At 69.8% G+C, this 115,343-nt stretch carries 96 protein-coding genes and 8 pseudogenes (1 of these 104 running past the window's edge); 44 read left to right on the top strand and 60 right to left on the bottom strand.

What is annotated here, in order from left to right; translation table 11 throughout:
• From AB0M80_RS35120 to AB0M80_RS35110, 3 genes are all read right to left on the bottom strand, one after another.
• Nucleotides 1–1,221 carry the 5' portion of a galactosylceramidase gene (locus AB0M80_RS35120; protein ID WP_364573545.1) on the bottom strand. It extends 606 nt beyond the left edge of the window, so the window shows 1,221 of its 1,827 coding nt (coding positions 1–1,221); its start codon is at nucleotides 1,219–1,221; its stop codon lies off the left edge, out of view.
• A 198-nt stretch (nucleotides 1,222–1,419) separates the two neighbouring features.
• A complete protein-coding gene (locus AB0M80_RS35115) occupies nucleotides 1,420–3,498 on the bottom strand; it encodes a PQQ-dependent sugar dehydrogenase (protein ID WP_364573543.1) in 2,079 nt (692 codons plus the stop codon).
• Between the two features lie 43 nt (nucleotides 3,499–3,541).
• Nucleotides 3,542–6,355, bottom strand: coding sequence for a glycoside hydrolase family 2 TIM barrel-domain containing protein (locus AB0M80_RS35110; protein WP_364573541.1), 2,814 nt, complete (start codon nucleotides 6,353–6,355; stop codon nucleotides 3,542–3,544).
• 602 nt (nucleotides 6,356–6,957) lie between these two features.
• On the opposite strand from AB0M80_RS35110, the gene AB0M80_RS35105 reads away from it, so the two are divergent.
• Nucleotides 6,958–7,554, top strand: a complete 597-nt coding sequence (locus AB0M80_RS35105; protein WP_364573539.1) for an SMI1/KNR4 family protein — start codon at nucleotides 6,958–6,960, stop codon at nucleotides 7,552–7,554.
• A gap of 17 nt (nucleotides 7,555–7,571) precedes the next feature.
• Here AB0M80_RS35105 and AB0M80_RS35100 read toward each other — a convergent pair.
• The 5 genes and pseudogenes from AB0M80_RS35100 to AB0M80_RS35080 form a co-directional block, all read right to left on the bottom strand.
• Nucleotides 7,572–7,739 (bottom strand): annotated as a pseudogene (locus AB0M80_RS35100) (NlpC/P60 family protein); the annotation flags it as partial.
• 42 nt (nucleotides 7,740–7,781) lie between these two features.
• Nucleotides 7,782–8,690 (bottom strand): zinc-binding dehydrogenase, encoded by a 909-nt coding sequence (locus AB0M80_RS35095; RefSeq protein WP_364573584.1) that lies wholly within the window; start codon nucleotides 8,688–8,690, stop codon nucleotides 7,782–7,784.
• Nucleotides 8,691–8,822: 132 nt separating this feature from the next.
• Nucleotides 8,823–9,245 carry a MarR family transcriptional regulator gene (locus AB0M80_RS35090; protein WP_364573537.1) on the bottom strand — a complete coding sequence of 141 codons (423 nt, stop codon included), beginning with the start codon at nucleotides 9,243–9,245 and terminating at the stop codon, nucleotides 8,823–8,825.
• Nucleotides 9,246–9,313: 68 nt separating this feature from the next.
• A pseudogene (locus tag AB0M80_RS35085) lies at nucleotides 9,314–9,415 on the bottom strand (IS982 family transposase); the annotation flags it as partial.
• Nucleotides 9,416–9,744: 329 nt separating this feature from the next.
• Complete coding sequence (locus tag AB0M80_RS35080; protein WP_364573535.1) at nucleotides 9,745–11,100, bottom strand: MFS transporter; 1,356 nt, start codon at nucleotides 11,098–11,100, stop codon at nucleotides 9,745–9,747.
• Between the two features lie 332 nt (nucleotides 11,101–11,432).
• Here AB0M80_RS35080 and AB0M80_RS35075 point away from each other — a divergent pair, with 332 nt between their 5' ends.
• The 4 genes and pseudogenes from AB0M80_RS35075 to AB0M80_RS35060 all read left to right on the top strand — a co-directional run.
• Nucleotides 11,433–12,080: a hypothetical protein gene (locus AB0M80_RS35075; protein WP_364573533.1), complete on the top strand. Its 648-nt coding sequence runs from the start codon at nucleotides 11,433–11,435 to the stop codon at nucleotides 12,078–12,080.
• Entirely contained in the window at nucleotides 12,077–12,619 is a 543-nt protein-coding gene (locus AB0M80_RS35070; RefSeq protein ID WP_364573531.1) for an ATP-binding protein, read from the top strand. The genes AB0M80_RS35075 and AB0M80_RS35070 overlap by 4 nt, the downstream gene beginning before the upstream one ends.
• A complete protein-coding gene (locus AB0M80_RS35065) occupies nucleotides 12,616–13,446 on the top strand; it encodes a shikimate dehydrogenase (protein ID WP_364573529.1) in 831 nt (276 codons plus the stop codon). The genes AB0M80_RS35070 and AB0M80_RS35065 overlap by 4 nt, the downstream gene beginning before the upstream one ends.
• Before the next feature lie 57 nt (nucleotides 13,447–13,503).
• Nucleotides 13,504–13,701: pseudogene (locus AB0M80_RS35060) on the top strand (SDR family oxidoreductase); the annotation flags it as partial.
• Nucleotides 13,702–14,079: 378 nt separating this feature from the next.
• Here AB0M80_RS35060 and AB0M80_RS35055 read toward each other — a convergent pair.
• The 8 genes from AB0M80_RS35055 to AB0M80_RS35020 form a co-directional block, all read right to left on the bottom strand.
• The gene (locus AB0M80_RS35055; protein WP_364573527.1) at nucleotides 14,080–14,502 is read right to left on the bottom strand and encodes a TIM barrel protein; all 423 of its coding nucleotides are present in this window, start codon (nucleotides 14,500–14,502) and stop codon (nucleotides 14,080–14,082) included.
• Between the two features lie 3 nt (nucleotides 14,503–14,505).
• A complete protein-coding gene (locus AB0M80_RS35050; RefSeq protein WP_364573525.1) occupies nucleotides 14,506–15,495 on the bottom strand; it encodes a Gfo/Idh/MocA family oxidoreductase in 990 nt (329 codons plus the stop codon).
• Nucleotides 15,492–16,382, bottom strand: coding sequence for a sugar phosphate isomerase/epimerase family protein (locus tag AB0M80_RS35045; protein ID WP_364573523.1), 891 nt, complete (start codon nucleotides 16,380–16,382; stop codon nucleotides 15,492–15,494). Before AB0M80_RS35045 ends, AB0M80_RS35050 begins: the two co-directional genes overlap by 4 nt.
• Nucleotides 16,379–16,897 (bottom strand): VOC family protein, encoded by a 519-nt coding sequence (locus AB0M80_RS35040; protein WP_364573521.1) that lies wholly within the window; start codon nucleotides 16,895–16,897, stop codon nucleotides 16,379–16,381. Before AB0M80_RS35040 ends, AB0M80_RS35045 begins: the two co-directional genes overlap by 4 nt.
• Before the next feature lie 29 nt (nucleotides 16,898–16,926).
• Nucleotides 16,927–17,922 carry a LacI family DNA-binding transcriptional regulator gene (locus tag AB0M80_RS35035; RefSeq protein WP_364573519.1) on the bottom strand — a complete coding sequence of 332 codons (996 nt, stop codon included), beginning with the start codon at nucleotides 17,920–17,922 and terminating at the stop codon, nucleotides 16,927–16,929.
• A complete protein-coding gene (locus AB0M80_RS35030) occupies nucleotides 17,903–18,898 on the bottom strand; it encodes a Gfo/Idh/MocA family oxidoreductase (RefSeq protein ID WP_364573517.1) in 996 nt (331 codons plus the stop codon). Before AB0M80_RS35030 ends, AB0M80_RS35035 begins: the two co-directional genes overlap by 20 nt.
• Nucleotides 18,899–19,575: 677 nt before the next feature.
• The gene (locus AB0M80_RS35025) at nucleotides 19,576–20,445 is read right to left on the bottom strand and encodes an alpha/beta hydrolase (protein WP_364573515.1); all 870 of its coding nucleotides are present in this window, start codon (nucleotides 20,443–20,445) and stop codon (nucleotides 19,576–19,578) included.
• A gap of 101 nt (nucleotides 20,446–20,546) precedes the next feature.
• Entirely contained in the window at nucleotides 20,547–21,116 is a 570-nt protein-coding gene (locus AB0M80_RS35020) for a TetR/AcrR family transcriptional regulator (RefSeq protein ID WP_364573513.1), read from the bottom strand.
• 84 nt (nucleotides 21,117–21,200) lie between these two features.
• Between AB0M80_RS35020 and AB0M80_RS35015 the strand changes: the two genes are divergently transcribed.
• Nucleotides 21,201–21,500 carry an EthD family reductase gene (locus tag AB0M80_RS35015; protein WP_364573511.1) on the top strand — a complete coding sequence of 100 codons (300 nt, stop codon included), beginning with the start codon at nucleotides 21,201–21,203 and terminating at the stop codon, nucleotides 21,498–21,500.
• Nucleotides 21,501–21,558: 58 nt separating this feature from the next.
• Here the strand turns inward: AB0M80_RS35015 and AB0M80_RS35010 are convergent, their stop codons facing one another.
• Both AB0M80_RS35010 and AB0M80_RS35005 read right to left on the bottom strand, forming a co-directional pair.
• Entirely contained in the window at nucleotides 21,559–22,512 is a 954-nt protein-coding gene (locus tag AB0M80_RS35010; protein ID WP_364573509.1) for an enolase C-terminal domain-like protein, read from the bottom strand.
• A 148-nt stretch (nucleotides 22,513–22,660) separates the two neighbouring features.
• Nucleotides 22,661–23,815, bottom strand: a complete 1,155-nt coding sequence (locus tag AB0M80_RS35005; protein WP_364573507.1) for a gluconate:H+ symporter — start codon at nucleotides 23,813–23,815, stop codon at nucleotides 22,661–22,663.
• 1 nt (nucleotide 23,816) lies between these two features.
• On the opposite strand from AB0M80_RS35005, the gene AB0M80_RS35000 reads away from it, so the two are divergent.
• Nucleotides 23,817–24,146: an IclR family transcriptional regulator C-terminal domain-containing protein gene (locus tag AB0M80_RS35000; RefSeq protein ID WP_364573505.1), complete on the top strand. Its 330-nt coding sequence runs from the start codon at nucleotides 23,817–23,819 to the stop codon at nucleotides 24,144–24,146.
• 259 nt (nucleotides 24,147–24,405) lie between these two features.
• On the opposite strand, the gene AB0M80_RS34995 is transcribed toward AB0M80_RS35000, so the two are convergent.
• On the bottom strand, nucleotides 24,406–26,232 hold the full coding sequence (locus AB0M80_RS34995) for a TIM barrel protein (RefSeq protein ID WP_364573503.1): 1,827 nt from the start codon (nucleotides 26,230–26,232) through the stop codon (nucleotides 24,406–24,408).
• Complete coding sequence (locus AB0M80_RS34990) at nucleotides 26,219–27,157, bottom strand: shikimate dehydrogenase (RefSeq protein WP_364573582.1); 939 nt, start codon at nucleotides 27,155–27,157, stop codon at nucleotides 26,219–26,221. The genes AB0M80_RS34995 and AB0M80_RS34990 overlap by 14 nt, the downstream gene beginning before the upstream one ends.
• Nucleotides 27,158–27,282: 125 nt before the next feature.
• Between AB0M80_RS34990 and AB0M80_RS34985 the strand changes: the two genes are divergently transcribed.
• Nucleotides 27,283–27,945 (top strand): TetR/AcrR family transcriptional regulator, encoded by a 663-nt coding sequence (locus AB0M80_RS34985; RefSeq protein WP_364573501.1) that lies wholly within the window; start codon nucleotides 27,283–27,285, stop codon nucleotides 27,943–27,945.
• A gap of 3 nt (nucleotides 27,946–27,948) precedes the next feature.
• Here AB0M80_RS34985 and AB0M80_RS34980 read toward each other — a convergent pair whose 3' ends face one another.
• The 4 genes from AB0M80_RS34980 to AB0M80_RS34965 form a co-directional block, all read right to left on the bottom strand.
• Nucleotides 27,949–28,707: an N-acyl homoserine lactonase family protein gene (locus AB0M80_RS34980; RefSeq protein ID WP_364573499.1), complete on the bottom strand. Its 759-nt coding sequence runs from the start codon at nucleotides 28,705–28,707 to the stop codon at nucleotides 27,949–27,951.
• Nucleotides 28,704–30,059 (bottom strand): MFS transporter, encoded by a 1,356-nt coding sequence (locus tag AB0M80_RS34975; RefSeq protein ID WP_364573497.1) that lies wholly within the window; start codon nucleotides 30,057–30,059, stop codon nucleotides 28,704–28,706. The genes AB0M80_RS34980 and AB0M80_RS34975 overlap by 4 nt, the downstream gene beginning before the upstream one ends.
• A 225-nt stretch (nucleotides 30,060–30,284) precedes the next feature.
• Entirely contained in the window at nucleotides 30,285–31,754 is a 1,470-nt protein-coding gene (locus AB0M80_RS34970; protein ID WP_364573495.1) for an alpha/beta hydrolase domain-containing protein, read from the bottom strand.
• Complete coding sequence (locus AB0M80_RS34965) at nucleotides 31,751–33,190, bottom strand: alpha/beta hydrolase domain-containing protein (RefSeq protein WP_364573493.1); 1,440 nt, start codon at nucleotides 33,188–33,190, stop codon at nucleotides 31,751–31,753. The genes AB0M80_RS34970 and AB0M80_RS34965 overlap by 4 nt, the downstream gene beginning before the upstream one ends.
• Nucleotides 33,191–33,965: 775 nt before the next feature.
• On the opposite strand from AB0M80_RS34965, the pseudogene AB0M80_RS34960 reads away from it, so the two are divergent.
• Together AB0M80_RS34960 and AB0M80_RS34955 are read left to right on the top strand one after the other, a co-directional pair.
• Nucleotides 33,966–35,738, top strand: a pseudogene (locus AB0M80_RS34960) (TIM barrel protein); the annotation flags it as partial.
• The gene (locus AB0M80_RS34955; RefSeq protein WP_364573580.1) at nucleotides 35,712–36,656 is read left to right on the top strand and encodes a TIM barrel protein; all 945 of its coding nucleotides are present in this window, start codon (nucleotides 35,712–35,714) and stop codon (nucleotides 36,654–36,656) included. The pseudogene AB0M80_RS34960 and the gene AB0M80_RS34955, both read left to right, overlap by 27 nt.
• Here the strand turns inward: AB0M80_RS34955 and AB0M80_RS34950 are convergent.
• Genes AB0M80_RS34950 through AB0M80_RS34935 form a run of 4 tightly spaced genes read right to left on the bottom strand, consistent with a single transcriptional unit; the run spans nucleotide 36,653 to nucleotide 41,177 of the window.
• The gene (locus AB0M80_RS34950) at nucleotides 36,653–38,326 is read right to left on the bottom strand and encodes an FAD-dependent oxidoreductase (protein WP_364573491.1); all 1,674 of its coding nucleotides are present in this window, start codon (nucleotides 38,324–38,326) and stop codon (nucleotides 36,653–36,655) included. The two genes, AB0M80_RS34955 and AB0M80_RS34950, sit on opposite strands and share 4 nt — an antisense overlap.
• Complete coding sequence (locus tag AB0M80_RS34945; RefSeq protein WP_364573489.1) at nucleotides 38,323–39,123, bottom strand: citryl-CoA lyase; 801 nt, start codon at nucleotides 39,121–39,123, stop codon at nucleotides 38,323–38,325. The genes AB0M80_RS34950 and AB0M80_RS34945 overlap by 4 nt, the downstream gene beginning before the upstream one ends.
• A 1-nt stretch (nucleotide 39,124) precedes the next feature.
• The gene (locus AB0M80_RS34940; RefSeq protein WP_364573487.1) at nucleotides 39,125–40,354 is read right to left on the bottom strand and encodes a CoA transferase; all 1,230 of its coding nucleotides are present in this window, start codon (nucleotides 40,352–40,354) and stop codon (nucleotides 39,125–39,127) included.
• 37 nt (nucleotides 40,355–40,391) lie between these two features.
• A complete protein-coding gene (locus tag AB0M80_RS34935) occupies nucleotides 40,392–41,177 on the bottom strand; it encodes an IclR family transcriptional regulator (protein ID WP_364573485.1) in 786 nt (261 codons plus the stop codon).
• 163 nt (nucleotides 41,178–41,340) lie between these two features.
• Between AB0M80_RS34935 and AB0M80_RS34930 the strand changes: the two genes are divergently transcribed.
• From AB0M80_RS34930 to AB0M80_RS34905, 6 genes are read left to right on the top strand one after another with little or no spacing between them, the layout of a single operon-like run.
• The gene (locus AB0M80_RS34930; protein WP_364573483.1) at nucleotides 41,341–42,819 is read left to right on the top strand and encodes an aldehyde dehydrogenase family protein; all 1,479 of its coding nucleotides are present in this window, start codon (nucleotides 41,341–41,343) and stop codon (nucleotides 42,817–42,819) included.
• Between the two features lie 35 nt (nucleotides 42,820–42,854).
• Nucleotides 42,855–44,600 (top strand): thiamine pyrophosphate-binding protein, encoded by a 1,746-nt coding sequence (locus AB0M80_RS34925; RefSeq protein WP_364573481.1) that lies wholly within the window; start codon nucleotides 42,855–42,857, stop codon nucleotides 44,598–44,600.
• 31 nt (nucleotides 44,601–44,631) lie between these two features.
• Nucleotides 44,632–45,789 (top strand): ABC transporter substrate-binding protein, encoded by a 1,158-nt coding sequence (locus AB0M80_RS34920; protein WP_364573479.1) that lies wholly within the window; start codon nucleotides 44,632–44,634, stop codon nucleotides 45,787–45,789.
• Nucleotides 45,790–45,846: 57 nt separating this feature from the next.
• Entirely contained in the window at nucleotides 45,847–46,716 is an 870-nt protein-coding gene (locus tag AB0M80_RS34915; protein ID WP_364573477.1) for a branched-chain amino acid ABC transporter permease, read from the top strand.
• Nucleotides 46,713–48,542, top strand: coding sequence for a branched-chain amino acid ABC transporter ATP-binding protein/permease (locus AB0M80_RS34910; RefSeq protein ID WP_364573475.1), 1,830 nt, complete (start codon nucleotides 46,713–46,715; stop codon nucleotides 48,540–48,542). The genes AB0M80_RS34915 and AB0M80_RS34910 overlap by 4 nt, the downstream gene beginning before the upstream one ends.
• A complete protein-coding gene (locus AB0M80_RS34905) occupies nucleotides 48,539–49,264 on the top strand; it encodes an ABC transporter ATP-binding protein (RefSeq protein ID WP_364573473.1) in 726 nt (241 codons plus the stop codon). The genes AB0M80_RS34910 and AB0M80_RS34905 overlap by 4 nt, the downstream gene beginning before the upstream one ends.
• 59 nt (nucleotides 49,265–49,323) lie before the next feature.
• Here the strand turns inward: AB0M80_RS34905 and AB0M80_RS34900 are convergent, their stop codons facing one another.
• The 4 genes from AB0M80_RS34900 to pqqC are packed head-to-tail and all read right to left on the bottom strand — an operon-like array spanning nucleotide 49,324 to nucleotide 53,277.
• A complete protein-coding gene (locus AB0M80_RS34900; RefSeq protein ID WP_364573471.1) occupies nucleotides 49,324–50,289 on the bottom strand; it encodes a ThuA domain-containing protein in 966 nt (321 codons plus the stop codon).
• Between the two features lie 59 nt (nucleotides 50,290–50,348).
• Nucleotides 50,349–51,209 (bottom strand): MBL fold metallo-hydrolase, encoded by an 861-nt coding sequence (locus AB0M80_RS34895; protein ID WP_364573469.1) that lies wholly within the window; start codon nucleotides 51,207–51,209, stop codon nucleotides 50,349–50,351.
• On the bottom strand, nucleotides 51,206–52,591 hold the full coding sequence (gene pqqE / locus AB0M80_RS34890; protein ID WP_364573467.1) for a pyrroloquinoline quinone biosynthesis protein PqqE: 1,386 nt from the start codon (nucleotides 52,589–52,591) through the stop codon (nucleotides 51,206–51,208). The genes AB0M80_RS34895 and pqqE overlap by 4 nt, the downstream gene beginning before the upstream one ends.
• A complete protein-coding gene (gene pqqC, locus AB0M80_RS34885) occupies nucleotides 52,588–53,277 on the bottom strand; it encodes a pyrroloquinoline-quinone synthase PqqC (protein ID WP_364573465.1) in 690 nt (229 codons plus the stop codon). Before pqqC ends, pqqE begins: the two co-directional genes overlap by 4 nt.
• Before the next feature lie 373 nt (nucleotides 53,278–53,650).
• Between pqqC and AB0M80_RS34880 the strand changes: the two genes are divergently transcribed.
• On the top strand, nucleotides 53,651–55,801 hold the full coding sequence (locus tag AB0M80_RS34880) for a PQQ-binding-like beta-propeller repeat protein (RefSeq protein WP_364573463.1): 2,151 nt from the start codon (nucleotides 53,651–53,653) through the stop codon (nucleotides 55,799–55,801).
• 640 nt (nucleotides 55,802–56,441) lie between these two features.
• On the opposite strand, the gene AB0M80_RS34875 is transcribed toward AB0M80_RS34880, so the two are convergent.
• Nucleotides 56,442–57,068 (bottom strand): helix-turn-helix domain-containing protein, encoded by a 627-nt coding sequence (locus AB0M80_RS34875; RefSeq protein ID WP_364573461.1) that lies wholly within the window; start codon nucleotides 57,066–57,068, stop codon nucleotides 56,442–56,444.
• 116 nt (nucleotides 57,069–57,184) lie between these two features.
• Here AB0M80_RS34875 and AB0M80_RS34870 point away from each other — a divergent pair, with 116 nt between their 5' ends.
• Nucleotides 57,185–59,959 (top strand): AAA family ATPase, encoded by a 2,775-nt coding sequence (locus AB0M80_RS34870; protein WP_364573459.1) that lies wholly within the window; start codon nucleotides 57,185–57,187, stop codon nucleotides 59,957–59,959.
• Nucleotides 59,960–60,058: 99 nt separating this feature from the next.
• On the opposite strand, the gene AB0M80_RS34865 is transcribed toward AB0M80_RS34870, so the two are convergent.
• On the bottom strand, nucleotides 60,059–61,018 hold the full coding sequence (locus tag AB0M80_RS34865) for an alpha/beta hydrolase (RefSeq protein WP_364573457.1): 960 nt from the start codon (nucleotides 61,016–61,018) through the stop codon (nucleotides 60,059–60,061).
• Nucleotides 61,019–61,185: 167 nt separating this feature from the next.
• Between AB0M80_RS34865 and AB0M80_RS34860 the strand changes: the two genes are divergently transcribed.
• Complete coding sequence (locus tag AB0M80_RS34860) at nucleotides 61,186–63,909, top strand: AAA family ATPase (protein ID WP_364573455.1); 2,724 nt, start codon at nucleotides 61,186–61,188, stop codon at nucleotides 63,907–63,909.
• On the opposite strand, the gene AB0M80_RS34855 is transcribed toward AB0M80_RS34860, so the two are convergent.
• From AB0M80_RS34855 to AB0M80_RS34845, 3 genes and pseudogenes are all read right to left on the bottom strand, one after another.
• Complete coding sequence (locus tag AB0M80_RS34855; RefSeq protein WP_364573453.1) at nucleotides 63,910–64,890, bottom strand: aldo/keto reductase; 981 nt, start codon at nucleotides 64,888–64,890, stop codon at nucleotides 63,910–63,912.
• Nucleotides 64,891–65,006: 116 nt separating this feature from the next.
• Entirely contained in the window at nucleotides 65,007–65,357 is a 351-nt protein-coding gene (locus tag AB0M80_RS34850) for a UBP-type zinc finger domain-containing protein (protein WP_364573451.1), read from the bottom strand.
• Nucleotides 65,358–65,469: 112 nt separating this feature from the next.
• Nucleotides 65,470–66,105: pseudogene (locus AB0M80_RS34845) on the bottom strand (NAD(P)-binding domain-containing protein); the annotation flags it as partial.
• Between the two features lie 368 nt (nucleotides 66,106–66,473).
• On the opposite strand from AB0M80_RS34845, the gene AB0M80_RS34840 reads away from it, so the two are divergent.
• Genes AB0M80_RS34840 through AB0M80_RS34820 form a run of 5 tightly spaced genes read left to right on the top strand, consistent with a single transcriptional unit; the run spans nucleotide 66,474 to nucleotide 72,166 of the window.
• On the top strand, nucleotides 66,474–67,589 hold the full coding sequence (locus tag AB0M80_RS34840; RefSeq protein ID WP_364573449.1) for an MFS transporter: 1,116 nt from the start codon (nucleotides 66,474–66,476) through the stop codon (nucleotides 67,587–67,589).
• Nucleotides 67,590–67,618: 29 nt separating this feature from the next.
• Entirely contained in the window at nucleotides 67,619–68,167 is a 549-nt protein-coding gene (locus tag AB0M80_RS34835; RefSeq protein ID WP_364573447.1) for a 2Fe-2S iron-sulfur cluster-binding protein, read from the top strand.
• The gene (locus AB0M80_RS34830; RefSeq protein ID WP_364573445.1) at nucleotides 68,164–69,174 is read left to right on the top strand and encodes a xanthine dehydrogenase family protein subunit M; all 1,011 of its coding nucleotides are present in this window, start codon (nucleotides 68,164–68,166) and stop codon (nucleotides 69,172–69,174) included. The genes AB0M80_RS34835 and AB0M80_RS34830 overlap by 4 nt, the downstream gene beginning before the upstream one ends.
• Nucleotides 69,171–71,282, top strand: a complete 2,112-nt coding sequence (locus AB0M80_RS34825) for a xanthine dehydrogenase family protein molybdopterin-binding subunit (RefSeq protein ID WP_364573443.1) — start codon at nucleotides 69,171–69,173, stop codon at nucleotides 71,280–71,282. The genes AB0M80_RS34830 and AB0M80_RS34825 overlap by 4 nt, the downstream gene beginning before the upstream one ends.
• 11 nt (nucleotides 71,283–71,293) lie before the next feature.
• Nucleotides 71,294–72,166, top strand: a complete 873-nt coding sequence (locus tag AB0M80_RS34820; RefSeq protein ID WP_364573442.1) for an NAD(P)H-binding protein — start codon at nucleotides 71,294–71,296, stop codon at nucleotides 72,164–72,166.
• Here the strand turns inward: AB0M80_RS34820 and AB0M80_RS34815 are convergent.
• The 3 genes from AB0M80_RS34815 to AB0M80_RS34805 all read right to left on the bottom strand — a co-directional run bounded on the left by AB0M80_RS34815 (nucleotide 72,156) and on the right by AB0M80_RS34805 (nucleotide 74,997).
• Nucleotides 72,156–72,833: a hemerythrin domain-containing protein gene (locus AB0M80_RS34815; protein ID WP_364573440.1), complete on the bottom strand. Its 678-nt coding sequence runs from the start codon at nucleotides 72,831–72,833 to the stop codon at nucleotides 72,156–72,158. The genes AB0M80_RS34820 and AB0M80_RS34815 overlap by 11 nt on opposite strands.
• A gap of 93 nt (nucleotides 72,834–72,926) precedes the next feature.
• On the bottom strand, nucleotides 72,927–74,255 hold the full coding sequence (locus AB0M80_RS34810) for an FtsX-like permease family protein (protein ID WP_364573438.1): 1,329 nt from the start codon (nucleotides 74,253–74,255) through the stop codon (nucleotides 72,927–72,929).
• Nucleotide 74,256: 1 nt separating this feature from the next.
• Complete coding sequence (locus AB0M80_RS34805) at nucleotides 74,257–74,997, bottom strand: ABC transporter ATP-binding protein (RefSeq protein WP_364573436.1); 741 nt, start codon at nucleotides 74,995–74,997, stop codon at nucleotides 74,257–74,259.
• A gap of 152 nt (nucleotides 74,998–75,149) precedes the next feature.
• Between AB0M80_RS34805 and AB0M80_RS34800 the strand changes: the two genes are divergently transcribed.
• Both AB0M80_RS34800 and AB0M80_RS34795 read left to right on the top strand, forming a co-directional pair.
• Nucleotides 75,150–76,388: a histidine kinase gene (locus AB0M80_RS34800; RefSeq protein WP_364573434.1), complete on the top strand. Its 1,239-nt coding sequence runs from the start codon at nucleotides 75,150–75,152 to the stop codon at nucleotides 76,386–76,388.
• Complete coding sequence (locus AB0M80_RS34795; RefSeq protein WP_364573432.1) at nucleotides 76,385–77,047, top strand: response regulator transcription factor; 663 nt, start codon at nucleotides 76,385–76,387, stop codon at nucleotides 77,045–77,047. Before AB0M80_RS34800 ends, AB0M80_RS34795 begins: the two co-directional genes overlap by 4 nt.
• Here the strand turns inward: AB0M80_RS34795 and AB0M80_RS34790 are convergent.
• Nucleotides 77,040–77,324 carry a hypothetical protein gene (locus AB0M80_RS34790; RefSeq protein WP_364573586.1) on the bottom strand — a complete coding sequence of 95 codons (285 nt, stop codon included), beginning with the start codon at nucleotides 77,322–77,324 and terminating at the stop codon, nucleotides 77,040–77,042. The two genes, AB0M80_RS34795 and AB0M80_RS34790, sit on opposite strands and share 8 nt — an antisense overlap.
• On the opposite strand from AB0M80_RS34790, the gene AB0M80_RS34785 reads away from it, so the two are divergent.
• From AB0M80_RS34785 to AB0M80_RS34775, 3 genes are all read left to right on the top strand, one after another.
• Complete coding sequence (locus AB0M80_RS34785; RefSeq protein ID WP_364573578.1) at nucleotides 77,262–77,435, top strand: LuxR C-terminal-related transcriptional regulator; 174 nt, start codon at nucleotides 77,262–77,264, stop codon at nucleotides 77,433–77,435. The two genes, AB0M80_RS34790 and AB0M80_RS34785, sit on opposite strands and share 63 nt — an antisense overlap.
• Nucleotides 77,436–77,534: 99 nt before the next feature.
• Nucleotides 77,535–77,696, top strand: a complete 162-nt coding sequence (locus AB0M80_RS34780; protein WP_364573430.1) for a hypothetical protein — start codon at nucleotides 77,535–77,537, stop codon at nucleotides 77,694–77,696.
• Nucleotides 77,686–78,168 carry a hypothetical protein gene (locus tag AB0M80_RS34775; protein WP_364573428.1) on the top strand — a complete coding sequence of 161 codons (483 nt, stop codon included), beginning with the start codon at nucleotides 77,686–77,688 and terminating at the stop codon, nucleotides 78,166–78,168. The genes AB0M80_RS34780 and AB0M80_RS34775 overlap by 11 nt, the downstream gene beginning before the upstream one ends.
• A gap of 158 nt (nucleotides 78,169–78,326) precedes the next feature.
• Here AB0M80_RS34775 and AB0M80_RS34770 read toward each other — a convergent pair whose 3' ends face one another.
• From AB0M80_RS34770 to AB0M80_RS34760, 3 genes and pseudogenes are all read right to left on the bottom strand, one after another.
• Nucleotides 78,327–79,502, bottom strand: coding sequence for a hypothetical protein (locus AB0M80_RS34770; RefSeq protein ID WP_364573426.1), 1,176 nt, complete (start codon nucleotides 79,500–79,502; stop codon nucleotides 78,327–78,329).
• Between the two features lie 379 nt (nucleotides 79,503–79,881).
• Nucleotides 79,882–80,119, bottom strand: a pseudogene (locus tag AB0M80_RS34765) (IS3 family transposase); the annotation flags it as partial.
• A gap of 1,074 nt (nucleotides 80,120–81,193) precedes the next feature.
• Nucleotides 81,194–81,515, bottom strand: a pseudogene (locus AB0M80_RS34760) (Imm7 family immunity protein).
• Between the two features lie 161 nt (nucleotides 81,516–81,676).
• Between AB0M80_RS34760 and AB0M80_RS34755 the strand changes: the two are divergent.
• On the top strand, nucleotides 81,677–84,763 hold the full coding sequence (locus AB0M80_RS34755) for a BTAD domain-containing putative transcriptional regulator (protein WP_364573424.1): 3,087 nt from the start codon (nucleotides 81,677–81,679) through the stop codon (nucleotides 84,761–84,763).
• 115 nt (nucleotides 84,764–84,878) lie between these two features.
• A complete protein-coding gene (locus tag AB0M80_RS34750) occupies nucleotides 84,879–85,868 on the top strand; it encodes a winged helix-turn-helix domain-containing protein (RefSeq protein WP_364573422.1) in 990 nt (329 codons plus the stop codon).
• A 2-nt stretch (nucleotides 85,869–85,870) separates the two neighbouring features.
• On the opposite strand, the gene AB0M80_RS34745 is transcribed toward AB0M80_RS34750, so the two are convergent.
• Nucleotides 85,871–87,145 carry a hypothetical protein gene (locus AB0M80_RS34745; RefSeq protein ID WP_364573420.1) on the bottom strand — a complete coding sequence of 425 codons (1,275 nt, stop codon included), beginning with the start codon at nucleotides 87,143–87,145 and terminating at the stop codon, nucleotides 85,871–85,873.
• Nucleotides 87,142–88,176 (bottom strand): hypothetical protein, encoded by a 1,035-nt coding sequence (locus tag AB0M80_RS34740; protein ID WP_364573418.1) that lies wholly within the window; start codon nucleotides 88,174–88,176, stop codon nucleotides 87,142–87,144. Before AB0M80_RS34740 ends, AB0M80_RS34745 begins: the two co-directional genes overlap by 4 nt.
• Nucleotides 88,177–88,416: 240 nt before the next feature.
• On the opposite strand from AB0M80_RS34740, the gene AB0M80_RS34735 reads away from it, so the two are divergent.
• The 3 genes from AB0M80_RS34735 to AB0M80_RS34725 all read left to right on the top strand — a co-directional run bounded on the left by AB0M80_RS34735 (nucleotide 88,417) and on the right by AB0M80_RS34725 (nucleotide 89,687).
• Entirely contained in the window at nucleotides 88,417–88,767 is a 351-nt protein-coding gene (locus AB0M80_RS34735; RefSeq protein WP_364573416.1) for a hypothetical protein, read from the top strand.
• 28 nt (nucleotides 88,768–88,795) lie between these two features.
• Nucleotides 88,796–89,305: a DUF2690 domain-containing protein gene (locus tag AB0M80_RS34730; protein ID WP_364573414.1), complete on the top strand. Its 510-nt coding sequence runs from the start codon at nucleotides 88,796–88,798 to the stop codon at nucleotides 89,303–89,305.
• A 121-nt stretch (nucleotides 89,306–89,426) separates the two neighbouring features.
• On the top strand, nucleotides 89,427–89,687 hold the full coding sequence (locus tag AB0M80_RS34725) for an HIT family protein (RefSeq protein WP_364573412.1): 261 nt from the start codon (nucleotides 89,427–89,429) through the stop codon (nucleotides 89,685–89,687).
• Between the two features lie 164 nt (nucleotides 89,688–89,851).
• On the opposite strand, the gene AB0M80_RS34720 is transcribed toward AB0M80_RS34725, so the two are convergent.
• Nucleotides 89,852–90,451, bottom strand: a complete 600-nt coding sequence (locus tag AB0M80_RS34720; protein ID WP_364573410.1) for a TIGR03086 family metal-binding protein — start codon at nucleotides 90,449–90,451, stop codon at nucleotides 89,852–89,854.
• A gap of 197 nt (nucleotides 90,452–90,648) precedes the next feature.
• On the opposite strand from AB0M80_RS34720, the gene AB0M80_RS34715 reads away from it, so the two are divergent.
• Complete coding sequence (locus AB0M80_RS34715) at nucleotides 90,649–91,134, top strand: NUDIX hydrolase (RefSeq protein WP_364573408.1); 486 nt, start codon at nucleotides 90,649–90,651, stop codon at nucleotides 91,132–91,134.
• A 223-nt stretch (nucleotides 91,135–91,357) separates the two neighbouring features.
• Here the strand turns inward: AB0M80_RS34715 and AB0M80_RS34710 are convergent.
• Nucleotides 91,358–91,684 (bottom strand): annotated as a pseudogene (locus AB0M80_RS34710) (transposase); the annotation flags it as partial.
• Nucleotides 91,685–91,826: 142 nt separating this feature from the next.
• Between AB0M80_RS34710 and AB0M80_RS34705 the strand changes: the two are divergent.
• Nucleotides 91,827–93,455: a phosphodiester glycosidase family protein gene (locus AB0M80_RS34705; RefSeq protein WP_364573406.1), complete on the top strand. Its 1,629-nt coding sequence runs from the start codon at nucleotides 91,827–91,829 to the stop codon at nucleotides 93,453–93,455.
• Here the strand turns inward: AB0M80_RS34705 and AB0M80_RS34700 are convergent.
• Nucleotides 93,397–94,368, bottom strand: a complete 972-nt coding sequence (locus AB0M80_RS34700; RefSeq protein WP_364573404.1) for an LLM class F420-dependent oxidoreductase — start codon at nucleotides 94,366–94,368, stop codon at nucleotides 93,397–93,399. The two genes, AB0M80_RS34705 and AB0M80_RS34700, sit on opposite strands and share 59 nt — an antisense overlap.
• A gap of 11 nt (nucleotides 94,369–94,379) precedes the next feature.
• Entirely contained in the window at nucleotides 94,380–94,937 is a 558-nt protein-coding gene (locus AB0M80_RS34695; protein WP_364573577.1) for an RpiB/LacA/LacB family sugar-phosphate isomerase, read from the bottom strand.
• Here AB0M80_RS34695 and apgM point away from each other — a divergent pair.
• The gene (gene apgM, locus AB0M80_RS34690; protein WP_364573402.1) at nucleotides 94,936–96,174 is read left to right on the top strand and encodes a 2,3-bisphosphoglycerate-independent phosphoglycerate mutase; all 1,239 of its coding nucleotides are present in this window, start codon (nucleotides 94,936–94,938) and stop codon (nucleotides 96,172–96,174) included. The genes AB0M80_RS34695 and apgM overlap by 2 nt on opposite strands.
• A 6-nt stretch (nucleotides 96,175–96,180) precedes the next feature.
• On the top strand, nucleotides 96,181–97,443 hold the full coding sequence (gene eno, locus AB0M80_RS34685; RefSeq protein ID WP_364573400.1) for a phosphopyruvate hydratase: 1,263 nt from the start codon (nucleotides 96,181–96,183) through the stop codon (nucleotides 97,441–97,443).
• Here the strand turns inward: eno and AB0M80_RS34680 are convergent.
• On the bottom strand, nucleotides 97,438–100,260 hold the full coding sequence (locus AB0M80_RS34680) for a BTAD domain-containing putative transcriptional regulator (RefSeq protein WP_364573398.1): 2,823 nt from the start codon (nucleotides 100,258–100,260) through the stop codon (nucleotides 97,438–97,440). The two genes, eno and AB0M80_RS34680, sit on opposite strands and share 6 nt — an antisense overlap.
• 206 nt (nucleotides 100,261–100,466) lie before the next feature.
• On the opposite strand from AB0M80_RS34680, the gene AB0M80_RS34675 reads away from it, so the two are divergent.
• On the top strand, nucleotides 100,467–100,688 hold the full coding sequence (locus AB0M80_RS34675; protein WP_364573396.1) for a helix-turn-helix transcriptional regulator: 222 nt from the start codon (nucleotides 100,467–100,469) through the stop codon (nucleotides 100,686–100,688).
• Nucleotides 100,689–100,753: 65 nt separating this feature from the next.
• Here the strand turns inward: AB0M80_RS34675 and AB0M80_RS34670 are convergent, their stop codons facing one another.
• The 5 genes from AB0M80_RS34670 to AB0M80_RS34650 are packed head-to-tail and all read right to left on the bottom strand — an operon-like array spanning nucleotide 100,754 to nucleotide 106,806.
• On the bottom strand, nucleotides 100,754–101,434 hold the full coding sequence (locus AB0M80_RS34670) for a methyltransferase (RefSeq protein ID WP_364573394.1): 681 nt from the start codon (nucleotides 101,432–101,434) through the stop codon (nucleotides 100,754–100,756).
• A complete protein-coding gene (locus AB0M80_RS34665; protein WP_364573392.1) occupies nucleotides 101,435–102,406 on the bottom strand; it encodes a glucosyl-3-phosphoglycerate synthase in 972 nt (323 codons plus the stop codon).
• A 1-nt stretch (nucleotide 102,407) separates the two neighbouring features.
• Nucleotides 102,408–103,595, bottom strand: coding sequence for an MFS transporter (locus AB0M80_RS34660; protein ID WP_364573390.1), 1,188 nt, complete (start codon nucleotides 103,593–103,595; stop codon nucleotides 102,408–102,410).
• Entirely contained in the window at nucleotides 103,592–104,923 is a 1,332-nt protein-coding gene (locus tag AB0M80_RS34655; RefSeq protein ID WP_364573389.1) for a peptide ligase PGM1-related protein, read from the bottom strand. Before AB0M80_RS34655 ends, AB0M80_RS34660 begins: the two co-directional genes overlap by 4 nt.
• Complete coding sequence (locus tag AB0M80_RS34650) at nucleotides 104,920–106,806, bottom strand: anthranilate synthase family protein (protein WP_364573387.1); 1,887 nt, start codon at nucleotides 106,804–106,806, stop codon at nucleotides 104,920–104,922. Before AB0M80_RS34650 ends, AB0M80_RS34655 begins: the two co-directional genes overlap by 4 nt.
• Before the next feature lie 116 nt (nucleotides 106,807–106,922).
• Here AB0M80_RS34650 and AB0M80_RS34645 point away from each other — a divergent pair, with 116 nt between their 5' ends.
• Together AB0M80_RS34645 and AB0M80_RS34640 are read left to right on the top strand one after the other, a co-directional pair.
• Nucleotides 106,923–108,173: a 3-deoxy-7-phosphoheptulonate synthase gene (locus AB0M80_RS34645; protein ID WP_364573385.1), complete on the top strand. Its 1,251-nt coding sequence runs from the start codon at nucleotides 106,923–106,925 to the stop codon at nucleotides 108,171–108,173.
• On the top strand, nucleotides 108,170–108,826 hold the full coding sequence (locus AB0M80_RS34640; RefSeq protein WP_364573383.1) for an isochorismatase family protein: 657 nt from the start codon (nucleotides 108,170–108,172) through the stop codon (nucleotides 108,824–108,826). Before AB0M80_RS34645 ends, AB0M80_RS34640 begins: the two co-directional genes overlap by 4 nt.
• A 363-nt stretch (nucleotides 108,827–109,189) precedes the next feature.
• On the opposite strand, the gene AB0M80_RS34635 is transcribed toward AB0M80_RS34640, so the two are convergent.
• Complete coding sequence (locus AB0M80_RS34635; RefSeq protein WP_364573382.1) at nucleotides 109,190–109,639, bottom strand: hypothetical protein; 450 nt, start codon at nucleotides 109,637–109,639, stop codon at nucleotides 109,190–109,192.
• A 20-nt stretch (nucleotides 109,640–109,659) separates the two neighbouring features.
• Here AB0M80_RS34635 and AB0M80_RS34630 point away from each other — a divergent pair, with 20 nt between their 5' ends.
• Together AB0M80_RS34630 and AB0M80_RS34625 are read left to right on the top strand one after the other, a co-directional pair.
• Nucleotides 109,660–109,845, top strand: coding sequence for a hypothetical protein (locus tag AB0M80_RS34630; RefSeq protein WP_364573381.1), 186 nt, complete (start codon nucleotides 109,660–109,662; stop codon nucleotides 109,843–109,845).
• Between the two features lie 306 nt (nucleotides 109,846–110,151).
• Entirely contained in the window at nucleotides 110,152–111,351 is a 1,200-nt protein-coding gene (locus tag AB0M80_RS34625; RefSeq protein ID WP_364573379.1) for an LppP/LprE family lipoprotein, read from the top strand.
• 217 nt (nucleotides 111,352–111,568) lie between these two features.
• On the opposite strand, the gene AB0M80_RS34620 is transcribed toward AB0M80_RS34625, so the two are convergent.
• Nucleotides 111,569–111,976, bottom strand: a complete 408-nt coding sequence (locus tag AB0M80_RS34620; RefSeq protein WP_364573377.1) for a hypothetical protein — start codon at nucleotides 111,974–111,976, stop codon at nucleotides 111,569–111,571.
• Nucleotides 111,977–112,215: 239 nt separating this feature from the next.
• Here AB0M80_RS34620 and AB0M80_RS34615 point away from each other — a divergent pair, with 239 nt between their 5' ends.
• Nucleotides 112,216–112,998, top strand: coding sequence for a neprosin family prolyl endopeptidase (locus AB0M80_RS34615; RefSeq protein ID WP_364573375.1), 783 nt, complete (start codon nucleotides 112,216–112,218; stop codon nucleotides 112,996–112,998).
• Between the two features lie 13 nt (nucleotides 112,999–113,011).
• Here AB0M80_RS34615 and AB0M80_RS34610 read toward each other — a convergent pair whose 3' ends face one another.
• Nucleotides 113,012–113,314, bottom strand: coding sequence for a hypothetical protein (locus tag AB0M80_RS34610; RefSeq protein WP_364573373.1), 303 nt, complete (start codon nucleotides 113,312–113,314; stop codon nucleotides 113,012–113,014).
• Between the two features lie 1,057 nt (nucleotides 113,315–114,371).
• The coding region (locus tag AB0M80_RS34605) for an IS630 family transposase (RefSeq protein ID WP_364573371.1) at nucleotides 114,372–115,343 on the bottom strand (972 nt) is incomplete at its 5' end.

Below are 115,343 nucleotides of genomic sequence, written 5' to 3'. Positions count from 1 at the left end.
CAGCCCGCCCGAAGTGGTCACGTCGACCGTCTGAGCAGCCGTCGCACCGGTGGTTTCGTAAATGGTCGAGTAGTCGGCGCCGATGGTGGATTTCAGCGAGATGTAGCTGCCGTTCGCGCGGTTGCCGCCCAGGTAGCCGCTCGCCGAGCCAGTGAGGAACTTCCAGCCGGGCTGGGTGAACTGGGCCACCTGCGCATTGGCCCACAGATTCTTACCCAGCTGGTAGGCACCGGACCACGGCGTGTTCGCGGTGGCGAGGCCCACCGTGCTGTAGGGCAGGTTCGAGTACAACGCGGCCACCAGCGGCCAGTTCATGAAGCCGGTCATCTGGCCGTCGAGGTAGCCCCGGGTGATGGTCCGGATGTAGGCGGCCGCGCCGGTGTTGAAGTCCTGCGACCCGAATTCGCCGGCCCACAGCGGTTTCCCGGTGGCGACGGCGTTCGCGGACGAGGCGCACGTGGTCGCCTCCGACAGGTAGCCGCACGGGTAGTGGGCACCGACGACGCCGACGGCCGCGTTGAACCTGCTGTCGGACAGCATGTCGTCGGCGGTGTTCCAGCCGGTGTCGTCGCCGACGATCTGCACGGCGCCGTAGCCGCGGGCGTTCAGTGCCGAGCGCAGGTTCACGTACCAGGTCTTGTCGTGGCCGCGTTCGTTCCAGCCGCCGAGGTAACTGACGGTCAGGCCGTGCTGCTTCGCGCAGTCCAGCCAGGAGATGTCGTAATCGATCATGTCCTGGGACCAGAAGTTCCCGCCACCGACCCAACCCGGCGCCGCCCAGGGCAGCGCCACCAGCTTGATCCCCGGATTGCGTGCGACGGCCTGCTCGCCGAGCCAGAACTCGTAGCCGGCGTTGCAGTTGGTCTCGCCGCGCACGTGCCGGTGGCTCGGTTCCGAGCCGTCGGTGGAGTTCGCGTCCCCGCCGATCTCCAGTTTCAGCAGTTGCACGGCGGCCCCGTAGCCCGGTTTGAACAGGTAGTCGAGGATCTGGGCGCGTTGCGCGGGTGGGTAGTCGATCAGCAGCCGGGAGTTCCCGCCACCGCCGCTGATCGCGCCGACACCGTCGAAAGTCCGGCCGGTACTGCCGCCGTTGACGGCGATCGTGGTGGTGGCCGCGCCGGCGGGCACTGCGGTCACCGCCAGTGCCGCGGTGGCGAGCAAAGCGGACAAGAGCAGGAGGAAAAGCCGATGGACCGTCGAGTCGCGGCGTTGCGGACGCATGGGAGGTCTCCTTCGGAACTCATCGGGCGAGGCACCTGAGGTCGCGTAGGACGCGCTCCTGCGCGGCTTGTCCGGCACAAACCGGATCGGCAGGCCACCGAACCGCCTCAGGTCCGGTGGCGCAGCGGGAACCGCGAGGACGCGCTGCAGGAAGGAGGTGAGTCTCCTGCGGCGCTCCCGCTGCTGGGGTCGCGCGGGCTACCCGCCCAGTGCGACGTGGAAGATCTTCTCGTTGCTGTTGTCGGGGATGCTGTCCTTGTCACCGTTGTTGGTGGTCGTCAGCCACAGCCCGCCACCGGGCGCGGGTTCCACCGTGCGCAGCCGCCCGTAGGTGCCGTTGAAGTACGCCTGGACATCGGTCAGGTCGCTGCCGCTGATCACCTCGCGGTACATCCGGGTCCCGCGTTCGCAGGCGACGTAGAGCACGTCGCGGACGATGGCGATGCCGGAGCAGGAACCGTCCGCCGTGGGGTAGGTCCGCTTGGGTGCGATGAAGCCAGCGGTGCCGCACGTCCCGGAGGTGCCTTCACACGCCGGCCAGCCGTAGTTGCCGCCCTTGGTGATCAGGTTGGTCTCGTCCATGGTTCCGTCGCCGAACTCCTGTTCCCACAACCGGCCCTGGGAGTCGAACGCGAGTCCCTGGGGGTTGCGGTGGCCGTAGCTCCACACGTAGGTGCCGAAGGGGTTGTCCGAGGGCACGCTGCCGTCCGGGTTCAGGCGCAGGACCTTGCCGTTGAGGCTGGCCTTGTTCTGCGCGTTGTCGCCGTTCTGGGCGTCACCGGTGCTGGCGTAAAGCTTGCCGTCCGGCCCGAAGCGCAGCCGCCCGCCGTTGTGGTACTTGTTGCGCAGCAACCCGCTGACCAAGACCTGTTCCGTGGCCGTGCTGAGCTGGTCGTTCTCCAGCTTGATCCGCACGATCCGGTTGTCGGACGGCGAGGTGTGCATGATGTAGAGCCAGTGGTCACCGGCGAACCCGGGCGAAATGGCGAGGCCGAGCAGGCCGCCTTCCCCGTCGGTGTTGTCGACGCCGGGAACCGTGCCGACGCTGGTCTTGGCGCCGGTGGCCGGGTTCAGGTGGACGATGTCGTGGGCGTCGCGCCGGGTGTAGAGGATCGTGCCATCCGGCAACGTCACCAGGCCCCACGGGATGTCCGTGTCGGTGGCGATCTGCGTCACCGCGCACACCGAGTCGCCGCAGGCCGCGCCGGTCGTCACCGTCGTGGCCGCGCTGGGCGCCGAGACGTTCGCCTGGGCGTCCCGCGCGACGACGTAGTAGGAGTAGCTCGTGTTCGCCGCCAGCCCGCTGTCGACGAAGGTGGTCGCGGGCGGCGCGGTGGCGGTCCCGGTGACGGCGCCGACCTTGGCGCCGCCGCGGTAGATGTCGTAGGCCCGGACGCCGATGTTGTCCGTGGCCGCGGCCCAGTCCAGGGTCACCGTCGTGCCGGAGGCGGCGGCGGTCAGCTTCGTGGGCGCGCTCGGCGCCTGATCGTCCGGCTGGCACGGCGGGGGCTTGATCGAGACCGTGGCGCTGGCCTGGGAGACATTGCCCGCGGCGTCGCGCGCGTTGACGTACAGGCCCCAGGTCGCGCCGGCGACCACGGTGAGGCTCGTCGACAGGGTGCTCCCGCTCACCGACTTCATCGACTGGCCGTCGTGGTAGACGTCGTAGAACGCCACGCCCACGTTGTCGGTGGCGGCGTTCCACGCGAAGGTGACGGCGTCGCAGACCAGGTCGCTCACCCGGGGATTGCCCGGCACGCTCGGGGGCTGGGTGTCACCGAGGGAGGTCCGCCACTTCTGGTTGCCTCCCCCGGTGCAGGTGTACAGCCCGACGAGGGTGCTGTTCGCGGTGCCCGCCCCGGTGACGTCGAGGCAGAGACCCGACTGCACACCGGTGATGGTGCCGTCGGCGCCGATCCGCCACTTCTGGTTGGCGCCGCCGTTGCAGGGGTAGATCTGGGCGTCGGCCGGGGACGTGGTGCTCGCGCCGGCGACGTCGAGGCACATCGCGCCGTCGTAGACCCGCAGTTCGCCCGCCGCCGTGAACGTCCACGCCTGGTTGGCTTGCCCGTTGCAGTCGTAGATGTTGACGCGCGTCTTCGCTGCGGTGCTGTTGCCGACGACGTCGAGGCACCGTCCGGACGCCACGCCGGTCACCGTGGCACCGGAAGCCGCCGCGGTGGCTGCGGGCACGACCGCCGGCACCGCGGCGACGGCGGCGATCACCGCGGTCAGGACTCGTAGGCGCGACCGCCTACGGGAGCTCGGGGAGAACATTCTCTTGACCTCTCACTGTGGGTGAGCTTCCAGTGGGTGTGTCTCACGCGCCGAAACGGAAGTACACGGTGCGGTGGTAGTCGCCGGTGGCGGCGTTCGGGCGGCTCTCCGGGCCCAGCGCCGCGACGCCGTGGAACTTGTTGCCGATCGGCGCGATGCCGTCGAGGAACGAGACGCCGCCGGCCGGGTAGGTCACCACTGCGTTCTGCGGGTCGGGGCCCACCGCCGGGGTGAACAACCGCAGGTACAGACCCTCCTCCGCGGCGACCACCGTGACCGCGCCTTCGGTGGTGTCCAGCACCGCCCAGCAGGTCCGCGCGTGGTAGCCCTTGAACTCCGGGTACGCGAACCCGCTCGCCCCCGTCGCGGTGTCGTCGAACGGCTTGTGCCAGACGTCGGGCTGCACACCGCGCAGCCGGTTCTTGTAGACGCGGTACGGCCCGTCCCCGAGCCACGTCAGGCCCCGGACGTTCGCCTCGGGGTAGTCGAAGTTCACGCCGAGGTGGTCGTGGTCGCCGGTGGCGCGGTAGCGGTACTCCAGCCGCAGCCAGCCGTTGGCGTCCAGGCGCCAGCGCACCGACGTCAGATCACCGGCGTAATCCGCCTGCACAACCCAGCCGGTGCCGTCGCGGAAGTGGCCGAACCCGGTGAGCGTGGCCGCTCCCCCGGCCGGGACGGGGCCGTTGGCCAGCGACACCGGCGTACTGCCGCGGCGTACGCCGGTCAGCCGTCCGTCGGCCTTGCCGATGGTGACCCGGGTGGCTCCGGCGACGAGCGTGACGCCGGCGGCGGTCTCGACGGCGGTGACGCTTCCCATGGTCGCCGGCTTGACCAGGTTTGCCGCGAAGTCCGGCGCCTTGCGGATGCGCCACGTCCAACAGCTGACGTCCCGGCCGGTCGCGTCGGTCACGCTCAGCCGCAGGGCGTCGGCTCCGGTCCAGTCGGCGGGCAGGCCGAGCGTCACCGCGCCGGTGTCCCCCGGCGCGACGGCCGGCGCCTCCGCCTGTCCTTGGGCCAGGATCCGGTGCCCGGATCCCCCGCCGGGTGCGGGGAACGCCAGCAGCTGCCAGCTGAATCGGCACATCCGGAGGTTCGTGAAGTCGTACCGGTTGACCAGCTTCACCGTCTTGTCGAACGACGCCGGGAAAACCGAGTCGTAGTAGGCCGGGCTGGCCAGCTGGACCGGCGACCAGATGTCCTTGATCGTGAAGAAGCTGCCTTCCTTTTCCCGGTACGGGCCGAGGATGCCGTCGGGAGCGCGGCTGCCGTGGGTGTCGAGGGCCCCGCCGCGGTCGTCCCGCACGACGCTTTCGTCGACGAGCGCCCAGATGAACCCGCCCGCCGAGCGCTGGGCCCCGCCCATGAGCTTCCAGTAATCGTTCAAGCCGGCCCCGGCGCCGCCGTCGTAGAGCCCGTGCAGGAACTCGGTCGGCATGAAGACCGTGGTGCCCGCGGCCTTGCTCGCGGTGCTGCTGTAGGTCTGGTAGTGGCTGGTGTCGACACCGCTGAACGTAGTCCACGGGTGCAGCACCGGCCGCCGCTGCGGGTCGTACCGGCCGAAGTCGTCGTCCAGCGCGGTGTTCCAGCCACCCTCGTTGCCGTTGTCCCAGAACAAGATCGACGGGTGGTTGACGTCCCGCTCCACCATCGCCTCGACCAGCGGAGCCCCGGCACCCTCGTCGTAGTGGCGCTGCCAGCCGGTCAGCTCGTCCAGGACGTAGAGCCCCAGCTCGTCGCAAAGATCGAGGAAGAACGCGTCCGGCGGGTAGTGCGACATCCGGACGGCGTTCATGTTCATGTCCTTCATCAGCCCGATGTCCAGCCGAGCGAGCCGGGGACTGGACGCCCGGCCGGAGGTCGGCCAGAAGGTGTGCCGGTTCGCTCCCTTGAGGACGATCCGCTTGCCGTTCACGTAGATGCCGTCACCCGCCCGGACCTCGATCGTGCGGAAGCCGAAGCGCTCGACGGTGGTGTGCAGCGGAACTCCGGTGGAGCTCACGAGGGTCAATTCGACTTGGTGGAGGTTCGGTGTCTCGGCTGTCCACAGTGGAGGATGGGCCGCGTTGGTGGTCAGGGTCGCGCCGGTGGCTCCACTCGCGACGGCGACCGAGAACGCTCCGCCGACGGCCGTGCCGTCGAGCCCGCGCAGCTGCGCGGTCAGCCGGGCCGCCACCGTCACTCCGGCGAGCGTGACGTGGGCGGCGAAGGTCCCGTCCGCGCGGGCGTCGATCGCGACGCGGTCGATCCGGGCCGCGGGGTACGCCTGCAGCGACACCGGCCGGAAGAGCCCACCGAAGTTCCAGAAGTCGCCGCGGCGCTCGGCGTCGTTCACCGAAGCGTCCGCTGATTCCTTGCTGACGGTCGCCTCGAGCAGGTTCTCCTGGCCGAGCCGCAGCAGGGCCGTCACGTCGTAGCGGAAGCGGTAGAAGCCGCCTTGGTGCGCGGGCCCGGCCGAAACGCCGTTGACTCGCACGTCGGCGTCGGTCATGGCGGCTTCGAACACCAGGAAGATCCGGCGCCCTGCCCAGGACGCGGGCGGCGTGAACCGGTGGCGGTAGTTGCCCTTCTCCTCCGGGACGAGATCCCCGCCGTAGTGGTAGCTGCCGAAGCCGTGGCACTCCCAGTTCGACGGCGTCGGGATCGTGCCCCACTCCCCCGCGCGCCGTCCGGCCGTCACCTGGAACTCCCAGTCGACGGTGTGGTCGGCGTCGGCACCGGTCAGGAGCATGGTTTTGGTTGCCGGATCGGCGAGCGCCGCGCCGGCTTCGCCCGTTGACGAGACGCTGAGCGCGGACAGTCCCGCGGTGGCCCCACCCACCGTGCTGATGATCAACGCCGTGCGACGATTGAATTCCACTGTGCCTCCGAAAGACTGGGAGGTGAAGTCCGCCGACGCGCCCAGAGACAGATCGAGAGAGGGTGGGCGATCTGATATATGACACATCGTACAACGGTGCGAGGGGCGCAGGTGGACAAACTACCGGACAAGAACGTTGCTTGCTTCCTTCGCAGAATCATCTACGGCACGTGGATCCTCCGTGCGATCGGGAGAACGTCGCAGACGGGGTTCTCGCGACCGTTCACCCGGCATCGGCGCACAGCGCCGCTTTTTGCGGCGCGCACCATGCAGGCGTTACTCTCCACAGCATTCTTGGTTCGCTCCGTCGTTGCGGTCCCCCAGCACCCGTGGCTTGCCCCCGGCACCGTTGAATTCGGTACGCCGACGCACTGTTCCGATGTTCGATGCGGCGGGTGCCTCGGCAGGCTGTCGAACTCACCTCGCTCCGCGGTCAGGGCGGATCACGGCAATGGTGGTGGCGGGATCGCGGCGAAACCGGCATCGGCGAGAACGAACCGGCAGGCCGGGTTCGTTGCGATGATGGATAGGCTGTGGGTGTGCCCGACGGGCCGTCGGGCACACCCACAGCACGCACTCGGAACCGGGAAGGGTGATCCGGGATGACGGCGCCGGTGACACCGACGTGGCAGCAGATCGTCACTCTGCTCCAGGACTTCGCACCCGCTACGGCACGGGTGATCAGGCCCCCAGCGCCGGCCACGGAAGTGCAGCGGGTGCTGAGCGTGCTCCCCGCCGAACCGCCCGCCGACCTTCTCGCGTGGTGGGCGGCCATGGACGGCATCGATGACGAGCAGGACTACCGGGCGGGGGCCCTGATCCCTCACCACTTCGTGCCTCTTGCCGTGCAACGGGTCCGGGAAGAATATCTTCGGCAGCGGGAATATCGCGATCCCACCTGCTGCACCGACGACAACCGCCACGACAAGCCCGCAGGTGAATCCGTCTTCCCGTACTGCACAGCGCTGATCCCCGTCTGTCGCTCCATCGACGGCGGAATGCTGTGTGTCGACACCCGGCCTGGTGCGCAGTACGGCTGCCTCATGGACTGGTACGCCAGCGAAGGCGCCTACGCAGCAGAGTGGCACAGCGTGACCCACATGCTCAACGACGTCGCCGGACGCCTCGGTGGTACCGGACCCGGTGCGGCCGCCGTCGACGACGAAGGAATGCTCGATTGGAACAGCGACCTCGGCTGAGGTCAACCATCACCTGACTACGGTACCGGACGCGAAGCACCGACAATCCTTGTGCCTATCTGGTCGATGCCGACGGGTTCCCCGAAGTCCGGAGCATTGATCATCTTCGTCGCGGACAGAGTGAGACCGACGTGAGTGACATGGGTTGCGCTCGAGCCGAAGACCACGAGATCACCTGGTTCGAGCCGACCGACTGGTTCCGTCCCTGAGGCATGCGCAGGTGGTGGTCACGGAACCAGGACCAGTTTGCCTTCGACCTCGCGGTTCTCCAGGCGGCGGTGGGCTTCGGCGGCCTGCTCCAGCGGCAGGGTGACGACCTCGGGCTTGATGGCGCCGGCTGCCAGTTGCTCGACCAGTGCCGCGATGTCGGCCCGGAACCCGGCGGGATCCTTGTCGACCGCGCGCGCCACGGTGTGCACGACCACACGGGGACCCGGCGTGAGCTTCGCCCGCAGGAGGGCGCCGACGGTGCGCGCCATGGCGCCGGCTCTGGAGTAGCCGGCTCCGGTGGCGAAGCTGAACCCGTACGACACGACCACACCCGACGGTTTCGTGGCACGCCGGGAGCGCGCCAGCGAAGGGCCGCCCACCGGGTCGAACGCGGCCACGACGGGCACGGGCACTGCGGCCTGGTCCGCGACCCAGGTGGCGCCGCCTGCCTGGACCCGGCTTCGTCTGCCCGGGCTGGAGGTGCCGTAGACCTCGACCCCCGCCGCCCTGGCGATCTGGGACAACGCCGATCCCACTCCGCCGGCCGCCCCGAGCACCAGCACGGCCTCGCCGGGCGCCGGCCTGGCCACCCGGTGGAACATCTGCCAGGCCGTGAGGTAGTTGAGCATCAGTGCGTCGAGGTGTTCGGCGGGAGGTTCCTCGGGTAGCGGGGTGGTCCGCAACGCCGGTGCCAGCACGTGCGTCGCGTACCCGCCGGCGCCGATCAGAGCGCCGACGCGCCGGCCGACGGTGAATTCCTCGACGCCGGCGCCCACCCGCGCGACGTGCCCGACGACGTCGAACCCCTGGACCTCCGGGAGGGCGCCGGGGGTGAGCCCCCGGCGAGTCGAGATGTCGTGGAACGCCACGCCCGCGGCCTCCGTCGTGATCAGGATCTGTCCCGGGCCCGGTTCCGGCACCGGCATGGCCTCCACCCGGAGCACCTCAGGACCTCCCGTGGAGGTCAGTCGTACCCGTCTCGCGCCTGCCTCAGTGGTCATGCCCGAAGGTTACATGAGAATCTCAAGGAAATAATCAATGAGTTGTGGTCGTCTCCGCTACAGGTCGGTGAGCGCCTTGGCGAGCAGGGACTGCAGAAGCAGCTGTTCGTCGTCGCCGAGGTGAGCGAAGGGGGAGTGCCTGGCGACGACGGTGAGAAGTCGCTCGCGCACATTCCGGCCTTCGGCGGTCAGCACCAGCGTCCGGACGCGCCCGTCCCGGGGATGTGGGCGCCGCTCGGCGAGCCCCCGTTCCTCCAACTGCGCGCTGAGCAGACTGATGTTGGAGGGGTCGCAACGCATGAGGGCGGCCAGCTTGCGCAGCGGTTGCGGCTCGGCGTCCGGGTCGAGGATCCACAGCAGGTTCGCCGTCGGTCCGGTGAGCTCCAGCCGCTCCAAGCCGTCGTGCATCCGGCCGGCAACCTCTCCGGCCAGGGCCATCACCTGGTACAGCAACGAAGCCGCGAGCTCATCGACCACCATGCACCGAGCTTAACTTGAGATACTCCTGGAGTTGCTTCACGAAATGTGCCGTTGTGTAGCTCGAGGTCGATTTTCGGGCTGACCAGAGCCCAGGTGATCGGGAGTCCGGCCGGGGTGCAGACCAGGCGCAGGCCCCAGAACAACCGCGAATGCGATGAGTAGTAGCCGTAGCGCATTTGCCCGGCCCTCGTGAACCCAGCGCGTTGGCCCGGGAGGAGCCGACCACATGCCCGTTTCGAACACCGCTCCCGGTCTCGTCGCCATGGACAACCGCACGGCGACACGCTGATCCGTCCGAAGCCGAGGGAAGGTGCGGCACGCACCGGTCACCGAAGTGCGTGCCGCGCAAGGCCGCAGGCGGGCAGCGTCGGACCGGCCGACGGTTGCCGCCTTCGCCCGGCTGGACCGAGGCTCCCCCGCACCCGGCGGCTTTCCGTAGCGGTACTCGGCCCGAGCCTCTTGATCGACCAGCGAAGACGATCATGAGCCGCGCCGTGGGTCAATGGGAACGCCTCGTCCGGGTGCGCGCAGTGGCCTCCTCCAGCCCGCCTTCCACGACCTCCGGGTCCTTCAGCGCGACGGTCGCTCGCAGCGTCTTGCTGCCCGTCTCCGGGAGCGTGAAGTAGACGGCGAGGCAGACAGCGATGATCACGATCATGTAGAGAGCGACGTACTTGGGGTGCCCGGCGCCGACGAACGCGGCGGCGATCAGGGGGGCGGTGCCGCCGAAGATGGCGATCACCAGCTGGTGGGAGAAGCCGATGCCGGCCACCCGGACCGACGCCGGGAACAGCTCCGCCTGAATGGTCGGGTACACCGCCTGCCAGATGCCCAGGACGATCCATCCTGATGCGGCCACCACGACGTAGACCCAGAAGCCCGGCCGGTCGAGGAGCAGCAGCAGCGGGTAGAAGAGCACGATCATGCCGACCGCACCCACGATGGGGAAGATCTTGCGCCGACCGAGCCGGTCCGACAGCGCGCCGCAGATCGGCACGACGATGACCAGCAGGGTGAGCCCGATGACGCTGCCGACCAGGGTGGAGCCCTTGTCCCGTCCGCTGGTGAGCTGGGCGTAGGTGGGCAGGAAGGTCGCCCAGGTGTAGTAGGCCACGGCCGGCGCGGACAGCGCCGCCGTCTGCAGCAGGGCCTTCGGATGCTCACGGAGCAGAGCCAGCAGCCGTGCGGGTGCCGACTTCTTGTCGACGAGGGAGCTGGCCTCGAACTCGGAGGTCTCGTCGGCACGGGCCCGCAGGACGAGGCCGACCACACCCAGGAGGCCGCCCACGAGGAAGGGGACGCGCCAGCCCCAGACCGCGAGCTCGTGCGGAGCGAAGGCTGAGGTGACGATCGCGGCGCTCCCGGTCGCGGCGAGGGTCGCCAAGCCGCTCGCCATGTTCGAGAAGGACCCGAACAGGCCTCTCCTGGTCGGCGGGGCGTGCTCGACCATGAACGAGATGGCGCTCTGCTGCTCGCTGCCGGCCGAGATGCCCTGCAGGATCCGGGCCACCACGAAGAGGATGGGCGCCGCGTAGCCGATCACGTCGTACCCGGGGGTGAGCGCGATGATCAGGGCGCCGAGCGCCATCCCGGACACGGACAAGGTGAGGACGGCCCGCCGGCCGTAGCGATCGGCCAGCGGCGAAACGATGATCCCGCTGAAGGGGCGGACCACGAACCCGATCGCGTACGTGAGCAGCGCCGCGATGAGCGAGGCGAACGCGGAGTGGCTCGGAAAGATCTGCGGGGCGAACACCGCGGCCAGCAACCCGTAGATGTACCAGTCGTACCACTCGACGAAATGGCCGATCGTGCCCGCCACCATGTTGACCGGGCGGCGAGGGCGATCCAGCACTTCGGAGAGCTCCGGAGGGCTTGAAGTCCCGGCGGCATCTGGTGAGTTCGTCGTCATTGAGAGCTCCTTGGTGGGTGTGGTGCCGTGCTGGGCATCGTCACGACCTGCTCGTCGAGGACGTCGCCGTTCCCGTCAGCACGTGCCGCCTGGTGCCGATCCGATGCGGGACCCGTTCCGGGGGCGCGCCACCCGGCGAGGGGGATCGCAGGGGCCGAAGCTCCGCGAACTCCATGATCGTCTCCACAATGAGATCGGTTGCTGAGATCGGTTGCAGAGACAGTAAGAAGCATGCGACCATTTGTCAATCACGCCCTAGATCAGAGGGGACATCGGTGTTCACCAAGCTTGCGACACTCCGCACGATCGACGAGTCGGGCGCTGTGCTCATCGTTCGGCTGCCCGACGCGGACAGCGCGGAGCGCGTCGCGCACGCCGCGATCGAAGGCGGGTTCCGCGCCCTGGAGATCACGCTCTCCATCCCCGGCGCCGTCGAGCTCATCCGACGGTTGGCCACCCGGTACGCACCGGACGGTGTCGCCGTGGGGGCGGGAACCGTCCTCGACGGCTACGCCGCGTACGAGTGCATCCGAGCCGGTGCGGCCTTCCTGGTCAGCCCACAGCTCAACGCCGAGATGATCCGCGTCGCCAACCGCTACCAGGTGCCGACGATCAGCGGGGCCTTCACCCCGACCGAGATCCTCGAGACGGCCGAGGCGGGTGCGGACATCGTCAAGATGTTCCCGACCGAGAACGCGGGTATCCCCTACGCCAAGGCCGTGCTCGCGCCGCTGGCGCACCTGCCGATCATGCCCGCCGGCGGGGTGACTGCCGAGAACGTCAAGGAGTGGTTCGCGGCAGGAGTGGCGGGCGTCGGCGTGGGCAGCGCCGTCACCAAGGCGTGGCAGCCTGACGGCGACTTCACCCGGGTGACCGCCGCCGCCCGCGACTTCCTGATGGCGGTGCGGGACGCGCGCCGATGAACGCGCCGACCCTGCACATCGTCATCGGCACGGCGGGCTCCGGCAAGTCGACGATCGCCCGGCGCCTCGCCCGGCAGTACGGCGCCGCGTACCTCGACAAGGACGCGATGAGCGCGCGGTTCGTCGAGGCCGCCCTGGTGTCGGCCGGGTACGACCCCGGCGACCGCGAGGCCAACCCGTTCTACCGCGACCACATCCTGCCCCTCGAGTACGACTCGCTGCTCGACGTCGCCGGGGCCAACCTCCGCCTCGGTCGCCCCGTGGTGGTCGACGCACCCTTCAGCCCCTACCTGTCCGACCCCACCTTCATCACCGCGGCCGCGGAGCGCTTCGACTGGCCGCCGATCGACGTGGAGGTGGTACGGGTCCGCGTCTCCCCGAGGACGCTGCAGGACCGGCTGCGCAAGCGTGGCCTCGAACGCGACCAGGCCAAGCTCGCCCATTGGGACGAGTACTGGGCCGCGCACGGCGGGCTCCGGTGCGCGTGGACCGGCGTACGGCTGTCGGAGCTCTCCAACGACGCTCAGGAGGTCCGATGATCAGTGGAACGACCACCCTCGTCGCGCACCTGGGCTACCCCACGCACACGTTCAAGTCGTCGCTGATCTGCAACCCCTGGTTCGAGAAGAACGGCATCGACGCCGTCGTCGTCCCGATGGGGATCAAGGCCGAGGACTACCCGGGCTTCTTCCGATCGATCTTCACCCTCACCAACATCCGCGGTGCGCTGGTCACCATGCCGCACAAGGTCACCACCATGGAGCTGGTGGACGAGATCAGCCCGACCGCCGCGATCGCCGGCGCGACGAACGCCGTCCTGCGGCGGGAGGACGGGTCGCTCCTCGCCGACCAGTTCGACGGCGCCGGCTTCGTCCGCGGCATGCTGCGCAAGGGGTTCAACCCGTCCGGGAAACGCGCGCTGGTCGTCGGCAACGGCGGGGTCGGTTCTTCGATCGCCGCGTCGCTGGCCGGCCTCGGCCTGGCCGAGATCGGCTTGTTCGATCCCGACGCGGCCGCCTCTGAAGCGCTCTCCCAGCGCATCGGCCTGCACTACGCGGACGTGAAGGTCGTGATCGGGTCGAGGGATCCCGAGGGCTACGACCTGATCGTGAACGCCACCCCCATCGGAATGAACGACGGCGATCCACTGCCTGTCGACGTCGACCGCGTCGCCCCCGGTTCGTATGTCGGAGATGTCGTGCTCAAGACCGACATCACCCCGTTCCTGCAGGCAGCCGAGGACAAGGGCTGCACGATCCAGGTCGGCAGCGACATGTTGTTCGAGCTGATTCCCGCCTACCTGGAGTTCTTCGGTTTCGACGACGCCACACCCGAGGCGCTGCGCGCGGCTGCGCAGCGAGCGTGACGACCACGGCACGCGGACGGTGTCCGTTGTCGAGTTCGTCCCTGTCAATCCCTCAAGAAGAAAAGGGAAGACATCATTCCGCTGTCGCGAATCGGGGAACCCGCGGACATCGCGAATGTGATCGAGTTTCTGGTAGTTGCATTGTCGGGCTATGTCACGGGGCAAGACATCTGCGTCGACGGCGGCTTCTCCAAATCTATTCTCAGCCATATTCCCGGTCGGCCAAGCTCCAGCGCGGTCTCGCGGGATCGGTGAGTGCGCCACTACGGCAACGTCATCGGCGGTCAACGCCTCGCGCACACCGCCGCACTGTAGGCGGGCCAGGTCAGTTTCCGATCCCGCGACCCCGGCCGCGAGCGCGCAAGCCATCGACCCTGCCCCCGGCGGGCCCAGCCCGCCCTCCGCAAGCACCACGGTCGCGCAGCCCGCGCCCTGGGCAAGCTCAGAACCCCCGGACGGCAATGGTGGCCGAGGCGAAGGCGCAGGGGCTGGCACTGACCAGCCCGGAGGAGAACCGGGCCGACCCGGATCGTGAGTCAACGAACGTGCGGAACGGCACCCGGCCGAAAACGGTGGCCTCGAATGCCGCCGGTGTAGTTCATATCTCTCACACTTGAGTTAGTTTCCCAATTTTCATCCTTTATTTCCAAGGTTGCGCATTGCTTGATTGAACTCATGTAGCGTGTTTTCTTCGCGAATTACCTCGAGAACAACATTGCTTACTCCACATGTTGCAATAGATTCCTGATACGAGAGCAAACCCACTACGGGATCCTCTTCTATGTAAGCAGCATTGGCGACGTCGTACACGGTCTTAAGCGCATCATCGTTGACGGTACTGACGATACCCGCCAGATCCTGGACGGTAGGCGTGAAACAATAGGGAGTGTTTTCCAGCAGGAGCCGCGTGCCGGCCTGCTTGGCCAGTGGAATCAGATCGCCCAGACTCTCATGACTTCGAACGTCGAGTACCCGTTCTCGACCAGTTCCGCAATGGCATCGATCGCCGTAGCCGACCATAGATACGAAAACGTGTTGATGATCACGTCGAAACACCCCTCACTTCTTGGCGTGGCTGCTCCAGGCCCGTCCGGGTTGCTCTTCGGTGGGGAGCCCGGCGGCGGCGAGGATGCGATCGAGGAGGAGCTGGGTCTTCACCGCGTCAGCTCCCGACGTCAAGGGCTCACCGCGGTCCCGGACGCGGTCCAGGAAGTGGTGAACCGCTCCGGCGAAGCCGAACGTCTGCGTCGCCGTCGCCCAGCCGAAGGCCTCGGGCGACATCTCGCGCACGGTCGTCCCTTCGGGCCGGCTGATCGAGATCCGGTCGGGCGCGGTGACGTTCGCGCTCGCCCCGTCTCCGTAGGCGTCGAGTTTCTCGCTCCAGCCGCCGGCGTCGCGGGCCCCCACGAGCACGCCGGTGTGACCGTTGTCGAACCGGACGAGCGCGGCCACGCCGTCCTCTTGCCAGCGGTCCTCGCCGGCCGCGTGCGCGCTGGCGTCGACGGGCTCGCCCCCGCAGTACCAGCGCAGCAGGTCGACCATGTGGATCGCGTTCTCGAAGGTGGCGCGGTACTCGGAGCCTGCCCGGTTCTTCTGGGCGACGCAGAAGCTCGCGCCGCTCTCCCCGAAAGCCGCGCGACCGGCTTCGTACACCGGAGCGAAGCGGCGGTTGAACCCGACCATGAGCACCCGTTCTCGTACGGCGGCCAGCTCGGCGAGGGACTGCGCGTCGGACGCGCTCGTCGCCAGCGGCTTTTCGCAGAAGACGTCGACGCCGGCCTCCAGCGCGAGTCGCGTCGCGTGAACGTGCTCCGACCGGGGCGTGAGGACGAACAACGCGTCCAGTTCCTCCGCCTCGAGCAACGCCTCGACCGTCGGATAGGCACGGCGGAAGCCCCAGCGCCGCATCAGGGGCTGCGGGTCATCCTTGCGGGTGACCAGGCCCCGCAGCTCCACGTCGTCGCGCGCGACGAGGGTCGGGAGCTGGGCGATGCTCGCGATGTTGCCGGCGCCCGCCACACCGATGCGCAGCACATCCGGACTCGTCACGCGGGCACCACCGTGGCGAGCATCTTGCGGAGCGCGAGCGCGGATTCCTTGAAGCCGATCGCGGGGTCGGGCAGGTCCTGAGGGTGCCACCGGTACTCGTACTCGAGGGAGAGCACGTCGTCGTAGCCGCGGCGCACGAGCTCCTGGAGGATGTCGGGCCACGGCACGACGCCCGTACCGACGACCCGGGACCGGACGGCGCGTTCCTCGGCCTTGACCCGGGCGGTGTCCGAGGCCCGGAAGGGCGCCTCCGGGTCCTTGAAGACCAGGTCCTTCACGTGCACGTGGCCGACGAGCTCGCCCTGGACGGCAAAAGCCTCCTGCCAGGTCTCGTCATGGGTGAAGGTCAGGTTGGCCTGGTCGTACAGGACGCGGACGGAGGGGAGGCCGACCTCGCTGACGAGACGGGCGGTATCGGCCGCGGTCTGCGTCATGGTGCCGAAGTGGTTCTCGACGCAGAGCACGACGCCCGCGTCCGCGGCCTCGGGCGCGAGGACGGTCAGCGCGCTCCGCAGCTGCTCCCAGTGCCGGGCGTGATCGGTGTCCCCCGGGTGCCAGGCGCCGGCGTACACCCGGACGCGGGTTGCACCGACAGTGTGCGCGGCCTCGAGGCATGCGCGGAGTTCGTCGATCCCCTGCTGCCGGCTCGCCGCGTCGACGCTGTTGATGGAGGTCGTGTACGGGGTGAGCGCGATGATCGGGACACCTTCGGCGTCGGCGATCGCGGCGGCCTGCCGCGCGGACCGCGGGTCCGAGGGGCTGATGGCCGCCGGGTAGTCGTCCTGGTAGATGACCTCGGCGGCGTCGAGACCTGCCGTGCCGAAGAGACGCAACGCTTCGGCGAGGTCACGGCCCGGGGTTCCCAGCGTGTGTCCGGCGATGATCATGAGAGGGGCGTGCTCCTTCTTGGCGGGCGGTTCCAGTCCGCCGGGCCGACGAGGTTCGGGGGGTTCTGCACTCGGGACCGGTCCACGAGCTCCATCAGCAAGCCCCACGGGGTGACGAAGTACGTCCACCGGTTGCCGGCCACGAGGGGGCTGTCGGGACCGACTTCCTTACGTCCGCCGAGGACCCGGACGTCCGGGATCGTGCCGAGGTGGGCGATCGCCGCGTCGACGTCGTCGACGACGAAGCACAGGTGATGACCGCCCCGGTCGCTGTGCCGGGGGTGCTGGGTCCGCTGGTCCGCCGACTGCCACTCGAACAGCTCGACGTTCAGGTTCGGCGGGAGCCGCAGCATGGCGAGTTCGAGGGCAGCGTCCGGCGGGACGTCGAAGTTCGCCGGCATGAAAGACGGATCGGGACCGCGCTGGGAGCGGTAGAGTTCCTCCGCCCCGAGGACCTCGACGAAGAAGCGCACCGCCTCGTCCAGGTCCGGGACCGTGTACGCGGCATGGTCCACGTGACGGAGCCCGGGCAGCAGCCGGCCGGTCACCGGACCGGCCTGGTCGAGGAGCGGACGAGGAGCTGCGGCTGGAGCACCACGTGCTCGACCGGGCCGCCGTTCGCCGCCTGCTCGGCGAGCCGGATCGCGATGCGGCCCATCTCGGCGATGGGTTGCTGCACCGAGGTCAGCGGCGGGTTGCTGCGGGCACCGAGCGCCAGACCGTCGAAGCCCACCACCGAGACGTCGCCGGGAACCGACATCCCGCGCGAGCCGAGCGAGCTGATGAGCCCGAAAGCGACCAGGTCGTTGCCCGCGATGACGGCTGTCGGCCGTTCACGCAGGCTCACGAGCTCTTCTGCGGCACGTTCGCCGGCGTCGACGCCGATCCCGCTGCTGTCCAGCTCGATCGGCGTCATCCCGTGCTTCTCCGCCAGCGTCCGGTAAGCCTGGCGCCGGTCCGCGGCGGTGTGCGTCCCCGCGATCCCCGAGACGTAGGCGATGGAGGTGTGCCCGAGCTCGAACAAGTGGTCCAACGCGAGCGCGATCCCGGTCGCGCTGTCGACGGTCACCGTGGACGTCTGATCGCCGGACTCGACCCGGTCGATGACGACCAGCCGCTTTCCGAAGCCCGAGGACTCGAACTCGGCGGGAAAGACCCGGGTGTAGGGCGCGATCACCGCGAAAGGCGCGTACATCGCCTGCATGGCGTCGAGGTACCGGGCCGTGGCGTCCGCCTCGTTCTCCGTCACGCACAGCACCAGCTGGTAGCCACGCTCCCCCGCGGCGGCCGTCATGGCCTTCGCGAGCTCGGCGAAGTACGGGTTGGTGATGTCGGGGACGACCAGCGGCACGAGGGTGCTGACCTTGGTTCGGAGCGCCTGGGCGAGCGGGCTCATCCGGTAGCCCATGGAGGCCGCCACCTGGCGGACGTGGTCGAGGGTCTCCCGCTTGACGGCCTCGGGGCGGGAGAACGCCCGCGAGACCGTCGACTTGTGGACCCCGGCGGCCGCCGCTACCTCGTCAATGCTGGGTGTGGACACCGGTTCTCTCCTGTCGGCCGTGCGCGTACGCGTCCCAGATGACAGCCATCGTGCTCTCGAGATCGCTGATCCGCGGGAGCTCCACGAAATCACGTCTCAGCTGCTCGGCCACCTGGTCGACGAACAATCCGTACAACGGGTCGCTGTCCACGTCGATGAGTGCGGTCTCCGTGACGCCGTCGACGGAAGTGAACGACGCGTTCCCGTCGGACCAGATGGTCGCGGTGCCCGCGGCGCCGATCCGCATGAAGGAGCAGTGCCGCTTGAGCGGCGACCCGGGGAACGCATACCCCACCTCGATGGTGGCGATCCGCCCGTCGGCCGTGGTCAGCGTCATCGAGGCGTAGTCCTCGACGCCGCGGCGGTGCAGCGTCGACGACAGGGCCGCCGTCACCGCTACTTCCTCCGCACCGGCCGAGCGGAGGAAGAGATCCACGAAGTGCGGAGCGAGGTTGACCATGCACCCGCCGCCGGCGCGCTCGACGTCGACCATCCACGGACTGCCGCCGACGAGGTAGCGGTCGGGCGGGCCCGCGATGAACTGCACGCTCTCGTACACCGAGCGGCCGGCTCTCGCCAGCCAGCGGTCGGCCGGGCCTCCCCGCTGCACGAGAGGCACGGCGATCGGTACCCCGGCAGCCTCCGCGGCCGCGCGGACGTCGACCAGCTCCTGCAACGACACCCCGGCCGGCTTCTCCACGACGAGCGGGATGCGCCGGGCGACGAGAGCGAGGCAGACCTCGCGCATCACGTCGTGCGGGACGAAGACGTACGCCAGCTCGGCATCCCCATGAGCCGCGAGCACTTCCTCCCAGGACTGGTAGAGAGGCGCGCCCCAGAGACGCGCAAGGTGCTCCGCGCGCGACGGGTCGGGATCGCTGACCCCCACGACGTCGTGCTGCTCGGCCATCCGGTCCGCGCACAGGGGCACATGCCAGTGCGACGCACCGAGGATGATCGTCTTGGCCTTCTTCATGTCTGCGCACCACTGCGGCCGAATATCCCATCGGGGAACTGGCCGGCCCGCAGGGCTTGGCGGCGCCTGGCCAACGCACGATCACCGGGGTCATCGACGACACCAAGAGCCCGGTCATCTGCGTCTACGTGCGATGGCCCGGGCAGCGCGTCGCGACGTACGCAGCCGGCATGCAGATCGCCAGGGCCAGTGGTCACGAACCCCCCATGAGATCGGTTGCTGAGATCGGTTGCAGAAAAAGTTAACGGAGGACCACCTACGTGTCAACCACGGATCGATCCAACGCGGGCCGCAAACCCGCCGGAGAACGCCGGAGGCGCTGGCACGCCGGGCCAGTGACTCGCTAGCCGAGCCCGGGCTCCAGGAGGATCTTCGCCGCGTCGCCGCTGAGCAGGCCGATCGCGTCCGCGGTTTCGGACAGGCGCATCCGTGGGTGACCAGCCAGTCGAGTTCGAGGCGGCCGGAGTCGACCAGCAACAACGTCTGCTCCCACGTGTCCCAGAGGCGGCGGCCGAAGATACCCCGGAGTGTGCTGCCTTTCTTGTTGATGCGGGCCGCGATGTCGACCGGAATGGGTGACGCGACGGCCGGCGCCGGTGACGAGAACGAGGTCGTGCTCAGCCACCACTGGCCCCTTCGAGTTGGGGCACCTCGACCACCGGGTGGCTCAGCGGTGGTCAGTCCCCCGCGTTCAGCACCGCGGCCAGTACCTCGGGCCGTTCCAGGGCGATGAAGTGACCCGCTCCCGGCACCTGGGTGAATTCGGCGTCGGGCAGCAGGTCCTTGTTGGCGGTCCGGTCCGAGGGCCGGGACCAGTCCTTCTCGCCGTAGACGAGGTGGATGGGGGCCTTGACTTCGGGGTAGCGCGAGCGGGCCGCGATCAGGCTGGGCAGGTTCTGGTACACGCCACGGGCCACGGCGGGGTAGCCGGGGCGGCTGCCCACTTGGAGGAGCTCGTCGACGTAGTCCGGGCGCAGGGCGCTCTTGTCGCCCAGGCCACCCTGCAGGATCCTCCGGAGAGCAGCCTTGGGCTCGACCGCTGCGACCACGGGGCCGACGCCCGGCGCGAGGACGCCGGCGAGCACCACCCGGGCCAGCAGGCTGGACCGGGCGATGCCGCCGCGGAAGTCGTAGGTGTTCACCGCGATGACGCGCCGGACCCGGTCCGGCAGGTCGGCCGCGGTGGTCAGGGCGAGCACGGCGCCCATGGACTCGCCCAGCAGTGTCACGTCGTCGAGGTCGAGGTCGGCGAGGAGCCGTTCGACCCCCGCGCGCATCGCCGGTTCTTCGTAGGACGCGCCGGGCACGATCTCGGAGTAGCCCATCCCCGGAAGGTCGAGGGCGTAGACGGTGTACCGGTCCGAGACCAGGGGAATGAGCTTGCGGAAGTGCTCGGCCTGCGTGCGCACGGTGTGCAGCAGGACCAGAGGCGCGCCGGTACCCGCCTTGAGGTAGCGCAACGTCCCCTCGTGCCGCCCCCGGGCGGCGAGGGTGTGGCTGGTGGTCCCGGGAACGTCGATGGTGGGACGTAACGTCTGGTCGGGCATTTCGCCTGCTCCTGGTGGGTGACACTGCGGGAAACTGATCGGTTTCCACGAGTGTAAACCGATCAGTTTCCAGTCGCAAGTGGACCTTCGCCCGGCCGGATTCAGCGCAGGCCGGCGACGTCCAGCAGGGTGGCCACGGTGGGCGCGACGAGCCCGTTCAGGTTGTCGGCTCCGATCCCGGCCCGGGCGCTGGCACCGTCGAAGACCAGGATGAGCTGCCGGGCCAGCAGGTCCGGGTCCTTCGCCCCGCCTCGTTCGGCTTCGGCGCGGAAGAAGGTCGTCAGGTTCCGCTTGATCCTGCGGGCCACCTGGCTCGCGGGGTGGCGCTGGTCCTTGAGTTCGATCTGCACGGACAGGTAGCGGCAGCCCTGGAACCCTGGTGCGCCGGCTTGGAGTTCCAGCCGCTCGAAGACGTGCAGGATCCGCTCGCGGGGCGAACGGCCGTCGTCCGCCGGGGGCAGCAGGCCGGCCACGTAGGCGCCGGCGCCCTCCTTCAGGCTCGCGGCCAGCAGTGCGTCCTTGCTTGCGAACAGCTGGTACAGGGACTTCTTCGACACGCCCGCCGCTTTGCAGAGCGCGTCGACTCCGATGCCGACGCCGTCCCGGTAGGTGAGCGTGGCCGCCGCCTCCAACAGGCGTTCCCGGGAGTTCGGTTTCACTTCGGTGGTCATACTGCGACGTTAACCCGGTTCCGACGAAATGAAAACCGATCGGTTTACAGTAGTGCCGAGAAGACCGGCAAAGAGAGGACCCCGATGCACCGGCTCACCGTGCTCTACCCGCCACCCGCCGACGAAGCCCACTTCCGCGACTACTACGTGGCCACTCACCTGCCGCTCGCGGCGAAGCTCCCCGGCCTCGTGCAGTCGCAGTACTCCTTCGAAGTGGCCTCGCTCGGCGGGGAGAGCAGGTACTTCGCCGTTTTCCACGCCGACTTCGAGTCCGCCGAGGCAATGGCCGCCGCGCTCGACTCGGAGGCGGGCAAGGCGGTCGCGGCGGATGTGCCGAACTACGCCACCGGCGGCGTGGAGATGATCCACTACCCGCTCAGCTGACGCCGTGGCCTCCCCCGGCGTGCATCCCCTCGCCCGGGCGCGGTCGTCGGCGACGCGATCACCGCACGAGGCAGGGACGTTTGCCGTCGAACTCCCAGCCGGGAACCAGGTAGCGCATCCCGACCGCGTCGTCCCGGGCCCCCAGCGCCTTCTGCTGGTACAGCTCGTGGGCGGCGAGGAGCCGGTCCCGGTCGAGGTCGATACCGAGGCCGGGAGCACGGGGAACCGCGATCTCGCCGTCGACGATGCGGGGCGGAGCCACGGTGAGCCGTTCCAGGCCTTCCTGCCAGATCCAGTGCGTGTCCAGGGCGTTGTACTCGCCGGGGGCGGCGGCGCCGCAGTGGGTGACCATGGCCAGGGAGATGTCGAAGTGGTTGTTGGAGTGACACCCCCAGGTCAGGCCCATCGCGTGGCACAGCTGAGCCACGCGGACCGAGCCTTGCATGGTCCAGAAGTGCGGGTCGGCCAGGGGGATGGAGATCGAGTTCAGGGCCAGGGCGTGGGTCAGCTGCCGCCAGTCGGTGGCGATCATGTTGGTCGCGGTGGGCAGACCGGTCGCGCGCCGGAACTCGGCGAGGATCTCGCGTCCGGAGTAACCGTCCTCGGCGCCGCACGGGTCTTCGGCGTAGGCGAGGGTGCCGACCAGGGGCCGGCAGAGCTCGATCGCTTCGCGCAGGGACCAGGCGCCGTTCGGGTCGAGCGTGATCCGGGCCTCGGGAAAGCGTTCTTTGAGGGCGAGGATCGCGTCGACCTCTTCTGCGCCGGCCAAGACGCCGCCTTTGAGCTTGAAGTCACGGAAGCCGTACAGCTCGTGGGTGGCCTCGGCCTGGCGGACGATCGCCTCAGGCGTCAGGGCTTCTTCGTGCCGGATCCGGTACCAGTCGGCAGCCGCGCCGGGTTCGCGGACGTATTCGAGGTCGGTGCGGTCGGGGTCACCGACGTAGAACAGGTAGCCGAGGACCCGGACGGAGTCGCGTTGCTGCCCGTCACCGAGCAGGGCCGCGACCGGCACGTCGAGGTGCTGCCCCAGCAGGTCGAGTAGGGGCCGTGGGCGCCGGAAAGGTTCAGCTCCATGCAGTCCCGGCCGGCGACCGGGAAGACGGAAAAGGCGGTGACGATCGGCTGCTTGACGCTCATGGATGTCTTCCTGTGCCGGGTGATCAGAGGTTGAGGGCGTTGAGAATGCCCTCGGCGGCGAGGACGCCGCCGAGACCGAGGACCGCGAGGACCGCGGTGTAGCTGGTCCGGACCTTGACCGCTTCGACGACCGAGAGGTTGAAATATTCCTTGAACAGCCAGAATCCCGGGTCGTTGACGTGGGAGAAGGCGATCGAGCCGCAGGAGACGGCCAGCACCATCATCTCCGGGTGGATCCCGCTGCCGGCCACCAGCGGCAGCACGATGCCGGACGCGGTGACGACGGCGACCGTGGCCGAGCCGAGTGCCACGCGCAGGATGACCGCGATGAGCCACGCGAGGACGAGCGGCGAGATGGGCCAGCTGTGCGTGACGTCCTTGATGTAGTCGGAGATCCCGCCTTCGACGAGGACGTTCTTGAAGGCGCCGCCGGCTCCGATGACCAGCAGGATCATGGCCATCGCCTTGGCCGCCGACGCGCACGAGCCGCCGACCTCTTCCAGGCTCCGGCCGATGCGCGGGCCGAACACCCAGATCGCCAGGAGCAGGGTGAGCAGCAGTGCGATCGGGGCCGAGCCGATGAAGGCGATCAGGTGCAGGAAGTGGCTGTCGCCGGGCACGGCCAGTTCGGTCACCGCGGCGCCGGCGATCAGCACCACGGGGAACAGCGCCACGCCCAGAGACCAGCCGAGGCCAGGCATTTCCTCGTCGGTGAACTCGCGTTCGCCGATCAGGCCCGTGGGCACCGCGGGGTCCATCCGCTTGACGAACGGCAGCCGCGGCCACCCCAGGGCGATGAGCGCGCCGGCCGGAACGGCGATGAACAGGCCGTAGAACAGCGTCAACCCGACCGAGGCGTGGAAGGTCGCGGCGACGGCGGTCGGCCCGGGGTGGGGCGGCAGGAAGCTGTGCATGGTGGACAGGGCGATGGACATCGGCAGCCCGACCCAGAGCAGCTTCGCGCCGGTGACCCGGACGAGGGTGAAGGCGATGGGCACGATGATGACGAAGGCGACCTCGTAGAACATGGTCACGCCGATGAGCATGGACGTGACGACCATGGCCACCTGGACCCATCGCGGGCCGAACGCGTCGAGCAGCTTCCCGGCGATCCGTTGCGCAGCTCCGGAATCGCCCATCACCCGGCCGACCATGGCGCCGAGGCCGATGGTGAGCATCGTGTCGCCGATCTGGCCCGAAGTCGCGCACCTCGCCGAGCCGCTCACCGCGCTGACCGGGAACACGCACACCGACCGCGCGTCGCTGCTGGCCGACCTGGCCCAGGTGCGCGAGCGCGGGTACTCGATCGAACACGAGGAAACCGTGCCGGGGATAGCCGGCTTCGGATTCGCCCTGCGCTACGACACCCCCGCCATCGACGCGATCAGCTGCTCGGTCCCGACGGCCAGGCTCACCGCGGACCACGAAGCCCGCATCGTGACCGTCATGCGCGAGATCCGACTGAAGATCGAGACGCTGCTGGCACCAGGTGCCCCCGACTGGCGGTGACGGTCACACCTGGTTGGCCGGCCATGTCGGAACGCGCTCGCGATACGCCGGACATGCCCGCCACCTGAGCGAGGCTCCTGTCCACGGGATCAGGATGCTTCGGGCAGCGTCCCCCGGGCGGCCACCTCGGCGAGGCAGGCACGCACAGTGCGGGCGACCCGGTGACGCGTGCGCGGCGAACCAGGAGGCCACCGAGCACCGGCCGGGCGGCGGCATCCCGGCTCCACACCGGCGTCACCAATGTCACGGCCTCATGCATCTAGATGCTCTTGGCCGCACGCTGCCGCCGATGGGCGGCCATCCGGACCGGTGAGTTCGCCGCGCCGTCGCCGGCGTAGCCGCCGATTCGTTGCACCACCTCGAAGAACACGCGGCCACCGAGGACCACTGTGAAGAAGTGCAGCAGCTCGCCGTGCTCGTCCCGGTCGTAGAGCACCGACTGCTGCCGCAACGCCGTCAGCAGCTCGGGGTCCGGGGCCAGCCGCGCGTCGAGGTCGTCGTAGTAGTTGCCGGGGATCTCGAGCAGCGGCGCCCCGCGCTCGCGCATCCTGCGCGCGGACGCGAGTGCGTCGCCGGTGGTCAACGCGATGCGCTGCGGCTCACGCACCCCCGGCGCCCACTCACCCCGCCGGAGCAGGGCCGATTCGAGCGCGATGCGGACCCGGCCGGACGGGTCGGCCACCGTCCGGCTGCGCACCAGGCCGAACGGTGCGGCGAACTCCGTCACGGGCTCGGGCTCGAGGCCGAGCACCGCTCGGTAGAACAGCGCCGCCTCGTCGAAGTGGTCGAACGGCTGGGTCAGGGCCAGGTGGTCGATCCCGGTCACCCCGGCGCCCGCGCCGGCAGGCGAGGTCTCCGTGAAGTCGCCGAGCCAGCTGTCGCCGGTCTCGGCGCCGGTGCGGCAGAAGAACACCGAAGTCCCGTCCGGCGCGGCGATCGCCGACAGGTCCGCCTCGTCCGCGCGGTGGCTGCGCGGCAGGATCGGCGCGAGCAGCCGCTGGGCGCGGCGCGCCGAGCCGACCGGGTCCGCGCTCTCCACCGCGACCGCACCGACCGCCGCGCCCGCCGAAGAGCCGGAGCCGTTGAGCAGGATCCGCGCGTTTCCCTGCTGCCACAACCGAACCGGCTTGGACCGGTGGCGCCCGGTTTCGGTGAACCCGAGGCCGCCCAACGCCTCCGCCAGCCGGAGCTCCGCCACGTCGTCGACCGCCAGCTCGACGAACGCGTGCCCGGCCAGCGCCGGCGCCGGCGGCAGCTCCGCGACCCCGAGGGTCTCCTGCAGGCCGAGCAGGGACCGCATCGCGTCGACGGCCGCCGGCGCCGGGTCGGCCTGGCGGAAGACGTCGTTGAACACCTCCAGCGACAACGGCCCGCGGTAACCGGCCGCCAGCACGTGCCCGGTGAACGTCGTCAGGTCGAACGCGCCCTGGCCGGGGAAGAGCCGGTGGTGCCTGCTCCACTGCAGCACGTCCATCTGCAGCCGCGGCGCGTCGGCCAGCTGCAGGAAGAACAGCTTCTCGCCGGGAATCGTGCGGATCGCGAACGGGTCGCTGCCCCGCGACAGGATGTGGAAGCTGTCCAGGCACAGCCCCAGCGCGGGGTGGGCGGCCCGGCGCACGATGCGCCACGAATGCTCGTAGGTGTTGACGAACCGGCCCCACGCCAAGGCTTCGTAGGCGATCCGGATCCCCCGCGCGGCGGCGCGGTCGGCCAGCAGGTGCAGCTGCTCGGCGGCGAGGTCGTCGTCGTCGACCGCGTCCGGGGAGACCGACGAGCACACCAGCATCGTGTCGGCGCCGAGCTGTTCCATGACGTCGAACTTGAGCTCCGCGCGCCGGAGGTTGCGGGCGAGCACGTCCGGCGGCACCGCCTCGAAGTCCCGGAACGGCTGGTACAGGTCGATCGACAGCCCCAGTCCCGCGCAGTGCTCGCTGATTTCCTTCGCCGACCACGACGAGGCGACGAGGTCGTTCTCGAAGATCTCCACCCCGTCGAACCCGGCGCGCGCGGCCGCGGTCAGCTTGTCCTCCAGGGTCCCGGACAGGCAGACGGTCGCGATCGAGCGGCGGGCTTCAGTCGAGGACATCGGCGGGCTGCCTTTCCAGAGGTGGGGTACCGGTGAGATCGGAGAAGTGGCGCAGCATCCGCCCGGCGTCGGGTCGGGCGTCCGTGAACAGGGCGAACGCCTCCGCAGCCTGGAACACGGCCATGCGGCCACCGTCGAGCACCCGGGCGCCCGCGGCGCGGGCGGTACGGACGAGCTCGGTTTCGAGCGGGCGGTAGACGACCTCGGCGACCCACAGGTCCAGGCGCAACAAGCCGGCGGGCAGGGGGAGCCCCGGGTGGGCGGCCATCCCGGTCGGGGTGGCGTGCACGAGCCCGTCCGCGGCGCCGACTGCCGTCGCGAGGTCTGTCCCGGCTGACGCCCGATCGGCACCGAACCGGCCGGCGAGGGCAGTGGCGAGGGCGTCGGCCCGTCCGGCGTCGAGATCGAAGACCTGGATGCGCCCCGCGCCGGCGATGAGCAGGCCGTGGGCCACCGCGGCGCCGGCCCCGCCCGCGCCGAGCACCACGACCGAGCCGAGCTCCGCGTCGGGCAGCCCGGTCCGGAAGGCACGGGCGAAGCCGGACCAGTCGGTGTTGTGCCCGATCGCCCGGCCGTCGCGGAACACGACGGTGTTGACCGCGGCCAGCGCGGCGGCGTCGGGCGACAGCTCATCCAGGTGCTCGAGCACCACCTGCTTGCACGGATGCGTGATGTTCAGCCCGCGATACCCGGCTTCGCGAGCCTCAGCCAGCATCGGACCGACAGCTGCGGCCGGGATATCGTGCTCGTCGAGGTCGAACCGGGCGTAGGCCAGTTCCAGTCCGAGCCGGTCGGCCTCGACCTCGTGCAGCGGCGGGCTCAGCGACGGTCCGATGCCCGCGCCGATCAGCCCGGTGAGAACCGTGCCCGGCGTGGCCCGCGCTGCGTGGGCGCGGATCGCGTCGGCGGCTGATGACAAGGTCACGAGCACCCCCGTAATGTACGAACCAGTACGTTATTTGTACCTCACGGTGTCGCCGCCGTGAAGAGCCTCGGATCCGCGGCGACGTCCTAGAGTGGGAACTCCAGCTGAAGCGAGGAAGGAACTCCGTGGCAGCACCATCGTCGGACGAAGTGGCGACCAGCGGATCCGAGCGCATCCGCGACGCTGACCGGACCCGCGCCGAGATCCTCGACACGGCCGCCCGCGAGTTCGCCGAAAAGGGGTTCGACGGCGCGCGGGTGGACGAGATCGCCGCGAAGACCCGCACCACCAAGCGGATGATCTACTACTACTTCACCAACAAGGACCAGCTGTTCGTCGAGGTGCTCGAACGCGCCTACACGGTCATCCGCTCCCTCGAGCAGAACCTCGACGTCGACCACCTCGACCCGGCCGAGGCGATCCGGCAGCTCGCCGGGCTCACGTTCGACCACCACGAGTCCCATCCGGACTTCGTGCGGCTGGTCAGCATCGAGAACATCCACCGAGCCGAGCACATCGCCCGCTCGAACGCGCTGTCCAACCTGGCCAACCCGGCCCTCGACGTGCTGACCCGCATCCTTGCGCGCGGCCGCGAAGCCGGGCAGTTCCGCGAAGACGTCGACGCGCTCGACGTGCACATGGCCATCAGCGCGTTCTGCGTGTTCCGCACCGCGAACCGCTACACGTTCAACGCCATCTTCGGCCGCGACATGCTCGACCCCGCCCTCCGCGACCACCACCGGCGCATGGTCGCCGACATGCTCGTCAGCTACCTGACGACCCGCTGATCCTCACGCGATCCGCACGATCCGGTCGGCGACCGGCGGGTACTGCGCGAGCACTTCCGGGTCGTGACCCGGCACGACGAGACCGGACCCGGCGGCCAGCTCCTTGACCCGGTCGAAGGCGCCGTACACGCCGGTCATCGAGTGCAGCAGCGGCGCCGGGCGGTCGTGCTCGAGGTTCTCGTGGAAGTGACTGGCGTCCGAGGCCAGCACGACCGGACCGGCGGCGGTCCCGACCCGGACGACCTGCATCCCGGCGGTGTGCCCGCCGACGAGGTGGACGCTGAGTCCCGGCACGACCTCGGCGTCCCCGTCGACCAGGTCGACCGGCCCGGCCCGCACGTGCTCGAGGGCCACTTCGTCGAGCAGCCACCGCTCCCGCTCGATCCGCTTCGCCCACGGACCGGTCCAGTAGTCCACTTCGGACCGTTGCACCACGAACCGCGCGCCGGGGAACTCCGCCACCGTGCCGCAGTGGTCGTAGTGCAGGTGCGTGAGGACGACGCGGCCGACTGCGCCGGGGTCGACGCCGAGCGCGGCGAGCAGCTGGACGGGTTCGACGTAATCGAGCCCGTCCAGCTGTCGCGCCCTCTCCGGCCGGATGCCCGCGTCGACGACCACCGTGTGCTCCGGCGACACCGCCAGCCAGACGTAGTAGGCGGTCGGGTGGGGTTCCGCGGAATCCTCGCCATAGCCCAGGAAGTGCTCGCCGCGGTACCCGGTCCGCCGGCCGTAGCACAGCGCGTAAACCTCGAACACGCTCACCGCGAGACGCCGGCCTCGCTCCGGTCCGGCGCCGGTTCCTTGAGCCCGAGCTGCGCGGTCGGCACCCGGTAGGTCTCCTTCCCGGTGGCCACGGCGATGACGTTCACCAGGCACAGCGCGGCGGTGAAGACGGCCACGCCGAGCCAAGCGCCCCGGCTCGTCCCGGTGACCCCGACCGCGATGGTGGGCAGGAAACCGCTGACCGCGAACCCGATCTGCGTCCCGATCGCGGTGCCCGACAAGCGCACCCGCGCGGGGAACATCTCGCCGTAGAACGACGGCCACACGGCACTCGTGGCGGTGTAGACGATCCCGAACATCCCGATGCCGACGACGAAGATCCACAGGTAGCTGCCGGCCGCGATGGCACCGAGGTACGCGAAGATCAGGATCGCGCAGCCCAGCGAGCCGGCGATGAAGATCTTCTTGCGGCCGAAGCGGTCGGACGACTTGGCCCACAACGGGATCGAAACGACGGCAGCGACGTTGGCCAGCACACCGACCCACAACATGGGCGTCTTGCTGAGCCCGACCGTGTTCACGGCGTAGCTGAGCGCGTAGACGGTGAAGATCGTGCTGACGGAAGCGATCAGCGCGGCCACGACCACGCGCAGGACGTCGGCCCAGTGGTCGCGCAGCAGCACGGCCAGCGGCAGCTTCACCACTTCACCACTGGCGACCTCCTCCTGGAAGACCGGCGTCTCGTCCAGCGAGCGGCGGATGTAGTAGCCCACCAGCACCACGACGGCGCTGAGCCAGAACGGGATCCGCCAGCCCCAGGACAGCAGCTCTTCCTGCGGCAGCGCGGCGACCGGCAGGAACACGGCGGTCGCCAGGATCTGCCCGGCTTGCGTGCCGCTGAGGGTGAAACTCGTGTAGTAGGCGCGCCGGTGCTCGGGAGCGTGCTCGAGGCTCATGGAGTTCGCGCTGGCCTGCTCGCCACCGGCGGACAGGCCCTGGAGCAACCGCAGTACCACCAGCAGGATCGGCGCGGCCACACCCAGCGTCCCGTAGCCCGGCAGGCAGCCGACGAGCACGGTGGACAGTCCCATCAGCAGCAAGGTGATCAGCAGGACCCGTTTGCGGCCGAACTTGTCACCGAGGTGCCCGAGCAGCAGCGCCCCGAGCGGCCGCGACACGTAACCGACCCCGAAGGTCGACAGCGCCAGGAGCGTGCCGGTCGCCGGCGACGAGGCCGGGAAGAAGATCTTGTTGAAGACCAGCGCGGCCGCGGTGCCGTAGATGAAGAAGTCGTAGTACTCGAGAGCACTTCCGATCCACGCGGCCAAGGCCGCCTTCGCGGGCCGGCCCGCGGGCGGGGCGCCGGCAGCGCCCTCCGGACGATCGGTCACGTCGCTCTCCTCTGCGGATGCACCCTTGCACTCACATGAACTAACCGGTTAGGTATGTACCGTACGGTTAATTAGAGAGACTGAAGGGCGCTCGCGAGCTTGTCAAGTACCACTTGCCCCCCTCGGCGACCGGCTCGCCTCAGCGAGCCCGAGGTGACCGGCCGACTCCCGTCCCGCAGCCTGCGGGCGCACCAGCGAGGCGCGGCCGCCGACGTGGTTCCGGGGTCAGTTGGGGACACTGGAGCCGGCCGCCACGTTGATGACCGCGTCGGCGTCCGGACGCGTCAGCCGGCCCTGGCCGACGAGGCGTTCGACCTCGGCGATGAACGGGCGGACGTACGCGCCGTGGTCGGGATAGACGCGCTTCAGCTGCGCCGGGTCGAAGGGAAGCCGATGACCCTGCAGGCCGCAGGTCGTCGCGGGACTGCTCGTCGGGTAGTAGGTCGCGACCGGGACGTCGAGCCACGGGGTGCGGACGCCGCCGAGCGCGTTGCCGAACCGGTCGGTGACGGTCCGGCCGGTGGCGTCGACCTGGATCCGGTCCGCCCGCGGTGGCGCGGTTCCGTGCCGGACCCAGCGATCCAGCTGTGCCTGTGCGGCGTTGAACAGGTAGTGCACCGGGAAGTCCGTGCTCAGGCCGGGGTCGGTGCAGTTGTAGTGGTTGTAGGTGAACCCGGCCTTGGCCAGATCCTCCGGTGACGGGGCGAAGCCGGCGGTGTAGTTGTACGCGTGGGCGGACCCGGGAACCTCGTAGAGCCGGTACCGGTCCTCGCGCGAGTCGGCGTCCGGGCGGCGGGAATAGCCGCCGTCGGAATGGAAGTCGGTCTCGGTCTGGACCCGGATCACCGGCTGCGCGGTCGGGCGGACGACGTTGCGGGGGTCGGCCACCGGAACGGGTGCCGAGCACTTGCCGAGCGGGCGGGGTCCGCCCGCGGCGGCTCCGATCAGGAACCCGTCGTAGACCTGTGCTCGCGGGTGAATGGCGTTGACGTACCGGATCAGGTAGGCGCCGGACTGGGAGTAGCCGGTGGCGTACACCTTCCGCACGTCGAAGCCGCCCATCGGGTTGACCCGGTCGCCTGCTTTCAGCGCGGCGCCGACCTGGGTGAAGATGTCCCAGATCAGGCCGCCCTCAGTGGTGGCCGTGGAGTTCAGCGCCGTACCGGTGCACCGCTGACCCGGTGGCGTGGGATCGGCCCAGGACAGCGCCACGTAGCGTTGCGGGTCGAATGCCCGCAACGCGTCCACCGTGGTCGGTGCGCTGGTGACACCGACATAGGCGGTACCGTCGCGCAGGTACTGGTCGTGGGAGGTCAGCCACATGCGGTCGAGATCCCAGCGGTTGGTCATGTTCATCAGCTCGACCACGACCGTGCCGTCGAAGTCGCGCCGGTCCGCCGGGCGGCGCACGATGATCCGGTTCTCGTACGGGGCACCGCTCCTGGCGACTACGACCCGGCCGGCCGCGTCGTAGTCGTAGACGTTGGCCTTGCCCCGCAGGAAGAACTCCTGCTCGACGTACCCGTGTCCGGCGAGGTCCACAGTAGACGTGTTGAACGGGTGGGAGGCGGCGGTGGCCGGGATGGGCCCGACCAGGTCGACCGACCGGGCCGGTCCCGCCGCGGCCGCCGTCGTCGTGACGCCGGCAACCCCGAGGAGGATGACCAGCACGATGCCGTACTTGCGGCGGCTCATGGCACATCAGCCCTTTCGGCGGCGCGGATCGTGGCGTCGGCGTCCGCCTGGACGAGGAAGCCGTCGCGGACGTTCTGGTTCGTGACCTGGCGAACCGCGCGGACGTACTGCGCATGGGTCGGGTAGAGCTCACGCAAGGTGGTGCCGTCGAACGGGATCCAGGTGCCGCCCTGCGCGCAGGCGCTGTCGCGGTCGGGCGTGAGGCCGGTGTTCCAGCCCGTGTTGCGTTCGGTCGGCGCGTCGACCGCGGCGAGCCGGATGCCGCCCTTGATGATCTGGTAGGCATCCCGGTTGGCCGCGGCCGGCCTGGTCGAGGGGTCGGTCACCTCGATCCGCGGGGCCGCGGGTGGCCGGGTACCGCGGGCGACCCAGCGGACGATGTGGTCGAACATCGCGTCGAGCACGTACTCGTAAGGCACGTTGCTGCGGGCCGGCGCCACGCAGGGCGCGGTCGGCCCGGCCGGCAGGCCCGACACTCCCGCGTCGCGGAGCCGGATCGGGTTGTTCACCAGGTAGGCGTGCCGGTCGGAGTGGGACGCGCCCGCGATCTCCCAGTAGACGAACCGGCCGGTGTCCGGCCGGCGGCGAGCGGCCTGGCCGGCGAGCACGTCGTACTCGCTGGCCGTCTTGAACACCTTGGTGGTCAGGTCGGTCCGCACTCCGGCGCCGCCGTCGACGATCGCGATGGCGTCGTACACCGGTGCGATCGGGTGGACGGAGTTCGCGTAAGTGGTCAGCCGCGACGCCGACTGCGACTGACCGGTCGCGATCAACGTCCGGATGTCGAGTCCCGGCACCGGGTTCGCGCCGCGTGGGTGCCGCAAGGCCTGTGCGGCCTGGCTGAACACGTCGTAGGACAGCGCGTCGTCGGTGACCGTGCCGCCGTCGGTCAGGTCGAGTGAACCGTAGCGGCTTGGGCTCCACGCCTTGAGCCCGCGTGGGGAGTGGACGCCCGTACCCTGGGCACTGACGCCGACCCAGACGTAGCCGGCTTCCAGCAGGTGCCGGAACGAGCGGCTCCACACGACCTCGTAGTCGAACGTGTTGGTCACGTTGTACCACTCGACGACGGCGGTGCCGTTGAACTTCTTCGGTGAGATCGGGCGCCGGACCACGATTCTCGTCCGGTACCCGTGCCCGCCGTCGACGACCGTGCCGGTGGCGCCGTCCGGGGTCGTGTAGCGGTTGGCGGTGCCTTCGATGAAGTACTCCTCTTCGACGTACCCGTACGCCCGGAGGTTCTGGTCGGTGGCGAAGAACGGGTAGTCGTGGGCGGGGTCGCCGGGTGGCGCCTTCGCCGGGATCGGGCCGGTGACCACCGGCGAAGGCACGGCCGCCGGGCCGGCCGGCAGGCTCGACGGTGCCGATTCGGTGGCCGCGGCCGGGCCGGTCACCAAGCCGGCCAGAAGAGCCGCGGCGGCGAGGAAAACGCGCATCTCAGTACACCTCGATCTTGCCGGTGGACCGGGGGCCGGCTGGGGCGTTGAAGAAGTACTCGCCCCCGGTGGTGGACGTGTGGATGAAGGACTCGCCGGGTGCCGGCCGGACGTCGAACAGGCCTTCGAAGAACTGGGTGGCGCCACGCTCGTGCGTGTTGCCGGCATGGTTGGTGAACGTGACCGCCGTCCCGGCCGGGACCCGCGCACGGCGGCGGAGACCGGCAGATCCTTTGTGGACACGTCACGTCGGTACCCCGTCCGCACGGCGGAAGGTCGCTGCAACTCCGGCGATGATCGACTTCCGGCCGGCGGTCGTGGCGCCCACCTCTCCCGACTCCGCAGAGGTCCACCAGGTGGACCACGTGAACCGCCGCACGGGACGAACAATAGGACGAAGTCGAACACCGGCGCAATACGCCTGATGGCCCCAGCGTGCCGGGAGGCAGCCCGGATGAAGCGCTTACTGCTGCCACGCCCTTCCCTATTCCGACACTGGAGCGTATATGTAACTACCTAGTACGTTCACGGGCAAGGAGGCCGCGCCTCTCCCCCGACGCGGCGGCGCCGGCCGCGGTCAACACGGTCGCGCGGGCGGCGCGGTCACGCACGCCCTGCTGTCCCTGGGCGGGCGCGAACTCCGGGTGTTCGACGTCGACCACGACCGCGCCCTCACCACGCAAAGGAAGGGTGGAAGCCCATGCTCACCGTCGAGCACCGCGGCGCGACCTCGTCGTCCGACTCCGGCAGCGCCGGCACGCGACGACGCTTCGGCATCGCGACGGCCTGCCTGTCCGGCACCCTCGACGACAAGCTGTCCGCCGCCGCCGCGGCCGGCTTCCACGGCATCGAAGTCTTCGAACACGACCTCGTGGCCTCCTCGTGGTCACCGAGACGAGTACGCCAGGAATGCACCCGGCTCGGCCTGTCGATCGACCTGTACCAGCCGTTCCACGACTTCGAGGCCGTCCCGCCGGACGTGCTCGCCACCCATCTCCGCCGCGCCGGGCGGAAGTTCGACGTGCTGGAGCAACTGGGCACGGAAACCTTGCTGGTCTGCTCGTCCACGTCACCGGACGCGGTGGACGACGACGACCTCGCCGCCGAACAGCTGCACCTGCTCGCCGACCGGGCCGCGGCGCGCGGACTGCGGATCGCCTACGAGGCCCTGGCCTGGGGCCGGTTCGTCAACACCTACCAGCACGCCTGGCGGATCGTGCGCCGTGCCGACCACCCCGCGCTGGGTCTGTGCCTGGACAGCTTCCACGTGCTCTCCCGCGGCGGCGATCCCGCGGGAATCCGCGTCGTGCCCCCGGAGAAGATCTTCCACCTGCAACTCGCGGACGCCCCGCGCCTCGTCATGGACGTGCGGGAGTGGAGCCGGCATCACCGGTCGTTCCCCGGGCAGGGTTCGTTCGACCTCGCCGGTTTCGCGGACCACGTGCTCGCGACCGGATACGCGGGCCCGCTGTCGCTCGAGGTGTTCAACGACGTCTACCGCCAGACCGACCCGTGGCACGCGGCCGTGGACGCGATGCGCTCGCTGCTCGCCATGCAGGAGTCCGTCGTGATGAGCGGTCTTCCGCCGGCGTCCCTGCTCGGTGGGCACGTGTTCACCGAACTCACCGTGGACGAGGTGTCGGGCCCGGCGATGGCGCACACCCTGACGAGGCTCGGGTTCACCCACACCGGGCAGCACCGCTCCAAGCCCGTCCAGCTGTGGCAGCAGGGCGAGGCCAGGATCCTGCTGAATCACGGGTCACAACGGACGGTCGCCCCGGGGACGGCGATGATTTCCGCACTGGCATTGGAAAGCAGTGACCCGGCCGGTTCGGCCCGGCGTGCCGAACGCCTCCTGGCGCCCGTGCTGCCCCGGGCCCGCCGACCCGAGGAAGCGGACCTGTCGTCGGTGGCCGCGCCCGACGGCATGGAGATCTTCTTCTGCCGCAACGACGGCTGGCCGGACGACTTCGTTCCCACCGGCGACGCGACCTCCTCGGCCCTGCTGACCGGTACCGACCACGTGTCACTCACCGAGTCGGTCGACGACTTCGACCAGAGCTCACTGTTCTACCGATCGGTGCTCGGCCTCGAACCGGACCGCACCGTCGAGCTGACCGCGCCGTTCGGACTGATCCGCAGCCGGGCGGCGAGCGATCCGGCCCACCACGTCCGGATCACCCTCAACACCGCACCACTGCGCCGGGGCGACTGGGCACCCGCGGTGCCCAACCCCCAGCACGTCGCGTTCACCACCGGCGACATCTTCGCCGCCGCGAAGGCCGCCCGCGGAAGCGTGCTGCGCATCCCGGACAACTACTACGACGACCTCGACGCCCGGCTCGCCTTGCCGGCCGAGCTGCTCGCCACCCTGCGCGCGCACTCCGTGCTCTACGACCGCGACGAGCACGGCGAGTACCTCCACTTCTACACCGAGATCGTGGGCTCACGAGTGTTCTTCGAAGTGGTGCAACGCGTCGACGACTACGCCGCGTACGGCGCGGCCAACACCCCCGTGCGCATGGCCGCGCACCGACGCAGCCGGCTGAACGCTCTCCGGGAGACGGCGGACGCGCACGACCACGGGCACGACTACTCCCTGGCCCACCTGACCGCGCTGAGCCTGTCCCCGCCCGAACTCGTGGCCGCGGCGGCGAACGCCGGCTATCGCTACGTCGGCCTGCGCCTGACCCGGGTGACCCGGGAGGAACCGCACTACCCGCTGGCCACCGATCCCGCGCTCATGCGCGCGACGAAGGCACGTCTGGCGGCCACGGGTATCGAGGTCCTCGACATCGAGCTCGCCCGGATCGGCCCCACCGACAAGCCACGCGACTTCCTGCGCGTCCTCGAAGCCGGCGCCGAGCTGGGCGCACGGCGCGTCATCACGCAACTGCCCGACCCCGATCCGGTCCGCAAGGTCGACCACTTCACCGAGCTGTGCGACCTGGCCCGCCCGCTCGGCCTGACCCTCGACCTGGAGTTCCCGTCCTGGACCGAAACCGGCGACCTCACCGAGGCCGTCCGCGTCCTGCACGCCGCCGGCCGGCCCAACTCGGGTCTCCTGATCGACGTACTGCACTTCGCCCGCTCGGGCTCCAGCATCGACGAACTCGGCGAGCTACCGCGTGAGTGGTTCCACTTCGCCCACGTCTGCGACGCGCCCGGCGAAATCCCCGCCACGACCGCCGGACTGATCTACACGGCTCGCTTCGAGCGCCTGTTCCCCGGCGAGGGCGGGCTCGACGTGCCCGGCATCCTCGCCGCGCTCCCACCCGGGATCCCGTACACATTGGAGATCCCCCGCGCCATGCTCGCCGCCCAAGTCGGCGCGAGTGAACACGCCCGCCTCGCCCTCGCAGCCACCCGGCGCCACCTCAACGCGGTCAGCTTCGCGACGCGGCAGGTCCCGGACGACCGTCTGCCCGCTCACCGCGACATCGAGACAGGGCGCCGAAGTCTCTAAGAGGATCGACAGATGTGGTGCGCGGCCAGGTAACCGAAGACCAGCCCGGCTCCGATCTGGCACCCCGCCCCGGGGTACTCCGAGGCAGTCATCGACGTCGCGTCGTTACCGCAGGCGTACAGCCCCCGCACCGGATCGCCGTGCCCGGCGAGGACCTGGGCGTTCGTGTCGATGCGGAGACCCAACGTGGTCGCCAACGGTGTGGGCACCACCGCGATCGCGTAGAACGGCGGCTTCTCGATGGCCCCGAGGTTCACGTTGGGACGGTGCGCCTGATCACCGTACTGACGGCCGTAGGGGCTCTCTCCTTTGCCGAGTTCCTCGTCGACACCCGTGTGGGCGGAGTGGTTCGCCGCACCTACCGTGCTCGTCAGACCGTCCGGGTCGACGCGGATCGCCTCAGCGAGTTCTTCGATCGTCTGTCCGATGTGGAGATAGCCGTCCTCGAGGTACCGGCGGAGAACACCCTCGCGGGCATGGGGACGGATCATGCCCAGCCCGTACCGCTTCAGCGTGCGCGCATCGAGGATCAACCACGCCGGGATCGCCTGGTCGGCGGCGTACATCGCCCGGACGAACCGGTGGTAGGACACCGACTCGTCCACGAACCGCCGGCCTGCCGCGTTCACCGCCACGATCCCCGGCTTGGCTCGATCCCAGATGTGCGGGAAAACCGCCGTGGACCCGTACGCTCGCCGCCCGAGCGAACTCGGGAACCACAACGCGTTGTCGTCGCGCGGCTCGGCCGAAGCGCCACCCACCGACCGGGCCAACGCGATGGTGTCGCCCGTGGCTCCTTCGGCGGCCGGACTGAACTGCGGCGTCGGCGACAGCAGGTGCTCGGCGCACAGGTCCGGGTTCGCCGGGAACCCGCCGCCGGCGAGGACGACGCCGCGGCGGGCCGTCACGCGCACCGGCTGCCCTCGGTGGGACACGACCGCACCCGTCACCCGACCCGAGGCATCGGTCGTCAGCTCGGTCGTGCGCGCGGTGAACCAGACGCTCCCGGAGCGGCGCGTGAGCTGGTCGTAGAGGGCGGCGACGAGCGCGTTGCCCATCGTCAGGCGCGTCCCGCGAGGGTGGCGGAGACGATCGAAGACCCACCTCGCGCCCAGGCGGAGGGCCAGTGCCGTCGCGCGTACCGAGCCGTCGAACACCTTCAGCAGCTGGTCGGCCTCGGCCCGGCGGACCATGAGCGTTCCGCCGAACAACGCGAACTCCGGGATCGGCCATCGGACCCGGCCGAAACCGGGGAGCCGCCGGGCGTCGAACGTGTGCGGTTCCAGCGCCCGGCCGATTCCCGAGCCCGGCAGTTCCGGGTGGTAGTCGACCACGCTCGCCGAATGCCGGAACCGGACCCCGAGCCGTTCGAAGTACTCGATCGCCTCGGGCCCGTGGCGCAGGTAGGTCTCCCGCAGTTCGCGTGGCGCCCGGTCGCCGACGAGCGCGTCGAGGTACTGGCGTGCCTCCGCGAGGTCGGCGGCCGGGTCGGGCTGGTGCCGGTGTCCAGGGATCCAAGACGTTCCGGCCGAGTAGGCGCTCGTGCCGCCGAGCCACTCAGTCTTCTCCAGCACCAGCACCGAAAGTCCCTCGGCAGCCCCGGTGACGGCCGCCGCGAGACCGGCCGCGCCGGAGCCGAGGACGAGCAGATCGACGGCGTGGCCGGTCACGCCTGGGCCGGCAGCGCGGTCGGCAGGATCGACGTCGGCATCGGGCCCTTGTTCCGCCGGCCCTGCGTCGTCTCTTCCCAGGCGTGGGCCAGGATCCCGACGCTGCGGCTGAGCACGAACAACCCCCGCGCAAGTGGCGGCGGAAACCCCAGCTCGGCGTAGATCACGGCGGTTGCGCCGTCGATGTTCATCGGGATCGGCTTGGTCCGGCCCTTGTTCAGCAGCGCCTCCAGCGCACGCGCCGCGCGCAAGTGGTTCCCCGCCACGACACCGTCCGCGACAGCCACGTCCACCAGCCCCAGTAAGGGATCACGGCGGGGGTCACGCGGGTGGAAGCGGTGCCCGAAACCGGGCAGGTAGCGGCTGTGCTTCCGGAACTCCGTCACGACGGCTTCAGCCGCGGCTTCGAGCCGATCGCCGGCGGCTTCGCGCTCGACGATCGCCGACAACACCTCGACGCACTGTTGCCCGGCACCGCCGTGGGAGTCGCCCAGCGCGTTGACCCCGGACGCCATCGCGTTGTTCAGGCCGACTCCGCAGGTCGCCGTCATCCGCGCGATCGCGATGGACGGCGCTTGCGGACCGTGGTCCACCGACGCCACCATCGCGGCTTCGAGCAGTGCCGCTTCCCGGGGCGACGGGCTCGTTCCCCGCACCATCAACCAGATCGTGGCGACGAAACCGTGGGAAGCGATCAGCTCCTGCACCGGGATCCCGCGCAGCTCGACCACTCCCGGTTCCATGCGGCAGATCCCGGTGGCCCACCAGTCGGCCACCGACGTCGTTCCAGTGTCCATTTCAGTCCTTGTCCACGGGCGCGAACGACCGTTCCGGAGCGGGGGACGGGAGGGGCGGGGCGTCGTTCCACCGGCGGGCCAGCAGCACGGCTTCGTCGTTGTGTTCGCCGAGCAGCGGCGGCCGTCCACTCGCCCGCAAGGGTTCGCCGTCCACGAGGACGCCGTTGCCGCTGGCCCGCAGGACGCGCTCGGGCTCGCCGGGAAACGGCAGTTCCGTGAAGAAGCCGCGATGGGCGAGCTGTTCGGACTCCAGTGCCTGGGGAACGGTGAGGATCCGAGCGGCCGGCACTCCCGCGCCGGACAGCAGTTGCTCCCATTCGAGCGCGGGGCGCGCGCCCAAGGCCTTGTTCAGCTCGGCGTCGAGGTCAGCGCGGTGGGTCTTGCGGTCCTCGCGGTCGGCGAAGCGGGGGTCGGTGGTCAATTCGGGCCGCCCGACCAGCGAGCACAGGGTGACGAACTGCTCCTGGCGGTTCGCCGCGATGTTGAGCGGGCCGTCCGCGGCGAAGAATGTGCCGGAAGGAGCCGCCGTCGCGTTGTCCCGGCCCATCGGAACCGGCGGGATGCCGCTGATGACGTAGTTCGAGACCGCCCAGCCCATGGCCGAAATGGAGGCCTCGAGCATCGAGAGGTCCAGAAAGGACCCTTCACCGGTGCGGTCGCGGCCGACCAGGGCGGCCGAGATGGCGAGGGCGGCCATCAGGCCGCCGACGGTGTCCGAGACCGGGAATCCCACGCGCAGCGGTGCTGTCTCCGGCGTGCCGGTCACGCTCATCATGCCCGAGAGGCCTTGGATGATCTGGTCGTAGGCCGGCGCCTGGCTCATCGGCCCGCTCTGCCCGAACCCCGAGATGGCGCAGTACACCAGCCCGGGGTTGAGCGCACGCAGGCGGTCCCAGCCGAAGCCGAGCCGGTCGAGCACGCCGGCCCGGTAGTTCTCGAGGACGACGTCCGCGCCGCGGACCAGGTCCTGGAAGAGCTCTCGCTGGGCCGTGTCCTTGAGGTTGAGTTCGATCGACTTCTTGCCGGCGTTCTGCGCCAGGAACGACGTACCGATCCCGGCCCGGTTCAAGGCCGCGTCCGGCCCCAGGTTCCGGGCGAGGTCGCCCGAACCCGGCAGCTCGATCTTGACCACCTCGGCGCCGAACAGCATCAGCTGGTAGCTGCAGTACGGTCCGGCGAGGACGTTGGTCAGGTCGAGCACCCGGATACCGCGAAGCGGTCGTTTCGTCATTCCCTCTCCTTGCACCAGACGACGAGTCCGGCCGGAGTCAGCCGGCGAACGGATGGTCGAATCCCCGCTCGCTCATCCGCGTTGCGGACTCGGTGAGATCGGCGACGAACTCGGCGACCCGGTCTTCGGAGAATCGGACGGTCGGGCCGCTCAGCGACAACGCGGCCGCGACGGACTCCCCTTTGCCGAGCACGGGAACCGCCACTGCCGACAGGCCCGCTTCGCGCTCGCCGTGACTCACCGCGTACCCCTGCTCCGCCGCCTCGGTCAGTCCTTTGTGGAGACTGTCCGCATGGTCGGCACCGTACGGGGAACTGCGCGCGATCCTCTTCAGCAAAGCAGGAGGAGCGTCGCGGAGCAAGACTTTCGACGAAGCGCCACCCCACAGCGGGAGTTCGTCACCGACGCGCACCACGTGCCGCAGCGGCTGCGGGCTTTCCTGCTGCGCCACGCAAACCCGGTACATGTCCCGGCGGACGTAGAGGTTCACCGTCTCCCGCTGACGATCGCCGAGCTCGCGCATCAGCTGCATCATCTCCGGCGGCAGCTCCCAGCTTTGCCGTGCGAGGTGCGCCCACCGCCACAGTCCGGGCCCGGCCATGTAGCCATTGCTGGTCGACCACAGCAAGCCGTTCAGCTCCAGCGTCTGCGCGAGCCGGATCGCCGTCGTCTTCGCGAGGCCGGTCGCCTTCACGATGTCGGAGATCGTGACGGCGGGCCGTTCGTCGGTCAGCAACCCGAGGATGTCCAGGGCGCGCTGAACGCTCCGCACGCCCCCTTCGCCGGACGAGCCCTCTCGCTCCTCGGCCCCGTCAGCCTTCATCGGTGCACACCCCTTCGTCGCATTGCGGGTCCCCGGCCGGTGGACCAGTTCGCAACAGTTTCAGATCCCGCTCTTGCCACCGGCAGGCGGCTGACCGTACGTTACACGGAGTCCGCAGAGCGGTCCAGATGTGCCGTTTGATGGTTCACAAGGGAGTGTGGCGGTGCTGGAGCAAGTCCTCGAAGCCGCGAAATCCGAGACCCCGGCCGAGGCCGCCGCGTTCGTCGCCGGGCAGTGGTCCCGCGACGGATCGGTAGCCGAACGCATCGGCCCCTACCAGCGAAAAGTCGTCTCCACGTCCTTCACCGCGGACGACGCCCAGGTCGCCCGCGCGGTCCGGTACGCCGCCGAATCCGCGCCCGTCGTCGCGCGACTGGCCCCGGCGACCCGCGCGGCGATCCTCGAACGCGCGTCGCGGCTGGCCGAAGACCACCGCGACGACATCGCCCGGCTGATCGCCCTCGAACTCGGGAAGCCGCTCAGGGACGGGCGGGGCGAGCTCGACCGGGTCGCCGACACCTTCGCCGTCTGCGCCGCCGAAACCCGCCACATCGGCGGCGAGAACCTGCCGGTCGCCGGCTGGGAACGCGGAGTGGGCAACACGGCGCTGACCTACCGCGCGCCGGCCGGGGTGGCTCTGGCCATCACCCCGTTCAACGCCCCGGCGAACCTGCTGGCCCACAAACTCGGCGCCTCGTTCGCGGCCGGCAACACCACGCTGGTCAAGGCCCCGCCGCAAGCGCCCGCCACGACCGCGGCCGTGGTGGCGCTGCTGCTGGAAGCGGGCATGCCGCCGGAGGCCGTGCAGCTGCTGCACGGCGGCGGAGATGTCGGTGCCGCCCTGTGCGCGGCCCGCGAGGTCGCCGTCATCAGCTTCACCGGCAGCCCCGAAACCGGCAACGCGGTCGCCCGCGCTGCCGGAGCGAAACGGCTGGTGCTGGAACTCGGCGGGAACGCCGCGACGCTCGTCTGCGCGGACGCCGACATCGCCCTCGCCGCCAAGACCTGCGCCCGCACCGGCTACAGCAACTCCGGGCAGAGCTGCATCTCCGTCCAGCGGGTTTACGTGCACCGCAGCCGGTTCGAGGAATTCCTCCCCGCCTTCCGCACCGAAGTCGAAGGCCTGCGGGTCGGCGACCCGCTCGACCCGGCCACCGACATCGGCTCGATGGTCGACGAAGAGGCCGCGGCCCGCGTCGAGAAGTGGACCTCCGAAGCGGCGGCGAACGGCGCGCGGGTGCTGCTGGGCGGCAAGCGCGACGGCGCGACCCTGCTGCCCACGATCGTCGCCGATCCCGCACCGGACGCCACCCTCGTCGTCGAGGAAGTGTTCGGCGCCCTGGTGGCCGTGCTGCCGTTCGACGACCTGGACACGGTCATCGCCTCGTGCAACACCAGCCGGTTCGGCCTGCAGGCCGGGATCTTCACCCAGGACGTCGGCGCGATCTTCACCGCCTGGCGCGAACTGCAGGTCGGCGGCCTCATCGTCAACGGCTCGTCGAACTTCCGCCTGGACCACGTGCCCTTCGGCGGGGTCAAGGACTCCGGCTTCGGCCGCGAATCCCCCGCGCACATGATCGACGACTACACCGTCGTCAAGACCCTGGTGCTGCGCAACCTGTCCATCTGGGGCGAGCAGTGACCGAGACCGCCGAGCGACCGAGGAGTTCGACTTCGATGAGCCACCCCGCCCCGACCATCACCGCCGCCGACGCGCTCGTCCGCCAGCTGGAGTCCTACGGCGTCGAATACGTCTTCGGTCTGTGCGGGCACACCAACATCGCGGTCCTGGACGCGTTGGGCCGCAGCCGCATCAAGTTCGTCATGGCGCGCCACGAGCAGGCCGCCGCCCACGCCGCCGACGGCTACGCCCGCGCCACCGGCAAGCCCGGCGTCCTGCTCGTGCACGTCGGCCCGGGCATGATGAACGCGGTCACCGGCGTGGCCACCGCGGCGTTCGACTCGGTGCCGCTGATCACGATCTCCGGCGACATCCCGTCGTACTACCACGGCCGGCACCCGCACCAGGAAGTCAACCTGCACGCCGACGCCGACCAGACCGCCATTTACCGCCCCTTCGTCAAGCGGGCCTGGCACGTGCACCGCGCCGAAGACCTCGCCCGGTTCACCGAGCGCGCGTTCTGGACGGCGACCTCGGGCCGTCCGGGCGCTGTCCTGCTCAACGTCCCGATGGACCACTTCTCGCGCGAAGTACCGCTCGTCGAATACCCGCTGGTCGCCCACACCGCGAAGCCCGCGCTGTCCGAGGCCGACGCCCGCCGGATCGCGCAGGCGCTGGCCGGCGCCGAACGTCCGCTCGTGTACCTCGGCGGCGGCCTCCGTTCACCGGACGGACGGGCCGCACTGCTCGAACTCGTCGAGCACCTCGACATCCCGGTGGCCCACTCCCTGATGGCCAAGGGCACCCTGCCCGACCGCCACCCGCTCGTCATGGGCATGACCGGGTTCTGGGGCCTCGAGCTGACCAACGAGTACACCCGCAAGGCCGACGTCGTCCTCGCTCTCGCGACCCGGTTCGCCGAGACCGACGCCAGCTCGTGGAACGACGAGTACACCTGGGCGTTCCCACCGGGCCGGCTGATCCAGATCGACCTCGACCCGGCGGAGATCGGCCGCAACTACCCCGTCGAGATCGGCGCGGTCGCCGACGTGAACCACGCGGTACCGGCGATCACCGCCGCCGTCAAGGACCTGAGGCCCGAGCCCGTCGAGCGGGCCGACGTCCGCGAGCAGATCGGCACCGTCCGCGCGGACCTCTTCTCGGCGAGCCAGGAACGCGGCCGCAGCACCGATTTCCCGCTGCGTCCGGAACGGATCCTGGAAGACCTGCGCACGACGCTGCCCCCGGACGCGGTGCTGGTCACCGACGTCGGCTGGAACAAGAACGGCGTCGCCCAGTGCTACGAACTCCCCGAAGAGGGCCGGTTCATCACCCCGGGCGGCGCGTCGACGATGGGCTTCGGCCCGGCCGCCGCGGTCGGCGTGCAGCTGGCCCAGCCGGACCGCGTCGTCGTCGCCCTCGTCGGCGACGGCGGGATGAGCGCCCAGCTCCCCGCCGTACCCTTGGCCGTCGAGCAAGGCCTGCCGGTGCTGTTCGTCGTGATGAACAACAAGGCGCACGGCACCATCGCGGACCTGCAGGCCCACAACTTCGGCCAGAGCTTCGGCTGCGAGTTCCGCGACCAAGACGGCAACCCCTTCTCCCCCGACTTCGCGGCCTTCGGGCGGTCCTGCGGCGCCGACGGCTACACCGTCGAACGCCCCGAGGACCTCGCCGCCGCACTGCGCAAGGCGATCGAGAACCGACGTCCCGCCGTGCTCGACGTCCCCATGGTCAACGAACCGGTCCCGACCCCCGGGCACTGGAACATCAACGACATCTACCAAGGCGTCTTCGAATGACCCCCGCCACCGCACACAACGGAGTGTCCCCATGAACCGACCCGGAACCAGACGTCTGCTGGCCTCGCTGACCCTGCTGGCCGCGGGAGCGACTGCCGCCTGCAGCGCGCCCGGCGGCTCATCGCCGTCCAGCTCGGACACCAGCGGCCCGATCAAGATCGCCGTGGTCAACGCCCAGAGCGGCCAGCTCAGCTCGCTGGGTGCGTGGGAGTACAAGGGCGCGAAACTGGCGGTCGACCAGTGGAACGCCAAGGGCGGGGTGAACGGCCGCAAGGTCCAGCTCGACGTGTTCGACGACGCCGGCGACCCCACCGTCGGGACCAACCTGGCGCGCAAGATCTCCAGCGAGGGCTACACCGCGATGATCGGCACCGCCGAGAGCGCGGTCACCGTGGCGATGGCGCCGGTCCTGCAGCAGGCGAAGATTCCCAGCATCACCTCCGGCCAATCGCCGGCGATCATCGCGGTGAAGAGCCCGTTCCAGTTCCTCAACGGCCCGACGAGCACGACCTACGACGAGACGCTCGCAAAGTACCTCGTGGACCAGAAGGCCCAGAAGAACATCGCGTTCATCACCAACAACGGCTCCTACGGCAAGGGCGAGCACGACGCGTTCGGCAAGGCACTGGCCGGCCGTGGGGTCAAGCCGGTCGACGACCAGGTCGTCACCACCGACCAGAAGGACTTCAGCGCCGCGCTGACCTCCATCCGGCAGAAGAACCCGCAGGTGCTGTTCGTCGGGACCGAGGAGGTCGAGGCGGGCCTGATCGTCAAGCAGGCCCGCGAGCTCGGCATCACCGCCACGATCGCCGGCGCTGCACCGATGGGCACGACGGTGTACCTCACCACCGCCGGCGCCAGCAACGCCGAAGGCACCGTCGTCAGCAGTCCCTACCTCAGCAACGAGACCAGCGACGCGGCCCGCCAGTTCGCCCAGGCCTACAAGGCGGCCTACAACGAGGACGCGGAACTGCACGGCGCCAAGGCCTACGACGGCACCAGCATCTTCCTCACCGCGCTGAAGACGTCGAACGGCGCCACCGGCCAGCAGCTGGCCGACGCCATCCGCGGCACCAAGTACCCCGGCCTGCTCGGCACCTTCACGTTCGACCAGACCGGGGTCGGCATCCACGCCACGTCCATCGGTGTCATCACCGGCGGCAAGCTCGTCGCGGCTCCCGCCAGCTGACTCGCCCACGAGGGCCGTGCGGCTCCGCACGGCCCTCGCCGGTGAAAGGACCCCTCAATGCAAGTTCTGCTCCAGACCCTCGTCGGCGGGCTGAGTTTCGGTGCCGTCTACGCCCTCGTCGCAATGGGCTTCTCCATCGTCTACCGCACCATGGGCCTGGTGAACTTCGCCCACGGCCAAGTGGTCATGGTCGGCGCGTACGCGGCCTCGACGTTCTCCATGTCTTCCCGGCTCCCGTTCATCCTCGCGATCGTGGTCGCCATGGTGGTCACCGGACTCATCGCGCTGGTCATGGAGCGCGTCCTGCGGCCCCTGGAAAACAAGGACTTCGACCTGATGCTGATCGGCACGATCGGCTTCGGTGTGGTCCTGGAGGCGCTGGCCACGATCATCTGGGGAGCGACCGGGCACGCGGTACCCACGCCGGTGGAGACCGGGCCGCTGGATCTGTTCGGCGTGCGCGTCCGCACCTACAACCTCGTGGTGCTCGGGATCGCGGCCGTCGCGACCGTACTGCTGTTGCTGTTCCTGCAGCGCACCAAGCGCGGCGCCGCCATGCAGGCGGTGGCCATGGACCACGAGGCCGCGACGGCCGTCGGCATCCACGTCGGGCGCAGCAACGCCATCGCGTTCGCGATCGGCGCCGGGCTCGCCGCCCTCGCCGGCGGCCTGGTCGGCCCGCTGCTGTACGTCAGCCCCACCCTCGGCGGCACCCTGGGCATCAAGGGCTTCGCCGCGGCCATCCTCGGCGGTTTCGGCAACATCGGCGGCGCGATCGCCGGCGGTCTCGCCATCGGCCTGCTCGACTCGTACGCCTCCGGCCAGTTCCAGGGCTATTCGGACCTGGTCGTGTTCCTCGCCTTCACGGTCATCATCATGATCCGGCCCACCGGGTTCTTCGGCGAACGGACGGTGAACCGGGCATGAGCTCCCTCCTGCGCACCAAACCGGCCGCGGTGAAGGTGGCCGCGGCCGCCGCGATCGGCGTCGCCGCCTGGTTCCTGCCCTACGGCCTGGACACCTACGGCATCCACGTCGTCAACATCGCCGTGGTCTTCGCCCTGCTGGCCGTGGGTCTCGGCCTGGCCATGGGCGTCGCCGGGCAGATCAACCTCGCCCAGGTCGCGTTCTTCGGCATCGGCTCCTACGCCTTGGCGATCTTCACGACGAACTCGGGCCTCGGCTTCTGGGTCTCGGCCGTGCTCGCGATGCTCGCCACCGCGCTGGCCGGGCTCTTCGTCGGCGTCCCGGCCCTGCGGGTGCAGTCGCACTACCTCGGCATCGTCACCCTCGGGCTCGCGCTGGCCTTCACCAACTGGGTCACCAACGCCCAGGTCGCCGGCGGCGCGTCCGGCATCAACGGGATCCCGGCTCCGCCGCTGTTCGGCATCGACCTGACCAACGAGTACCTGTACTACTACTTCGAGCTGATCGTCTTCGCCCTCGCGATCGGGTTCGCGTTGTTCCTCGTGCGCACCGCGCTCGGCCGGCGGCTGCGGGCCATGCGCGACGACTCGCTGGCCGCGGGCGCGGTCGGCGCTCCCGTACCGCTGCTGCGGATGACGGCGTTCCTCACCGCGAGTGTGTACGGCGGCGCGGCCGGGGTCCTCTACGCCGGGCTGATCCACTACATCGCCCCCGAGTCGTTCAGCGTGGCCAACATGTTCCTGCTGCTGGCGATGGTCATCATCGGCGGGCGGCAGAGCATCGTCGGCTGCGTGATCGGCGCGATCGCGCTCTCCCTGGTGCGCGAAGCGCTGGTCGACTTCTCGGTGTACGCACAGCTGGGTTACGGCTCCGTGGTCGTGCTGATGGTCGTTTTCGCGCCCACCGGCTTGGCCGGGCTCCCCCGGCGGATCCGGACCGCGGTGCAGCGCCGCCGGCACCGGACAGCACCGGCGCTCAAGGCGTTCCGCCCGTACGAGGCGGCCACGGAAACCACCGAATCGGGCTCTCTCGAGATCTCCGGCATCAGTAAGCAGTTCAAGGGACTGCGCGCCCTGGACGGCGTGACGCTGTCGGTCTCGCCGGGCGAGATCCGCGGCATCGTCGGCCCCAACGGCTCCGGCAAGACCACCCTGTTCAACGTGATCAGCGGGATCTACACCGCCTCCGGCGGCACCGCGAGCTTCAACGGACGGCCGCTCGTCGGGCGCCGGCCGTACCAGCTCTCGCACCAGGGGATGTCGCGGACGTTCCAGAACCTGCGGCTGTTCGCGCAGATGACGGTCGAGGAGAACCTCCTGGTCGCCCTCGACCGCACGCCGATGCGCTCGGCGTGGCAGTACGTGGTCTGGCCGATCGGCATCTGGCGGCACGAACGCCGGCTCCGCCGGGCCGCGGCGGAGCTGCTCGACCGCTTCGGCCTGAGCGACTTCGCCGAAGACGCCCCTCGGTCGCTCCCCTACGGCATCCAGCGCCGCGTCGAGCTGGCCCGGGCCATGGCCGCCGAACCCAGCCTGCTGCTCCTGGACGAACCTGCGGCCGGTCTCAACGGCCAGGAGGTCGGGCAGTTGCAGGAGATCGTGCGGTCCATCCGCGACAGCGGCGTCACGGTGGTGCTGATCGAGCACAACATGGGCCTGGTCATGTCCCTCTGCGACCGCGTCACGGTGCTGGCCAGCGGCCGCGTGATCGCCGAAGGCACCCCGGCGGAGGTCGCCGTCCTGCCGGAAGTGATCGAGGCCTACCTCGGCGACTCGTTCAGCACGGCCGAGGTCGTTGAAGCCGTGGAGACGGAGGCGCTGCAGTGAACCCCTCGACCCAAGGCGACCTGGTTGTGGAGGACCTCGCCGTGCACTACGGCGGGGTCCAGGCGGTCAACTCGGTGTCGTTCACCGTCGGCGCCGGCCGCTGCCTCGGCATCATCGGGGCCAACGGCGCCGGGAAGACGTCGACGTTGAAGGCCCTGATGGGGCTGGTGCCCCGCAAGGTGGGGACGCTGCGCCTCGGCGACCACGACCTGACCAAGGTGAAGCCGAAGGACATCGTCCGCCACGGCATCGGCTACGTGCCCGAAGGCCGGCACGTGTTCACCGGGCTGACCGTGGAGAAGAACCTGCTGCTCGGTGCGTACTTGCGCTCGTGGAAGGGCAAGACGCGGGAGAAGCTGGCCGAGGTCTACGAGATGTTCCCGGTGCTGGGCGAGATGCAGCACCGCCTGGCGGGGGCGCTGTCCGGGGGCCAGCAGCAGATGCTGGCGATCGGACGGGCTCTGATGTCCGAACCCCGGCTGGTGCTGCTGGACGAGCCGTCGATGGGCTTGTCCCCGAAGCTGGTGGAGGAGATCCTCGGCACGCTTCAGAGGCTGTCCGCGTCGGGGCTCGGGCTGCTGCTCGTGGAGCAGAACGCGAAGCTGACGTTCGAGGCCACGGAGACGTGCGTGGTCATGGAGAACGGGCGGATCGCGATGACCGGCAGCTCCGCCGAGCTGGCGCACGATCCGCTGGTCCGGCAGATCTACCTCGGGTTGTAGGGCTCGCACCGAGACGCCCGGCCGGGAACCTCCCGGCCGGGCGTCTCGACGTTCCGGGATCAGCGACAGAACGGAGCCGCACCCGCCGCGGACTTGATGCCGTTCGCGATCAGCGTCTGGAAGTACGCCGCACCGTCCGAAGTGGACGTATTGGTGAATGCCCAGCTCTCGTGGCCGAGCGTGGTCACCCAGGACCGGCCGCCGTCGTAGTACTGGCACCAGGCCACCGGGTGGTCGTTCCCGTGACCCGGATGACCCATCGAGCCCTCCACGCCCTTCGCGAGCGTCTTCTCGTCGACCTTGGCCAGGAAGCGCACGTTGCTCGGGAACGGCACCAGGTTGTACCACTCGTCGGTGAAGGCCCATCGGTTCGGCAGGTCCTTCGTGGACACGTCGTTGCGGTCCACCGTCTGCACCACGCCGGCTTGCGCGGGGCCGTGGTCGTAGTAGTTCGCGCCGCCCAGCAGACCCTCGTACCACGGCCAGTTGTACTCGGTCCCGAAGGCGTTGTGGATGCCGACGAACCCGCCGCCACCCCGGATGTACTGCCGCAACGCCGTTTGAGCCGAGTCGTCCAGCGTGTCCCGGGTGGTGCTCATGAAGATGACGGCGTTGTACTTGAACAGCGTGCTCGGGCTGGCGAGCTGGGTGACGTCTTCGGTCCAGTCGACGGCGAACCCGTTCTTCTCGCCCAGTTCGATGAGCCCGTTCTGCGCGACGTTCGCCGCGGTCAGCGGCGGGTTGAGGCCCGGGGCGAGCGCCGGACCGAGGTTCGCGTGGCGCGGGCCGGCGGTGCGCGAGTAGACGAGCACCTTCACGCCCTTGCTGACGTCGAAGTTGCCCCAGTCGTGGTAGCAGCGCGGGTCGAGGCCGCGGCAGACGCCGTAGTCGGGGCTGCCGAGGTTCTGGGCGCCCTGCCGGCCCCCGTCGTGCGCCGAGGCGGGCATCCCGATGACGGCGGCCGTGGTCAGCGCCGCGGTCACCGCGCTGCCGAACATCGTCAGCAACGTCGTTGATCTCTTCATGGTGGTTCCGACCTTTCTCCGGGCACAGCGGTGCCCCGGGGTCTGTGGGGGCAAGCGAGCTACAGCTCGAGCAGGAGGCCGTCGGCGGCCACGTCCGCACCCGCGGCGACGACTTCGGCCAGCTCCGGTGCGCCCGGCAGGACGAGCGGGTTAGTGTTGTTGAGGTGGGTGAACAGGTACCGCGGGCCCGGGTGGGCCTCGATCAGCGGGAGCTGCTCGCGCACGGCGAGGTGTCCCATGCCCGACGCCGGGCGGGTCGCGCCCATCTCGTCTTCGGTGAAGAAGGTGCCGTCCAGTGCGACGACGTCCGCGCCGGTGATCGCCTTCTCGAATTCCGGGCTCCAGGCGGCGAGTCCGGGCGCGTACACGAAGGACCGGCCTTCGGCCTCGAACCGGTACGCGCACACCGAGTCTCCGGGCGCCGACGCGCCCGCGTAGCGAGGGCGCTTGGCGCTCAGGATGGTCGCCGTCACCAGGAGGCCACCCGCCAGCTCGATCGGCTCGCCGTCGCGGATGTCGTGCCGCCGGACCCGGGTGTAGCCGGACAGGAGGGTCTGCAACGGGAAGGCGGTCGTGAGCGCTTGGTGCACCCACGCAGTCGCGTAGACGTCCAACTCGACAGCTTCACGCAGACCGAGCAAACCCGAGGTGTGGTCGAGTTCGGCGCTGGTGAACAGCACTCCACGGATCGGGATCTCGCGGGTGGCCGCGGGCGGACGCAACTCCGGGGTGGCCAGCAGCTGCGCCCGCAGGTCCAGGGACGCGTTGACGAGGTACCACGTCTCGCCGTCCCCGCTGACGGCCAGGCCGTCCTGGGTTCGCGAGACGTCCGCGTCACGAGCGGCCTCGCAGACGCTGCACCCGCAGTTCCACTGCGGCGCTCCACCGCCGGCGGCCGTGCCGAGGAAACGGATCTTCATGACATCCGCCGGGGCACGGCGGGCTCTGGCGTCAACCTCGCGACGCCGTCCAGCACGAGGTCGTGGTGTTCCGAAAGGTCGCAGACGGGGTCGGTCACCGTCGCGTCGCCGGTCAGCTGATAAGCCTGGCAGCGGCAGCCCCCGAAGTCGATTTCCTTCAGGGCACAGCTCCCACACGGGTCCGGCAGCCAGTCCGTACCCCGGAACTTCCGGAAGGCCGACGACTCGTGCCAGATCCGCTCTAGGGAGTCCGACCGCACCGACGGGATTTCCAGCCCGGGCAACGTCTCCGCCGCCAAGCACGGCAGCACGTGCCCGTTGGGCGTCACCGTCAGCTGTCGCGCGCCCCAGCCGTAGTTGCACGGTTTCGGGCGCGGGTCGTAGTAGTCGGCGGCGACGTGCACGACCTCGTAGCCGTACCGCTCGCGGACGTCGGCGACGTCCCGGGCGGCCTGGTCGACCTGCTCGCGCGTGGGCATGAGCGCGGCGCGGTTGCGCAGGGCCCACCCGTAGAACTGCGTGTGGGCCAGTTCCAGCCGGTCCGCACCCAGGCGGTCGGCCAGCTCGGCGATCGCCGGGATGTGCCCGACGTTGCCGCGGTGCAGCACCACGTTGATCGTCAGGGGCAGCCCGGCGACACGGACCGCCTCGGCGACGGCGAGCTTGCGCTCGTGCGCCGCCCGCCCGGCGATCCGATCGGCGGGGGCCGCTTCGGCGTCCTGAAGGGACAGCTGGAAGTGATCGAGGCCGGCGTCGGCGAGCCTGGCGATCCTGACGTCGTTCAGCGAAATCCCGCTGGTGACCAGGTTCGTGTAGAGGCCGAGCTGGTGTGCGGCCGCGACCAGGTCGACGAGGTCGCGACGCAGTCCGGGTTCCCCGCCGGACAGGTGCAGCTGCAGGACACCGAGCGCACGGGCCTGGGCGAACACGTCCAGCCAGGTGGCCGTGTCGAGTTCGTCCCGGTAGTCGGTGAGATTGAGGGGGTTCGCGCAGTAGGTGCACTGCAGCGGACAGCGATAGGTCAACTCGGCGAGCAGGCCGAGGGGGACCGGGGAGCGGTGCTCCACCGATACCGCCGACGTCCTCGGAAAAACGGGCGCCGGGCGGGCGTCCGATGCCTCCCCCACCAGGCCGCGGCTCTCGAAGTCCGCCAGCGTCCGCAGCACCGACCCAGCCGAAACGCCGGCGTACTCGGTGGCGAGGTCGGCGACGATCTCCGCCACCGAACGCCGCGTGTCGCACCGGGACAGAACGGCCACCGCGGTCTCGTTGAGCAGCAGCAACCCTTCGGGGAACAGCAGCACCGGACGGCCGCGGACGGCGTCGAACTCCACCCGGACGCCGCGGCGCAGCCCGAGGCGGCTTTCGGCGGTCACCGTCATGACGCCCCCGCGTAGTCCACGGCGTCAAGCACGGCCCACAACACGTCGCACTTGAAGGTCAGCGCCCGGATCGCCGCCTCCTGCCGGTCGGCGGTGACGCAGTGGTCGAGCACGAGCCGCAACGTCAGAGCGCTGTCTTCGCGGGCCGCGGGGATCCGGCGGTTGAAGTAGGCGAAGCCCTCCGGACGGATCCAGTCGTAGTGTTCCCGCCAGGCGTTGACGCGGTCGGTCATGTGCCCCGGCGAGAACAGTTCGGTGCACGCGGCCGCGACGCTTTCGGTCCACGGCCTGGTGCGGCAGAAGTGCAGGTACCCGTCGACGGCGAACCGCACACCGGGCAGCACGTGCCGCTCGTCGAGGACCTCCGCCCTGCTCAGCCCCACCGCTTCGGCCAGGCTCAGCCACTGTTCCATGCCGCCTTCACCCGGGTTCGCTCCGTCGTGGAAGACGATGCGGTCCACCCAGACGCGGCGAACCTCGGGCAGCGGGCAGGCCGCGATGATCGCGGCGTTCTTCTGTGGCAGGCACTTCTGGTAGTACCAGCGATTGGCCACCCACCGGCGCAGGTCCGCCGGGGTGCAGCCCCCTTCGTGCAGCCGGAGGTGGAACGGGTGGTGAGCCCAGTAGCGCTTTTCGAGGCGGAGCAGGGCGTCGGACAGCTCCGCCCGGCTCAGCGGGCCCGCCACGGCCCGCTCTCGCCGGCGTACGCGGTGACCTCGGGACGAGTCTCGTAGCACTCGAACGCCGGTTCCGACCACAGGGGGAGGACTCGCTCATCCCCCTGCACTGCAACGTTTTCCACAACAGAAGGCATACCGGCACTCCTCTTCGAGTCACGGATCTCTGGTCCGCAGAGCGGTCCGACCGGTCCGCCTAGCGTTTCGTGACCGTACCCCGGCCACCACGGGCGGAACAAGGGGCGAACACTCTTGTGACTCGGACGGCGTCGTCCTAAACTCAACCGTCGAGCGGTCCGAGAGTACCACTAGATGGACCTCTGAGCTGGCTGGACCATCTCGTCGCAGCACGCGTTTCCTCAACGAAGAGAGGGCTCAACCGATGGATCGACGCAAATTCCTGACCGGTGCGACGGGAGCCGCCGTGGCGGGCACCGTGCTCGCGGCCCAGCCGGCCGCCGCCGCACCGGCCACAGTGGACACCCCGCGGCAGCCCGACGCCTTCGGCAAGCCGGGCCGGGACTTCACCAAGGTGGGCGGCGACCTCGGCAACCAGAACCACACACCGCTGCGGCAGATCACCCGCCAGAACGTCAACCGGCTCGGCGGCGCCTGGCATGTCAACCTCGAAGGCGGGGACACGTCGCGGGCCCAGCAGAGCACGATCGTCGCGCAGGACGGCGTCCTCTACGTCCAGACCACGCAGCAGAACGTCTTCGCCGTCGACGGCCGGACCGGCGCGGTGCGCTGGAAGACCAACCTCGGCACGGAAACGACCAACATGCGTGGCGTGGCCTTGGGCCAGGGCAAGGTGTTCTCGGCCTCCGGCGCCAACATCCTGTACGCGCTCGACCAGAAGACCGGCGCCGTCGTGTGGAAGACCCAGCTGCTGACCGAAGACGCGTCGCAGGGCACACCCGAGCCGTGCGATCCGGCGAACGGCCAGTGCGGTGGCAGCATCGGCAGCCTCGCCGGCGCGGTCGTGTACTCCGACGGGCTCATCTACGTGGGTATGCAGGGCAGCACCGCCGGCGCCCGCGGCCGGGCGTACGCGCTCGACGCCGCCACCGGCAAGCTCGCCTGGACTTTCTGGGCCGTTCCCGGCCCGGGCGAGTTCGGCAACGACACCTGGGAAGGCGAGTCCTGGAAGACCGGCGGCGCCGTGCCGTGGATCCACCCCGCGGTCGACCCCGAACTGGGGCTCGTCTACTGGACCTTCGGGAACCCCTACCCCCGCACCAACGGCTCGACCCGCGGCGGCGACAACCTCTTCGCCAACACCATCGTCGCCATCGACGCCAAGACCGGCAAGCGGCGCTGGCACTTCCAGTCCGTGCACCACGACATCTGGGACTACGACAACGTGATGGCGCCGGTCCTGATCGACCTGCGCATCGACGGCAAGCTGCGCAAGGTCGTCGTCTACGGCAGCAAGGTCGGGATGTACTACATCCTCGACCGCACCGACGGCAGACCGGTCCATGGCATCACCGAACGCCCGGTTCCGCAGGACCCGCGGCACAAGACCGCGCCGACCCAGCCGTTCCCCGAAGGCGACCCGTTCGTTCCGCAGGAGCCGCGGCTGGACAACTCGACCCGCCCGGTGCCCTTCTACCCCACCGGCGGCCTGTTCGCGACGCACTGGGACCGCGCGACGATCATCTTCCCCGGCGCCGGTGGCGGCGCGGACTGGTCCCACGTCTCGTTCAACCACAACACCGGCTGGGTGTACGTCGGCTACGGCCTCATCAACTCCGCCTATTCCAACACCATCGGCGGCCGGGTCAACACCGCGCGTCCGTACGGCGAGTACTTCGCCGGCGGCCTCGCCGCGATCGACCCGCGCACGAACAAGCTGGTGTGGAGCAAGGACAGTGAGTGGTCCTTGGCCCACGGCAACGGCATCCTGACCACCGACGGCGGCGTGATGTTCCAGGGCGGCCCGGACGGCAACCTCCTGGCCATGAACGACGTCGACGGACGCGAGCTGTGGCGCTTCCAGTGCGGCGCGGGTGTCCACACCAGTCCGATCAGCTACGAGATCGACGGCGAGCAGTACCTCGCCGTCTTCGCCGGAGGCAACGGCTTGCCCTACCCCGACATTCCCAAGGGCGACCACCTCTGGGCGTTCAAGCTCGGCGGGAAGGTCGCGCCGGCGCCCGCGCCGGCGCCCCCGTCGAAGCGCAACCAAATCCGCGCCGCCGCGGTCACCGCCGCGGCCGCCCACTACACGGTGACGCTCGGCCGCGTCTGGGACACCGCCGCCGGGGCACCGGGCGCCCAGGAGAACACGATCGCGCAGACCGCCATGGCACCCCAGCACCTGACCGTCCCCGTGGGCACGGAGATCACGTTCGTGAACCCGCAAGGCAACGCCTCCGCCCACGGCGCGGTGTCGTTCTTCGAGTACGAGTTCGACAGCGGGACATTGATGCCGGGGCAGTCCTTCAAGCACACCTTCGCGAAGAAGGGCGAGTTCTTCTACAACGACCCGATCTACCCGCAGAGCACGGGGAAGATCGTCGTCACCTGACCCAGCCGGCGGCGCGGCGCGGGCACCGGGAGAGCCACCGGCATCCCCTCCGCACCGCGTCGTCGCAATGTACTACCGAGTGCGGAATCACCTCATCGTCTTCACGGTCCGCGGCGACCAGCAGATCGAACGATGCGGCCGGCATCGGTGGCTACGCGGCGCGCAGCTGATCGCCCGGCAGGTACACGCCCGTCGCCAGGGCCAGCGAGATCACGTCCGGTGGTCGGAGAGGCCGTCCATGAGTTCGGCGACAGCGGGGCCTAGTTCGGGATCGATCGATCGGCGTCCTGGCCGATTCGGGCAGGTCCATTTCAGTGCGATCAGTCAGCCGAGTATCACGCAGAAGCAGCACGACCAACCATCACTCTGCGTAGCAGATCTGAGCGCGCTCTGCGGCTGAGGGGTGTCGCGGGCGGATCGAACGCGTGCACAGCATCGGGCGGCAGGGTCTCGAGGAGCAGTCCGCGCCGCGCCGTGACCGGCCCGGATCTGCGTCTTCAGCCCAAGACCGTCGAAGCAGACCGAAGTTGATTAGAGGGCGACCTATCGATTAGAGTGCACCAATGGTCGGTTACGGTGCGTGCCGCGATCAGCGGCTATCTCGCGCTGACGGCAGAACGTTCAAGCGATGAGCGACGTCTCACCTGCTCGGGCAGGCGAGCAGCGCCCTCTTCGCTTCCGAGGCCAGCCAGCGCTCGGCGTCGTCGAAGGTCCACTTGCGGTGGCTGACCAGGCTGAACCACGCGTCCTGTCCGACGTAGAACCACAGCACGTCGGCCGCCGTGTCTCCGGACAGCTCGGGCCGGAGGGCCTTCAGGTCCGTCAGCCTGGCGGCGATGGCCGCGAGCGCGGCGGCGTATTCGGCGTTCCCGGCTTCGAGGACGGCTGCCGCGATCGGCTCGGTGCGGCATTCGGGAACGAGCGCTTCGAGCATCGTCCAGTGCGCTTCGTGAGCCAGCCGGGTTCCGCGAGCGGCGAGGTCGACGACCTCACGGGGGTCGTCGCACCGGGCTACGGCGACCAGCGTTCGCGCGGCGCTGGGATCGTGGATGGCGGGGATCAGCAGCTCGCGGAGGATCTCGGCCTTGCCGCCGGTACTGGCGTAGACCGTCTGGGGCGCGACGCCGGCCGCGGAGGCGATCTGAGCAACCGTGACGTTGACGTAGCCTCGCTGGATGTAGAGGTCGCGGGCACTGTCCAAAATGGCGGCGCGCGTGGCGGCGGCCGCGTCGAGCCGCCGTGGCGAATGATATTTCCCCTTGGCCACTACGCACCTCGCGCTCTGACGCTCACCCCACCGACCAAGCGGACTTTAGCATCGTGAGGACACCGCTCAGCCCACCTCATTCCCCAGCTCGATCCACCGCCTTCCCCGGAGAATCCATGCAGGGCCCACAAGGCGACCGGGGCCGAGCCGCGGTGATCGGCCGGATCCCTGAACTGGACCGGCTTCGAGAGGTGGCCCGGAGCGTGACGGCCGGCGGGGCGGCGGTGGTGCTCACGGGTGAGGCCGGCATCGGCAAGACCCGGCTCGCCGAGGAACTCGGGGCACTCGCTCACGCGGAGGGGTTCCGGCAACTGCGGTGCACCGGCCTGGAGAGCGAATCCCACGCGGGGTTCGCGGGTTTGCACGAGCTGATCCACCCCGTGCTGGACCAAGCCGAAGCGCTGCCGGAGCGGCAGCGCCGGGCGTTGTTCACGGCCTTCGGGATGGCCGACGGGCCCCCTCCGGAAGGACTGCTGATCGACCTCGCCGTGCTCGGTCTGCTCGAGGAGGTGGCGGCGCGGCAGCGGCTGTTGCTGGTCGTCGAGGATGTGCAGTGGCTCGACCCGTCGACCGCAGCGGTGATCAGATTCCTCGCGCGACGCCTCAGCGCCGCACCGATTCTCCTGCTGGCGACCGTTCGCACGGCGGTCGGCGACCCGGAGCCGGTGCCGTCGCTGCCCGGCACCCGCCTCGAACTCGGGCCGTTGCCCGAGGCGGACGCGGCGCGCTTGCTCGACGGAGTGGCGCCCGATCTCACGCCGGCCCGCCGGGCACGCGTTCTGCAGGAGGCGGGGGGCAATCCGCTGGCTCTGCTGGAGATTCCCGTCGCCTTGCGCGAAAGCGGGCTGGCGCCGGAGGCGCCACTGCCGCCGCTGCTGCCCACGACCCGCCGCCTGGAACAGGCTTTCCTCGCCAAGACCGGCGCCCTGCCCACCGCGAGCCGGCAGCTGTTGCTGCTCGCCGCGGCCGGCGGCGAGCTGACGTTGAGCGATCTCGTCGCGGCGGCCCGGCACGTCGGCTCCGGTCCCGAGGACCTCGATCCGCTCGAACGCGGTGGGCTGGTGGAGGTGTGGCAGGGACGCGTGCGGTTCCGCCACGGGCTGCTTCGTTCGGCCGTCTACGGGGCGGCGTCGTCGAGCAGACGCGCCGACGCCCACCGCGTCCTCGCGGCGGTGGCGCAGGATCCGATGCGTGCGGCGTGGCACCGCGCCGCGGCCGCCGGCGCGCGCGACGAGGACATCGCCGCCGAATTGGAGGCTGCCGGGCTGGTGGCGGCGCAGCGAGGTGCGCTCGCGGAGGCCGTGAGCGCCATCGAGCGCGCAGCCGCGCTTTCCCCCGAAGCCGCGCCGCGCGCCCGGCGGCTGGCGGTGGTCGCCGAGCTGGCGCGGCAGGCGGGCCGGACGAGCGATGCGCTGGGCGCGGTCAAGCAGGCCAGGCCGCTGACCACCCAGCCGACGGTGCTGGTGGAGCTGGCCGGTACCGAAATCGTGAACAACCTGATGTCCGGACTGCCCTCGCCGAGCGAACGGAGCCTGGTGGCACTGGCTCGACACCTGGCCGGCGCGGGCGGGGACGACCACCGCGCCGAGCGGCTCCAGTTGCTGTGGGCCACGGCCGTCCAGCTCACCCTGCGGCCCGGCGGACAGCACAATGCCGCCGAAGTCATGGCCGAGCTGACGAAGGCGGAGCCGCAGCTGCGGGACCCGCTGCAGCTGATCGGGCTGGCCCTGCTGGACCCACTCGGCTACGCCTCCCAGGGACGACCGCGGCTGGAGACGTTGCTGCCGCCGGTGCTGACCGAACCCCGGGTCCTGCTGAGTTTGGGCTTGGCGGCCGAAACGGTGCAGGATCTGCCCACCGCGCTCGCGGCGTTCGCCGCCGGCCGCGCCCATCTGCACCGCAGCGGCGCGCTGGGTGACGAAAGCCATCTGCTGGCGTGGCTGGCGTGCCAGCGCGTGCTCGCGGGCTCGCTGTACGAGGGGGTGGCGGACGCGGCGATGGCCGAGCGGATGGCGACCGATCTCGGGCTGCCCGCGGTCGCGGCCGCGGCCGCCGCCGCCGGCGCGCTCGGGCTCGCCTGGCGAGGACAACGGACCGAAGCCGTCGCCGCGCTCACCCGGGTCGGCCAGCAGCCGCCGGACGCGCTGTGGACGTCGACGACGGCGCGCGCGGCCTGGGCCACCGGGCACCTTGCGCTGCAGCAGCGAAGCTACCGCGACGCGTGGCTGGCGCTCCGGAAGGTGAGTGCTGACCGGACGACGGCCTTGTGGGCGCTCGGGGACTTCACCGAAGCGGCCGTCCACACGGGCAAGGCCGAATCGGCGCGGCGCGTGCTCGAGGCCGCCGAGCGCGACGCCGCCTGGTTCAGCTCGCCGGATTTGGACATGCTGGTGCAGCGGTGCCGTGCTCTGCTCGCTGTCGGCAACCAGGTCGGCACCCACTTCGAGACCGCACTCGAACGCGGCCGCGAGGGGCGGACGGTGCTGGAACGGGCCCGGACCCAGCTGGCCTACGGCCAGTGGCTGCGCAGGGAGCGGCGAGCGCCCGAGGCGCGAGACCAGCTCTCCGCGGCGTTGTACGTCTTCGAGGAACACGGAGCCGAGGAGTGGGCGAACCGAGCGGCCGCCGAGCTGCGAGCCGCCGGGGTGCCCACGGCCCGCCGTTCGCGCACCGGCCGTCCGGGTGCCGGGGTGCTGACCCCGCAGGAGCTGCAGATCGCGCGCCTGGCGGCGGACGGGCTCACGAACAAGGAGATCGCCGATCGGATCTACCTGTCGCACCGGACCGTCGGCGCGCACCTGTACAAGATCTTCCCGAAGCTCGGCATCACGAACCGGGCGCAGCTGAGGGAAGTCATGACCGACCTCGGAGTGCCCGAAGGCCGAACGTGACCGGTCATCCGGGCCGACCGCGGTGCGAGCGGGCGACGGTGGGGGCCGGTCACGGGCGCGAAACCAGGCGCAACGGCCCGCGTCCGTGACCGGCGGATGTCAGGCGGTGCCGAGCACGCCGGACAGGAAGCCGATGCCCTGGGTGATGGCCGCCTGGGCGGCACGGGTGCCGCGCAGCGGGTTGAGCCCGACGAAGTCGTGCACGATGCCTTGGTAGCGCACCGCGGTGACCGGCACGCCGGCCGCCCGCAGCTTGGCCGCGTAGGCCTCCCCCTCGTCGCGCAGCACGTCGGCCTCGCCGACGATCACGAGTGCCTCGGGCAGCCCGGCCAGCTCGTCGAGGCTCGCCCGCAGCGGCGACGCGGTGATCTCGGCCCGCTGCGCGGGGTCGGTGGTGTACTGGTCCCAGAACCACTGCATGCCCTCGCGCGCGAGGAAGTAGCCGGTTTCGAACTGGCGGTAGGAGCCGGTGTCGAAGGTGGCGTCGGTCACCGGGTAGAACAGCAGCTGACCGGCGAAGGAGATGCCGTCGCGCTGCTTGGCCAGGATCGTGGTGACGGCGGCCATGTTGCCGCCGACCGAGTCACCGGCGACAGCGACCCGGTCGGTGTCGAGGCTCTGCTCGGCGCCGTGGGTGCGGATCCATTCCGCGACGGCGTAGATCTGCTCGATCGCCGTCGGGTACTTCGCCTCGGGCGAAAGGCTGTAGTCCGGGAACACGACGGCCGCACCGGTACCGGCCGCGAGTTCGCGGATCAGCCGGTCGTGGGTCTGCGGTCCGCCGAAGACCCAGCCGAGGCCGTGGACGTAGAGGATGACGGGCAGGTCACCGGTCGCGCCGACCGGGCGGACGATCCGGATCGGCACGGTGCCGGTCGGGCCGCCGGTGATCGTGAGGTCGGAGATGTCGGCGTCGGGGACCCGGCCGGGGTCGGCCTGCACGCCGTCGACGATCTTGCGTCCCTCTTCGGGGGACAGCTGGTAGAGGAACGGGGGCGTGGAGTTCGCGTCGGCGAAGGCCTGGGCGTCCGGTTCGAGGACGGGCTTGGGCTCGGTCATCGGGGTTCTTTCTCTCGTGGCGGCGAAGCCCGGAGTGGGCGTGGTGCCGACGGTTCCAGGCGCGCCGCGGCGGGGCATCTGTCACGCGACTGGCGTTGTGGCCGCGGCCGAACCTGACGGGGCCACTTATGCTCTGCGGGACAGCCCGAACGGAAGGACCCCTTCTCGTGATCGGCCGCACATCGGAACTGTCGGTCCTGACGCACCTGATCGACACGATGACGACCACGGGACAGGCCGTCGTCATCGCCGGTGAGGCGGGGATCGGCAAGACGACGCTGGCCGAGGCCGCCGCCCGGTACGCCCGCGAGGCCGGGTTCCGGGAGCTGCGCTGCACCGGCTACCAGAGTGAGGCCACGCCGGGCTTCGCCGGCCTGCACGAGCTGCTGTACCCGGTGTGGAATGACGGCTCGTCGTTGCCCGGCCGGCAACGCGCGGCCCTGCAGGCGGCGTTCGGGCTCGCCGACGACGCCGGTGTGCAAGACCTCCTCGTCGCGCTCGCCGCGCTGGGGATCATCGAGGACGCCGCGTCCGAGCAACCGGTGCTCTTGTACGTCGAGGACCTCCAGTGGCTGGACGCCTCGAGCGCCGCCGTGATCAAGTTCCTCGCCCGCCGGCTGACCAACGCCCCGATCCTGCTGCTGGTGACGGTCCGGACGGCGGACCCGGAGATCGAGATCCCCTGGGCACCGGCCGAAGCCGTCGTGGCGCTGGTGCCGCTGACCCGCGAGGAGGCGGACGAGCTGCTCGAACACGCCGGCGTCGCGCTGAGCGAGGGAGAGCGGAAGAGGATTCTCGCCGAAGCCGGCGGCAACCCCCTCGCGTTGCGGGAGCTGCCCGTCGCGGTGCGCGAGCGCGGTGAGGTCGCCGGGCTCCTGCCCGGCCCGCTGCCGACCAGCCGCAGGCTGGAGTCGGCCTTCCTGGACCAGGCGGCGCACCTGCCCGAAGGGAGCCGGCGGCTGCTCGTGATGGCGGCCTGCGGCCAGGACATGCCGCTGCCCGAGCTCGTCGCCGCCGCCCGGGAGCTGGGACTGACGAGGGACGACCTCGATCCACTGGAACAGTCCGGGCTGCTCACACTTTCGGGTGACCGGTTGCGGTTCCGCCATCCCCTCGTCCGGTCGGCGGTGTACGGGGCGGCGTCGTCCCGGGAACGCACCGCCGCCCACCTCGCGCTGGCCGCGGCGGCCCAGGATCCGGGCCGCGCGGCCTGGCACCGCGCCGCGGGCTCCTACGGCCGCGACGAGGCACTGGCGGCCGAGCTGGAGGCCGCCGGTCAGACCGCGGCGAGACACGGCGCGCGCTCCGAGGCCGCCGCCGCGCTGCACAAGGCGGCCGAAGTCTCCCCGGACGTCGACGACCGGGTCCGGCGGCTGTCGGAGGCGGCCGAGCTGGCGCGCCGGGCCGGCGAGCCGGACGCTGTCTGGCCGATGCTGCGCGAAGCGGTGCCGGTGGCGACTGCGCCGGACACGATCGTTCAGCTGGCCAGCACCGAGATCGGCACCTCACTGCAAGCGGGCGAACCCGGGCGCAGCATCCGCGAACTGCTCGTGCTGGTCCGCCGGCTCGCCGGTGCGGACGGCACCGGCGAGCCGGAGGCGCGCGTGCGGCTGTTGTGGGCGATGGCGCTGGAGTGCTCGGATCGGCCGCACAGCGCCGAAGACACCGCGGCGGTCGCCCGGGAACTCGCCGCCATCGACCTGGGGCGCTGGGATCCGGTTCAGGAGATCGCCCGGGCACTGGTCGAGCCCGCCGCGCGGGTCGAAGTCCTCAAGCCCAGGCTGCGTTCGCTGGTGCCGCTCGTCGGACAGGACATCCGGGTCCTGCTCTCGCTCGGTTATGCCGCGCTGGTGCTGCACGACCTGCCGGCCGCACGGCTGGCCTGGGTGGCCAGCTGCGACTACCTGCCCCTGCTGGGTTCCTCGGTGGACGAGGCGCAGATCCTCGCCACGCGCGCGAGCACGGAGATCCTGCTGGGCCGGGTGCAGGAGGCGCAGCAACGGGCCGAGCTGGGGCTGCGGATCGCCGGCCACGCCGGCTTGCCCGCGGTGGCCGCGGCGGCCGAAGCGGCGTCCGCTCTCGCCTTCGCGTGGCGTAGTGAGATGACGGAGGCAGCGGCGGCCGCCCGGCGCAGCCGGCGGCTGTCGAAGCAGACACCGAGGGGGCACGAGGCGGCATTGGCCGCGTGGGCCGCCGGGCTCGTGGCCTTCCACAGCCAGCGGTACGAGGAAGCCTGGACCGAGTTCACCCGGATCCGGGTGTTCCCTCCGCTGGCCCGGATGAGCGTGGGCGACCTGACCGAAGCAGCCCTCCGCTGCGGGAAAGCCGACGACGCCGCGGCCTTCGTGGCCCGCGTCGAGGCCGACGCCCGTGTCTTCGGCTCACCGCACCTGCAGATGGTGGTGCACCGCAGCCACGCGTTGCTGCTGCTCGACGGCGCGCAAGCGGCGGAGCACTACGAGCTGGCGCTGGAGCACGGCCACCGGAGCGAGGCACGCATGGAGATCGCCCGCACCCAGCTGGCGTACGGGGAGTGGCTGCGGCGGAGGCGGCGGATCACCGCGGCTCGTCACCACCTCGCCGCGGCGAGCGCGGCTTTCGAGGAAGCGGGGGTGCGGGGCTGGGCGGCCCGGGCGGCCGCCGAGCTCACCGCCGCCGGCGGCACAGCCGCGACCGTCTCCCCCCGGACCGGGGCCCGGAGCTCACTCACCCCGCAGGAGCTGCAGATCGCGGCGCTGGCCGCCGACGGGCTCACCAACAAGGAGATCGCCGACCGGCTCTACCTGTCGCACCGCACGGTCGGCGCCCATCTGCACAAGGTGTTCCCGAAGCTGGGCATCACGGCACGCGCGCAGCTGCGGGACGTGCTCGACGAGCCCTCCGGCACCTGATCACGCGTGCATCCGGGCCAGACCGGCCTCGGTGTCACGCTCGCCGGCCACCCCGGTCTCGGTCACCACCCGCCGCAGGGCGGTGAGGTCGTCTCCGGTCAGCACCAGGTCGACGGCCGCGGTGTTCTCGTCGAGCCGCGAGCGGTGCCGGGTGCCGGGGATCGCGACCGCGCCCTGCGCCTGCACCCACGCGAGCGCCACCTGGGCGGAGGTGGCGTCCTTGGCCGCGGCGATCCGCCGTACCTGGTCGACGACCCGCAGGTTCTCCGCGATGGCCGCCGGCTGGAACCGCGGCAGCGTGCGGCGGGCGTCGCCGGGCTCGAGGTCGTCCACCGTGGTGATTCCCCCGGTGAGGAAGCCGCGGCCGAGCGGGGAGAACGCGACCAGGCCGATGTCCAGCTGCCGGAGGGTGTCCAGCACGCCGTTGCCCAGCAGGTCCCGGGAGAACAGCGAGAATTCCGACTGGACGGCGGCGAGGGGATGCACCGCGTGCGCCCGGCGGATGGTGGCCGCCGAGACTTCCGACAGCCCGATGTGGCGGACGAGCCCGTCGCGGACGAGGTCGGCCATGCCGCCCACGGTCTCCTCGATCGGCACGGCCGGGTCGACCCGGTGCAGGTAGAACAGGTCGATCACGTCCGTGCCGAGGTGCCGCAGCGAACGCTCCGCCGCGCGGCGGGCGTACTCGGGGCGGCCGTTGAGGCCGTGCGGCCGGCCCGCGTCGTCGAACTCGGTGGCGAACTTCGTCGCCAGCACCGCTTCGTCGCGCCGGTCACCGAGGGCGCGGGCGATCAGCTTCTCGTTCTCGAAAGGCCCGTACGCCTCGGCCGTGTCGATCAGGGTGACCCCGAGGTCGAGGGCGTGCCGCAGCGTCGCGATCGCCTCGGTTTCGTCGGTGGTGCCGTAGAAGGCGCTCATGCCCATCGCCCCGAGCCCCTGAGCCGAGACGGTGAGGCCGTCACCCAGCGTCGTCTGTTTCACGCGTTCTCCTTGTCTTGCCGGCGCTGTCTTGCCGGCGCTGTCTTGCCGGCGCTCGTCGAGCACCTCCGGCCGCCGGTGCGTCGCACCGGGTGCCGGCCTTGCAGAGAAGGCCGCAGTCACCGGTGCAGGTGCTCGGGCCAATCGCCGGGCACCCGAGCCGTCGGCCCCGGCACGCCCTGCTCCAGCGGACGGTGCTCGGGCGCGGCCAGCGCGGGCCCGCTTTCGTACATGACCCGCTCGCCGTAGTCCCAGAACCACTCCTCGCCCGGCTCGAAGCTGCGCACGAACCGGTGCCCGGTGGCCGCGGCGTGCGCACTGGCGTGCTGGTTGGGCGAGGAGTCACAGCACCCGACGCGCCCGCACCCGGCGCACCGCCGCAGGTGGAACCACCAACCCGCGGGGTCCATGGCTTCGCAGTCGGCACAACCGGTGCCACTGGGCGCCGCCGTGGGGTCGATTCCTTCCATGGAACTCCTTCACTCGGGGCTCCGGCGCGCGCGTGATCGCGGCCGGAACGGTCGGGGATCAAACGGCCGCCATCGGGCCCGGAACACCGGAGCCGGACCGGGTCGTGGCGGTTCAGCGTTCCGTCTGCTGCGCCGGCGCCAGCCGCACGAGGTCCTGACCGAGCAGTGGTCCGGCGGGCACCTGGTGCAGCCGGCCGCCGTCGGCCAGACCGCCGAGGTCGATCGGTGCGAACCCGAGTTCGGTCAGCAGGCCGGTGAACGTCTTCTTGGCCTCGTCGTCATCGCCGGACACGAACAGCACCCGGTTGCCCTCCGGCCGCCGCGGGTCCGCGGCCAGCGTCGCGGCGAACAAGTGGTTGAACGCCTTGACCACACGTGCGCCCGGTGCCCGGCGGGCGACCGCCTCGCTGGAGGTCTCCTCCCGCGGACCGGGCGCCGGCGCGGTGTAGTCGTTCGTCGCGTCCACCAGTACCCGGCCATCCCAGCCGGACAGCCCGGCGAGCGCCTCGGCCGTCCGGTCACCGGGTACGGCGAGGACGACGAGCTCGGCCTGTGCCGCCTCTTCACGGGTGCCCGCCGACACACCGGGGCCCAGTTCCCGGACCCGGTCGGTCAGGGTGCCCGGGCCGCGGCTGTTGCTCAGCACGACCTCGTGGCCGCCCGCGAGCAGGCGGGTGGCCACCGCGGCGCCGATCGCCCCCGCGCCCAAAATCCCGATCTTCATGGTCTCCCTTTCCTGGGGCTTCGGTGTCGGTTCCCATCGTCACCGGAGGCCGGGCCTCGCCACATCGGTCACGTGACTTACCCGGCCGGTTCAGCCCCGGCCGGGTGAGTCCGTGGAGCCGTCGTCACTCCACGCGGTGACGCCCCTCCCCACCCGTCGTCGCGCACCGGCGCCGGCCCGGCTCGCGGCCGCGGCCGGCACAACCCCGACCCGCAGTCACGTGACCGATGCCCGACGACGCCGGAAAGGACCAACCTGGGCGAGACCAACGCCCGCGATCGGAAGGCTCATCGGTGCCTCAAGCAACAACGGCCGCCGGCACGCTGCCGGCCTGCCTCGGTCCACGAGGCCCCGAGCCCGCGGCCGCCGCGGGACGCGCCGGGTGGATGGCGGTGAGCTCGGTGGCGGCGGCGGCGTTCACGCTGGTCCTTTCCGAGTTCATCGTGGTGGCGGTCCTGCCCGACCTCGTGCGTCAGTTCGGGGTCTCGGCCGGCACCGCCGGGCTGACCCTGGTCCTGCCCGGCCTGCTCGCCGCGGTCGCGGCTCCGGTACTGACCCTGGCCTTCGGTTCGCTGGACCGGCGGGTCGTGCTGTGGGGCCTCACGGGCATCGTCGCGCTGTCGGACCTGCTGGCGGCTCTCGCGCCGGGCTTCGCGCTGGTGATGGCGGCCCGGCTGCTCCTCGGTGCGGCGATCGGGGCGTTCTGGACGATCGGGGCCGGAGTGGGCCCGCGGCTCGTCCCGGCGGCCCGGGTGACGCGGGCCACCTCGCTGATCATGGCGGGCATCTCCGCCGGGACGGTCGTGAGCCTGCCGCTGGGCAACCTCGTCGCCCAGCACTGGGGCTGGCGATCCGCGCTGTTCGGGGTGGGCGCGTTGAGCATCCTCGCCCTGCTGCTGCAACTGCGGGTGCTGCCGCGGATGCCCGCGGGCCGGGCGCTGCACGCGAGCGATGTCTTCGGCCTGCTGCGGCGGCCCCGGGCGCGCATCGGGCTGGTGCTGTCGGCCCTGTTGTTCTTCGGGCACTTCGGGGCCTACACGTTCGTCTCGTCCTACCTCGGCGACCGGGCCGGCTTCTCGGCCGGCACCGTGGCGGTGTTGCTGCTGCTCTACGGAATCGCGGGCTTCGCCGGCAACTTCACCGCCGGAGCGACGTTGGACCGCAGCCTGCCCGCCACCCTGGGAATCGCCGCGGCGATCCTCGCCCTGTCTGTGCTCGCGCTGGGGATCTGGCACGCACCGCCGCTGGTGATCGTCGCACTGGGCGCGTGGGGAATCGGCTTCGGCGCCGTTCCCCTCTCGTTGCAGACCAACATGATGCGGGACCAGGCGGCCGAAGGGGCGCTTGCGCTCTTCGTGACCGTCAGCCAGCTGTCACTGGCGGCCGGATCGTTCGCCGGCGGCTTGGTGGTCGACCACGCCGGTCTGGCGACCGACTACCTCGTCTTCGCCCTGCCCGCGGTGGCCGCGGTACTCGTCGCCGCCACCGCGCTCCGCCGCCTGCGGTAGCCGAACCACGCCAAAGAACAGGAGTTCAGGTGCACACCGCAAACCACACCGAAGTCAGCCTGCGCGTCAACGGGGCCGACAAGACCGTGCCGGTCGACAACCGCGTCACCCTGCTCGACCTGCTGCGCGAGCACCTCGGTCTCACCGGGACCAAGAAGGGCTGTGACCACGGGCAGTGCGGCGCGTGCACGGTGCTGTTGGACGGGCAGCGGGTCAACAGCTGCCTGAAGCTGGCCGTCTCGGCCTCGGGCGGCACGGTCGTCACCATCGAAGGCGTCCAGGACCTCGCCGGCGGCGACGGTCTGCACCCGCTGCAGGAAGCTTTCGTGGCCAACGACGCGCTGCAGTGCGGCTACTGCACGCCGGGGCAGATCTGCTCCGCGCTGGGCGCGCTCGCCGAAGCCGACGCGGGCTGGCCCAGCCACGTCACGCCCGACGTGACCGCCGGCGTCGAGTCGGCGGCCGCGCTCACCGCGGACGAGATCCGCGAGCGCATGAGCGGCAACCTGTGCCGTTGCGGCGCCCACCGCGGCATCCTCGCCGCCATCACCGAGGTCGCGGCGGTGACGAAGCGATGAAACCGTTCGCGTACCAGCGCGCCGGCGGCGTCACCGAAGCCGTCACGACCGTCGCGGCGAACCCGGACACCGTCTTCCTCGCCGGCGGCACGAACCTGGTGGACCTGATGAAGCTCGAGGTCGCCCGGCCCGGCACCCTCGTCGACATCTCCGGCCTTCCACTCGGCGACCTCGGCCACCACCCCGACGGGACGACCGTCATCGGCGCGACCGTGACCAACGCGGCGCTGGCCGGTGATCGCACCGTGCGCCGCAACTTCCCGGTGTTGTCCGAGGCCGTGCTCGCGGGCGCGTCCGGACAGCTGCGCAACGCCGCGACGGTGGCCGGGAACCTGCTGCAGCGCACCCGCTGCGCGTACTTCCAGGACGTGCGCAAGCCGTGCAACAAGCGAGAGCCGGGTTCGGGGTGTCCGGCCCGCTCGGGCACGCACCGCGACCTGGGCATTCTCGGCGTCTCGTCCGCCTGCGTCGCGACCCAGCCCTCGGACATGGCCGTCGGCCTGGCGGTACTGGATGCCACGGTCACCATCCACGGGCCCGACGGGCCACGCTCGGTGGCGTTGCGGGACTTCTACACCTTGCCCGGCGACACGCCGCAGCGCGAGACGGTCCTGCGGCACGGCGACTTGATCACCGGGATCGTGCTGCCCCCGGCGCCCGAGGGGGCGGTGATGCACTACCGGAAGGTCCGCGACCGGTGGTCCTACGCCTTTGCGGTGATCAGCGTCGCGGCCCTGCTGACCCTGCGCGCCGACGGGCGGATCGACCAGGTGCGCATCGCGTGGGGCGGAGTGGCGCCGCGCCCCTGGCGGGCCACCGTCGCCGAAGGCCTGCTGCAGGGCCGAGAACCGACCGCGGAGGTGTTCGCCCGCGCGGCGCACGCAGAACTGCGTCAGGCCACGCCACTGCCCCACAACGAGTTCAAAGTGGACCTCACCGCGGACGTCACGGCCGCCGTCCTCACCGATCTCGCCGACCGCGCCCGCGACCCGGAGGTGACCCGATGAGGTCGATCGGAACTCCCCTCGAACGGCAGGACGCCAGGGCGAAAGTCACCGGGGCGGCCACCTACGCCTACGAACACCACGTCGACGGCGTGCTGTACGCGTGGCCGGTGACCTCGGCCGTCGGCAAGGGCCGGGTCGCCGGCATCGACGAGGCCTCGGCGACGACGGTGCCCGGCGTCGTCGCGGTCCTGCACCACGGCAACGCCGCCAAGCTGCACACCGGCTTCGATCTCGGGCCGGTACAGCAGGTGTCGGTGCCGGAACTGCTCCTGCTGCAGTCCGACGAGATCTCCTACCGCGGTCAGATCGTCGCCGCAGTCATCGCGACCTCCGCCGAAGCGGCCCGCGAAGGAGCCGAGGCGCTGGCCGTGCGTTACGAGGAACGACCGCACGACGCGGTGTTCCGGCCGGACGACCCGCGGGCCTACGTCCCGGACATGGTCGGCGACCTCGGCCCCGGTCACGTGGCCCGCGGCGACGCGGATGCCGAGCTGGAACGCGCCGAGGTCCGCGTCGACGTCGTGTACACCACTCCCGCCCAGCACGCGCATCCCATGGAACCGCACGCGACCATCGCGGCCTGGGCGGACGGCCGGCTGACCCTCTACAGCTCCGAACAGGGGCCGTCGAACACCAGCCAGACCTTCGCGTTCCTGTTCGGCATGGACCCCGCGGACGTCGAGGTCGTCTGCGACTACGTGGGCGGCGGCTTCGGTGCCAAGGCTTCGCCACGGCCACCGGCGATGGTCGCCGCGCTCGCCGCGCGGCTCGTGGACCGGCCGGTCAAAGTCGCGTGGAACCGGCCGCTGATGACCGCACACGAGACCTATCGGTCACCGACCATCCAGCGAATCGCCCTCGGCGCCGACCGTCAGGGCCGGCTGAGCGCCATCGTGCACGAGGCCCAGCACATGGCCTCCGCGCTGTCGGGCTACGTCGACCAGACCGCCAGCTCGGCGCGCATGATGTACGCCGCCGAGCACGCCCGCACCACCGCCACCGCCGTCCGGCTGGACGTGCCCTCGCCGGGCTGGATGCGGGGTCCCGGCGAGGTCCCGGGCATGTTCGGGCTCGAGTGCGCGATGGACGAACTGGCCGGCGAGCTGGGCCTCGACCCGATCGAGCTGCGGATCCGCAACGAACCATCCGTAGACCCCGCCGACGGCACGCCGTTCAGCAGCCGGAACCTCCTCGCCTGCCTGCGGACCGGCGCCGAACGGTTCGGCTGGGCGGACCGCGATCCCCGCCCCGGTGCCCGGCGCGAAGGACGGTGGCTGCGCGGAACCGGCGTGGCCGCTTCCCGCTATCCGGTGTTCACCGTGCCCTCCACCGCCCGGGCCACCGCCGAGAACGACGGGACGTTCACCTTCGCCATCGGCGCGGTCGACATCGGCACCGGAGCGCGCACGGTGCTCGCCCAGGTCGCCGCGGACGCCCTGGACGTCCCGGTCGAGCAGATCCGTCTCGTGCTCGGCCGTGCGTCGCTGAGCGTCGCCGCGTTCGCCGGCGCCTCCCTCGGCACGGCGTCGTGGAGCTGGGCGATCGACAAAGCCGCCCGGATGCTGCGGGAGCAGGGCGCGGCGCCCGGGCTGACGGTGCACGCCGACACCACCGAAGAAGTGAACGCGATGCGCCAGGTCAGCCGCAACGCCTACGGAGCCCAGTTCGCCGAAGTCGAGGTCGACACCGTCACCGGACAGGTGCGCGTCGAGCGGATGCTCGGCGTGTTCGCCGGCGGCCGCATCCTCAACCCGAGGACCGCGCGCTCCCAGCTGATCGGCGGCATGATCATGGGCATCGGCGGCGCCCTGATGGAGGCTGCCGAGCTGGACCCGGCGTTCGGCGACTTCGTCAACCACGACCTCGCCGGCTACCACTTCCCGGCCCACGCCGACGTCCGCGACATCGATGTGATCATGCTGTCCGAACAGGACAACGAGTTGAACCCGCTGGGCGGCAAGGGAATCGGCGAGATCGGCGTGGTCGGCGCCGCGGCCGCCATCGCGAACGCCGTCTTCCACGCGACGGGCAGACGCATCCGCGACCTGCCCATCAGGCTCGAGAGCCTGCGCCCGCCGGGTTCCCGGGCATTCCAGCAGCAACTGTGAGGAGCAAATCGATGAAGGTTCTCGTGACCGGCGCGTCGGGCACGGTCGGCGGGCTGGTGACGCGCCGGCTGTCCGAGGAAGGGGTCGCCGTGCGCGGTGTCGTGCGCCGGCCCGAAAGCGCCGCCGACCTCCGGCAACGGGAGCTGCCGGAGGTGGAGGCGGTCGCCGCCGACCTCGCCGAGGAGGCGGGCGTTCCCGAGCTGCTGGCGGGTGTCGACGCGGTGTTCCTGGTAACGGCCAACGTGCCCACGCAGCTGGCCCAGGAGCAGTCGGTGATCCGCGCGGCGGCCAAGGCCGGGGTGCGGCGGGTCGTCAAGATCAGTGTCGGCGGGGTGTCCCCGGACGCGCCACTGGCCCTCGCCCGCGTGCACTACGCGGCCGAGCAGGAGCTGACCGTCGTCGGTGTCCCCCACACGATCCTGCGGCCCGCGTTCTTCATGGACAACCTGCTGCAGTACATCCCGTGGATCGACCCCTCCGGGAGACTCGAGCTGCCCCTCGGGGACGGCGCCATGGGCATGATCGACGCCCGGGACATCGCCGACGTCGCCGTCGCCGAACTGCGGGCCTCGGCCGGCGGCGACCGCGATCTCGTGCTCACCGGCCCGGAAGACCTCACCACGGCCCAAGCGCTGGCCCGGATCGCCGACGTCGTCGGCCGGCCCCTGCGCCACGTCGACGGGATGAGGGAGAGCTTCCTGCGCCGTTACCTGGCGGACGGCAACTGGTCCGGCTACGCCGAGGACATGGCCACCCTCTACGACGGCGTCCTGCGTCACGGCTACGGCGCCGGAACCACCGCCACCGTCGAAGAAGTGACGGGCCACGCCCCGCGCACCGTCGACGACTTCGCCTTCGAACACGCCGGGAAGTTCAGCCGGTGAGGCGCACAGCGCGCACATGAGCCGTGTACAGGCGAGCGCCGACGACCCGCCAGATCAGGCGGGCCGGGGCGGGCATCTCGTGCAGGAACCAGCGGTGCTCCACCGGCGTGGCGTCTTCGAGCACGACACCCGCCAGCAGCATCCGGGACCGGAAGTCGCCGGGCAGGTTGCGCATGGCCGCCTTCTGCGGCTCCTTCCACTCCGCCACCGACAGCTGTTCGCGGATCAGCGGCAGCACCCGCTGCTCTTCGAGGTCCAAGTGTTCCCTCAGCGCGGTGGCCAGCTCCCGGAAGCGGGCGGCCAGGTGATCGCGCAGCCGCGCGGTCGCCGTGGCCGCCCACTCGGGCAGATCCGGTTCGACCGACGCGATGATCTTCGCGAGGGCCTCGTGCTGTTCTTCCATGGTGTCGATGAGGCTGTCGTCGAGGGTGAGCCGCTCGTGCAGCAACGGCCACAGGTACCGATCTTCGCTCTCGTGGTGCTCGTGCAGCATGGCGAGCATCAGGTCGGCGTGCTTCGCGACGGCCGATGCGGCGGCACGGTCGTCCGCGGGAACGGCGGCGATCACCGGGCCGAGCAGGTCCAGCTCGCGGCGAAGGGCTTTGTGGATCACTTTCATCTCTTCGGTGTCCGGCTTGTCCGCCGGGCTGTGCTGATCGATCCGCATGGTTCTGCTCCTCGGTGGGGGCCGCTTCCGCGGCCGGGGTCCTTCGGTACGGCCCGTCCTGTCCCGGCGTGCGCCGGGACAGGACGGGATCCTTCATTCGGCGGCGAGCGCCCGGGGCACGTCCTGACGCAGGGCGAGCAGGGCGGGAATGACCGTCGCGGGCACGATGAGCAGGGCCCCGCCCGCGGTCAGCACGGCGACCGCAGTGGTGGTCGCCGCGCTGACCGCGAGGCCCTGGCCGGTGCCCCAGGCGGCGGCCAGCAACGTCGTCGCCACGGCGGCGATCCCGAGCAGGCAGGCGGTGCCGACGTAGATCACCGCCTCGGCCGCCGCGGCGGCGGTCACCGTCGCCGGGCTGCCGCCGCCGGCCACGACCAGGGCGACTTCACGCTCACGGCTGCGGCTCGCCATGAACAGGGTGGCGGTCGCGCCCAGCAGCGACAGCAGGACCGGGCCGCCGAGCAGCAGCACGACCGCTCCGACGGGCATCGGACCAGGGTCTCCGGTCGCCCCGTGTGCCGCGTCACCGGCGGCGTACAAGCCTCCGGCCAGCGCGATGGCCAGCAGCAGCGGGTTGATCACCGCGGTGCTCCGGCCGAGGTGGCTGACGCTCGCGTTGCGCGCCAGGTACCAGGCGCTGGACCGGGATTCCGGGATCAGGGCGGTCCAACCCCGCACGAGCGCCGCCATGAACAGCGGACCCAGCGCCGTGAAGATCCCGGCCACGAGCGGGCCGACCAGCATCAGCGGTGCGCTCATCCGGCCGGGGTCCGTGCCGGGCAGCGTGCTGACGAGCCAAACCAGGACCGCCACCATGGCTCCGGCGGCCACCCAACGCTTCCGGCTCATGGTCACCGGAGGAGCGTCCGCCTCGCGCAGGGTCCGGATGACCGGCGTGTGGGCGGCCCGGCGGGCCCCGCGCGCACTGGCGGCCACGGCCAGCAGGACGACGAACACCACCACCGCGGCCGCCGAGACGAAGCCGAAGCTCGGCCGGAGCGACGAAAAGTCCGGGCTCGTCGCGAAACTGAAGCGGAACAACGGCCGCAGCACCGGCGCCGCCAGGAAACACCCGGCCGTGCCGCCGGTGAAGGCGAGCGTGGCCAGCTGGGCGTGGACGACCGTGCGGACGTGCGCGGGACGCAGGCCGACCAGCTGCCACAACGCGTAGGCGCGCTGGTGCAGCGTCACGGCCAAGGCAGTGACCGAGCCGAGCACGACGAGGGCGGCCGCCACGCTGAAGACGATCATCGTGCTGCTGATCCCGTAGAGCGCCAGCGCGACGTTCCCGCCAGTGACCAGCCCGGTCTCGATGTCGCAGGCCACGACGGCGCCGACGACGGCGGTGGCCGCCGTCACGAGCAGCACCCCCAGCCACACCCGGACGTTGTCGAGCAGGTCGGAGAAGATGAGACGCAGCATGTCAAGCCACCGCCGCACGAGCGTGGGTGAGCGCGTCGAGCACGTCCGCGGCGCTGGGCCGGAGCAACGTGCGGTGGATCATCCCGTCCCGCAGCACCAGCACCCGGTCCGCCCGGGCCGCGGCCTGCAGGTCGTGGGTCACCATGACGACGGACCGGCCGCCGTCGCTGACCTCGCGCAGCAGGTCGAGCACCTGGGTGCCCGCGTCGGTGTCGAGTGCGCCGGTGGGTTCGTCGGCGAAGACGATGTCCGGGCGCATGGCCAGCACCCGGGCGATGGCGACCCGCTGCTGCTGGCCACCGGAGAGCGCGGCCGGCTTGTACGACGCACGGTCGGCCAGCCCAACCTGGTGCAGCGCGCGGCTCACGTCCTCGGCACTGACGGCGCGCTTGGCCAGCCGCGCCGGCAGCGCCACGTTCTCCCAGGCCGTCAACGAGCGGATGAGGTTGTAGGACTGGAAAACGAAGCCGATGTGTTCGCGACGGACCGCGGCCTGCGCCCGCCGGCCAAGGCCGCTCAAGGACCGGCCCATCACGGTGACGTCCCCGGACGTCACCGGCTCCAGCCCGGACAGGCAGTACAGCAGCGTCGACTTGCCGGACCCGCTCGGCCCCACGATGGCCACGAACTCGCCGGGGAAGACGCCGAGGGAGATGCCGCGCAACACCGGCGTGGGCGTTTCGCCGCGGCCGTCGGCGAACTCCTTGGTGATGGTGTCCGCCTGCAGAAGGTATTCGCTCATTCGGGTTCCCCGCTTCGTTCGATCTTGACGGCTGAATGCTGCCCGGCCGGCACCGGCTCGCGCGTCTGTCCCAGGACCGACCGCAGGTCTGTCTTGCGGCATACCCGGCCGGGCGTTCGCCGCACGGAACCGCGTCTGCCCGGGAGGGCCTCGTGATCTTCCAGCTCAGCCGCGACCGGCTCACCTCGCTGCGGCGCCGGGCTCTCGACGGCGTCATCACGGTCCTGGTGTTCCTCACCGGCGCAGCACAGCTGCACCCGTGGGAACCCCGGCCCGGACCCGGCTATCCGGCGGCGCTGGTGCTGACCGCCGGTGCGCTGTCCATGCCGTGGCGCCGACGGCGACCCGCGAGCGTCTTCGCTCTCGCTGTCGCCGGGAGCACGCTGCAGCTGCTCACCGCAGGCCCCGAGGACAGCTCCGTCGACATCGGATTGCTCTTCGCCGGGTATGCCGTCGCCGCCTACGGGAGCGGGCCGGCGCGGGTGGTGTTGCCCGCCGCCGGGGTCGGTCCCCTGGCGTGGGCGGCGACGGACTGGCTGGGTGACTCCGCCGGCGGCTATTCGGTTCCCGCCGCGGTGGCCGTCGCCGCCCTGCCGATCTGGATCCCGTGGCTCCTCGGTGCGAACGTCGAAGCCCGGCGGCGCGCGTTGACTGCCCTGACGGAACGTGCCGCCCGGCTGGAGGCCGAGCGGCAACTGGAGGCCGTCCGGGCCGTGCTGGAGGAACGCGGACGCATCGCACGGGAGCTGCACGACATCGTCGCCCACCACGTGAGCGTCATGGGCGTGCAAGCCGGAGCCGCCCGCCTCGCCGTGCGCGCCGACCCGGAACGTGCGGAGACGGCGTTGCTCGGGGTGGAAGATGCCGCCAGGCAAGCGGTCGGCGAAATGCGTCGTATGCTGGGCGCCCTCAAGGCACCCGCCGCGGAGGTGCCCAATGACGGCCCTGTCGTCGGATCCGCGCCGTTGAGCCCACAGCCGGGTCTGGCCGATCTGCCGCGGCTCGCCGGGGACTTCACCAAGGTAGGACTGGATATCGAGATGTCGCTCGACTGGCGGCTCAATGCCGGCAATCCCGTGCCCGACGAAGCTCTCCAGCTATCGGCCTATCGCATTGTGGAACAGTCACTGACGAACGTGCTGGAGCACGCGGGTAGGGCATCGACCTCGGTAGCTGTGTCGGTGACGTCCACCGCGGTCGAGGTGACCGTGACCAACGCGCGCGCCGGCGGCGCGAAGAACTTGACTGGATCCGACCGCGCCACGCGCGGACACGGAACGACGGGGATGAGAGACAGGGTGAGAATGTTCGACGGCACGCTCAACGCGGGCGCCCTGCCCGACGGCGGTTATCGGGTCCACGCTCGGCTGCCGATGGAAGGCGGCCGATGATCCGCGTCGTCATCGCCGATGACCAGCCGTTGATGCGCGACGCCCTGCGTACCGTAATCGATCTTCAGGCCGACATGACCCTCGTCGGTGAAGCGGCCGATGGCCGCGAAGCCGTCACGAGGGTGCTCAGCGAGCATCCGGACGTCGCCGTCCTCGACATCCGCATGCCACGGCTTGATGGCATCGCCGCGACCAGCGAAGTCACCCGCAGCACGGACACCCGCGTCCTGATACTGACAACTTTCGAGGACGACGACTACGTCCACGCCGCGCTGAAAGCCGGCGCCTCCGGGTTCTTGCTGAAGAACTCGCCTCCCGAGGAGATTTTGAGCGCTATTCGCGTCATCGCCTCCGGGAACGGACTACTCGCTCCATCGGTCACGATGAAACTCATCAAGCAGGTCGCCGCAGCGGCTCCCACCCACGACCCGACCCTCATCGAAACGCTTGACACGTTGACTGCTCGCGAAACCGATGTCTTGCGGGACATAGCCCAGGGAATGTCCAACGCCGAGATCGGCAGGCATCTCTACATCGGTGAAGGCACCGTCAAGACCCACGTTTCGCGCATCCTCGTCAAGCTCGGCGCCCGCGACCGGGTCCAGGCGGTCGTCTTCGCCTACGAAAGCGGCCTCATCGCGCCAGGGAACCTCAGATGAACGTCGGTGGCAGCACGAGCCGCACCGGCTGGCTGACGTCCTTGGCTCGCAGCAGCTTCGACAGTCGGCATCGCGATGTTCGCATCGCGCCGCGGGGAACGCCCTGATCGCACCGACCGTCACCCGCCGGCTCATCGAGGAGTTCGCCGCGCGCCTCCAACCCGCCTCGCCCCCACGCAAGCTCAACGACGTCACCGGACGCGAACACGAGGTACTGGTCCTGGTAGCCCGCGGCCTGTCCAACCACGAGATCGCCACCCACCTGCACATCAGCCACGGCACCGCCAAAGCCCACGTCACCAACCTGCTCGACAAACTCGCCGCCCGCGACCGGGTCCAGCTCGTCATCACCGCCTACGAAGCCGGACTCATGACCCCGACCCCGTGACAGCCGGATCTTCGCTGTTCCTCGGTCCCGTTGGCCTCACTTGAGATGAGCGGCACGGGTCCGGCGGGAGCGGCGCGGCGACAGGCCCACAATCGCCCCGTGAGTTCGATCATCGAGTTCTTCGTCGCTCCGGACGACACCGCCGCGGCCGGTGTCGCGGAGCGCGGAGCCGGCACCAACGACAACTACGAGACTGCGCCGGCCCCGTGGTTGTCGCACACCATCGGTAGATGCGAGAATGGAGAAACCCATGCGCAGTAAGGGGAAGGACAATCCACTGCCGCTCATCCACGCCGCCGTAGTGGCCGTCAGTGTCTTCTCGATCGCCGCGGTCGTCCAGCACGACATCGCGAACGGCGCGGCAGGCTCGCCCGAGTCCGTCATCCACGCCACGGTTCCCGGCACACAAATCGGCGTTCTGCTGCCGGGTGAAACCGCGTACGTCACCCTCACCCTGACGAACCCGCACGCCAACATGAAGGCCGAAGTACAGCCCCTCTCCGCCGGCGACATCGTCATCGACACCCTCGCGAACCCCGCCGACAAGCCCTACTGCCACGACCAGATCGAACTGTCCACCGTCGGCGCGGACCCCCACCAGCCCACCCTCGCGAAGCACGAGGCCAACCACAAAATGATTGATGCCGTGAAGCTCAAAGCCGACACCGACGTACGCTGCCAGGGCATGACCTACCACACCACATGGTTCGTCCACTTCAAGGCCGTCCACTAAACGTGGTGTTGTTGCCGGGTCTGTCCGCTGCTCGGCGCGGCGGTCCGCCGGAGCCGGGCGGCCACGGGCTGGCCGGCAGCGGCAACACCTTCGGTGTGCCGGTGATGTTGCCGCTGCCTTCCAGTGCTACTGGCCTTCAGTGCCGCTGCTGCCGTTGGTCAGAGGCAGACGAGGATGCCGCCGCCGGCCGCGCCATTGGCGCCGTTGACACCGTTGATGCCGTTGACGAGGGCGATGACGTCCGTGCCGCCACCGCCGGTGGCGGTCCCGGAGTTACCGACACCGCCGGCACCCAAAGTGCCGCCGGAGCCGCCGGGGCCGCCCGCACCGGGGAGGCAGCCGTTGCCGCCGTTTCCTCCTGCGCCGCCGTTACCACCCTTGCCACCGGTCACGGTGAGGGTGTCGTCGCCGAGCCCGCCGTTGACGGTCCCGTTGTTACCGACACCGCCTGCGCCGCCCGCACCACCGGCTCCGCCGGCGCCACCGGGCTCGCCGAGGCCGTTGCCGTTGCCGCCCTTGCCACCAGTCCCGGCGTTGCCGCCGGCCCCGCCGGTGACTTTGATCGTGTCAACGCCGCCACCGCCGGTGACTGTGCCGGAGCTACCGAGACCCCCGGCACCGCCGACGCCGCCTTTACCGCCTGTGCCGCCGCCGTGCCCCGCGCCGGAGTTCCCGCCGTTACCGCCTGCGGCACCGAGGCCGCCCAGGACGGTGATGTTGTTCGTGTCGGCATCGCCGGTGATGCTCCCGGAGTTACCGATCCCACCGACGGCACCTGCGCCACCGACGCCGCCTACGCCACCCGTACCGGCGGAGGGGCCACTGTTGCCGCCGTTACCGCCGGTGTTGCCAAGGCCACCGGCGCCGCCGGTGACGGTGATGGTGTCGTTACCGGCACCGCCGTGGATGGTTCCCGCGCTGGCGATACCGCCGGCGCCCCCGGCACCGCCGACACCACCTGCTCCACCTGCGCCACCGAGGACTCCGTTACCGCCTCCTCCGCCGAGACCGCCCGCGCCGCCTGCGCCACCGATGACGGTGATGCCGTCCACGCCGTCACCGCCGTCGATGATCCCGGCGGTGGTGACGCCGATACCGCCGACGCCACCGGCCGCGCCGGCCCCACCGGCGAAACCGGCCGGGTGTGTGCTGGTGCCGTTGGCGCCGGCACCGCCCGCGGTGCCGATGGAGCCTGCGGTGCCGGTAACGAGAATCGTGTCGTTGCCGCCGACGGCGAGGATGCTGCCGGCAACGGGGGCGCCGGTGATGGTGATGCTGTCGTTGAGAGGGGTGCCGGTGAGAGTTTGACCGCCGGGAATGCCGGCGGTGCACACGATGTTGTCCCCGGACCCGTTGGGGGTTCGGGTGCACCCGACCGGATCAGCGTTGGCTATGCCAGGGGCCAGCAAAGTCAACCCTGTTGCGAGACCCAAACCGGTCAGGCCCCGACAGACCCGTCCGGCCGTGGTGATACGTGCTGTCGGTCTCATGCTCAATCTCCACTCGTGGCGTGGATCCGGGCTGTTGCCACGGTTCCGAGTGGGTTGATGACCAGGGTCCGGGATCACTACCCCGGGCCACAGCGTTCACCCCCTCAGCCCGGTTGGCAAGACGATGGGTGGCCAGTCACCCCCATGCGAGTGGGTTTCCTTGTATGGAGTGAATACGGGGTTGAGCTGCCCAAACTTCGGCTGACACCGGGGGCCGGCAGGTTTAGGCCGTTGGTGCGGTCGTATAGATGGTCCCAAACTCGACCGGGGTGAGCTTGCCCAGGCGACGCTCACGGTGGTACTTCGTCTCGATCCAGGACACGATCGCCAGTATCAGCTCTTCGCGGGTGCGCCAGCGACGCGTGTCCAGGAAGTTCCTTTGCAGTACGGAAAGGAATGATTCCCTTTGCGGCGTTGTCACCGCACGCGCCGACCCGGCCCATCGGCCCGGTCAGCCCGTAACAGACGCCGGTACGCTGCTGACCGAAACTGGCGCCGCGACCGCGAGTGAAGCTCGCATGTGAGAACCGATCGAATACCGACGATCTTGTCGGTCTGCCGGGAGATACCCAGTACCCAGCACGTCACCGCGACCGGCAAGAGCAGATTGCGGACAGCTTGCGTCACCCAGGCATGGGTGGGGTGCGCGGTGGACGGCGGCGAGGATGCACTGGCGCCCGGTAAGGGTGACGGACTCGACGAAATCCATCGCCGGGATCGCCTCAGCCTAGGACCGCAGGAAGTCAGCCCACCCACACAGTGGAGGCAGCGACCCTGATACCAAGCAGGGCGAGTTCGCCATGGATGCGCCGGTAGCCCCACGAGCGGTTCTCGGCCGCCAGCCTGAGAACGAGACGACGGATCGAGGTAAGAGTACAAGGACGCCCAGGCCTCGATTCACGCGGGCATGACGATGTTTCACCAGGTCACGATGCCACCGCAGCACCGTTTCCGGACTGTGGCATCGTCGAGGGTCTTCGCGGCCTTGGACACCTACATGTGGCGACTCACTTACAAGTGGCATGTCACCACCACCCCGACAAGCCGAAGTCCTGGGTCATCACCCGATACTTCGGCCGGTATCACAAACCCAGGCAGGACCGCTGGGTGTTCGGCGACCGCGACAGCGGCGCCTACCTGCCCAAGTTCGCCTGGACCAAGATCGTCCGGCACCGGTTGGTCCGCAGCGAGGCGTCGCCGGACGACCCCGCTCACGCCGACTACTGGGCCGACCGGCGACGCAAGCGCACACCTCCACTCGATCGCAGCACCCTTTTCCTGCTACGCAAGCAGAAAGGACGCTGCCCGATATGCGGGGACCTGCTCCTGCACGCCGACCGCGAGCCACAAAGTCCCCGTGAATGGGAACAGTGGCACCGCACCACTCGCAAGGCGATCACCAGACAACACATCATCGCCCACGGGACACAGGCGCCGACAAGGAACCAGCAACTCTGTACTCCTGAATCGCCCACAGGGGCTTGCTTGAGCCGTGTGCATCGACCCGCCTACCCGGCGACCCGTCCTCCTCGTCGTCAGCTCGTCTCCGCGTCTTCCAGCGTGGGGATCACCGGCGACAAGAAGTGGTCCACGTGTTCGGTGACCACGCCTCGGACCAGCCGGAAGACACGGAAGCTCTGCTGATGCTCGGGGTCTCCGTCGTCGAGGACGTACAGCAGGCCGTATGACCCGGGGGCGAGCCGGCCGACCTTGGCGAACAAGCCGACCACAGCCGCTCCGTGCGAACCGCCGCGATTCGTCCACCAGGGTGTGGATCTCGCCGAGCCGCAGGGACGGCTCGTCGTCGAGGGCTTCGGCGGTCGAGCGAAGCGTGATCCACCCGTGGTACTCGAACATGGCAAGAGTCTAAGAGGTGGACATTCCCCTCCTCGACCGGATTTTCGCGTCCTTGAGATCGGCGCCTCGACTGTGGTTGACTCGTGAGCCGGCGCCGGACCGACGAGAATGCCGGGCGCGTCGCGCGGGGAGGGCAAACGAAAGACGTCGACTTCCGGGTGTTGGGGCCACTCGAGCTGCGCGTGGGCGGCGAACGGGTCAACCTCGGCCCGCGAAAGCAGCAGAGTGTGCTCGCCGTGCTCCTGTTCTCGGTCGGCCGGCTCGTGTCGGTGGAGACGCTCATCGACCGCGTCTGGGGTGACGCTCCACCGGACAACGTCCGGAACACGCTCTACAGCTACATCGCCCGGCTTCGCGGACTGCTGCGGCGCCACGTCCCCGATTTCGGCGATTCGGTGCCGCTGCGCCGGACCACCGGCGGATACCTTTTCGACGTCCCCTCGGCGGCAATCGATTACCAACGGTTTCGGCATCTGCTGAACCAAGCGCGCGATTCGGCCATCGATGACGAAACCCGAAGATCATTGCTTCGGGAAGCGCTCCAGGAATGGCACGGGACGCCGCTGGACGGCCTCACCGGAGAATGGGTGGACGGCGTCCGCCGCCGGCTCGAGCAGTACCGGATAACCGCCGCGGCGGAATGGGCCGAGCTCGAGTCGCGGCTCGGCGACGCCGGCCGCGTCATCGACCGGCTGAGCGAGCTGCTGTCCGAATACCCGCTCGCCGAGGCCCTCGTCGGCCGGCTCGTCCGCGCCCTCCACGACACCGGGCGCAGCGCCGAGGCGCTGGAAACCTACGCCGCCGCCCGCCGGCGGATCGTGAGTGAGCTCGGTACGGAACCGAGCGCGCCCCTCCGCGCACTCCACCAGGACATCCTGCGGACGACAGGAACGCCGGACGCGTCGCGGCCGGGCGAGCCGCACTGGCACGGCCCGCGCCCGCATCTCGGCACGCTGATCGGCCGCGACGACGACCAGCGCGCGCTGGTCCGGCTGCTCGGACAGCGCCGGCTCGTCACGGTCACCGGAGTGGGCGGCTGCGGGAAGACGGCGCTGGCTCTCGTCGTCGCGCAGACCGTCGCGCGAGCTCGCCGGCTGGCTGCCGTCGTGCTGTCCCTCGCGGCCGTCACCTCGGCCCGCCAGATCATCCACCTGGCGCGGGCGACACTCGGCGGCGACGCCGGCGACGCGGGCGACGACTCCCTCGTCACCGTCGAGCGCCTGCTCGCGGACCGGCCGACCATCCTGGTGCTCGACAACTGCGAGCACGTCGCCGCCGAGGTCGCCGAGCTCGTGGTGCACTTGCTCGGCAACTGCGCCGAGCTGACCGTGCTCACCACCTCACGGCAGCCGCTGAGCGTCTCCGGCGAGGCGCTCTTCGCCCTCGAACCCTTGGCCGTCCCCCCGCGCGGTCGCCCGGCGGACCGCGGCGACGCGGCGATCGCGCTGTTCGTCGAACGGGTGGCTAGTTCGGCGCCGTCGGTCGTCGTCACCGACGACGACCTGGAGTACATCGCGGAGATCTGCCGCAGGCTCGACGGCTTGCCGCTCGCGCTGGAACTCGTGGCGGCGCGGGCACGGACCTTCGCCTTCGACGACCTGGTGAACCGGCTCGGGCACAACATGACCCTGCTCTTCCGGACGACCACGAGCAGCGGCTCCCGGCACCGGACCCTGGAGGCGACGCTCGACTGGTCGTTCCAGCTGCTGTCCGAGCCGCAACGACGGCTCTTCGTCCGGCTGTCGGCGTTCGCCTCGGGCTTCACGGCGAACGACGCGGAAGCGGTGTGCGGTTTCCCGCCGCTGGACGAGGACCTGACCGCCGCGACCCTCGCCGCGCTGGTCGACCGCTCGCTCATCCAGCCCTACGCGCACGGCCAGGTGCGCCGGTACCGCATGCTCGAGGTCATCAGGAACTTCGCGGCCGAGCGGCTGCAAGCGCTCGACGAGCAGGACGTGGTCCGGAGCCGGCACCTCGAGCACGTCCTGGCCTTGGCACAGCACGTGGATCAGCTGCCGCACTACCACCACCGGGTGGCCGAGCTGCGATCGCTCGAAGCCGACGCCGCGAACCTGCGCCAGTGCCTCGAGTTCGGTCTCCGCACGGCGCGTTCGCTCGACGCCGCGGAGATCGTGGCCCGTCTGTTCGAGTTCTGGCTGGTGAACGACGGCTACCTCGACGAGGGCCGGGACTGGCTGAAGCGGACGCTTTCGGTCCCCGGCCTCGGTGAACGGCCCGAAGTGCACGCGCTGCTGCGGTTCCACGAGGCGCTGGTCGCCAAGCTGGTGGACGACGAACTCCGCGGTCTCGAGCTGCTTCGCCGGGTGGCCGGAGAACTGGCGCGCCATCGCCCACGCGAATTCGTGGAAGCCTCCGCGGCCATGCTCTCCGCGAAGCTGGCCGTCCTCGATCCCTCGGTGCTGGACGAGGTGGAACCGACGCTCGCGCGGGCCTTGCGTTCCGCCGAACACGACGACGTCCTCACCGTGTGCAACGCGGCCACCTCGGTGCTGCTCACGTGGGGCCGGTACGGCCGCGCGCTCGCGATCAGCCTCGAGTACGACAGCCGGGGCGTCGAGCCGGGCGCGTCGTCGCTCGCCGCGTTGCTGACCGTACGGGCGGAAGCGGCGCTCGGGCACGGTGACTTCGTCATCGCGGCCGAGGCGGTGACCCGGCTCCAGACCCTGGTCGGGGACGTGGCGCACGCCGCGGAACAGGACAGCCCGCGCCGCGTGATCGGCCTGTACCACCTGGTCGTCGGGCGCGTGGACCTCGCCCGCCGCTTTCTCGACGACACCTGGGTCCTGCTGACGGCCACCCATCCTCGGGTGACCCCGCGGTTCACGATGGTGCGGATCCTCCTCGCGGAGGCCCAACGGCGGTGCGGCGACCCGCAGGCCGCGCTGCGGACCCTGTGCGGTGGCCTGGAGCTGGCGACCGGCCGGTCGCAGTTCCGCTTCAGCCTTTCCGGCGTCCTCGAAGCCGCGCTGCTGGCCGCCGACCTCGGCGATGCGGCAGGTAGCAGGGAACTGGTCCGGCGCTGGGACACGCTCCGCCGCGAGCTCGGCTTGCCCGTCCCGATCTGCTTCGCGGGCGTGGCCGGCACGCTCGGGCTCGATCCCGGCCCACCGGCCGGCCACGTCTGGCGATGGCGGCCGGACGCCATCCACGCCTGTGTGGCCGGCGCCAGGTCCTGGTGTGAACGAACACTGCCGGCGGCCCCGCGGCCCGATAGGAGCGCGCGCTGAGAGTGCTCGGCCGCCGTCATGTTCCTTCAAGGTTTGTGCACCGCCGGGCGGCCATCATGGGCCGACGTGCCGGAATCCGGGGAGGCGATTCCGGCATCGACACCCCGGGGGAGCCGTGGAGCTGCGGATGGTGTTCGACCGGCAGGATCTGCAACGGGTGCGGCTGGCCACGGCCGCGGATCCGATGTGGGAGCTGGCCCTCGGGGTCCACAAGACCCGGCTGTCGCGGCTGCCCGCGTCGCTGGCCGGCTGGCGGCAGGAGTGTGACCGGCGGCTCGCCGGGGCGAGCCGGGGCATCGACGCGGTGGCGCTGGTGCGGGATCTGGTCCCGGGACGAGGCGCGTTCCCCGACTTCCTCACCCCGCCGGGACCGGTGACCGAGGTCGGCGCGGGTTGCGAGGCCGTGCTCTGCACGCCGCGGTCCCGGGTTCGCGCCGACCTGGCCACGGTGTTCGCCGACCGTCCGGTGCCGGGGTGGGTCCGCTCGCTCGCCCAGGACGACCAGGCGATGAGGCGGGAGCTGGTGCGGGCGCTTCGCGACGCGGACGATCTGCTGATCGCTCCGTACTGGGCGCGGATCCGCGAGCTGGTCGCGACCGACCACGCCGCGCGCGCACAGGAGCTGGCCACGCACGGCGTGCACGCGTTGCTGGCGAACCTGCCCGGAGTCCTGGGCTGGGACGGGCGAGTGCTGCGCACCAGCTACCCGGTGAACCGCGTGGTGCACCTGCGTGGCCGTGGGCTGAGTTTGCAGGGGTCCTACTTCTGCCAGGGCAGCCCGGTCACGTGGCTCGACCCGGAGCTGCCACCGGTGCTGGTGTTCCAGGCGCTCGGTCACGCCGCCGGCCCGGACGTCCTCGTCTCGGAACACCTGGTGGCGTTGCTCGGCCGCACGCGAGCGGAATGCCTGCGCGCGCTGCTCGCGCCCCACACCACGACGGAGCTCGCTGCGCACCTCGGCACGTCCATCGGCACGGCGAGCAAGCAGGCCACCGTGCTGCGCGAGACGGGCCTGGTCACGAGCGAGCGACGAGGCACGGTCGTGCTGCACAGCACGACGTCCCTGGGTCTTGCGTTGCTGGTCGGGGAAAACGCCGGCCGGTGACCTCATCGGCCCGCGGCGGCCACCTGGTCGAGGCAGCCGGCCAAGCCGTCGAGGGAACTGTGCGAACGCACCGCCGACCGGACCCACCGCACCTGCTTCAGGGCGGCGTACTGCCGCCGGACCAGCGCTTCGGAGGCGACCGGATCCGTTGCCGACACCACCAGGCACATGCGGTCGGTGCCGGAAACCACGGGGCGCGGCGGCGTCTCGCTGCCGCATGGCCGGTGTGCCGCGGCCAGCACCGTGCCGACCGCGACCGTGAGGAGGTCGCCGGCCGGTGCCGCGCTGCCCGGCCAGGGCGCGGCCACCCGGCACATCTCGTCCAGATAGGCCAGGAAGCCCGCCGAGAGGTCGCCGTCGCCGTAGGTCTGCCACAACTGGCCGGCGAGGGTGTGGGCGAGTGCCGGCGCATCCCCGTGTGTGAGGTGCGGCAGGAGGTCAGCCGCTTGACGATCGTCGAGGTACCCGAGTTCGACCAACGCGGAGAGCAGGTCGAACCGCCCGGCGTTGTCGCTGTTCGCGGTCACCGCGGTCCCGTTTCCGGACTCGAGCACGATCGCCGCGGTCCTTTGCGCCCTCGAATCGATCACCTCCGTCCCGGTGGCGCCGACGGGGAACGGTCTGACCAGGACGCTCCAGGCAGGCCGCGGATCGGTGAGGTAGGAGAGGCGGACCGAGCCGAAGGACATGCCGACGAACCCGTCGAGCCGGAGCCGCTCCTGGCGGAGGACAGCTCGTATCGCGCGGTCGAAGCCGGCCGGCTCGAAACCCCACTCACCGCTGGGACTCAGCCGGCACGAGTACCGGACATCCACTGCATGGCTCGCGTACGGTCCCACCTCGCGGACGTCGTGGTAGTACCGGCGCAACGCCGTCCGGCACGCGGGGGACGGTGTCCGGCGAACCCACGGTTCTTCCAGCGCGAGCAGGTTGGCACCGTCGGCGAGCCGAGGGAAGGCGTCCCGGAAGGCCTGCAGCCTGCCGTTGCCGGCCAGCACGGCTAGCCCCGGCCCACCGAAGTCCACCAGAACCGTCCTGGTGGTGGACCGGGGCGCGCGGAGCAGAGCGTAACGCCACTGCTGTCCACCGGTGCCGATGCTCGCGCAGGTTCCTCTGACGACCGGGGCGTCACAAGCCGTGACGGGTGCGGGCGAGGGGGACGCCTGCTCGGTGCAGCCGGCGACGGCCGGCGCACAGAAGAGGACCGCGGCGACGATCAGGCGGGCGCTCGCCGTCCAGGACGACGGCGCCCGCCGATCACGGGTGGCGATACTCACCAGCCGCTTTCCCGCCACGTCAGGTACTGCGAGTGCCACGCCCCGACCAGGCAGTCGGAGTCCTCGCAGTGCTGCACTTCAGCCCACACGTAGTCCGCGTAGACCGGGACCACGGTGCTGTTCGCCGCGTGCAACCCCAGCCCGAAGTCGAGGAACAGCTGGGACGAGGTCGACCCGTCCCAGTCGACGCCCATCGACTTCGCCGTCGCGTTCGCCAGCGACGTCCGGGTCTCGCACTGGTGGACCGGAACCGACAGTCCGACCGACCCGAGCGTGAGACTGAAGTTCAGCACCTCGGAGCAGCTCTTGCCGCCGCCGAGCGGTGTCCACGTGGAGATCCGGTTGACCTTGGACTCCTGCCCGGCCCACGGACGGGACCGAATCGTGAAGTCGACGGTCCTCGCGTGGTCGAGCAGGGTGTCGCTCGGGTTCCCCTGCAAGAACTCGGCCCACCGGTTGTAGATCCACTGGTCCGTGCCGTGCTCCGCCCACTTCTGGAAGCAGGTCGTCGTTTTGTGGTCCCTGTTGGCCGCGTAGTCCGGCACGAAGAAGATGGTCCGGCAGCCGTCGCTGTACAGGTACATGTTGCCGGCCGGGTTGATGCCCGGGGAGTACCCGAACCCGTTGCCGTGGGCAGCCGGCTCGGACGCCCCGGTCTCGGTGAAGGCCGCCGCGAGCCCTTCGTCCACCGTGCTGCCATCCGCCCGGGCCGCCCGGAACACGTCCAGCCGCGCCGGCGCGGAGCCGCGCTCCCAGACCAGGCCGATCTTGCCGCCGGACAACGGGTTGTCGACGAGCGCGACGCTGACGTCGCTCTCCGGAAGAAGGCGGTTGTCCGCCGCTTGCTCCTGGACGTGCTGGTCGACTGCCTTGCGCGCCACGGGGTCCAGCCTCGCTGTGTCCGCACCGGACCGTGTTGCGTGGCTGACCGCGGTCAGGTCGACGCTCGCCGTCTGCGACGTGATGGCCGGCTCGGACATCGCTGCCGCCGGCGTCGTCAGCGAGCCGGCCAGGGTCAGCACCCCGGTCACGAGCAGAATCCTTTTCCGGACACCGATCCTCGATCTTGTCATCGAACCTCCCTTGACTGGGCGTGCGGAGTGTCCGGACCGAGCCTGCAACGGAGGCGACCGAGCGGAAACACCTTTTCTTCCCAGAGAAAACGATCTTCTCCGGCCGCGTCCACATTGCACCGATTTCCTCTCACCGCAAATGCCTCGACGCGCCCCGGGCGAATTGTCAGCCTGGCCTTTCCGACCCGAGGAGGATGAATGCGTTTCTCTCGAAGTCTGGTGGCGGGCGGTGTCACCGTCCTGTGTCTGTCGGCCCTGGCGGCACCGGCACTCGCGGAGCCGGTCGCCGACGCCGGTCATGCGATCAAGTACAGCTGCACCATCGATTCGGTGACCCATGTCCAGCAGAGCACGAACTGGCTGCGCGTGCACACCTCCCCCGGCGTCAGCACCCCCGCCGTCGGTCAGCTCCCCGGGGGTGCGCGGTTCGATTTCTGCAGCAGCTCGGGAACGACGACCGGTGGGCACTACTGGGTGTACGGGTTCGGCTACAACGGATCAACGAGACTGATGGGCTGGGTGGCAGGCGAGTACCTGGTCTGGCCGTAGACACCGGCGGAGAGGAAAACCCATGCGAATGACGAAAGCAATCGCGGTCCTGGCCGCTTTGCTGACCTCGCTGATCGTCAGCACACCGGCACAGGCTTCGCCCGACGACTGGTGCGGCGGCGCGTGCGACAACGAGAACCCCAACACCTTCGTGGTGCACCCGCCGGGCGGCCCGGCCAACTGGTACAAGTGTTCCGGCGACGCGCGGACGGTGGACGCGATCGGCCCTAACGAGAACGCCGATCTGGCGTTCTGGGGAGTGACAATCCAGCTGCGGTACAGCCCGAAGTGCCGGACCGTCTGGGCGAGGGCGTTCGGCCTCCAGCGCAGTGACACGTTGTGGGTCAAGCGAAACCCGAACACGTCCTATCAGGACAGTTCGTTCGACGTGGAGTACCCCTACAACAGCGACTACCTCAACGGGGCGAATTCCATGTGGTCGAGGATGCTCGACGACGCCGACCAGCGGTCCGTGGCCTGCTTCACCCCACGCGCCCACGGTACCGCGCACCACATCTGCACCCGCAACCCGTACTGACCCGCTCCGCCGAACCGGTCCCGGCCACAGGTCGGCCCCCGCTCGCGCCGGACGCAGGGGGCCGGCCCTGTCGGCAACAACCGAATTGCCCGTATCCGGGCGCGGGGGAACCATTGCACGCATGGCACAGAACGCGACACCGACGGCGCAGGAGTGCGTCTTCTGCGCCGTTGCGCGCTCACGTACGGGCTGCGAGGGAATCAACGTCCTCCTCTGCGACGGCGAAGCCGCCTTCCAGACGGTCTTCCACTTCCACCTTCACGTCATCCCCCGCTACGCGGGCGACGGCTGGACCATCCAGGCCGTCCCGCCGGAACGCGAGAGATCGCTCCTCGACAGCGACGCGCAAGCGATCAAAGACGCCATCGCGTCGGCGGACTGACGGGCAATCTCCGCTGTCTATGCCACTGATCGACCGTTGCGACGTCCTCACATGCCGAGATGCGGATGCCTCAGCCCGGTGGGAGAGCACGGCGGACATGGTGGCGACCAGATCGACAGTTGCCGGGCCAGCGCCGTGCAAGCAGCGGTCGGTCACATGTGTTGTCAGGAAGTCCGGCGGGCCGGAGCATCGACTGAGCGCCCGAGGTGGGCCATGAGCCAGGCGGTGGGCGTCGAGTGTGTGGGCGCGGTTCGGGCCGGCCCGAACCCACCCGGTCGCCGCAGCATGCCCTCGGGCACCGACTCCACCAGCCCGCGGCAGAACACCAGCAGTTGCTCAGGCAGCTCGACCAGCCGACCCTGGGAGCGGTACACGTCCCAGCTGTGCAGGGCCAGGTCCGAGACGGGGTAGATCAGTGCTCGCCGCAGTGGGACTTCACCCTCCGGAGACACCCGCGGTGCCTCCAGGTCGGCACCGGGTAAGGCGTCCCGCAACCGCGCGGCCAGCTCGCGAAGTCGAGCGGTTGGGTCCTCGGATACCCACTTCGCCGGTTCGGAGGGACCCCGCCAGATCTCTCCGTTCTCGACAAGCGTCACGATTTTCGTCGCGCTTCCGGTGGCGTGCGCCACCAGGTCGCGCACGCTCCAGCCCTCGAGATTGGACGCCTGATCCCAGCTTGCCGGCGCTGTCTGCTCTACCGCCTCGATGAACAGGCCCATTGCCTCGGTGGCCATCCTGCCGATCCCCGCTGTCGCGTCATTCATGACCACACCGTAAGGCCGACCCCCGACAATTTCGTCAGCAGCGGAACCGGCAGGCCCTGCGTCGCCCAGCCCTGACACCACGCCCCAAGTAAGACCACACTCATATTCACGGGGGCCGAACGCACGGACATGCCGATGTGCGTACTTGAGTGGCTCGTCGTGCATGCCACTGTCGGTGTTGCGGTTGGATCGACATCATGGCTGCACTTCCGATCCGTGATCGCAGGGGCAACGCCCTGGTCGACTTTCGCTTCGCCACAGAGCAGGAGCCGGCATGTCTGGTCGAGCAGGTAACTGTGTCCGCGTCGCTGGTGGTTGTCGGCCACGCGGACACCGTCCTGATGATCTTCGACAGCTGGCGGAAGCAGTGGGAGCTTCCTGGAGGAACGCGAGAGCCAGGCGAGACCACGCGTGAAGGAGCCGTGCGGGAGTTGCGCGAGGAGACCGGCATCCATGTGCCGGACCTGACCTTCGTTGCCGTGGCCGAGTTCGATCTCACGAAGCCGGAGCGCCGGGAACTGCTTACTGTCTATCGAGTTCACCTTGAGGTCGTACCGCGGCTGACTGTGAACGACGAAGCGCTGGACTTCCGCTGGTGGCCGCCATCGGAACCGGTGAGCGAGGACATGAGCCCGCTGGACGCGGAGATCGCGAAGCTCGTGGTCGGTTCTTCGGCGACCTGAGAACTGGCCGTGTTCTTCTGCCGCCCTTGCAAGCGGATCGATATCCGCTCCCCTTCATGTCAAGAGGTGGCTCCGGCGAGGGTAGGCTGGTGGGTGGCAGGTTCGGGTTGTGGCTTGTCCGAAGGGCCGGCGTCAGACCGGTCACGCTTGCTTCCATCGAGGTCTTGCCCGCGGCTTTCTTGCCGTCGAAATAGACGCGGCCGGCGGTGGGATTACGGAGCTGGACGACTCCCATGATGTGCAGCGTGCGGTTGATTCTGCGGTTACCGGCGCGGGACAAGCGGTGCCGTTGCTGTTCGCCGGAGGAGGCGTCCAACGGCGCGGTGCCGTTCCAGGACGCGAACCGGTGGATGTCACCGACGTCGGCCAGCAACCGCGCGGCACCGGACGGGCCGAGACCGGGCAGATCCAGCAGCGTGGATCCGCGGGCGATCACCAGCTCACGAAGATCCTTGTCCGCGACCTTGATCTTCTTGTCGATGGTCTCGAGTTCGGTGATCAACTTGATCGTAGGCGAGGAGATGCTGGGCGACGGCGCCGCCGATGTCATGCCCTGCCACGGCCATCGGCCCGGAGATCTTCATCGCGGACACGAATCGCACCACCCATCTCGCAAGGGCCGGGACCGTGGCCGCGGGCACTGGTGGCTATCGTGCATTGGTAGGTAGGCGGCACGAGATCAGGGGGACGACATGACTCTTCGATTGTGGCGCGAGTCGTGGCCACGAGCGGGCCAGGCCATTACTCGCGTCGTCTGCCTGGAGATCGACCTCGCCGATCAGATCTCGTCCACACCCACGTATGCGCTCAGCTACCGGCAGGCTCTCCCGCAGCCGTACACCGACGACCTTCTGCGCCACGCCCAGTACTACTCCGTCTTCGGGCGCCAGGCGCCGGCGCATCGGTCCGTGTTGTTGTTCGTCGGCGGTCGCGGTCAGGAGGACGCCACGCATGAGGTTCGGTGGCACGGGACCGCTCTCGTCGACCGCGACCGGGCGGACTACCAGCTGCTCAAGACCGCCGCCGAACGCCGTGCTCTCGTCGCGGAGCCGGACGGGCGGGTCACGTTGTGCCCGGACGCCGTTCTCGACGATCATGACGCGACACTTGCGTGTCTGGAGAGACTGGACCGAGACGGCCGGCTCGTGTTCTACCCAGCCGGCAAGAGCGACCTGCGCCTGGGCCCCAAGACGGCTCGACAGCCCGTCGACCTGGTCGTCCCGATCAACCCCATGAGTACGTTGCTGTCGCGGGAGGCGGTCACCGCCACGGCCGGTTTCAACGGCAGCTATTTCGTCATCGTGGAGGAGGAGTTCGTCTCGGATCCGTTCTCGTTCGCGATGGACCCGATCGGCCTCGTGATCACCGATGAGGTGGTGGTGAACCCGCCGATCTACCGGCGTCCAGCCTTCCTCGTGACCAGGGAGACGTACGGCAATGAGAATGACGACCTTCTCTACCGCGGCGGCACGCGCCGTGCGCTGATCCGCACGATCGGTCCCGAGAACTGGTCAGCCACACTCCCGGGCGGAGTGGTGGTGGCCGGCCGATCCGTCCGGCTGCCGGGTGCGGTGCCCATGGCCGTCAACCCTGCGGAGGACAGTGCGGAGTGTTCAGTGTGGACACCTGCCGCACGGGCGGCGGGTACATTCGCCACGCCGCGTGATGACGACAGGGTGGACTTCGTTGTGGTGGGCGAGACCGTCGTGGGTCTGCAGGAGGGCGGCGGCACCCACATCCCCATGAACGCCGCCGTGATCGGACTGCGGAAGCGTTACGCGTCCACGGTTGTCACGGCGATTCGGGGTGGCGACCGGGTCGTCGAACACCACGTGGACTGCGGTCCTGATGCCGGGCGGCCGGTGCACGGCACCCAGGGCTGGGTGCCGTTGGTGCGGGACGGCCAACCGTGCGACCCCCTGGTCGAGCTGGCTGGTCTCGACTTCGCCGGCCACGAGCACGGCAGCGAGGACTGCACCATCCCGCCTGTGTTCCTGCCCGACCGGTACGTCGTGGAGGAGAACCACGCACACCTCGCGATCGGTTTGACCGGTGACGGGAGGATGTACGTCCTCCACGCCGAGGGGTGCGAGGTGCGCACTTACCGCGAAGGCCGGGACAGCCAGGGGGCCAGTCCCATCGAGTTGCGGGATCGTCTCCTGGCTCTGGGTTGTGTCGAGGCGATCGCGATGGACGGTGGTGGGTCGGCCGCGATCATGTGGAAAGGCGGGCTGGTCAGCAAGCCGTCGGACCGGTTCGACGTCAGTCAGATCGCGGTGGAACGGATTCTGCCCGGAATGTGGTTGCTCCACCGGGAATGAGGCCCAATGTCTCGGCCACCTGCCGCCAGCCGTCCTCGGGCAGGTGTTCGAGGTCCGCGTGGTAGAGCTGGATGCAGACATGGTCGGCCCCGGCGTCGAGGTGTTCGCGCACGCGCGTGGTCGCCGCGGCCGGATCGCCCCAGGACACGAGCGCGTCGACAAGGCGGTCACTACCGACGCCCGCGATGTCCTCGTCGGTGAAGCCGAGCCGCCGCCAATTGGCGACGTAGTTCGGCATGGCCAGGTAGCGGTTCAGGTGTTTCCTCGCCACGGCACGTGCTGTCGACGGTGTCCCGTCCAGCAGCAACGCCTGTTCTACGCACAACGCGGCATCGGGGCCGAGGATTTCCCTCGCCCTGCGCGTGTGTTCGGGCGGGACGAGGTAGGTGAGCGCTCCTTGTGCCCTCGTCGCGGCGAGTTCGAGCATGCGCGGACCGAGCGCGGCCAGAAGACGCGGGGTCGACGGCGGGGCCACTGCCCCGTACGCGGTGGCCGCCCGGTCCATCCCGTCGAGGTAGTCCCGCATCGTCGCCAACGGGCGCCGGTAGTACGTTCCTCGGACGTCCTCGACGAGCGAGGCGTGGCTGACGCCGATCCCGAGCACGAACCGGTCCGGGTATGCCTCGGCGAGCGTCAACGCAGCGGCGGTCGCGGCGAACGGGTCCCGCGCCCAGATGGCGGCAATTCCCGTTGCCACCACCATCCGGTCGGTCGCGCCGAGCAGTACCGCCGCATGGGTCAGCGGCTCCCGGTAGACCGTCTCCCCCACCCACACCGCACCGTAACCGAGTGCTTCGAGATCCCGTACCGCGCGCCGGACCCTGGAGGTCGGGAAGAAGTTGAACTGCCGGGTCCAGACGCCCACCTCGCCGATGCGGTGGAGCGCAGCGTTCGCCGGCTGCCCAGGTGACACTGCCGCTCCCGCTAACGCCGGGCTGCCCGCGGTGGCGGCAACCGGTTGCTCGCGTCGATCTGGTTGACCCTCTCGACCTTGCGAAGCGACCGGCCGCCCCCGAACTCCGCGGCGAGCCACCGGTCCACCACCGTCTCCGCGGCGGAGGGCTCGATCACCATCGCGCCCATGGTGAGGATCTGGGCGTCGTTCGACGTGCGGGCTCGTTCGGCCGACAGCGTGTCGTGCGCGGTCACCGCTCGGACACCGAAGAACTTGTTGGCCACGATGGCCATGCCCAGCCCGGTCCCGCAGAAGAGGATCGCCCGGGTGCACTCACCCCGGCTGATCGCCTCGGCCACGTCCGACGCCACGTCCGGATAGTCGCGGATCGGGGAGCCGCTGTAGTCGAGAACTTGGTAACCGCGGCGCAGCAGGAGGTCGTCGATGTGGTCCTTCAAAGGAATCCCCCACTCGTCGGCCCCAATGCCGATCGCGCTTCCCGTTGACGTCAATCCTTGCCTCCTACACTCGCCTGCTGTTTCAATGCTACTTCCTGCTATCGCGTGACGACAGGACGGATTCACCATGGCATCCGCCGGCTCCACGACCGCCTTCGAGGCGACGGTGACGGCCCTGGCCGGTCGCCAGGGGCGGACGATCGTCCTGCTGGTGTTGGACGGAGTTGGCGGATACCGCACTGCGCACCGAGCTTCCGAGCTGTCCATGGCTCGCACACCGAACCTGGACGAGCTCGCCGCAACCAGTGCCCTCGGGCTGCACGACCCGGTGCGCCGGGGTATCACCCCGGGATCCGGCGCGGGCCACCTGGGATTGTTCGGGTATGACCCGCTGCGTTACCGCGTCGGCAGGGGCACGTTCACGGCCGCCGGTCTAGGGGTGGAACTCACCGAAGGCGACGTGGTGGCCCGGGCGAACATCTGCACGCTGTCCGAGGACGGAAATATCGCCGATCGCCGGGCCGGCCGGATGTCCACCGAAGAGGCGACCGAGGTCTGCGACCTCGTCAACGAACAGTCCTTCGGCGACGTCGAGGTCCGCCTCGTGGTGGAAATGGGGCACCGTGCCCTCCTGCTCTTGCGGGGTGCGGGCTTGAACCCCGACATCGCCGACACGGATCCGCAGCGGACCAACGTCCCGCCCCTCGCCCCGGCACCGTTGTCCGAGGCGGCCGTCCGCACCGCTGAGACGATCGGCACCGTGCTGGCGCGCTGCAGGAAGGTGCTGGCCCATCGGAAGTCGGGGAACTTCCTGTTGCTGCGCGGTTTCGACACCCGTCGCGAGCTACCTCCCTTTCCCGAGCGCTACCAAGTGCGGGCCGCGGCGTTGGCCACCTATCCGATGTACCGGGGAATCGCCCGCCTGCTCGGCTTCGAGACGCACCACGTGCGCAACCTCGCGACGGCCGTGCGGACACTGCCGGAGCTCGTGCGTGACGGCGTGGAATTCGTCTACGTGCACGTGGAAACGCCGGACCTGGCCGGGGAGGACGGCGACTTCGAGGCCAAGAAGACCGCCATCGAAGCCGTCGACGCCCTGGTCCCGGCGATCCGCGCGAGCGGCGTGGAGGTTCTCGCGGTGACCGGTGATCACGCCACGCCCGCCCAGCTCTCGGCGCACAGCTGGCACCCGGTGCCGGTGCTCGTGCACGGCGGCACCGCGCCGGCCGACGACATCGCCGCGTTCGACGAGGTGTCGTGCCGGCAGGGATCGCTCGGTCGCTTCCCCGCGTACGAGCTCATGCCCCAGCTCCTGGCGGCTGCGGGCCGGCTGGCGAAGTTCGACGGCCAACGGCACGGCGTGTGAGGCCTGGTGTTCGTCATCGACGACCTCTCCGCGTGGGAGATCCTGGAAAGCCGTGGCCGGCCCACGGTCGCGGTGTCCGTCACGTTCCGCGGCGGTGCCACGGGGATGACCCAGGTTCCGTCCGGTGGATCACCGGGGAAACACGGCGGCGTGGAGCGGCGCGACGGCGACCCGCGCCGGTTCGGTGGCCTGGGCGTGCTCGGCGTCTGTCGCACCATCGAGACCGAGGTGCGGGACGCCGTCGTCGGTCGGAGGTTCGCCGAGCTGACCGATCTGGATCGCGCGCTGACGAATCTCGACGGCACAGCCGACAAGTCCCGGCTCGGGGCGAACACCACCCTGGGTGTGTCGCAGGCGACGGCCGTGGCCCTCGCCGCGCACCGCGGTGTGCCCCTGCACCGGTTGCTGAGCAGCTGTGCGGGCACGGCCGAACGGCTTCCGCTGCCGTTCTTCAACGTGGTCAACGGTGGTGCCCACGCGACGAACCGGCTGCGGATGCTGGAGTTCATGATCGCGCCCGTCGGCGCGCCGAGCATCCGCGAAGGGGTCCGGTGGTGTGCCGAGATCTACGCGAGGCTCCAGCGCAACGTGCTGCGCGGCTACGGCAACATCAACCTCGGCTACGAAGGCGGGTTCGCCCCGGACATCGTCGAACCAGAAGAGGCCTTGCGGTTGATCCTGGAGGCCACGGTCGACGCCGGTTACACCCCCGGCACCCAGATAGGTCTCGCCATCGACGCCGAGGCGGACAGTCTCGTCGCCGACGGCGGGTACGATCTCGGCGGCCCCGTGGTGAGCACGACCGGTCTCGTCGACCGGTACGAACACATGACCGGGACGCACTTCGTGTTCAGCGTCGAGGACGCGGTGGCCGCACCGGACCGCGACGGCTGGGCGCTGCTTCGGTCACGTCTCGGCGATCGCCTGCAGCTCGTGGCAGACGCCGCACTCGGCACCCAAGCCGGGAACATCCGGGACGCCGCCGGGGCGGGGTTGGGGAACGCCGCGCTGATCAAACCCAACCAGGCCGGCACGGTCACCGAGACGCTCGAGGCGATCGCCGCTGCGAGAGACGTCGGGTGGACGGCGATGATCTCGCACCGTTCCGGCGAGACGGGTGACACCTTCATCGCGGACCTCGCGGTGGCGACCGGCGTCGGGCAGATCAAGGCCGGCGCGCCGGCCGGCGGCGAGCGGGTGGCGAAGTACAACCGCCTCATCGAGATCGAGATGCGGTCCGGCGACCTGCCGGTGGGACCGCCGCTATAGCTCGATGCTCAGCTCGTCGATCTTCCGGCTGACTTCGCCGGCCTGAGGGTCGTGGAGGTCGTCGAAGATGGCCAACGCGTGGTTCCAGTGGTCCCTGGCGGTGGTGAGCGAACCCGCCTGGCGGGCCGCGTCACCCATGCTGTCCCACGTCCGCGCCTCGCCTTGGCGGTCACCGATCGCTCGCCGCAGGTCCAGCGCCATCTTGTAGTACTCCACCGCGGCGCCGAAGTTCTCCAGCACGCAGTTGACCTCGCCGAGGTCGTGCAGCATCCACGCCTGGCCCCACCGGTCGTCGATCTGGCGTCGCACGACGAGCGCGCGTTCGTACCAGCTCACCGCCTGCTCGTATCGCCGCAGGCCGGCGAACGCCTCACCCAGCCCGCCGAGAACGGCACCCTCCGTCCACCGGTCGCCGGTTTTCAGCGCAATCTCGAGGGCGGCCTGGTGTTGTTCGACCGCCTCGTCGAACCTCCCCTGGCTGGCGCAGACGAGACCGATGCCCATCCGGACGATGCACCGGCCGAACTCGGCGATCTCCTCACTGATCCGCTGCCCGATCAGCTCGCACGTGGCCATGGCCTGCTCGAAGTACCCCATCGCCCGCTCGTGCGAGCCGAAGTCCCAGTACGCGTAGCCGAGGCTGCCCAGACACCACCCTTCACCGAGGACGTCCTGCGACCGGCGTGCGGCCTCGAGGCCGGTCGTGTACACCGCGAGCTGATCGGCCCAGTGTTTGCGGAGGTAGAAGAAGTTCCACATCGCGGCGGGCACCTGCCACGCCGTCTCGTATTCACGCCAGTCGAAGGCCTGCCGGGTCACGGCGACCAGGTTGGCACGTTCCTTCTCGCACCATTCGAGCGCCTGGTCGTACCCGGTGAAGTCGAGCGGCCGCACGTCCGGGCTGCTCCCTCCCACCACGCTGAGGCGCTGGGGGATCAGGAGCCGGTCCGCCGCGGCCGCGGACAGCTTGTACCAGGTCAACATGCGGTGGACGGCCGCCGCCCGGTCCGCCGCGGTCTCCTCCTCGAACGCGCGTTCGTAGGCGTACAACCGAAGCAGATCGTGGAACTCGTACCTGTCCGGCGCAGTCTCCTCGATGAGGTGCACATTCGTCAGCGTCCTGACGATGCGGCCCACCCGTCCTTCGGGAAGCCCGGTCATCGCCGCCGCCGCCGGGAGGCTGACGGTGCCACCCGCGTGCAGGCCGAGCAACCGGAACACCCTGGCCGCCTCCGGCGCCAGCACGCGGTACGACCAGGAAAACACCGTGCGCACCGCCGTCGACTCGTCGTCGCCGGTGTCCAGCAGATCCAGCCGGGACTTCTCGGCAGCCAGCTCCACCGCCAAATCCGCGAGCGTCGTGCTGGGACGGGTGCACATGCCCTCCGCGACGATCCGCAGCGCCAGAGGCAGGCGACCGCAGAATCGCACCACGTCAGCTGCCGCCTCCGGATCAGCCTGGATGACGCCGGTTCCGATGATGTGCCCGAGAAGCGCCAGTGCGTCGGCGTCCGGCAGCACGTCAAGGGTGACCCGGTGGATCCCTTCCCGGATCGCCAGCTTGCTCATCCGGTTGCGGCTGGTGATGAGCACCAGACAGGTCGGCGACCCGGGCAGGAGTGGGGTCACCTGGTCGGCCGACTTCGCGTTGTCCAGGACGACGAGAACCCGACGTCCGTCGAGCAGCGAACGGTAGAGCCCTGCCTGGGCGTCCAGCCCCGGCGGGATCTTCTCCGGCGGCACGTTGAGTGCCCGGAGGAAGTTCTCCAGGACCTCGGCCGGGGCGAGCGGCGGGCCGTCCGGGTCGTAGCCGCGCAGGTTGACGTGCAGAATCCCGTCAGGGAACTCGGTGCGCAGCTGGGCGGCCCAATGCAGCGCCAGTGCGGTCTTGCCGACACCGCCGACACCGTCGATGGCCGTGATGACCACCGTCTGGACGGGTTCCGTCCGCCCCCGCAGCACACTGTTCAAACGTTCGAGATCTGCCGACCGGCCGATGAAGTGCCTGGTGCCCGGCGGCAATTGCCTGGGCGCCGGGAAGCCTGCACCCGGCCTGGCGGCACCGGCACGGTCGCCGGCGTTCACCAGGCCGGCGTCGCTGCGGAGGATCCGCCCCTGCAGGTCGCGCAGCTCAGGACTGGGATCGGCGCCGAGGTCGCTGACGAGGTGCGCGCGCAGCTTCTGGTAGTGGTCGAGCGCCTCGGCCTGGCGGCCGCACCGGTACAGGGCGAGCATCAGCTGTCCGGCCACGCGCTCGTCCAGCGGGTACGTCCGCGCCCGCATGGACAACGTCGGCAGCAACTCCGCGTGGTTGCCCTGGCGCAGCTCCAGGTCGTAGTAGTCCAGCTCGGCCGACCGCCGTTCCCCCAGCACCGCTTCACGGACGCCGTTGAGCCAGTAGGTGTCCAGGTTTGCGAACGGTTCGCCGCGCCAGAGCCCGAGCGCCTCGTCGAACAGCTCGTGCGCCCGCTCTCCGTCTTCGGCGGCCCTGGCCTGGGTCACCAGCTCGCGGAACCGGTGCAGATCCACGGCGGCCGGATCGACGTCGATGACGTAACCACCCGATCGCCGCCGGATGACGGCTCCGTCGAGCTCGGCACACACCCGGCGCAGGTGGGAGACGTACCCGTAGAGGGTGTCACGGGCGCGGGCGGGGGGACGGCCGCCCCAGACACGCTCTGTGAGCTGGTCGATCGAGACCGGCCGGTTGGCCTCCACCAGGAGAACAGCGAGCACGCACTGCTGACGCGCGTGGCCAAGCTCCACCAGTTGGCCGCTGACCCGCGCTTCCACCGCACCGAGGAGTGCGAACCGCACACCCATGACGTTCCCCCTACGCGTCGCCCTCCTGTCCACTGAAGCGCCTGCGGCGCCGCCGTTCAAGGTTTTCCGCAGATCCGCCCCGGACTGACGACGCAGAGTCGTCCCATGGGCAACGCACCTGGGGCAGAGCGGCACCCGACACGCACCGTGGCGATCCACGGGGTCCCCGGGTTCCCAGCGACTGAAAGGGGCCGAACGAGATGGACACCTCGGACACGAGGCAGGAACGCAGGCAGCTCACGCCACCCGAACGGGACGTGGCTGCACTGGTGAGCGAAGGTCTCACCAACCAGCAGGTGGCCAGGCGGCTGCACCGCTCGCCGCACACCGTGAACTACCACCTGCGCAACATCTTCCGCAAGCTCGACGTCCGCTCACGGGTCGAGCTGACCGCCTACGTGCACAGGCGGCTGCCCCGATAGCCGGCCACACATGCATGAGCTGCCATCGCCCAGGCGCGATGGCAGCTCATGCCGGAACACGGGGACTACACGAACTCGAGCAGACTGATCTCCACCGGGAAGTCGCCGACCTGGCCCTGGGTCGTTCGTTCGGTCCGTACCACGAAGCCGGCTTCTCGGGCGAGCTCCGTCAACGTCGCCCAGTCTCCGAGGCTGTTGAAGCCGAGGAACAACCGACCACCCGGGTTGAGGAACCGCCCCGCCTGCGCGAGGTATCTGCGGTGAGTGTCGTAGTGCCTGTCGAAGAACGCCCACTGCAGGTCGTCGGTATAGGCGAACTCCTCCGGCGCGTTGATCACGTTCGAGTTCCAAAAGATCACGTCGAACCTCCTGCCGGGCTCGATGGCGTCGAACAGGTCGGTCCGCAGCACGCGGACCCGGTCGCTCACGCCGTGCCGTTCCGCGTTGGCCCTGGCGTTGTCCGCCGCCGCGTCCGAGATGTCCGCCGCGATCACATTGGCACAGCCACGCAGCGCTGCCGACACCGCGGTCACCCCGGCGCCTGTCCCGACCTCGAGGAAGCTGCCGTTCACCGGGTAGGGCAGCCACTCGGTGAACAGGGTGGTCGACATCGTCAGCGTCGGTGCGAATACACCCGGCAGCAACGTCCAAGTCCGGCCGAGCAGCTGGAATTCCGACGACCGGGCGGCCTCGGCACCATGCCGGGTGGTGAGGGCGTTGCCGACGTCGAGACGATCTGTGTTCATTTACGAAACCTCCGTTCCTGCTGATGCCATCCGGCGGTGGTGGGCCACGACCGAGCGCGCAGGCGGGCGCTCGGTCGTGGGTACCGGCCGGACGAGCTCTTCCTGCCGGCCGTCGAGCCGGGAGAACTGGGTGAGGTCGGCGGCGGACGGCACGAGCTCATGCACCGGCAACCGGCGCAGCGCGGTGTGCATGATCGTGGCGGCCATGAACCCCAGGTCCCCCACGGACTGGTGGGACGACTGCTCCAGGCGCCCCAGATCGACCTGGGCGATCCCGTCGAGGCCGACCAGGTGCAGCGCGTCCAGGAGCATGGCGATCTCGACGCCGTAGCCACTGGCGAACGGCAGCCGCTCGAGTGTCGAGCGGCGACCGGCGCACTGTCCGGACAGCGGCTGGATCACCCCGGACAGCTCGGGCCAATACAGGTTGAGCAACGGACGCGCGACCAGTTCGGTGACCCGGCCACCGCCGACCTGCGTGCTGCCCTCGCCGTTCACGGGGCGATCGAAGAACGCCTTCACGAAGGACACCGCCGGGTCGTCCAGCAGTGGACCCACGAGCCCGGCGACATAGTGCGGTCCCACGCCGACCAGATCGGAGTCGAGGAAGACGACGATGTCACCCGAGGTCACGAACTGCGACTTCCACAACGCCTCCCCCTTGCCCGGCCGGTGCCCCAGCTCGGGCAGGATCTCGCTGGCGGACACCACTCGCGCGCCGGCCCCGGCGGCGACCGCAACCGTGTCGTCGGTCGATCCCGTGTCGACGACCACGAGCTCGTCGACCAGCGGAACCTCGTCGACGACGGCATTCCTCAGGGTTGTGACGATGGCCCCGACGGTGTCCCGTTCGTTCAGCGCCGGGAGCACCACGCTGATGGTCAGGTCCTCCTTGCACGCCGCCAGCGCCGCCGGGCTCCACCGCGGCCGGTAGGTACGCCGGTGGAACCAGCTCCGCACGTCCGCGCGCACGTCAGGCCTCCACCCGGACCCGAGGGTTCGCGCGGGACGAGGCGACCGCGCTCGCCGCGATCAACAGCAGCGCGATGGCCACGCAGCACGACACCGCCGCCGGCGGCGTCGAGGCGCTGAGCACGAGCCCGACCGTGGTCGCCGTGACGCTGTAGCCGGCCCCCTGGACGGCGTAGCCGATCGAGTAACCGGCCGTGTGCATCCGGCCGGGTAGTCGTTCCCGGAGCCAGAGGTTTCGCGCGACCATGGTTCCCGCCTGGAGCACGCCCGCGCACAGCAGGCCGAGCCAGATGCCCAGCAGGCCGGGCAGGACGGCGACGGAGAGGATGGCGACGGACGTGGCGACGAGCATCGTCAGCGTCTGCCTGGCCGGGCTGCCCGGCCAGGTGCGCAGCCCGTAGCAGAGCGAGCCGGCAGCGGTCACGATCGAGAACGTCACGAGCAACGGGCCTGCCCAGCCCACGGCCAGCTGCCGGTACTCCAGCAGCGCGGGCAATGCGAGTTCGGCGGACGCGAGCAGCGCCATGGACGCGGCACTCGTGACGTAGATCGGCCACGCCGCGGCCAAGGAGCGCAACAGTGGACGTGCGTGCCGGTCATCCTCCCCCCGAGGCGTCCCGGGCGGCATCCGGAGGAGCAACGCCGCCGCGACCACGGCACAGCCGGCAGCGACCAGCAGAGGTGCGCCCGGACCGACCCGCAGTGCCATGACCACGACCAAGCCGGGTGCGGCGGCCCAGATCGCCTGGGTGAGGGCTGCTTCGACGCTGAGAGCGGGTGCCGCGTCCTGATCCGGCACCGCGCTCGTCATGAGCGTGCGCAACCCACCCGGGCTCGCCGCGGGCCCCGCCCCGGCGAAGAAGGCGCAGACCACCAGCAGCGCGGGCGACGCGGAACGGGCCAGCACCAGCCCACCGAACGCGGCCGCGCCGACCAGCATGCCCAGGGCAAGGTGCCAGCGCATCGTCTCGGGTGTCAGCCACAAGCCCAGCACCGGCGCGCCCACGACCTCGCCCAAGACGTAAACGGCGGCGAGCGAGGCGCCCAGGGTGTACCCGCCCGGCAACTCGCGCACGAGGAACACCATGCCGATCGACGCCATCGCGATCGGCACCTTCCCGGCCGTGGCCACCAGCACCCACAGGAAGAACCGCCGGCCGAGCAGCCGCCGGTAGCCCGACCCGCTCATCGGTGCCCACCGAACAGCTCAGCGACCTCGGCCTCCAGCTTTTCCACCGCGGGCCCGTCCTCAGCCACGAGCAGCAACTCCCCGGACGCGCCTTCCGGGATGTTGTCGTGGACCGAGATGATCACTCCCCGCCGGGCCGTCCGGTCGTACGCCAGGCCGCGCTCGATGAGGCTGCGCAGCGCGTCCTCGAACGAGGCGAAGGAGTACTGGCGCAGCTCGACGATCACACGGTCGGCGAGGTACCCGGCGCCGAGGACCTGTTCACCGATCAGGTGGATGTGCGTGGAGCCGTTGGTCCGGCAGTTGAACTCGTTGACCAGGATGTCGCCGCTCGGCGCGACCACGCCGTCGACGCTCATCGTCCCGCGGTATCCCATCCCCCGGACCGCCTCGCACAGCCGTTCCGCGTGCGCGAGGAACGCGGCAAACGCGGGCAGTGCCGCGGTCGGCGCGGGTATGACAAGTCCGTTGAGGACCGGTTCGAGACGCAGCTGCCCGTGTCCGACCAGCCTGGTGCCGGAATCGGTCACGAGCAGCTCGACGTAGACGGACGTCGACTCGACGAGGTAGTGCTCGATCACCACCCGCTGCCGGCCGCAGTCCGAGTACCGCGCCCAGTTGATGCCGAAGTGGGCCGACACGGCGGCGCGGTCCGCGAGCACCTCGACCCGGCGCGCGCCGAGCGGGGGCACGCCGACGGCCGGGCTGAGGATCACGTGCCCTTCGTTGTCCTTCTGGAAGTCCTGTTTGACGATCACCGCCCGGCCGGCGCAGAGCATCTCCCAGACGTAGCCCTCCGCGTCCGACCGGTGCTCGGTCACAATCCCCTCCGGAATCGGCACCTCGATCCCCGATGCGATGGCTCGGAACGCCGCCTTGCTGTTCAGCAGCTTGCCGCCGCCCTGGGTCAGAAACCCGATGCCTGGTGTGGCAGCGCCGATCCCGAGGTCGTGGGCCAGCTTGATGACGGCCTCGTCGAAGTGGAACGGAACGACACTGTCGACACGGGTCGTTGCCACCAGGTCACGAAGCTGGGCGAGGAACTCCGGGTGGCCGAGGCGGTCCCGGCTGAGGATGCCGTCGCCGAACCGGCCGGGCGGCGGGATGACCACGTGCACTGTCGCCGGGTCCACCTCCATGAAGTCCAGGACGTAGCGCAGGTGCGGCTCGCACGGCGCAATCGGCAGGACCAGGATGTCTCCCGGGGTGAGGCACCACGCCATCCGGACCGCCTGGTTGCCCACGTACCGGCTGTACCGGGGCGAGACGGACTCCGGGTCGCCCATCATGTCCTCGGACCGCTGGTTGCTGACGATCAGTGTGCTCATCGGGTTGCTCCCCTTGCGGTTGTCGCGTGCAGCAGCGGTGCCACCATGTCGGCGAGGATGTCCACGCCGTCGATGGTGAGCACGGATTCGGGGTGGAACTGCGTACTGCTGAAGCGTTCGCCTCGCAGTGCATGTATTTCGCCGGTGGCGGCGTCGCCGCACACGCTGACCGGTACGGCGGGCACGTGGTCCGCGAGCGCGACGAACGTGTTGTAGAACCCGACCTTCGTGTGCCGGCCGAACAGGTCGATCCCGATCCGGCGGCCCTGGGCGGATGGTCGTTTCGGCACGACCGGAAACCCGAGCACCCCGCACAGGATCTGGTGTCCGAGGCAGATCGAGACGAACGGCCGGCCGCTGCCGAGCAGCCGCTCGGTGATGGCGCGCAGCGCAGCCTGTCTGCGCTGGTGGATGTGCCGCGGGTCGCCGGGACCGGGCCCGATGACCACGAGGTCGTAGCCGTCGGTGTCACCGACGTCGTCGAAGGGCCGGGTGGTGACCGCGAGGCCGAGTGTCCGCAGTTGGTGGGCGAGCATCGCCGTGAAGGTGTCCTCGGCGTCGACCACGACCGCCGTGTGGCCGGTGAGGTCGCCGGTCCGCCGGCCACTGGCCGGATCCAGCCAGAACGGCGCCAGGTCGGGTGTGCGCGCACCCAGGGCCTGGTGCACGGCCGGACTCAGCTCGGCGAGTCTGGTCGGACCAGGCCCTGGGGCCTCCCTCCCCCCGGTCATCATCGCGTTCAGCAGTCCCGCGGCCTTCGCCCGCGTCTCCGCTGCCTCGCTCTGTGGGCACGAGTGCCGGACCAGCGTCGCTCCGACTCCGACCCGGAACCGGCCGGTGGGGGCGATCTCGGCGGTGCGGATGACGATCGACGAGTCGAGCGCCGGCCTGCCGGCCGTGTCGGTGCCCAGCAGCGCCACCACCCCGCTGTAGTAGCCGCGGCCGGTTCGTTCGTGGCGGGACAGGACCTGGCAGGCGTTCTCCAGCGGGCTGCCGGTGACGGTCGGCGCGAACATCGTCTCACGGAGGATGTGGCGCAGGTCCCTGGTGGTCCGCCCCCGCAACCGGTATTCGGTGTGCGCGACCCGGGCCATCTCCCGCAGGTACGGACCCGAGACACGAGCGCCGTCGATGCAGAGCCGGGCCATCATCTTCAGCTCCTCGTCGACGACCATGTACAGCTCGTCGATCTCTTTCTCGTCGGCGAGGAAACCGAGCAGACCTGGAACGGTCGGTCCTGTCGGCGGATAACGGTACGTTCCGCTGATCGGGCTCATACTCATCGTTCCACCGTCGACACTGACGTGCCGTTCCGGGGTGGCTCCGACGAATGTCCGCGACCCGGCGTGGAACAGGAATGTCCAGTAGGCGCCGAACTCGTGAGTGAGCAGCCGCCGGAAGATCGTCAGCGCTTTCTTCAACGAATAGTCAGCAATGGTCGCGGCGTACGTTCGTCGCACCACGAAGTTTGCACCCTGTCCGTTTCCTATTTCCTGGCGAACGACCGCCCGGACCACGTCTGCGTACTCGTCGTCGGTCAGGTCGAAGCGGCCGTCGGTCACGGTGACGGGACCCTCAGGAAGCCACCTGAACACGTCCGCCAGCGACATCCGACCCTGTTCACGCACACGCATGGCGAGCAACGGCGCGCCGTCGTCTACGCAAGCGAACCCCCGCTCGGTGAGCTGCCGAAACGGGATCATCGCCAGCGTCTCATGGCATGCTCGCGCGCGCCGACCCGCCGAGGGGAGGTCTTGAAGAGAACGGATCTCGTCCACCTCGCCGGAGAGAATCTCGATCTCACCAGCACTGACGGCCGGCCGGTGCAGCAGCGCGAATGGCGCGTTCTGCCGCAGCAGATGATTCACGGTGCTTTTATCCACGTGAAAAGCTTGGAAGCCGGCGACTGGTCCGGCAACTACCTGTGCGAGTGGTTGGCCGAGCGACCCGGCGCTCGTTAACGTATCGGCAAACACAGGAAGCCGACGGGACAGCCGCTATGACGATTTCGATCCGACATCAGGTCGGTGTTCCTTTCCTGACTCCGGGCGAACTGGACGACGTCCGATCCAGACCAGCTCTGCAGCAACCCGAATGGGTCGACGCAGAACTGGCCGAGCAGGTACGGTCCAACATCGCCCACCTGCCCGGCCTCGTGCCGTGGGACGAGGTGCGGGTGCTGCGCGCCACCCTCGCTGAGGTTCACACCGGACAGTCCATAGTCGTCCAGGCCGGCGACTGCGCGGAGGATCCCGGGGAGTGCACACCGCGGTCGATCGGGCGCAAAGTCGCATTGCTCGACATGCTTGCCGGCGGGATGCGCGTGCACACGGGCAAACCGGTCCTGCGGATCGGCCGGATCGCCGGCCAGTTCGCCAAACCTCGCTCGCGGTCGGCCGAGCGCTGCGGTGACGTGGAACTGCCTGCGTTTCGCGGCCACCTGGTCAACCTGCCCGCCCCCGACCGACACAGCAGACAGCCGGATCCGCTGCGGATGCTGAGCTGCTACTGGGCGAGCAGTACGGCAATGGACTTCCTGCGCAACGAGGTATCCGCGTCCCAGGTGTGGACCAGCCATGAGGCACTCGTGCTCGACTACGAGCTGCCGCTGCTCCGGCGCACCGACGACGACCGCCTGTTCCTCAGTTCGACGCACTGGCCGTGGATCGGCGACCGGACCCGACAGTTCGACGGCGCGCACGTCGCTCTCCTGGCCGAAGTGCACAACCCGGTGGCGTGCAAGGTCGGCCCCAGCATGACCTCCGCCGAACTGGTGGCCCTGTGCGAGCGGCTCGATCCCGGTCGCGAGCCGGGTCGGCTGACTCTGATCGCGCGGCTGGGCGCGGACCTGGTATCCGACCGGCTGCCCGGACTCGTGTCCAGCGTACGCGCGGCGGGCCATCCCGCAATCTGGCTGTGCGATCCGATGCACGGGAACACGGTCACGACACCGGATGGCGGCAAGACCCGCTCCCTGGCGACCATCACGCGTGAGGTACGGGCCTTCCAGGACGCCGTACCTTCCGGCGGCGGCGTCTGCGGCGGTCTTCATCTGGAAACCACGCCGGATGCCGTCCACGAATGCGTCACGGGCGAACCGGCATCGGCACACGGCGCCGAAAACCACGGCGGCGAGAACTACACGAGCTTTTGCGATCCCCGCCTCAACCCACACCAAGCCATGCTTGTCGTGGACGCCTGGGGCCGAACGTACAACCAACCGACCGGAGCGCGGAGACGTCACCCATGAGCATCCCAACGATCGCGCCATACCCCATGCCCCTGGCCAGCGAGCTACCGGACAACCAGGTCACGTGGACCGTCGACCCGGACCGCGCGGTGCTACTGGTCCACGACCTCCAGCGGTACTTCCTCGGCCCATTCCCCGTGTACGCCTCTCCGACGATCGACATGCTCTCGAATATCCAGGTGTTGCGGAACCTGAGCACCGAACGGGGCATGCCCGTGGCGTTCAGCGTCCAACCCGGCGGCATGAGCGACGCCGACCGCGGTTTGTTGAAGGACTTCTGGGGACCCGGCATGTCGCGCGAACCCCGGCACCGGCGTGTTGTCAGTCAGCTCGCCCCGACGACGCGAGACCAAATCTTCATTAAGACGCGCTACAGCGCCTTCCACCGCACTCCGCTGCTGGAGTTCCTCCACCGCAGCGGACGCGACCAGCTCATCATCTGCGGCGTGTACGCACACATCGGTTGTCTGCTCACCGCGTGTGACGCGTTCACCAACGACATCCAACCGTTTCTCGTCGCCGACGCGATCGCGGACTTCACTCCCGCCTTCCACCAGCAGGCCCTGAGCTACGCCGCCCAGCGATGCGGTGTTGTACTGACCACCGCGAACTTGGTCGCCTCACTCGGCGCGTCGGGAGCGGACGGATCGTAGTCAGGCGGCGTTCGTCGCGGGCTCGATGTGCCCGGCGGAACGCCACCGGCGATCACGAGTCCGTCCTGCCCGCAATCGTAGAGATCGGCGACGGCGACATCCGGCGCGACCTGAACGGACCGTGGCGACTCGAGACGGCTTCGCAATTTCCCTCAAAGCGAACGCCACCAATTTTCGGGCATCGATGTCCGGCTGTTGAACCGTCTCCGTGGCACCGTCCGCGGTCGCGGCGCCGTCCTCCGTCGCGGCGGATCCCAGCACCGCGTTCAGGCTCGAGTACGGCGCCAGCTGTGCCGTCGGCCACATCCGCTGGCACCAGCGATCCGTCGACGTCGACGTCTCGATCAAGGCCTACGGCTGCCGCTACCTGGTAACCAGCACCTCGGAAATCTCAGCACCGCGGACGAGAAGGTCTGTATCGGCTGCACCGTCTACCGCGACTCGGGCATCGCCGAGCAGCTCGCCGACCGGGCCAGTGCCGTAGGCGAGGCGTTCCAGGGCGTAGAGCCCGGACAGGCGGACCGGGGCCTTGTCGGAGCCGAGCTGGTCGGCGGCCTTGGTGTAGAGCTCGGTGACGTTCTTCTCGGTCGCGTCGACCTCGTTGTGCCGCTGCCTACGCACCGCCGGCAACAATGCGAAGATGCCCGTGGTACCCGCGCCGATGGCAAGCCGGGTCTTGATCACGTCGACCCGGGCGGCGCCGACGTCCTTCGCGGTCGCGGCCTCACCGAGCAGCCAGCTCGTCGCGCCCCACACGCCACGAGAGTGCGACGACGGCCGCGCCGACCAGGACCACCAGCTCATCGCCAGCACCCGTGACGACGGTCGTTGGGGTGACGCCCGCTGGCAGATCGCCGGTTCCTGGGTCCGGCCCTACCTGGCTGACAGGGTGGCAGCCCGGCCAGCTCGAAGAGTGCCTCGCCGAGTTCGCCGACGACCGGGCGTCTGCAGCCCACTGGCGGCAGCTCGGCCAGCTGTACGTGGAGAAGCTCAAGCCGGAGGAAATCCTGCACGGGTGACGATGTGCTCACCGTCAGCCAGCAAGCAGGACCTGCTGCGCGCGCGGCCGAGGGGCTCCTACAGGTCGCAGGCCTCTTCGTCGCCGACGCCCGCTGGCTACGGCGTCCACGTCCGCGAACCCGGCATCAACGCCGGCCTGCGTGACTTTACGGACAACGGCGTGTCGGCCGAACCCTTGGCGGAGTAACGACCCGCACCCCGGCACCGATTTCCACGCAGGCTCACCCGTGGCCACCGCCGTGCGGTGCGCCGGGGCTCCAGGGAAGGGACACAGGGTGCGGACGTGTCCGTATTGCGCGGAACAGGTGCAGGAGCTCGCCGTGCTGTGCCGGTGGTGCAGCAAGCCGATCCCGCACCGCACCGCCGTGCACCAGCTGGTCTCACCAACAGCAGTGAACCCGGCACCACCGTGGGCGCGCCTCGGTCTGCTGCTGGGCGGTCTGCTGGTCGCGGCGTCACCGTGGCTGCCGTGGTTCACCATCGTGCTGATCGGCGACCTGACCTTGGTCCACCTCTCGACCATCGCGTCGGCTCCTGCCGTGCCCATCATGATGGCCGTCACGGGGGCGGCGGCCGTGGCGTGCGGCGCACTGCTCCGGAGTCCAACGGCGGCGCGGGTGAGCGCGGTGACCTTCGGCGGCTTCACGGTTCTGCTGGTCGGTCTGCTGCTGGTTGAGGAATACGAGGTAGTGGCGCAACTCGGATCGCTCGCCGAGGTCGCGTTCGGACCGTGGGTCGCGCTCGCCGGCTCGCTGGCAGCCTTCCTCGGTGCCGCGGTGCCTGCACCGCCGCCCGAGACGTCCCCGCCGATGGCCCGTTCGAGCTACTCGCCCGTCCAGACCCGATACGTGGTTCCCGTCGCGCTCGTCTTGGGAGCGGCGGTGGCCCTGGTGGGAGTGGCTGACACCGGGTGGCAGTCGCAAGTGCGGGACCTTTCGGCTGCTGCCCCGCCGGCGACATCGGCCGCCACCAAGCACCAGCCGGACACGCTGGCTGAACCGACTCAAGGGCCCACCCCGGCTCCATCGGGCAGCCCGCAACTCCTGCCCATCGCCTCCGCCACGCCCACGCCCGCCCAGCCCCCAGCCCCGGATCCCGGAGCTCCGGGAGAGGTGTACGTCGGAAACGTAAACAGCGCTGAAGCATTGATCGCCGCACACGGCTACACGCCCAACACCGCACCCGACTGGTCCGACGGCAGAGGCCTGCACGTGATCACAGCCACCGCGACCGGATCAGCCGACGGTTATGCCCAAAGGGCATTCTTCTTCTACAACGACTACTACCTCGGCACCGACGCGAAACTCTCCAGCGCGACCATCACCGAAGCGTGGTCCACGGGCGACACCGTCGCCCTGAACTACCAGCTGTACAAACCGGACGACCCCGCCTGCTGTCCGACAGCAGGCTCAGCAACAGTCCGTTTCCACTGGTCCGGCCACAACCTCCGCCCGCTCGACCCCATCCCACCTGCCGACCCGAACAGCCAAAGCAGCAGACGCTGAACCACCGCTGCACAAATTCGAGGTCGGCCCAGTTCCTCTCGCGAGCTGGCCGCGCTCATCTCCTGGCTGACCGGGCTCCGTGATCGGGGACGGCGCCCAAACTCCGGAGCCGCCGGGCACGACGAGTGACGGGTGCGGCGAGGGTGGCGGCGAACAGGTGTGGGCGATCCGGCGGCGATTGCTCCGTCTGCGCCCGGCAGCACCCCGGATCGTCGCATTATCCCACCGAGAATCCCCTCGGCCGCATCGTCACTCCGGCATCCAGTAGCAGCCCGAAAATCTTGCCGTACGCCACTCCGTGTAGTGCGGCGAGTTCCCGTACCGTCTGCCCGGACTCGTACTGCCTCACGACCTCACCAACGTCAAGCTCGCAGCGGATACCACGGCCAGTCGTCGGCATGTCGGCCCCGTGCTGGCGTAGCAACGGGCCCGTCCAGCTCACAGACAGGCCGTACTTCCGGGCGATCTCGGTGACGGTCTGTCCGGTGCTGTGGTCACGCACCATCCGGCGATTGCGTTCGTCCCGGTTCACGTGCGGCGGCGTGTCCGGCGCGACGACTTCACCATCACCGTGCAGGAGAGCGACGGCGCCGTGGTCAACCGCCGGGACCTCAAGCCGGGCCACACCGAGTGGCGAGTATCGGCGTCGCGGTCCGGCCGGCCGGCCTGACCTGCGGTGTCGACCAGTTGTCGACGGATCGTCGACGACTCCTGCCACGGTGAATCCCGTTCGGTCTCTCGACCAGGGCAAGGCGGCCAGTCGTCGTAACGCCGACAAGGCCACCCGGCCACCGCAGCGCTCGCCGGTACCACGGCGAAGGGGGAGTTCACCAAGTGAGAAAAGCCATAATAGCTGTCGCCTTCATGGCCTTCACCGCTCTGATCGCGGCGACAACGCCCGCGATGGCGTCCGCCGATACCAAAGGACTGTATGGATCCAAAGGAAATCCGTCGCTCGCCGCGGCGAATACGCAGGGCATCTCATCACTGACCTTCCTCTACGGCGGTGCATTTCAGTTCGCAGCGGCTGACGGGTCGAACATGTTCACGACCGTCTCACGGCCTGCTCTGGCCACGGGTGATTTCCACTCGCTGGGCGAAATGGCCGCGGAATCCGCGGACAGCAAGAACATCGTCGAAGTCGGCTGGACCGTCGACCGGGGCCTGTTCGGCGACTCTGAGCCGCACCTGTTCGTGTTTCACTGGGTGAACGGGGCGCCGACCTGCTACAACGGCTGCGGTTTCGTCCCGGTCGCCAACTCGTCGTCGGTGAAGGCGGGAATGACCCTGCCTGCGGGCAACTCCACGCCGCAGTTCACGATCCAGCACTTCCAGGGCAACTGGTGGATCGGCTTCGGCGGCGTCTTCTTCGGCTTCTACCCCGACACGCTGTGGGGCGGCGCCTTTACCAAGGTCGGCTTGACCCAGTGGTTCGGTGAGGTCGCCGCGAACAGTGCGACGCCGTGCACCGACATGGGCAACGGCCTGTTCGCGTCGTCACCGTCGTCGTCGGCTGCCGTCGCGATCGGCTTCATCGGTGGTCCAGCGGCGAACATCAGCCTCACTACGACCACCAACCCGTCGTTGTACAGCGCTACCCGGACAAGCTCGAACAGCGTTCACTTCGGCGGCCCAGGAGCCTGCTGACCTGTGTTCCCGCCTACTCCGGCCGACCAGCCGGAGTAGGCGGTTTTGGCGGCTTGCCGGGCACCCGCGAAGAGACCTGCCAACAGCGGGCGAAGGTGACCGCCGCGCCCTGGGATCGTCCAGCGGTGCCAGGAGGTCCACCATCGGACCTGGCGCTGATCAAGGTGCTCTCGGCGGTGACGTTCGCGGCCTGGATGATCTGGTCGCGGGCGGCCTGCCAGGCGATAGTGAAACCGGGCCGGTCGGGATCAATCCTGGCTCGGGTGGCCGTGGCGTCGGCCATGGCGGTGCGCAGCAGTTGGTAGACCACGAGCAAGACATAGACCTCCTGCTCGGCCCCGACCGGCGTGCGGGCACGCAGGACCCGGCTACCGAGGATGCTGGCCGGCCGGGTAGCGGTGGTGGTTGAAAACGGTGGTGGCCAGTCGATATGTCCCGGTGTGCCGTCCTGCCTGGGTGGCGACGGTGATCTCGCAGTCGATCACCCGGACCCACAGCCGGCCCAGCATCGAGAGGCAGGAGCCGTCGGGGTGGCGGGCCAGGACCGGTGTCTTGCGGCCGTTTTTCAGCCGGACCTCCGAGTTTCTCCGTGCTCCTCCGACACCATGGCCGGAGACCCATTCAGTTGCTGCACTGACCTCATTCACCGGAGGGCTGGTCGGCCCACCACTACGAATGAGGGCCCCTGCAGTACTGGCTCGTTGTACTCCAGACCATCAGTAGCGCGTTCACATTCTTCGCCGCACTGGCCAACCTCCCCGCACGCGAACAGTTACCGTGAATGACTCCCGGCTGCTGGAATCCGCTTGCTGGGCGAACTCGGCCACCCGGTCGTGCGGGACGTAGAGGGTGAACACGGAGTCGGATGCGCCGTGCCGCACGCTGACGCGTCAGTAGACGCCTGCGTCGACTGTGCCGAAGTGGAAGTCGGCGGACCGCGGCCGGCGTGGTACCCGCGGGATCTGATCCTGGACTGCACCCCCCGTTGCTGCAGAAGGTGGTCGCGAGTCTCGGGCGAGATCGTGAGCCAGCTCAAGGAGATCGACCGCGCCGAAGCGCGCTTCACCCGGGCGAAATCGTAGGAACGAGAGGATTTCAGCAGTCCAGACGACGACCAAGGTGGTGAAGAAGGGGTTGCCACAGGTCCGTTGGACGTTCTTGAAGGTTACGTTCGCGGGGTAGTCGAGCGTGTGTCCACCCGCGCAGTCCGGGGTACAGTCGTGTACTCCGGCGTTGCCCGAACCGGTCGCCTCGGTCATAGTCCATGAACTCCAGGAGACGTGGTCGAAGCTGAACGAGCTGTCTTGCGAGACCCAGAACGAATCCGGCTCGTAGGAGGGTTCCGCGCCTTGCCGGCGGGCGCTAGTGCTTCATCAAGCAACGTTGGGTAGGTAATCGGGGCGGCGGATCTTGGAGTTGACGGCGAAGTGGCGTTTGGGGTGGCAGTGGCGGTTGCGCCAGCGGAGGTAGCCGGCGATGGCGGCTTCCTGGGCAGCGTGGCTGGGGTAGTCGCTGCCGTCGAGAGTGAAGTAGCGGACTGCGGTGAACTCGCACTCGATCCAGTTCAACCACGACGCGTTGGTGGGCGTGTAAACCAGCTCGATGTCGTTGGCCGCGCACCATGTGACGACCTCGGCCTTGCCGTGGGGTCCGTAGTTGTCACAGACCAGGTAAAGCTTCCCGGCGGGGAAGCGGCGGCGGAGTTGCTTGCAGAAGTCGAGGAACTGCGGCCAGCGTTTGCGGTCACGGAACCGGTAGAACATCTGCCCGGTGGCGAGATCGAGCGCGGCGAACATGTGCCGGATGCCTTTGGTGCGGGTGTAGGTGGCGCGTTGGCGGGCCGGTCGGCCGCGGGGGAACCAGCCGCGGCCGGGTCGGGGTTGCAGGTTCAGTGGCCCGAACTCGTCGACACAGATCACTCGGCCGTCGGCGGGCGGGTGGTCGTAGAGGTCGAGAATGCGGGTCTTCTTGGCCACGAAGTCCGGGTCCTTGCTCGCCTTCCAGGTCTTCGTCGCCTGCCAGGACACACCCTCCTTGCGCAGGATCTGCCGGACGGTTTCGGTGCTCACCACCAGCCGCGCATGGTCGGCGAGATACTCGACCAGCTTGGTCAGGCTCCAGGTCGTCAACGGCAACCCCAGCTCAGCGGGCTTGCAGGCAGCGATGCGGCAGATCTGCTCGCGGGCGGCCGGCCCGAACTTAGCTGGTCGGCCGCCCCTCCATTTTGGGGACAACGCCGCGAACCCGGACTCGTTGAACGCGTGGATCACCTCCCGCACATACCCCTCGGTCGCCGCGAACATCGCCGCTATCTCACCCGCGGACCGGCCCTGCACCGAAGCCAG

The sequence above is a fragment of the Amycolatopsis sp. NPDC051045 genome, assembly GCF_040682955.1.
Taxonomy (GTDB): Bacteria; Actinomycetota; Actinomycetes; order Mycobacteriales; family Pseudonocardiaceae; genus Amycolatopsis.
The sequence above is the reverse complement of the archived record's forward strand: the minus strand, read 5'-3'. Positions and strand labels throughout refer to the sequence as shown.

Coding starts and splice junctions, on each gene's coding strand:
- AB0M80_RS34820 (WP_364573442.1), top strand. CDS start 71,294: ATGAAGGTTCTCGTGACCGGCGCGTCGGGCACGGTCGGCGGGCTGGTG.
- AB0M80_RS34895 (WP_364573469.1), bottom strand. CDS start 51,209: ATGAAGATCCGTTTCCTCGGCACGGCCGCCGGCGGTGGAGCGCCGCAG.
- AB0M80_RS34695 (WP_364573577.1), bottom strand. CDS start 94,937: ATGGTGAATCCGTCCTGTCGTCACGCGATAGCAGGAAGTAGCATTGAA.
- AB0M80_RS34830 (WP_364573445.1), top strand. CDS start 68,164: ATGAAACCGTTCGCGTACCAGCGCGCCGGCGGCGTCACCGAAGCCGTC.
- AB0M80_RS35020 (WP_364573513.1), bottom strand. CDS start 21,116: ATGACCACCGAAGTGAAACCGAACTCCCGGGAACGCCTGTTGGAGGCG.
- AB0M80_RS34870 (WP_364573459.1), top strand. CDS start 57,185: ATGCAGGGCCCACAAGGCGACCGGGGCCGAGCCGCGGTGATCGGCCGG.
- AB0M80_RS34640 (WP_364573383.1), top strand. CDS start 108,170: ATGAGCATCCCAACGATCGCGCCATACCCCATGCCCCTGGCCAGCGAG.
- AB0M80_RS34925 (WP_364573481.1), top strand. CDS start 42,855: ATGAGCCACCCCGCCCCGACCATCACCGCCGCCGACGCGCTCGTCCGC.
- pqqE (WP_364573467.1), bottom strand. CDS start 52,591: ATGACGGTGACCGCCGAAAGCCGCCTCGGGCTGCGCCGCGGCGTCCGG.
- AB0M80_RS35005 (WP_364573507.1), bottom strand. CDS start 23,815: ATGCTCACCATCGGCCTCGGCGCCATGGTCGGCCGGGTGATGGGCGAT.
- AB0M80_RS35015 (WP_364573511.1), top strand. CDS start 21,201: ATGCACCGGCTCACCGTGCTCTACCCGCCACCCGCCGACGAAGCCCAC.
- AB0M80_RS34660 (WP_364573390.1), bottom strand. CDS start 103,595: ATGAGCGGGTCGGGCTACCGGCGGCTGCTCGGCCGGCGGTTCTTCCTG.
- AB0M80_RS34730 (WP_364573414.1), top strand. CDS start 88,796: ATGACGAAAGCAATCGCGGTCCTGGCCGCTTTGCTGACCTCGCTGATC.
- AB0M80_RS34675 (WP_364573396.1), top strand. CDS start 100,467: ATGGACACCTCGGACACGAGGCAGGAACGCAGGCAGCTCACGCCACCC.
- AB0M80_RS34705 (WP_364573406.1), top strand. CDS start 91,827: ATGACTCTTCGATTGTGGCGCGAGTCGTGGCCACGAGCGGGCCAGGCC.
- AB0M80_RS34850 (WP_364573451.1), bottom strand. CDS start 65,357: ATGGAAGGAATCGACCCCACGGCGGCGCCCAGTGGCACCGGTTGTGCC.
- AB0M80_RS34615 (WP_364573375.1), top strand. CDS start 112,216: ATGGCCTTCACCGCTCTGATCGCGGCGACAACGCCCGCGATGGCGTCC.
- AB0M80_RS35105 (WP_364573539.1), top strand. CDS start 6,958: ATGACGGCGCCGGTGACACCGACGTGGCAGCAGATCGTCACTCTGCTC.
- AB0M80_RS34715 (WP_364573408.1), top strand. CDS start 90,649: ATGGCTGCACTTCCGATCCGTGATCGCAGGGGCAACGCCCTGGTCGAC.
- AB0M80_RS34815 (WP_364573440.1), bottom strand. CDS start 72,833: ATGCGGATCGATCAGCACAGCCCGGCGGACAAGCCGGACACCGAAGAG.
- AB0M80_RS34920 (WP_364573479.1), top strand. CDS start 44,632: ATGAACCGACCCGGAACCAGACGTCTGCTGGCCTCGCTGACCCTGCTG.
- AB0M80_RS34995 (WP_364573503.1), bottom strand. CDS start 26,232: ATGTCCTCGACTGAAGCCCGCCGCTCGATCGCGACCGTCTGCCTGTCC.
- AB0M80_RS34725 (WP_364573412.1), top strand. CDS start 89,427: ATGGCACAGAACGCGACACCGACGGCGCAGGAGTGCGTCTTCTGCGCC.
- AB0M80_RS35090 (WP_364573537.1), bottom strand. CDS start 9,245: ATGGTGGTCGATGAGCTCGCGGCTTCGTTGCTGTACCAGGTGATGGCC.
- AB0M80_RS35070 (WP_364573531.1), top strand. CDS start 12,077: ATGAACGCGCCGACCCTGCACATCGTCATCGGCACGGCGGGCTCCGGC.
- AB0M80_RS35025 (WP_364573515.1), bottom strand. CDS start 20,445: ATGCCCGACCAGACGTTACGTCCCACCATCGACGTTCCCGGGACCACC.
- AB0M80_RS34645 (WP_364573385.1), top strand. CDS start 106,923: ATGACGATTTCGATCCGACATCAGGTCGGTGTTCCTTTCCTGACTCCG.
- AB0M80_RS35065 (WP_364573529.1), top strand. CDS start 12,616: ATGATCAGTGGAACGACCACCCTCGTCGCGCACCTGGGCTACCCCACG.
- AB0M80_RS34880 (WP_364573463.1), top strand. CDS start 53,651: ATGGATCGACGCAAATTCCTGACCGGTGCGACGGGAGCCGCCGTGGCG.
- AB0M80_RS34720 (WP_364573410.1), bottom strand. CDS start 90,451: ATGAATGACGCGACAGCGGGGATCGGCAGGATGGCCACCGAGGCAATG.
- AB0M80_RS34955 (WP_364573580.1), top strand. CDS start 35,712: ATGGCCGCGCACCGACGCAGCCGGCTGAACGCTCTCCGGGAGACGGCG.
- AB0M80_RS34935 (WP_364573485.1), bottom strand. CDS start 41,177: ATGAAGGCTGACGGGGCCGAGGAGCGAGAGGGCTCGTCCGGCGAAGGG.
- AB0M80_RS35030 (WP_364573517.1), bottom strand. CDS start 18,898: ATGAAGAAGGCCAAGACGATCATCCTCGGTGCGTCGCACTGGCATGTG.
- AB0M80_RS34945 (WP_364573489.1), bottom strand. CDS start 39,123: ATGGACACTGGAACGACGTCGGTGGCCGACTGGTGGGCCACCGGGATC.
- AB0M80_RS34670 (WP_364573394.1), bottom strand. CDS start 101,434: ATGAACACAGATCGTCTCGACGTCGGCAACGCCCTCACCACCCGGCAT.
- AB0M80_RS34825 (WP_364573443.1), top strand. CDS start 69,171: ATGAGGTCGATCGGAACTCCCCTCGAACGGCAGGACGCCAGGGCGAAA.
- AB0M80_RS35045 (WP_364573523.1), bottom strand. CDS start 16,382: ATGATCATCGCCGGACACACGCTGGGAACCCCGGGCCGTGACCTCGCC.
- AB0M80_RS34655 (WP_364573389.1), bottom strand. CDS start 104,923: ATGAGCACACTGATCGTCAGCAACCAGCGGTCCGAGGACATGATGGGC.
- AB0M80_RS34965 (WP_364573493.1), bottom strand. CDS start 33,190: ATGCGCGTTTTCCTCGCCGCCGCGGCTCTTCTGGCCGGCTTGGTGACC.
- AB0M80_RS34865 (WP_364573457.1), bottom strand. CDS start 61,018: ATGACCGAGCCCAAGCCCGTCCTCGAACCGGACGCCCAGGCCTTCGCC.
- apgM (WP_364573402.1), top strand. CDS start 94,936: ATGGCATCCGCCGGCTCCACGACCGCCTTCGAGGCGACGGTGACGGCC.
- AB0M80_RS35115 (WP_364573543.1), bottom strand. CDS start 3,498: ATGTTCTCCCCGAGCTCCCGTAGGCGGTCGCGCCTACGAGTCCTGACC.
- AB0M80_RS34970 (WP_364573495.1), bottom strand. CDS start 31,754: ATGAGCCGCCGCAAGTACGGCATCGTGCTGGTCATCCTCCTCGGGGTT.
- AB0M80_RS34805 (WP_364573436.1), bottom strand. CDS start 74,997: ATGAGCGAATACCTTCTGCAGGCGGACACCATCACCAAGGAGTTCGCC.
- AB0M80_RS34915 (WP_364573477.1), top strand. CDS start 45,847: ATGCAAGTTCTGCTCCAGACCCTCGTCGGCGGGCTGAGTTTCGGTGCC.
- AB0M80_RS34795 (WP_364573432.1), top strand. CDS start 76,385: ATGATCCGCGTCGTCATCGCCGATGACCAGCCGTTGATGCGCGACGCC.
- AB0M80_RS34940 (WP_364573487.1), bottom strand. CDS start 40,354: ATGACGAAACGACCGCTTCGCGGTATCCGGGTGCTCGACCTGACCAAC.
- AB0M80_RS35095 (WP_364573584.1), bottom strand. CDS start 8,690: ATGCCGGTGCCGGAACCGGGCCCGGGACAGATCCTGATCACGACGGAG.
- AB0M80_RS34910 (WP_364573475.1), top strand. CDS start 46,713: ATGAGCTCCCTCCTGCGCACCAAACCGGCCGCGGTGAAGGTGGCCGCG.
- AB0M80_RS34900 (WP_364573471.1), bottom strand. CDS start 50,289: ATGAAGAGATCAACGACGTTGCTGACGATGTTCGGCAGCGCGGTGACC.
- AB0M80_RS34810 (WP_364573438.1), bottom strand. CDS start 74,255: ATGCTGCGTCTCATCTTCTCCGACCTGCTCGACAACGTCCGGGTGTGG.
- AB0M80_RS34775 (WP_364573428.1), top strand. CDS start 77,686: ATGCGCAGTAAGGGGAAGGACAATCCACTGCCGCTCATCCACGCCGCC.
- AB0M80_RS34735 (WP_364573416.1), top strand. CDS start 88,417: ATGCGTTTCTCTCGAAGTCTGGTGGCGGGCGGTGTCACCGTCCTGTGT.